This is a genomic window from Achromobacter anxifer (genome assembly GCF_903652925.1).
GTDB lineage: Bacteria > Pseudomonadota > Gammaproteobacteria > Burkholderiales > Burkholderiaceae_B > Achromobacter > Achromobacter anxifer.
On record NZ_CAHLAR010000006.1, the window covers coordinates 224,001 to 336,146 of the forward strand.

General features: G+C 64.0%; 107 protein-coding genes and 4 tRNA genes (2 of these 111 running past the window's edge). 47 read left to right on the top strand and 64 right to left on the bottom strand.

Annotation, left to right across the window (positions count from 1 at the left end; translation table 11 throughout):
- The 6 genes in view from HWY37_RS20400 to HWY37_RS20425 are tightly spaced (at most 14 nt apart) and all read left to right on the top strand, a layout consistent with a single transcriptional unit that may run on beyond the window.
- Positions 1-471, top strand: the 3' portion of a protein-coding gene (locus tag HWY37_RS20400) for an alpha/beta fold hydrolase (RefSeq protein WP_176089722.1). It extends 426 nt beyond the left edge of the window; only the last 471 of its 897 coding nucleotides appear in the window; its start codon lies beyond the left edge, outside the window; its stop codon occupies positions 469-471.
- 12 nt (positions 472-483) lie between these two features.
- Positions 484-1,656 carry a substrate-binding domain-containing protein gene (locus tag HWY37_RS20405; protein WP_175205431.1) on the top strand — a complete coding sequence of 391 codons (1,173 nt, stop codon included), beginning with the start codon at positions 484-486 and terminating at the stop codon, positions 1,654-1,656.
- A gap of 14 nt (positions 1,657-1,670) precedes the next feature.
- Positions 1,671-2,441, top strand: coding sequence for an ABC transporter ATP-binding protein (locus HWY37_RS20410; RefSeq protein ID WP_176089723.1), 771 nt, complete (start codon positions 1,671-1,673; stop codon positions 2,439-2,441).
- Entirely contained in the window at positions 2,438-3,187 is a 750-nt protein-coding gene (locus HWY37_RS20415; protein WP_176089724.1) for an ABC transporter ATP-binding protein, read from the top strand. The genes HWY37_RS20410 and HWY37_RS20415 overlap by 4 nt, the downstream gene beginning before the upstream one ends.
- A complete protein-coding gene (locus HWY37_RS20420) occupies positions 3,184-4,194 on the top strand; it encodes a branched-chain amino acid ABC transporter permease (protein ID WP_175205428.1) in 1,011 nt (336 codons plus the stop codon). The genes HWY37_RS20415 and HWY37_RS20420 overlap by 4 nt, the downstream gene beginning before the upstream one ends.
- A gap of 11 nt (positions 4,195-4,205) precedes the next feature.
- Complete coding sequence (locus HWY37_RS20425; RefSeq protein ID WP_176089725.1) at positions 4,206-5,273, top strand: branched-chain amino acid ABC transporter permease; 1,068 nt, start codon at positions 4,206-4,208, stop codon at positions 5,271-5,273.
- A gap of 106 nt (positions 5,274-5,379) precedes the next feature.
- Here the strand turns inward: HWY37_RS20425 and HWY37_RS20430 are convergent, their stop codons facing one another.
- The 18 genes from HWY37_RS20430 to HWY37_RS20515 form a co-directional block, all read right to left on the bottom strand.
- Positions 5,380-5,910 carry a hypothetical protein gene (locus HWY37_RS20430; protein ID WP_176089726.1) on the bottom strand — a complete coding sequence of 177 codons (531 nt, stop codon included), beginning with the start codon at positions 5,908-5,910 and terminating at the stop codon, positions 5,380-5,382.
- Between the two features lie 145 nt (positions 5,911-6,055).
- Positions 6,056-6,574, bottom strand: coding sequence for a hypothetical protein (locus HWY37_RS20435; protein ID WP_176089727.1), 519 nt, complete (start codon positions 6,572-6,574; stop codon positions 6,056-6,058).
- 136 nt (positions 6,575-6,710) lie between these two features.
- Positions 6,711-6,992, bottom strand: a complete 282-nt coding sequence (rpsQ, locus tag HWY37_RS20440; protein WP_006216549.1) for a 30S ribosomal protein S17 — start codon at positions 6,990-6,992, stop codon at positions 6,711-6,713.
- A 2-nt stretch (positions 6,993-6,994) separates the two neighbouring features.
- Positions 6,995-7,186 (bottom strand): 50S ribosomal protein L29, encoded by a 192-nt coding sequence (gene rpmC, locus HWY37_RS20445; RefSeq protein WP_003806912.1) that lies wholly within the window; start codon positions 7,184-7,186, stop codon positions 6,995-6,997.
- Between the two features lie 11 nt (positions 7,187-7,197).
- Positions 7,198-7,614, bottom strand: a complete 417-nt coding sequence (gene rplP, locus HWY37_RS20450) for a 50S ribosomal protein L16 (protein WP_006389610.1) — start codon at positions 7,612-7,614, stop codon at positions 7,198-7,200.
- A gap of 2 nt (positions 7,615-7,616) precedes the next feature.
- Entirely contained in the window at positions 7,617-8,411 is a 795-nt protein-coding gene (gene rpsC, locus HWY37_RS20455; protein ID WP_006216553.1) for a 30S ribosomal protein S3, read from the bottom strand.
- Between the two features lie 9 nt (positions 8,412-8,420).
- Positions 8,421-8,750: a 50S ribosomal protein L22 gene (rplV, locus tag HWY37_RS20460; protein WP_043541551.1), complete on the bottom strand. Its 330-nt coding sequence runs from the start codon at positions 8,748-8,750 to the stop codon at positions 8,421-8,423.
- Positions 8,751-8,753: 3 nt separating this feature from the next.
- On the bottom strand, positions 8,754-9,029 hold the full coding sequence (gene rpsS / locus HWY37_RS20465) for a 30S ribosomal protein S19 (RefSeq protein WP_006216555.1): 276 nt from the start codon (positions 9,027-9,029) through the stop codon (positions 8,754-8,756).
- A 12-nt stretch (positions 9,030-9,041) separates the two neighbouring features.
- Positions 9,042-9,869, bottom strand: coding sequence for a 50S ribosomal protein L2 (gene rplB / locus HWY37_RS20470; protein WP_175205423.1), 828 nt, complete (start codon positions 9,867-9,869; stop codon positions 9,042-9,044).
- Positions 9,870-10,166 (bottom strand): 50S ribosomal protein L23, encoded by a 297-nt coding sequence (gene rplW / locus HWY37_RS20475; protein WP_006216557.1) that lies wholly within the window; start codon positions 10,164-10,166, stop codon positions 9,870-9,872.
- The gene (rplD, locus tag HWY37_RS20480) at positions 10,163-10,783 is read right to left on the bottom strand and encodes a 50S ribosomal protein L4 (protein ID WP_042795904.1); all 621 of its coding nucleotides are present in this window, start codon (positions 10,781-10,783) and stop codon (positions 10,163-10,165) included. The genes rplW and rplD overlap by 4 nt, the downstream gene beginning before the upstream one ends.
- A 4-nt stretch (positions 10,784-10,787) precedes the next feature.
- Positions 10,788-11,477 carry a 50S ribosomal protein L3 gene (rplC, locus tag HWY37_RS20485; protein ID WP_008168945.1) on the bottom strand — a complete coding sequence of 230 codons (690 nt, stop codon included), beginning with the start codon at positions 11,475-11,477 and terminating at the stop codon, positions 10,788-10,790.
- Positions 11,478-11,913: 436 nt separating this feature from the next.
- Positions 11,914-12,225, bottom strand: a complete 312-nt coding sequence (gene rpsJ, locus HWY37_RS20490) for a 30S ribosomal protein S10 (protein WP_003806903.1) — start codon at positions 12,223-12,225, stop codon at positions 11,914-11,916.
- A 76-nt stretch (positions 12,226-12,301) separates the two neighbouring features.
- Positions 12,302-13,492, bottom strand: a complete 1,191-nt coding sequence (gene tuf, locus HWY37_RS20495) for an elongation factor Tu (RefSeq protein WP_175205412.1) — start codon at positions 13,490-13,492, stop codon at positions 12,302-12,304.
- 76 nt (positions 13,493-13,568) lie between these two features.
- A complete protein-coding gene (gene fusA / locus HWY37_RS20500) occupies positions 13,569-15,671 on the bottom strand; it encodes an elongation factor G (protein WP_175205421.1) in 2,103 nt (700 codons plus the stop codon).
- Positions 15,672-15,689: 18 nt separating this feature from the next.
- Positions 15,690-16,160, bottom strand: a complete 471-nt coding sequence (gene rpsG / locus HWY37_RS20505) for a 30S ribosomal protein S7 (RefSeq protein WP_006216561.1) — start codon at positions 16,158-16,160, stop codon at positions 15,690-15,692.
- A gap of 166 nt (positions 16,161-16,326) precedes the next feature.
- Complete coding sequence (gene rpsL / locus HWY37_RS20510; protein ID WP_005017264.1) at positions 16,327-16,704, bottom strand: 30S ribosomal protein S12; 378 nt, start codon at positions 16,702-16,704, stop codon at positions 16,327-16,329.
- A 578-nt stretch (positions 16,705-17,282) separates the two neighbouring features.
- A complete protein-coding gene (locus HWY37_RS20515; protein WP_175205420.1) occupies positions 17,283-17,984 on the bottom strand; it encodes a response regulator transcription factor in 702 nt (233 codons plus the stop codon).
- A 270-nt stretch (positions 17,985-18,254) separates the two neighbouring features.
- On the opposite strand from HWY37_RS20515, the gene HWY37_RS20520 reads away from it, so the two are divergent.
- The 3 genes from HWY37_RS20520 to HWY37_RS20530 are packed head-to-tail and all read left to right on the top strand — an operon-like array spanning position 18,255 to position 22,449.
- Complete coding sequence (locus tag HWY37_RS20520) at positions 18,255-18,971, top strand: response regulator transcription factor (RefSeq protein WP_176089728.1); 717 nt, start codon at positions 18,255-18,257, stop codon at positions 18,969-18,971.
- A 33-nt stretch (positions 18,972-19,004) separates the two neighbouring features.
- Entirely contained in the window at positions 19,005-20,114 is a 1,110-nt protein-coding gene (locus tag HWY37_RS20525) for a FecR domain-containing protein (protein WP_175205418.1), read from the top strand.
- A gap of 10 nt (positions 20,115-20,124) precedes the next feature.
- Positions 20,125-22,449: a CHASE2 domain-containing protein gene (locus tag HWY37_RS20530; RefSeq protein ID WP_176089729.1), complete on the top strand. Its 2,325-nt coding sequence runs from the start codon at positions 20,125-20,127 to the stop codon at positions 22,447-22,449.
- 2 nt (positions 22,450-22,451) lie between these two features.
- Here the strand turns inward: HWY37_RS20530 and HWY37_RS20535 are convergent, their stop codons facing one another.
- Complete coding sequence (locus HWY37_RS20535) at positions 22,452-23,741, bottom strand: serine/threonine-protein kinase (protein ID WP_176089730.1); 1,290 nt, start codon at positions 23,739-23,741, stop codon at positions 22,452-22,454.
- A gap of 155 nt (positions 23,742-23,896) precedes the next feature.
- Here HWY37_RS20535 and HWY37_RS20540 point away from each other — a divergent pair, with 155 nt between their 5' ends.
- Positions 23,897-24,292 carry a TssQ family T6SS-associated lipoprotein gene (locus tag HWY37_RS20540; RefSeq protein ID WP_175205415.1) on the top strand — a complete coding sequence of 132 codons (396 nt, stop codon included), beginning with the start codon at positions 23,897-23,899 and terminating at the stop codon, positions 24,290-24,292.
- Between the two features lie 106 nt (positions 24,293-24,398).
- Here the strand turns inward: HWY37_RS20540 and rpoC are convergent, their stop codons facing one another.
- From rpoC to hisN, 17 genes are all read right to left on the bottom strand, one after another.
- The gene (gene rpoC, locus HWY37_RS20545) at positions 24,399-28,643 is read right to left on the bottom strand and encodes a DNA-directed RNA polymerase subunit beta' (RefSeq protein WP_175205414.1); all 4,245 of its coding nucleotides are present in this window, start codon (positions 28,641-28,643) and stop codon (positions 24,399-24,401) included.
- Positions 28,643-32,755 carry a DNA-directed RNA polymerase subunit beta gene (rpoB, locus tag HWY37_RS20550; RefSeq protein ID WP_175205413.1) on the bottom strand — a complete coding sequence of 1,371 codons (4,113 nt, stop codon included), beginning with the start codon at positions 32,753-32,755 and terminating at the stop codon, positions 28,643-28,645. The genes rpoC and rpoB overlap by 1 nt, the downstream gene beginning before the upstream one ends.
- Before the next feature lie 164 nt (positions 32,756-32,919).
- Complete coding sequence (gene rplL / locus HWY37_RS20555) at positions 32,920-33,300, bottom strand: 50S ribosomal protein L7/L12 (protein ID WP_042795892.1); 381 nt, start codon at positions 33,298-33,300, stop codon at positions 32,920-32,922.
- An 81-nt stretch (positions 33,301-33,381) separates the two neighbouring features.
- Positions 33,382-33,906, bottom strand: coding sequence for a 50S ribosomal protein L10 (gene rplJ, locus HWY37_RS20560; protein ID WP_054459366.1), 525 nt, complete (start codon positions 33,904-33,906; stop codon positions 33,382-33,384).
- A gap of 249 nt (positions 33,907-34,155) precedes the next feature.
- Complete coding sequence (rplA, locus tag HWY37_RS20565; RefSeq protein WP_054459364.1) at positions 34,156-34,854, bottom strand: 50S ribosomal protein L1; 699 nt, start codon at positions 34,852-34,854, stop codon at positions 34,156-34,158.
- A gap of 2 nt (positions 34,855-34,856) precedes the next feature.
- Positions 34,857-35,288: a 50S ribosomal protein L11 gene (rplK, locus tag HWY37_RS20570; protein ID WP_006389587.1), complete on the bottom strand. Its 432-nt coding sequence runs from the start codon at positions 35,286-35,288 to the stop codon at positions 34,857-34,859.
- 66 nt (positions 35,289-35,354) lie between these two features.
- A complete protein-coding gene (nusG, locus tag HWY37_RS20575; protein WP_006389586.1) occupies positions 35,355-35,888 on the bottom strand; it encodes a transcription termination/antitermination protein NusG in 534 nt (177 codons plus the stop codon).
- Between the two features lie 9 nt (positions 35,889-35,897).
- Positions 35,898-36,278: a preprotein translocase subunit SecE gene (secE, locus tag HWY37_RS20580; protein ID WP_006389585.1), complete on the bottom strand. Its 381-nt coding sequence runs from the start codon at positions 36,276-36,278 to the stop codon at positions 35,898-35,900.
- A 64-nt stretch (positions 36,279-36,342) separates the two neighbouring features.
- Positions 36,343-36,418 (bottom strand) — tRNA-Trp (locus HWY37_RS20585).
- A gap of 133 nt (positions 36,419-36,551) precedes the next feature.
- Positions 36,552-37,742: an elongation factor Tu gene (gene tuf / locus HWY37_RS20590; RefSeq protein ID WP_175205412.1), complete on the bottom strand. Its 1,191-nt coding sequence runs from the start codon at positions 37,740-37,742 to the stop codon at positions 36,552-36,554.
- Between the two features lie 51 nt (positions 37,743-37,793).
- A tRNA-Thr gene (locus tag HWY37_RS20595) sits at positions 37,794-37,868 on the bottom strand.
- 10 nt (positions 37,869-37,878) lie between these two features.
- Positions 37,879-37,952, bottom strand: a tRNA-Gly gene (locus tag HWY37_RS20600).
- Positions 37,953-38,100: 148 nt separating this feature from the next.
- Positions 38,101-38,187 (bottom strand) — tRNA-Tyr (locus tag HWY37_RS20605).
- 113 nt (positions 38,188-38,300) lie between these two features.
- Entirely contained in the window at positions 38,301-39,464 is a 1,164-nt protein-coding gene (locus HWY37_RS20610; protein WP_175205411.1) for an iron-containing alcohol dehydrogenase, read from the bottom strand.
- Between the two features lie 24 nt (positions 39,465-39,488).
- On the bottom strand, positions 39,489-40,877 hold the full coding sequence (locus tag HWY37_RS20615; protein ID WP_175205410.1) for an aldehyde dehydrogenase family protein: 1,389 nt from the start codon (positions 40,875-40,877) through the stop codon (positions 39,489-39,491).
- Positions 40,878-40,908: 31 nt separating this feature from the next.
- A complete protein-coding gene (locus HWY37_RS20620) occupies positions 40,909-42,294 on the bottom strand; it encodes a glutamine synthetase family protein (protein WP_175205409.1) in 1,386 nt (461 codons plus the stop codon).
- 60 nt (positions 42,295-42,354) lie between these two features.
- A complete protein-coding gene (gene hisN, locus HWY37_RS20625; protein WP_175205408.1) occupies positions 42,355-43,161 on the bottom strand; it encodes a histidinol-phosphatase in 807 nt (268 codons plus the stop codon).
- A 194-nt stretch (positions 43,162-43,355) separates the two neighbouring features.
- Between hisN and HWY37_RS20630 the strand changes: the two genes are divergently transcribed.
- The 4 genes from HWY37_RS20630 to HWY37_RS20645 are packed head-to-tail and all read left to right on the top strand — an operon-like array spanning position 43,356 to position 47,911.
- Positions 43,356-44,363, top strand: coding sequence for an ABC transporter substrate-binding protein (locus HWY37_RS20630; RefSeq protein WP_175205407.1), 1,008 nt, complete (start codon positions 43,356-43,358; stop codon positions 44,361-44,363).
- A gap of 47 nt (positions 44,364-44,410) precedes the next feature.
- On the top strand, positions 44,411-45,418 hold the full coding sequence (locus HWY37_RS20635) for an ABC transporter ATP-binding protein (protein ID WP_175205406.1): 1,008 nt from the start codon (positions 44,411-44,413) through the stop codon (positions 45,416-45,418).
- Positions 45,419-45,449: 31 nt separating this feature from the next.
- Positions 45,450-47,132: an ABC transporter permease subunit gene (locus tag HWY37_RS20640; RefSeq protein WP_175205405.1), complete on the top strand. Its 1,683-nt coding sequence runs from the start codon at positions 45,450-45,452 to the stop codon at positions 47,130-47,132.
- A 17-nt stretch (positions 47,133-47,149) separates the two neighbouring features.
- Positions 47,150-47,911: a DeoR/GlpR family DNA-binding transcription regulator gene (locus tag HWY37_RS20645; RefSeq protein ID WP_175205404.1), complete on the top strand. Its 762-nt coding sequence runs from the start codon at positions 47,150-47,152 to the stop codon at positions 47,909-47,911.
- A gap of 16 nt (positions 47,912-47,927) precedes the next feature.
- Here HWY37_RS20645 and HWY37_RS20650 read toward each other — a convergent pair whose 3' ends face one another.
- The 4 genes from HWY37_RS20650 to HWY37_RS20665 form a co-directional block, all read right to left on the bottom strand.
- Entirely contained in the window at positions 47,928-48,929 is a 1,002-nt protein-coding gene (locus HWY37_RS20650; RefSeq protein WP_175205403.1) for a Bug family tripartite tricarboxylate transporter substrate binding protein, read from the bottom strand.
- A gap of 163 nt (positions 48,930-49,092) precedes the next feature.
- Positions 49,093-50,691 carry a rhodanese-like domain-containing protein gene (locus HWY37_RS20655; RefSeq protein WP_175205402.1) on the bottom strand — a complete coding sequence of 533 codons (1,599 nt, stop codon included), beginning with the start codon at positions 50,689-50,691 and terminating at the stop codon, positions 49,093-49,095.
- 5 nt (positions 50,692-50,696) lie between these two features.
- The gene (gene metC / locus HWY37_RS20660; protein ID WP_176089731.1) at positions 50,697-51,881 is read right to left on the bottom strand and encodes a cystathionine beta-lyase; all 1,185 of its coding nucleotides are present in this window, start codon (positions 51,879-51,881) and stop codon (positions 50,697-50,699) included.
- A 2-nt stretch (positions 51,882-51,883) separates the two neighbouring features.
- Complete coding sequence (locus HWY37_RS20665; RefSeq protein WP_175205400.1) at positions 51,884-52,471, bottom strand: cysteine dioxygenase family protein; 588 nt, start codon at positions 52,469-52,471, stop codon at positions 51,884-51,886.
- A 115-nt stretch (positions 52,472-52,586) separates the two neighbouring features.
- On the opposite strand from HWY37_RS20665, the gene HWY37_RS20670 reads away from it, so the two are divergent.
- Positions 52,587-53,462: a LysR substrate-binding domain-containing protein gene (locus HWY37_RS20670; protein WP_175205399.1), complete on the top strand. Its 876-nt coding sequence runs from the start codon at positions 52,587-52,589 to the stop codon at positions 53,460-53,462.
- Positions 53,463-53,474: 12 nt separating this feature from the next.
- On the opposite strand, the gene HWY37_RS20675 is transcribed toward HWY37_RS20670, so the two are convergent.
- The 8 genes from HWY37_RS20675 to HWY37_RS20710 form a co-directional block, all read right to left on the bottom strand.
- Positions 53,475-54,479: an asparaginase gene (locus HWY37_RS20675; RefSeq protein ID WP_175205398.1), complete on the bottom strand. Its 1,005-nt coding sequence runs from the start codon at positions 54,477-54,479 to the stop codon at positions 53,475-53,477.
- On the bottom strand, positions 54,472-55,395 hold the full coding sequence (locus HWY37_RS20680; protein ID WP_175205397.1) for a ParB/RepB/Spo0J family partition protein: 924 nt from the start codon (positions 55,393-55,395) through the stop codon (positions 54,472-54,474). Before HWY37_RS20680 ends, HWY37_RS20675 begins: the two co-directional genes overlap by 8 nt.
- Positions 55,396-55,438: 43 nt before the next feature.
- The gene (locus HWY37_RS20685) at positions 55,439-56,263 is read right to left on the bottom strand and encodes a GNAT family N-acetyltransferase (protein WP_175205396.1); all 825 of its coding nucleotides are present in this window, start codon (positions 56,261-56,263) and stop codon (positions 55,439-55,441) included.
- Positions 56,264-56,272: 9 nt separating this feature from the next.
- Entirely contained in the window at positions 56,273-57,073 is an 801-nt protein-coding gene (locus HWY37_RS20690; RefSeq protein WP_175205395.1) for a ParA family protein, read from the bottom strand.
- Positions 57,070-57,759, bottom strand: coding sequence for a 16S rRNA (guanine(527)-N(7))-methyltransferase RsmG (gene rsmG, locus HWY37_RS20695; RefSeq protein WP_175205394.1), 690 nt, complete (start codon positions 57,757-57,759; stop codon positions 57,070-57,072). Before rsmG ends, HWY37_RS20690 begins: the two co-directional genes overlap by 4 nt.
- Positions 57,756-59,675 carry a tRNA uridine-5-carboxymethylaminomethyl(34) synthesis enzyme MnmG gene (gene mnmG / locus HWY37_RS20700; RefSeq protein WP_176089732.1) on the bottom strand — a complete coding sequence of 640 codons (1,920 nt, stop codon included), beginning with the start codon at positions 59,673-59,675 and terminating at the stop codon, positions 57,756-57,758. Before mnmG ends, rsmG begins: the two co-directional genes overlap by 4 nt.
- Before the next feature lie 2,633 nt (positions 59,676-62,308).
- The gene (locus HWY37_RS20705) at positions 62,309-62,515 is read right to left on the bottom strand and encodes a cold-shock protein (RefSeq protein ID WP_006216596.1); all 207 of its coding nucleotides are present in this window, start codon (positions 62,513-62,515) and stop codon (positions 62,309-62,311) included.
- Between the two features lie 234 nt (positions 62,516-62,749).
- Positions 62,750-63,784: an AbrB family transcriptional regulator gene (locus HWY37_RS20710; RefSeq protein WP_246302355.1), complete on the bottom strand. Its 1,035-nt coding sequence runs from the start codon at positions 63,782-63,784 to the stop codon at positions 62,750-62,752.
- 112 nt (positions 63,785-63,896) lie between these two features.
- Here HWY37_RS20710 and HWY37_RS20715 point away from each other — a divergent pair, with 112 nt between their 5' ends.
- Entirely contained in the window at positions 63,897-65,063 is a 1,167-nt protein-coding gene (locus HWY37_RS20715; protein WP_175205392.1) for a pyridoxal phosphate-dependent aminotransferase, read from the top strand.
- Between the two features lie 221 nt (positions 65,064-65,284).
- Here HWY37_RS20715 and HWY37_RS20720 read toward each other — a convergent pair whose 3' ends face one another.
- From HWY37_RS20720 to HWY37_RS20740, 5 genes are all read right to left on the bottom strand, one after another.
- On the bottom strand, positions 65,285-66,811 hold the full coding sequence (locus tag HWY37_RS20720; RefSeq protein ID WP_175205391.1) for a tripartite tricarboxylate transporter permease: 1,527 nt from the start codon (positions 66,809-66,811) through the stop codon (positions 65,285-65,287).
- Positions 66,808-67,245 carry a tripartite tricarboxylate transporter TctB family protein gene (locus tag HWY37_RS20725; RefSeq protein WP_175205390.1) on the bottom strand — a complete coding sequence of 146 codons (438 nt, stop codon included), beginning with the start codon at positions 67,243-67,245 and terminating at the stop codon, positions 66,808-66,810. Before HWY37_RS20725 ends, HWY37_RS20720 begins: the two co-directional genes overlap by 4 nt.
- Positions 67,246-67,356: 111 nt before the next feature.
- On the bottom strand, positions 67,357-68,355 hold the full coding sequence (locus HWY37_RS20730) for a Bug family tripartite tricarboxylate transporter substrate binding protein (protein ID WP_175205389.1): 999 nt from the start codon (positions 68,353-68,355) through the stop codon (positions 67,357-67,359).
- 121 nt (positions 68,356-68,476) lie between these two features.
- The gene (locus tag HWY37_RS20735) at positions 68,477-69,961 is read right to left on the bottom strand and encodes a sensor histidine kinase (RefSeq protein ID WP_373418171.1); all 1,485 of its coding nucleotides are present in this window, start codon (positions 69,959-69,961) and stop codon (positions 68,477-68,479) included.
- On the bottom strand, positions 69,951-70,628 hold the full coding sequence (locus HWY37_RS20740; protein ID WP_176089733.1) for a response regulator: 678 nt from the start codon (positions 70,626-70,628) through the stop codon (positions 69,951-69,953). The genes HWY37_RS20735 and HWY37_RS20740 overlap by 11 nt, the downstream gene beginning before the upstream one ends.
- Before the next feature lie 489 nt (positions 70,629-71,117).
- On the opposite strand from HWY37_RS20740, the gene HWY37_RS20745 reads away from it, so the two are divergent.
- A complete protein-coding gene (locus HWY37_RS20745) occupies positions 71,118-72,485 on the top strand; it encodes a ClcB-like voltage-gated chloride channel protein (RefSeq protein WP_175205386.1) in 1,368 nt (455 codons plus the stop codon).
- Between the two features lie 56 nt (positions 72,486-72,541).
- Here HWY37_RS20745 and HWY37_RS20750 read toward each other — a convergent pair whose 3' ends face one another.
- Entirely contained in the window at positions 72,542-72,994 is a 453-nt protein-coding gene (locus HWY37_RS20750) for a GNAT family N-acetyltransferase (protein WP_176089734.1), read from the bottom strand.
- 185 nt (positions 72,995-73,179) lie between these two features.
- On the opposite strand from HWY37_RS20750, the gene HWY37_RS20755 reads away from it, so the two are divergent.
- Complete coding sequence (locus tag HWY37_RS20755; protein ID WP_175205384.1) at positions 73,180-73,515, top strand: hypothetical protein; 336 nt, start codon at positions 73,180-73,182, stop codon at positions 73,513-73,515.
- A 25-nt stretch (positions 73,516-73,540) separates the two neighbouring features.
- Here the strand turns inward: HWY37_RS20755 and HWY37_RS20760 are convergent, their stop codons facing one another.
- Positions 73,541-74,098: a hypothetical protein gene (locus HWY37_RS20760; RefSeq protein ID WP_175205383.1), complete on the bottom strand. Its 558-nt coding sequence runs from the start codon at positions 74,096-74,098 to the stop codon at positions 73,541-73,543.
- 42 nt (positions 74,099-74,140) lie between these two features.
- On the opposite strand from HWY37_RS20760, the gene HWY37_RS20765 reads away from it, so the two are divergent.
- On the top strand, positions 74,141-74,497 hold the full coding sequence (locus tag HWY37_RS20765; protein ID WP_175205382.1) for a winged helix-turn-helix domain-containing protein: 357 nt from the start codon (positions 74,141-74,143) through the stop codon (positions 74,495-74,497).
- A 36-nt stretch (positions 74,498-74,533) separates the two neighbouring features.
- Here HWY37_RS20765 and mnmE read toward each other — a convergent pair whose 3' ends face one another.
- Positions 74,534-75,886, bottom strand: coding sequence for a tRNA uridine-5-carboxymethylaminomethyl(34) synthesis GTPase MnmE (gene mnmE / locus HWY37_RS20770; RefSeq protein ID WP_175205381.1), 1,353 nt, complete (start codon positions 75,884-75,886; stop codon positions 74,534-74,536).
- A 115-nt stretch (positions 75,887-76,001) separates the two neighbouring features.
- On the opposite strand from mnmE, the gene HWY37_RS20775 reads away from it, so the two are divergent.
- The 10 genes from HWY37_RS20775 to HWY37_RS20820 all read left to right on the top strand — a co-directional run bounded on the left by HWY37_RS20775 (position 76,002) and on the right by HWY37_RS20820 (position 86,887).
- Positions 76,002-77,588 (top strand): ABC transporter substrate-binding protein, encoded by a 1,587-nt coding sequence (locus HWY37_RS20775; protein ID WP_175205380.1) that lies wholly within the window; start codon positions 76,002-76,004, stop codon positions 77,586-77,588.
- 21 nt (positions 77,589-77,609) lie between these two features.
- Positions 77,610-78,584 (top strand): ABC transporter permease, encoded by a 975-nt coding sequence (locus HWY37_RS20780; RefSeq protein ID WP_175205379.1) that lies wholly within the window; start codon positions 77,610-77,612, stop codon positions 78,582-78,584.
- A complete protein-coding gene (locus tag HWY37_RS20785) occupies positions 78,581-79,501 on the top strand; it encodes an ABC transporter permease (RefSeq protein ID WP_176089735.1) in 921 nt (306 codons plus the stop codon). Before HWY37_RS20780 ends, HWY37_RS20785 begins: the two co-directional genes overlap by 4 nt.
- Positions 79,502-79,512: 11 nt before the next feature.
- Positions 79,513-80,520 (top strand): ABC transporter ATP-binding protein, encoded by a 1,008-nt coding sequence (locus HWY37_RS20790; RefSeq protein WP_175205377.1) that lies wholly within the window; start codon positions 79,513-79,515, stop codon positions 80,518-80,520.
- The gene (locus HWY37_RS20795; protein WP_175205376.1) at positions 80,517-81,536 is read left to right on the top strand and encodes an ABC transporter ATP-binding protein; all 1,020 of its coding nucleotides are present in this window, start codon (positions 80,517-80,519) and stop codon (positions 81,534-81,536) included. The genes HWY37_RS20790 and HWY37_RS20795 overlap by 4 nt, the downstream gene beginning before the upstream one ends.
- A gap of 97 nt (positions 81,537-81,633) precedes the next feature.
- The gene (locus HWY37_RS20800) at positions 81,634-82,833 is read left to right on the top strand and encodes a M20 aminoacylase family protein (RefSeq protein ID WP_175205375.1); all 1,200 of its coding nucleotides are present in this window, start codon (positions 81,634-81,636) and stop codon (positions 82,831-82,833) included.
- A 328-nt stretch (positions 82,834-83,161) separates the two neighbouring features.
- Positions 83,162-84,067 carry a TauD/TfdA dioxygenase family protein gene (locus HWY37_RS20805; RefSeq protein ID WP_175205374.1) on the top strand — a complete coding sequence of 302 codons (906 nt, stop codon included), beginning with the start codon at positions 83,162-83,164 and terminating at the stop codon, positions 84,065-84,067.
- 51 nt (positions 84,068-84,118) lie between these two features.
- Positions 84,119-85,162, top strand: coding sequence for an ABC transporter substrate-binding protein (locus tag HWY37_RS20810; RefSeq protein ID WP_176089736.1), 1,044 nt, complete (start codon positions 84,119-84,121; stop codon positions 85,160-85,162).
- 1 nt (position 85,163) lies between these two features.
- Complete coding sequence (locus HWY37_RS20815) at positions 85,164-85,997, top strand: ABC transporter ATP-binding protein (RefSeq protein WP_176089737.1); 834 nt, start codon at positions 85,164-85,166, stop codon at positions 85,995-85,997.
- 11 nt (positions 85,998-86,008) lie between these two features.
- On the top strand, positions 86,009-86,887 hold the full coding sequence (locus HWY37_RS20820; protein WP_176089738.1) for an ABC transporter permease: 879 nt from the start codon (positions 86,009-86,011) through the stop codon (positions 86,885-86,887).
- A 71-nt stretch (positions 86,888-86,958) separates the two neighbouring features.
- Here the strand turns inward: HWY37_RS20820 and HWY37_RS20825 are convergent, their stop codons facing one another.
- The 5 genes from HWY37_RS20825 to rpmH form a co-directional block, all read right to left on the bottom strand.
- Positions 86,959-88,407, bottom strand: coding sequence for a catalase (locus HWY37_RS20825; protein WP_175205370.1), 1,449 nt, complete (start codon positions 88,405-88,407; stop codon positions 86,959-86,961).
- A 252-nt stretch (positions 88,408-88,659) separates the two neighbouring features.
- Complete coding sequence (yidC, locus tag HWY37_RS20830) at positions 88,660-90,339, bottom strand: membrane protein insertase YidC (protein ID WP_175205369.1); 1,680 nt, start codon at positions 90,337-90,339, stop codon at positions 88,660-88,662.
- A 48-nt stretch (positions 90,340-90,387) separates the two neighbouring features.
- Positions 90,388-90,660: a membrane protein insertion efficiency factor YidD gene (gene yidD, locus HWY37_RS20835; protein WP_175205368.1), complete on the bottom strand. Its 273-nt coding sequence runs from the start codon at positions 90,658-90,660 to the stop codon at positions 90,388-90,390.
- Positions 90,657-91,028: a ribonuclease P protein component gene (locus HWY37_RS20840; protein WP_175205484.1), complete on the bottom strand. Its 372-nt coding sequence runs from the start codon at positions 91,026-91,028 to the stop codon at positions 90,657-90,659. Before HWY37_RS20840 ends, yidD begins: the two co-directional genes overlap by 4 nt.
- Positions 91,029-91,078: 50 nt before the next feature.
- A complete protein-coding gene (gene rpmH / locus HWY37_RS20845) occupies positions 91,079-91,213 on the bottom strand; it encodes a 50S ribosomal protein L34 (protein ID WP_003816025.1) in 135 nt (44 codons plus the stop codon).
- 394 nt (positions 91,214-91,607) lie between these two features.
- Between rpmH and dnaA the strand changes: the two genes are divergently transcribed.
- From dnaA to gyrB, 3 genes are all read left to right on the top strand, one after another.
- Complete coding sequence (dnaA, locus tag HWY37_RS20850; RefSeq protein WP_175205367.1) at positions 91,608-93,074, top strand: chromosomal replication initiator protein DnaA; 1,467 nt, start codon at positions 91,608-91,610, stop codon at positions 93,072-93,074.
- A gap of 2 nt (positions 93,075-93,076) precedes the next feature.
- Positions 93,077-94,186, top strand: coding sequence for a DNA polymerase III subunit beta (gene dnaN, locus HWY37_RS20855; protein ID WP_054455945.1), 1,110 nt, complete (start codon positions 93,077-93,079; stop codon positions 94,184-94,186).
- Positions 94,187-94,282: 96 nt separating this feature from the next.
- On the top strand, positions 94,283-96,730 hold the full coding sequence (gene gyrB / locus HWY37_RS20860; RefSeq protein WP_175205366.1) for a DNA topoisomerase (ATP-hydrolyzing) subunit B: 2,448 nt from the start codon (positions 94,283-94,285) through the stop codon (positions 96,728-96,730).
- A 192-nt stretch (positions 96,731-96,922) separates the two neighbouring features.
- On the opposite strand, the gene HWY37_RS20865 is transcribed toward gyrB, so the two are convergent.
- A complete protein-coding gene (locus HWY37_RS20865) occupies positions 96,923-97,618 on the bottom strand; it encodes a GntR family transcriptional regulator (RefSeq protein ID WP_176089739.1) in 696 nt (231 codons plus the stop codon).
- Positions 97,619-97,720: 102 nt separating this feature from the next.
- Between HWY37_RS20865 and HWY37_RS20870 the strand changes: the two genes are divergently transcribed.
- The 8 genes from HWY37_RS20870 to HWY37_RS20905 are packed head-to-tail and all read left to right on the top strand — an operon-like array spanning position 97,721 to position 104,291.
- On the top strand, positions 97,721-98,458 hold the full coding sequence (locus HWY37_RS20870) for an HAD family hydrolase (protein ID WP_176089740.1): 738 nt from the start codon (positions 97,721-97,723) through the stop codon (positions 98,456-98,458).
- A 14-nt stretch (positions 98,459-98,472) separates the two neighbouring features.
- Positions 98,473-99,360 carry an amino acid ABC transporter substrate-binding protein gene (locus HWY37_RS20875; protein WP_217706404.1) on the top strand — a complete coding sequence of 296 codons (888 nt, stop codon included), beginning with the start codon at positions 98,473-98,475 and terminating at the stop codon, positions 99,358-99,360.
- Positions 99,361-99,382: 22 nt separating this feature from the next.
- Positions 99,383-100,099 (top strand): amino acid ABC transporter permease, encoded by a 717-nt coding sequence (locus HWY37_RS20880; protein WP_176089804.1) that lies wholly within the window; start codon positions 99,383-99,385, stop codon positions 100,097-100,099.
- Entirely contained in the window at positions 100,096-100,758 is a 663-nt protein-coding gene (locus tag HWY37_RS20885) for an amino acid ABC transporter permease (protein WP_176089741.1), read from the top strand. Before HWY37_RS20880 ends, HWY37_RS20885 begins: the two co-directional genes overlap by 4 nt.
- Before the next feature lie 26 nt (positions 100,759-100,784).
- The gene (locus HWY37_RS20890; protein WP_176089805.1) at positions 100,785-101,513 is read left to right on the top strand and encodes an amino acid ABC transporter ATP-binding protein; all 729 of its coding nucleotides are present in this window, start codon (positions 100,785-100,787) and stop codon (positions 101,511-101,513) included.
- 26 nt (positions 101,514-101,539) lie between these two features.
- Positions 101,540-102,664: a threonine ammonia-lyase gene (locus HWY37_RS20895; protein ID WP_246302356.1), complete on the top strand. Its 1,125-nt coding sequence runs from the start codon at positions 101,540-101,542 to the stop codon at positions 102,662-102,664.
- A complete protein-coding gene (locus HWY37_RS20900; RefSeq protein ID WP_176089742.1) occupies positions 102,661-103,887 on the top strand; it encodes a pyridoxal phosphate-dependent aminotransferase in 1,227 nt (408 codons plus the stop codon). The genes HWY37_RS20895 and HWY37_RS20900 overlap by 4 nt, the downstream gene beginning before the upstream one ends.
- Positions 103,888-103,907: 20 nt before the next feature.
- On the top strand, positions 103,908-104,291 hold the full coding sequence (locus HWY37_RS20905) for a RidA family protein (protein ID WP_176089743.1): 384 nt from the start codon (positions 103,908-103,910) through the stop codon (positions 104,289-104,291).
- 64 nt (positions 104,292-104,355) lie between these two features.
- Here the strand turns inward: HWY37_RS20905 and HWY37_RS20910 are convergent, their stop codons facing one another.
- On the bottom strand, positions 104,356-105,279 hold the full coding sequence (locus tag HWY37_RS20910) for a LysR family transcriptional regulator (protein ID WP_176089744.1): 924 nt from the start codon (positions 105,277-105,279) through the stop codon (positions 104,356-104,358).
- 319 nt (positions 105,280-105,598) lie between these two features.
- On the opposite strand from HWY37_RS20910, the gene HWY37_RS20915 reads away from it, so the two are divergent.
- From HWY37_RS20915 to HWY37_RS20945, 7 genes are all read left to right on the top strand, one after another.
- Positions 105,599-106,285, top strand: coding sequence for a hydrolase (locus HWY37_RS20915; RefSeq protein ID WP_175205364.1), 687 nt, complete (start codon positions 105,599-105,601; stop codon positions 106,283-106,285).
- A gap of 99 nt (positions 106,286-106,384) precedes the next feature.
- Positions 106,385-107,977 carry an MFS transporter gene (locus HWY37_RS20920; protein WP_176089745.1) on the top strand — a complete coding sequence of 531 codons (1,593 nt, stop codon included), beginning with the start codon at positions 106,385-106,387 and terminating at the stop codon, positions 107,975-107,977.
- A gap of 22 nt (positions 107,978-107,999) precedes the next feature.
- Entirely contained in the window at positions 108,000-108,317 is a 318-nt protein-coding gene (locus HWY37_RS20925; RefSeq protein WP_176089746.1) for a GNAT family N-acetyltransferase, read from the top strand.
- Positions 108,318-108,353: 36 nt separating this feature from the next.
- Complete coding sequence (locus HWY37_RS20930; RefSeq protein WP_176089747.1) at positions 108,354-109,058, top strand: pirin family protein; 705 nt, start codon at positions 108,354-108,356, stop codon at positions 109,056-109,058.
- A gap of 41 nt (positions 109,059-109,099) precedes the next feature.
- Positions 109,100-109,360, top strand: a complete 261-nt coding sequence (locus tag HWY37_RS20935) for a XapX domain-containing protein (RefSeq protein ID WP_175205360.1) — start codon at positions 109,100-109,102, stop codon at positions 109,358-109,360.
- Between the two features lie 128 nt (positions 109,361-109,488).
- Positions 109,489-111,375, top strand: coding sequence for an amidohydrolase (locus tag HWY37_RS20940; protein WP_217706405.1), 1,887 nt, complete (start codon positions 109,489-109,491; stop codon positions 111,373-111,375).
- A gap of 11 nt (positions 111,376-111,386) precedes the next feature.
- Positions 111,387-111,842 carry a DoxX family protein gene (locus tag HWY37_RS20945; RefSeq protein ID WP_176089749.1) on the top strand — a complete coding sequence of 152 codons (456 nt, stop codon included), beginning with the start codon at positions 111,387-111,389 and terminating at the stop codon, positions 111,840-111,842.
- Positions 111,843-111,934: 92 nt separating this feature from the next.
- Here the strand turns inward: HWY37_RS20945 and HWY37_RS20950 are convergent, their stop codons facing one another.
- A protein-coding gene (locus HWY37_RS20950; protein ID WP_175205357.1) for a LysR family transcriptional regulator crosses the window boundary here: on the bottom strand, positions 111,935-112,146 show its final stretch. 712 nt of this gene lie beyond the right edge of the window; 212 of the gene's 924 nt are visible here — the last part of the coding sequence; the start codon falls outside the window, past its right edge; its stop codon occupies positions 111,935-111,937.

Below are 112,146 nucleotides of genomic sequence, written 5' to 3' on the forward strand. Positions count from 1 at the left end.
CCGCAAGCCGCCATCGACCGCATCGTGGCCTACGTCGGCGCCCCGCCTGCCTTCGACACGGTCACGGAGCTGGAGACCTGGCTGCGCGTCGCCTACAAGCCCTACGGCTGGCAGAGCGACGAGCAATGGCGCAGGATGGCCGAGACCTCGGTGCGCCGTCTGCCCGATGGCCGCGTCACGCTGCACTACGACCCCGACATCGTCGGCCAGTTCAGCAACCATCCCGACGACTACGACCGCTGGAGCGGCTATGACTCGCTGCGCATGCCCCTGCTGCTGCTGCGTGGCGCCGATTCGGACCTGCTGCTGCCCGAGGTCGCCGACGCCATGACCCGCCGCGGGCCGCGCGCGCAACGCATCGATTTCCCCGATTGCGGCCACGCCCCCGCCCTCAACGTCGATCCCCAGATCGACGCCATCCGACAGTTCCTTGCCACGCCGGACCACACGGCGGCTGCCTGCCCCCAATAACAGGAGACTCCCATGAAACGCGTTCTGCTTGCCGCGCTCGCCGGCCTCTGCATGAATTCCGCGATAGCGGCGAAAGACTTCGTCGTGGCCCACGTCTACGACAAGACCGGCCCGCTGGAGGCCTATGCCAAACAGACCCAGAACGGCCTGATGCTGGGGCTGGAATACGCGACGCAAGGCACCATGACGGTGGCCGGGCGCAAGATCCGCGTGATCGAAAAGGACAACCAGGGCAAGCCCGACGTGGCGCGCGCGCAGCTGGCCTCGGCCTATGCCGACGACAACGCCGACATCGCCGTAGGCCCCACCTCTTCCGGCGTCGCGCTGGCCATGCTGCCCATCGCCGAGGAGTACGAGAAGATCCTGCTGGTCGAGCCCGCCGTGGCCGATTCGATCACCGGCGACAAGTGGAACAAGTACATCTTCCGCACCGGCCGCAATTCGTCCCAGGACGCCATCGCCAACGCGGTCGCCTTCGACCAGGCCGGCACCTCGATCGCCATGCTGGCGCAGGACTATGCCTTCGGCCGCGACGGCGTCAAGGCCTTCAAGGGCGCCTTGAAGAACGCCAAGATCGTGCACGAGGAATACCTGCCCGCCAACGCCACCGACTTCACCGCCGGCGCGCAGCGCCTGTTCGACGCGCTGAAGGACAAGCCGGGCCGCAAGATCATCTTCATCCTGTGGGCGGGCGCGGGCAATCCGTTCAAGATCGCCGACCTGGATCCCAAGCGCTTCGGCATCGAGATCGCCACGGGCGGCAATACGCTGGCCGCCATGACGCCGCTGAAATCGCTGGCCGGCATGGAAGGCGCCACCTACTACTACTACGGCATCCCCAAGAATCCGATCAATGACTGGCTGGTGGCCGAGCACCAGAAGCGCTATGGCCAGCCGCCGGACTTCTTCACCGCGGGCGGCATGGCCTCGGGCATCGCGATCGCCACGGCGCTGGCGAAGACCAACGGCAACTCCGATACCGACACGCTGATCAAGGCCATGGAAGGTATGAGCTTCGAGACGCCCAAGGGCAAGATGACCTTCCGCCCCGAGGACCACCAGGCCATGCAATCCATGTACCACTTCCGCATCAAGAACGATCCGTCGGTGCCATGGGCCGTGCAGGACCTGGTCAAGGAAATCACGCCGGACCAGATGTCGGTGCCGATCCAGAACAAACGCTGAACCGCTACCCGTCCATGCTGGAAACCCAATCGCTCACGATCCGTTTCGGCGGACACGTGGCGGTCAATGAAGTCAGCTGCAGCTATGCGCCTGGCACCCTGACCGCCATTGTCGGCCCGAACGGCGCGGGCAAGACCACCTACTTCAACCTGATCTCCGGCCAGCTGCGCGCCAGCGCGGGCACGGTGCGCCTGAACGGGCGCGACCTGACCGCGCTGGCCGCGCCCGCACGCATGCATGCGGGGCTGGGCCGGGCCTTCCAGCTGACCCAGCTGTTTCCGCGCCTGAGCGTGCATGAGAACGTGCGCCTGGCCCTGCAATCGCGCCAGCAAGGCATGGGCTGGCGCCAGATCCGTTTCTGGCGCACCTGGAGCGACGACCGCGCCCTGATCGAACGCGCCGACGCGCTGCTGGAACGCACCCGCCTGTCCGCCCGCCGCGACCAGTCCGCCGCCGACCTGCCGCATGGCGACCAACGCAAGCTGGAGATCGCCATGCTGATCGCGCTGGAACCGCAGGTCTTCATGTTCGACGAACCCACGGCCGGCATGAGCGTGGACGACGTGCCCGTCGTGCTGGAGCTGATCCGCGAGATCAAGAACGATCCGACCAAGACGATCCTGCTGGTGGAACACAAGATGGACGTGGTGCGCGAACTGGCGGACCGCATCGTGGTGCTGCATAACGGTCAGCTGATGGCCGACGGCGATCCGGCGACGGTGATCGCCTCGCCCATCGTGCAGCAAGCCTATCTGGGCGTCAGCCCGACGGAGAAAGCGGCATGACGCAAGCGCTGCTGGAACTGAAGGACGTGCACACGCACATCGGCGCGTACCACATCCTGCACGGCGTCGATCTGGCCGTGCCGCCCGCCGCCGTGACCATGCTGCTGGGCCGCAACGGCGCCGGCAAGACCACCACCCTGCGCACGATCATGGGATTGTGGCGCGCCTCGCAAGGCCAGGTGCGCTTCGACGGCGCGCCCGTTGGCGGCCCCGGCACGCGCACCTCGCCGCCCGACATGGCGCGCATGGGCATGGCCTACGTGCCGGAGAACATGGGCATCTTCGCCGACCTGTCCGTGAAGGAGAACATCCTGCTGGCCGCGCGCCAGGCCAGGAACGCCAGCCAGCTGGACACGGTACGCCTGGAATGGATCTTCGGCTTCTTCCCTGCGCTGAAGAAATTCTGGCTGCATCCGGCCGGCAAGCTGTCGGGCGGACAGAAGCAGATGCTGGCGGTGGCGCGCGCCATCATCGAGCCGCGCCGGCTGCTGCTGGTGGACGAGCCGAGCAAGGGCCTCGCGCCCGCCATCATTCAGAACATGATCGACGCCTTCATCGAACTGAAGCAGGCGTCGACCACCATCCTGCTGGTCGAGCAGAACTTCAACTTCGCGCGCCTCGTGGGCGACCGCGTCGCCGTGATGGACAACGGCCGAGTCGTCCACGCGGGCGGCATGGCCGAGCTGGCCGCTGACGCCGAACTACAGACGCGCCTGCTGGGCCTGTCGCTGGGAAGCCACCAATGAGCACGCTGGAAATCGACACCCCGTTGCCGCGCGTGCGCGCGGACCTGCGCCCCGTCCTGCTGGTGCTGGCCCTGGCCGCGCTGGCCCTGCCGCTGGTGGGCTCGTTCTCCACCTGGGTCACGCTGACCCTGGCGGGGCTGGCCATGGGCATGATCATCTTCATCGTGGCTTCGGGCATGACGCTGGTGTTCGGCCTGATGGACGTGCTGAATTTCGGCCACGGCCTGTTCATCGCCATCGGCGCCTACATGGCGGCGACGGTGCTGGGTTCCATGGCCGACTGGACGCAATCCGGCAGCCTGTGGATCAACCTGGGCGCGGTGCTGCCAGCCATGATCGTCGGCATGCTGGTGGCGGGCGCCGTGGGCCTGGCATTCGAGCGCGTGATCGTGCGGCCCGTCTATGGGCAACACCTGAAGCAGATCCTCATCACCATGGGCGGCATGATCATCGGCGAAGAGATCATCAAGATGCTGTGGGGACCGCAGACGATTTCCCTGCCGCTGCCCGAGGCGCTGCGCGGCGCCTTCCTGCTGGGCGATGCCGCCATCGAAAAATTCCGCATCGTTGCGTTGCTGACGGGGCTGCTGGTGCTGGGCGCCATGCTGTGGCTGCTCAACCGCACCAAGCTGGGCCTGTTGATCCGCGCTGGCGTGGAGGACCGCGAAATGGTGGAGAGCCTGGGCTACCGCATCCGCCATCTGTTCGTCGGCGTGTTCGTGGCCGGCTCGATGCTGGCGGGACTGGGCGGCGTGCTGTGGGGCATGTACCAGCAATCGGTCGTGCCGCAGCTGGGTGCTCAGGTCAACGTGCTGATCTTCATCGTCATCATGATCGGCGGCCTGGGCTCCACCGTGGGCTGCCTGATCGGCGCGCTGCTGGTCGGCCTGATGGCGAACTACACCGGCTTCCTGCTGCCCAAGGCCGCCCTGTTCTCGAACATCGCGCTGATGGTCGCCATCTTGCTGTGGCGTCCCCAAGGCGTGTATCCGGTCACGAATCGCTAGGAACCGCCGACATGTCCGTACGCCTGCTTTCCGGCGACCCTCCGCGCAGCACGCTGCTGGCCCTGGCGCTGATCGCCATCGTGGTCCTGCTGGCCGCCGCGCCCTTCCTCTTTCCCGGACCCAAGTCGCTGGCGGTGGCCGCCAAGATCCTGGTGTTCATCATCCTGGTCGCCAGCTATGACCTGCTGCTGGGCTATACCGGCATCGTCAGCTTCGCCCACACCATGTTCTTCGGCATAGGCGCCTATGGCGTGGCGATCGCCAGCATGCGCATGGAGCCGGGCTGGATCGCGGTGTTCGCGGGCCTGGCCGGCGGCCTGGTGGTATCGCTGGCCTTCGCCCTGCTGATCGGCCTGGCCAGCCTGCGCGTGCGCGCCATCTTCTACGCCATGATCACGCTGGCGGTCGCGGCGGCGTTCCAGACCCTGGTGTCGCAGCTGTCGGACCTGACGGGCGGCGAGGACGGCCTGAACTTCAAGGTTCCGCAGATGCTGCGCCCGGCCTTCCGCCCTTTTACGGAGCCGCTGTTCGGCATGACGGTGGACGGCCGCATCATCACCTACTACCTGATCGCCGCTGTCTGCGTCGTGCTGTTCCTGCTGCTGCTGCGCATCGTGAACTCGCCCTTTGGCCGAGTGCTGCAAGCCATCCGCGAGAACCCGTTCCGCGCCGAGGCCATCGGCTACCGCACCGTGCTGTACCGCAGCCTGTCCAACCTGCTGGCCGCGGCCTTCGCCACGCTGGCCGGCGCCATGTACGCGCTATGGCTGCGCTACAACGGCCCGGACACCTCGCTGTCGTTCGAGATCATGCTCAATATCCTGCTGATGCTGGTGATCGGCGGCATGGGAACGATGTACGGCGCCGTGGTGGGCGCGAGCCTGTTCGTGTTTGCGCAAAGCTATCTGCAGGACGGCCTGCACGTGATCCACGACGCCGTGTCCGGCGTGGCGCCGCTGGCGCTGCTGTTTGAACCTGACCGCTGGCTGCTGTGGCTGGGCATCCTGTTCGTGGTGTCGGTGTATTACTTTCCCACTGGGATCGCGGGGCGGCTGCGGGAGCTGGCCGGGCGGCGCTAGTCCCGCGGATTCCGTCCGGATATCGCGGTCCGGTTCCCCTTGCCTGCGGCGGGGCCGGACAAACGCGGCGCGGCATCGTACTCGCGCTTGGCAGTCCGGCCGCGCCCTATTTCACGCGGTTGCGCACGTCATCCAAGGTGCGCTTCACATCATCCAGGCGCCGCTGCAGGTCTTCGATCTTGCGGTTGCTCGAATCCGCATTGCTGCTGAGCTGCGATACGTTGCGCGACAGCTTTTCCACCTCGTTCTTCTGGCTGTCCGCGTTGCGCGCCAGCTTGTCCAGGTCGCTGCGCTGGCCATCGCTACTGCGGCCACCGTCGCCTTGCTTGCGCTCCAGCGCAGAGAGCTTCTGCGCCTGCTCTTCCAGCTTGCGGCTGAGCTCCTCATTCCGGCGTCTCAACTCCGCCAAGGCGTCAGCCTGTTCGCTAAGCTGGCGGGTCATCTTGTCGACCTCCGGACCGGAGCGCACCCTGCCGTCACTGCCCACGACGAGCACGCTATCGGAGAACGGCCGTTGAACGGTCATGTCCTTCAACGGCACGCTGTTGAGGTCCGCCCGCGCCGCTGGCGCGGACGCGGCTGCCAACACCGAGACACAACCGCAAGCGACCAGGAACTTGCCCACAGATCCGCGCATGTTTCACTCTCCAACCAACGAAATCCCGAGCACGCGACATGCGTGCTCGCGAGAGTTGTAACAGGCGCATCAAGGGTGTGGAACTCGCCGGGCAGGAATAGTTGCTACGCCGGGTTTCAAGGCGAATGGCGAATGACTTTTCCGATCAGCGCACCGGTTGGCGGAGCGTATCGGCATTGCGCAGCAATCCATCCACCCGCCGCTGCATATCGTCGACCTGGCGTTGCGCTCCCCCGGTTCCATCCAGGCGCGCACCGGCCGGTGCTGGCGACAACTTGGGCATGGCCGGAAACGGAAGATCGGCTGAATTCGTGTTCAGCGGCATCCTGCCAGAGGGTACGGCATGACCGTCCGGCGCCCGGCCCAACAACCGCTCCAGCGCTTGCAGCTGCAATCGCTGCTCATCGATGGCGCGCTCTTGCTTCGCAAGCGCCAATTCATCCTGGTCTTCGGTTCCGAAGATAAAGGCGCGATTCCGTGATCCTGCCGCAGCCTGCACGCGCGGCTCGGGCCCCGCCGTCAGGACGTCGCGGCTGCGCGTTTCGGCCCCTCCAGTAGCGGCATCTGCGGACCGCGCGACCGGTTGAGCCCAGGCTGGTAACGCGAGCAGGCCCAAGCAGCACGCGACTCCCATCAGCCCGAATCCCGGAAGACGTTTCCCCATGTCCTATGCCTTTTTCCCTGAGAAAGCGGGATTGCAGTCGCCTTTGCAGACGCTTTGAACGAAAAAAAACGGCAAGGGTTTTTATCCCTTGCCGTCTTATATCAGAACGGCACGCCGTTCCGATGTACTGCTTTACTTAGATGATACGTGCGGCTTCAACCAGACGCACCACGCGCCACGACTTCGAGCGCGAGATGGGACGGCCTTCAGCGATTTCAACCGTATCGCCTTCGTTGTACTGGTTCGATTCATCGTGCGCCTTGTACTTCGCGGAACGCATGATGATCTTGCCGAAGATGGGGTGCTTGACGCGGCGCTCAACGAGCACGACGACAGTCTTGTCCATCTTGTTGCTGACGACCTTGCCAACCAGCGTGCGCTGGCGCTTGGCCACTTGGGTGTTTTGAGTTTCGCTCATCTTTATTTCCCTGCCTTCTCGGTCAGCAAGGTACGAACGCGCGCGATGTCGCGACGCACGTTGCGCAGCTGGCTGGTGTTGGCCAGTTGCTGCGTGGCCTTCTGCATACGCAGACCGAATTGTGCCTTCAGCAGGCTTTCGAGCTCTTTGCCGAGCTCGGCGGCATCTTTCGAACGGAGTTCGCTAGCTTTCATGTTAGTACTCCTTAAGCACCGATATGACGCGCGACGAACGTGGTCGAAATCGGCAGCTTGGCAGCGGCCAGGCGGAAAGCTTCACGCGCGAGCTCTTCGCTAACCCCTTCCATTTCGTAGAGCACCTTGCCGGGCTGAATTTCAGCGACCCAGTACTCCGGGTTGCCCTTACCGTTACCCATACGGACTTCGGCAGGCTTCTGCGAGATGGGCTTATCCGGGAAAATGCGGATCCAGATGCGGCCGCCACGCTTGATGTGACGATTGATGGCACGACGAGCAGCTTCGATCTGGCGAGCGGTCAGACGGCCACGGCCGGTGGCCTTCAGACCGAATTCGCCGAACGACACGTGGGTACCACGGGTCGCCAGACCGGTGTTGCGGCCCTTCTGCTCTTTGCGATACTTTCTGCGAGAGGGTTGCAGCATGGTTATTCTCCTTCAGGCGCCGGAGCAGCGTCCGCCTTGCGGGGACCACCACGACCACGACCACCCGGACGACCGGTGCGAGCACCGTCCGGACGATCACCACGCGGAGCGCGGCGCGGACGACGTTCTTCTTCGCGCGGGGCAGCGGTTTCCGGCGGCAATTCGCCGTTGGCCAGCATGTCGCCCTTGTAGACCCAGACCTTGATGCCGATCACGCCATAAGTCGTGTGGGCTTCGGAGGTGCCGTAGTCGATGTTGGCCTTCAGGGTGTGCAGCGGCACACGGCCTTCGCGATACCACTCGGTGCGAGCAATTTCGATACCGTTCAGACGGCCCGAGCTCATGATCTTGATGCCTTGGGCACCCAGACGCATGGCGTTCTGCATCGCGCGCTTCATGGCGCGGCGGAACATGATGCGCTTCTCGAGCTGTTGCGAGATCGAGTCAGCGATCAGTTGAGCATCGGTTTCCGGCTTGCGGATTTCTTCGATGTTGACGTGCACGGGCACGCCCATCAGGCGCTGCAGATCAGCCTTCAGGCTTTCGATGTCTTCGCCGCGCTTGCCGATCACCACGCCCGGACGAGCCGAGTAGACGGTGATGCGGGCATTCTTGGCGGGACGCTCGATGATCACGCGACCAACGGAGGCGCTCTTGAGCTTCTTCTTCAGGTACTCGCGAACGCGAATGTCTTCGGCCAGCATCGTGCCGAAGGCCTTGTCGTCGGCGAACCAACGCGAGGACCAATTACGGGTGACCGCGAGACGGAACCCAGTGGGGTGAATTTTCTGACCCATCGTGACTCCTTAAGCTCCGACCTTGACCGTGATGTGGCAGGTCTGCTTCTCGATACGGTTGCCGCGGCCCTTGGCGCGAGCGGAGAAGCGCTTCATCGACTGAGCCTTGTCCACGAAGATCGTGGTGACTTTCAGTTCGTCGATGTCGGCGCCGTCGTTGTGCTCGGCGTTGGCGATGGCGGACTCGACAGCCTTCTTCAGGATGGCGGCCGCCTTCTTCGGCGAGAAGGTGAGGATGTTCAGCGCTTGCGAGACGGACTTGCCGCGGATCAGGTCCGCAACCAGTCGGGTCTTTTGAGCGGAGATGTGAACCCCACGGATAATGGCAGTAGTTTCCATCGCTTACCTCTTCGCCTTCTTGTCCGCGGCGTGACCCTTGAACGTACGGGTCAGCGCGAACTCGCCCAGCTTGTGACCGACCATGTTCTCGTTGATGTAAACGGGAACGTGCTGCTTGCCGTTGTGCACAGCGATCGTCAGACCGATGAACTCGGGCAGGATCGTGGAGCGACGCGACCAGGTCTTGATCGGCTTCTTGTCTTTGCCCGCGACGGCCGTGTCCACCTTTTTGATCAGGTGAGCATCGACAAACGGGCCTTTCTTGATCGAACGTGACATAGTGTTCGCCTCTTACTTGCGCTTGCGCCGTTGGACGATCATATTGTTCGTCCGCTTGTTGCGACGGGTCTTGAAACCCTTCGCCGGAGTGCCCCACGGGCTGACCGGTTCGCGTGCTTCACCGGTACGGCCTTCGCCGCCACCGTGCGGGTGATCCACCGGGTTCATGGCAACGCCACGAACCGTCGGGCGGACACCGCGCCAACGCATTGCACCGGCCTTGCCGATTTGGCGCAGGCTGTGTTCTTCGTTACCGACTTCACCGATGGTGGCGCGGCATTCGATGTGCACACGGCGGACTTCACCCGAGCGCAGACGCACCTGAGCGTAGACGCCTTCGCGAGCCAGCAGGACGGCGGAAGCGCCGGCCGAACGGACCATCTGGGCGCCCTTGCCGGGCAGCATTTCAACGCAGTGAATCGTCGAACCCACCGGGATGCTACGGATCGGCAGCGTGTTGCCAGCGCGGATCGGGGCTTCAGCGCCCGACAGCAGCGTAGCGCCAACTTCCAGACCGCGCGGAGCGATGATGTAGCGACGTTCGCCGTCGGCGTAGCACAGCAGAGCGATGTGCGCCGTACGGTTGGGGTCATATTCCAGGCGTTCAACCTTTGCCGGGATGCCGTCCTTGTCGCGACGGAAGTCGACGACACGGTAGTGCTGCTTGTGACCGCCGCCACGGTGGCGGATCGTGATGTGACCGTTGTTGTTACGGCCCGAACCACGGGTCTTCTTTTCCAGCAGCGGCGCGTAGGGCTCACCCTTGTGCAGGTTCGGGCTGACAACCTTCACCATGCCACGGCGGCCAGCCGAAGTCGGCTTAACTTTTACGAGGGCCATTTACTTCACCTCCGCAAAGTCGATTTCCTGGCCGTCCTTGAGCGACACGTAAGCCTTGCGCTCATTGCGACGACGGCCAACGAATCGGCCAAAGCGCTTGACTTTGCCCTTACGGTTGAGGACCTGCACGGACTCGACCTGCACCTTGAAGAGCAGTTCGACGGCAGCCTTGATTTCCGGCTTGGTAGCGTCAGCCACGACACGGAAAGCGACTTGCTGATTCTTCTCGGCAACGAAGGTGGCCTTTTCGGTCACGATCGGGGCCAGAATGACTTGCATCAAGCGTTCAGCGTTCATCCCAGCATCTCCTCGAGTTGAGCGATGGCCGGCTTGGTGATCAGCACTTTCTTGTAGTGGACCAGCGACAACGGATCGGCATAACGGGGCTCGACAACAGCAACGTGCGGCAGGTTGCGGGTGGCGAGGTAAACATTTTCATCAACGCTGTCGGTGATGATCAGGACCGAGTCCAGGCCCAGGCTCTTCAGCTTTGCAGCGGCAGCCTTGGTCTTGGGCGATTCCAGATCGAACGATTCGACGACGGCGATGCGGTCTTCGCGAGCGAGCTGCGACAGGATCGAACGGATCCCGGCGCGGTACATCTTCTTGTTGACCTTCTGGCTGAAGTTCTCTTCCGGCGAGTTCGGGAAAATCCGACCACCGCCACGCCACAGCGGCGACGAAGTCATACCAGCGCGAGCGCGGCCGGTACCCTTCTGGCGCCAGGGCTTCTTGGTCGAGTGCTTGACTTCAGTGCGATCCTTCTGAGCGCGGTTACCCGAACGGGCGTTGGCTTGGAAAGCCACCACGATCTGATGAATCAGCGCTTCGTTGAAGTCACGGCCGAAGATGGTGTCGGGTGCGCTGAACGTAGCAGCGGCCTGACCTTGGTCGTTCAGGAGCTTGAGATCCATTTACTTATGCTCCCTTCTTGGCCGGGGCCTTGATGGCCGGGCGCACGACGATATCGGCGCCAGCGTGGCCGGGGACAGCGCCCTTGACCAGCAGCAGGCCGCGCTCAACGTCAACGCGAACGACGTCGAGGTTTTGAACGGTGCGGGTGACATCACCCAGGTGACCGGCCATGCGCTTACCCGGGAAAATGCGGCCCGGATCTTGAGCTTGACCAATCGAGCCCGGGACGCGGTGCGAACGGGAGTTACCGTGCGACGCGCGTTGCGAACCGAAGTTGTGACGCTTGATGGTACCGGCGAAGCCTTTACCAATGGTGGTGCCCGTGACGTCGACCTGTTGGCCGGCTTCGAACACCGATTCCACGGCGATCACGGAACCGGCAGCAAATTCAGCGGCGCGGGCGGGATCAAGGCGGAATTCTTTGAGGATGCTACCGGCTTCAGCGCCGGCTTTGGCGTAGTGGCCCGTTTGCGGCTGAGCCACACGCGAGGCACGACGAGTGCCATAAGCCACTTGGATCGCGGCGTAGCCGTCGGTTTCCAGCGACTTAACTTGGGTCACGCGGTTGTTCGACACGTCCAGCACGGTTACCGGGATGGATTCACCTTCCTCGGTAAAAATGCGGGTCATGCCGACCTTGCGACCCACCAGCCCCAGCCGGTGAGCGGCGGGCGTGGGTGTCGAATTCGACATCGTTTTCTCCATTCCCGACTGCGATTGGTCGGGGCTAATCAGGCAAAAGGTAACGGCCTTTGCCCTACGACTATGTTCAACCTGGTACGAATTCCGGCGGGGTCCGCCTTCCTTTTTCCCATAGTTGCTCTTGCCACAAAATGGCAAGCTTGGCATATTAGCACGTTTTTTTCAGTCGGCACAAGTACTTAGCGCAGTTTGGCCTTGCCGCAGCGGGCTATTTCGCCACAAGCTGGACCTCGGCGAAGGAATACGCCCGCCCTGTCAGGCCTGGCGCTAGCAGTGAGCACCTGCTAACCAGATGAACCTGGCCGCCCTGCCCTTCGGCTTGAAGGGCTGCGCCAGATCGGCGCCCCAAACAAAATGGCCGCACTCCCGAGGAATGCGGCCATTTTTTTCGTGCCTGCCGGCGAAGGTAGCAGGCCCGATATACGCTTTACTGCAGCGCGATTTCGACGTCGACGCCAGCCGGCAGGTCCAGACGCATCAGGGCGTCAACGGTCTTGTCGGTGGGATCAACGATGTCCATCAGACGCTGGTGCGTGCGGATTTCGAACTGGTCGCGCGAGGTCTTGTTGACGTGCGGCGAACGCAGGACGTCATAGCGACGGATACGCGTGGGCAGCGGCACCGGACCGCGGACAACAGCGCCGGTACGCTTGGCGGTATCGACGATTTCAGCGGCCGACTGATCGATCAGCTTGTAATCGAAGGCTTTCAAGCGGATACGGATCTTTTGGTTTTTCATGGCGTTTCCTAAAGAACGAGAGGCGAGGGCGACGAGGCCGCCCCCGCTGGTTGTGTGCTGCTTAAGGTGATCCGAATTACTTCAGGATCTTGGCGACGACGCCGGCGCCGACGGTACGACCGCCTTCACGGATGGCGAAACGCAGACCTTCTTCCATGGCGATGGGGGCCAGCAGCTTGACCGTCATGGCCACGTTGTCGCCCGGCAGAACCATTTCCTTGTCGGCCGGCAGTTCGATCGTGCCCGTCACGTCGGTCGTGCGGAAGTAGAACTGGGGACGATAGCCTTGGAAGAACGGGGTATGACGGCCGCCTTCTTCCTTGGACAGGATGTACACCTCGGACGTGAAGTCCGTGTGCGGGGTGATCGAGCCCGGCTTGGCCAGAACTTGGCCGCGCTGGACGTCTTCACGCTTGGTGCCGCGCAGCAGGATGCCCACGTTGTCGCCGGCTTGACCTTGGTCCAGCAGCTTGCGGAACATTTCCACGCCCGTGCAGGTCGTCTTCACCGTCGGAACGATACCGACGATTTCGATTTCTTCGCCGACCTTGATCACGCCGCGTTCGATACGGCCGGTCACCACGGTGCCGCGACCCGAGATCGAGAACACGTCTTCAACCGGCATCAGGAACGTGCCGTCCACGGCGCGCTCGGGCGTCGGGATGTACGAATCCAGCGCAGCGGCCAGAGCCATGATGGCTTGTTCGCCCAGTTCGCCCTTGTCGCCTTCCAGCGCCAGCTTGGCCGAACCCTTCACGATCGGGGTGTCGTCGCCCGGGAAGTCGTACTTCGACAGCAGTTCGCGAACTTCCATTTCCACCAGCTCGAGCAGCTCGGCGTCGTCAACCATGTCAGCCTTGTTCAGGAAGACGATGATGTACGGCACGCCAACCTGGCGCGACAGCAGGATGTGTTCGCGGGTCTGCGGCATCGGGCCGTCAGCGGCCGACACCACCAGGATCGCGCCGTCCATTTGCGCCGCGCCCGTGATCATGTTCTTCACGTAGTCAGCGTGGCCCGGGCAGTCAACGTGCGCGTAGTGACGCGCTTCCGTTTCGTACTCGACGTGGGCCGTGTTGATCGTGATGCCGCGAGCCTTTTCTTCAGGAGTCGCATCGATCTGGTCGTAGCCCTTGGCTTCGCCGCCGAACTTGTTCGACAGAACGGTCGTGATGGCCGCCGTCAGGGTGGTCTTGCCGTGGTCAACGTGGCCGATGGTGCCGACGTTCACGTGCGGCTTGGTGCGTTCAAACTTGCCTTTTGCCATGATCTCTATCCTTTGACTTTCAAGGAAATTTCGATATTTGCCGCGCCGCCTTTTGGGCGGACGCGGCGAGGGTTATTTACTTGGCCCGAGCGGCGATGACTTCGTCAGCGACGTTCTTGGGAGCCTCGGAGTAATGCTTGAATTCCATCGTGTACGTGGCACGACCTTGCGTCAGCGAACGCAGGTTCGTGGCGTAACCGAACATCTCGGCCAGCGGAACTTCGGCCTTGATGGTCTTGCCGCCGCCAACCATGTCGTCCATGCCCTGAACCATGCCGCGACGCGAGGACAGATCGCCCATCACGGTGCCAGCGTAGTCTTCAGGCGTTTCGACTTCAACGGCCATCATCGGTTCCAGCAGCACGGGGCTGGCCTTGCGCAGACCTTCCTTGAATGCCATGGAGCCGGCCATCTTGAACGCGTTTTCGTTCGAGTCCACGTCGTGGTACGAACCGAAGAACAGCGTGACCTTGACGTCGACGATCGGGTAGCCAGCCAACACGCCCGAAGGCAGCGTTTCCTGGATGCCCTTGTCCACCGCGGGGATGTACTCGCGGGGAACCACGCCGCCCTTGATGGCGTCCACGAATTCGTAGCCACCGCCAGGAGCCAACGGCTCGACCTTCAGAACCACGTGACCGTACTGGCCGCGACCGCCCGACTGCTTGACGAACTTGCCTTCGACTTCGTCGCAGGTCTTGCGGATGGTTTCGCGGTAAGCCACTTGCGGCTTGCCGACGTTCGCTTCCACGCCGAATTCGCGCTTCATGCGGTCAACCAGAATTTCCAGGTGCAGCTCGCCCATGCCGGAGATGATGGTCTGGCCGGATTCTTCGTCGCTACGCACGCGGAACGACGGATCTTCCTGCGCCAGGCGCGACAGCGCCAGGCCCATCTTTTCCTGGTCAGCCTTGGACTTGGGTTCCACGGCCTGCGAAATCACGGGCTCGGGGAACTCCATGCGCTCCAGCGTCACGTGCGAATCGACATCGCACAGCGTTTCGCCGGTGGTCACGTCCTTCAGGCCAACGACGGCGGCGATGTCGCCTGCCAGAACTTCCTTGATTTCCTCGCGGTTGTTCGCGTGCATCTGCAGGATGCGGCCGATACGTTCCTTCTTGCCCTTGATCGGGTTGAACACGGTATCGCCCGACTTCAGGACGCCCGAGTACACGCGGACAAAGGTCAGTTGGCCGACGAACGGGTCGGTCATCAGCTTGAACGCCAGCGAAGAGAACTTCTCGCTGTCGTCGGCTTGACGCTGGACTTCGTTGCCGTTGTCATCGGTGCCTTCGACCGGCGGAATATCCACGGGCGACGGCAGGTAGTCGATGACGGCGTCGAGCATGCGCTGCACGCCCTTGTTCTTGAAGGCGGTGCCGCACAGCATCGGCTGGATTTCGCCAGCGATGGTGCGCTGGCGGATGGCCAGGTTGATCTCGGCTTCGTCCAGCGCGCCGGTCTCGAGGTACTTGTTCATCAGTTCCTCGGACGACTCGGCGGCAGCTTCGACCAGCTTTTCGCGCCATTCGTCAGCCGCGCCTTGCAGTTCGGCCGGAATGTCTTCGTAGTCGAACTTGATGCCTTGGCTGGCTTCGTCCCAGATGATCGCCTTCATCTTGACCAGGTCGATCACGCCCTTGAACGTGTCTTCGGCGCCGATGGGGATCACGACGGGAACGGGGTTCGCGCGCAGGCGGTTCTTCAGCTGGTCATAGACCTTGAAGAAGTTCGCGCCGGTGCGGTCCATCTTGTTGACGAAGGCCAGACGCGGCACGCCGTACTTGTTGGCTTGGCGCCACACGGTTTCGGACTGGGGCTGAACACCGCCCACCGCGCAGTAGACCATGCAAGCACCGTCCAGGACGCGCATGGAACGTTCCACCTCGATGGTGAAGTCCACGTGTCCCGGGGTGTCGATGATGTTGATGCGGTGTTCGGGGTAGTTCTTGGCCATGCCACGCCAAAACGCCGTCGTAGCAGCCGACGTAATGGTGATGCCACGCTCTTGCTCTTGTTCCATCCAGTCCATGGTGGCTGCGCCATCATGCACTTCGCCAATCTTGTGATTGACGCCGGTGTAGAACAGGATGCGTTCGGTCGTGGTGGTTTTCCCTGCATCGATGTGCGCAGAGATACCAATGTTGCGATAGCGCTCGATCGGGGTTTTGCGGGCCATGGTGGGTTAGTCCTTAAATTACCAGCGGAAATGGCTGAAGGCCTTGTTGGCCTCTGCCATCTTGTGCGTGTCTTCGCGCTTCTTCATCGCGGCGCCACGACCTTCGGAGGCGTCGATCAGTTCGCCAGCAAGACGCAGATCCATCGACTTCTCGCCACGCTTCTTGGCGGCTTCACGGAGCCAACGCATAGCCAGGGCCAGGCGGCGCACGGGGCGCACTTCAACCGGCACTTGGTAGTTGGCACCGCCAACGCGGCGGCTCTTCACTTCGACGATCGGCTTGATGTTGTTGATCGCCAGGCTGAAAACTTCGATCGGCTCCTTGCCGGTCTTGGTTTGCACTTGCTCGAGGGCACCGTAAACGATGCGCTCGGCGACGGCCTTCTTGCCGTCCAGCATGACGACGTTCATGAACTTGGCGAGTTCGACGCTGCCGAACTTGGGATCGGGCAGAATCTCGCGCTTGGGTACTTCGCGACGACGGGGCATTGTTGCTTCCTTGTGTCTGTTCAGTTGAACCGTGTTTCATTACACGGCCATGGCCGTCCATGGAGACGACCCCTTACGTGCCGCGCACATCCCATCATCTGGATGACGCGGTCGCACTTCCCTGGTGACGGACTGCCGCCACGCGGGGGGTACTGCTGACTCGTTATTAAGCCTTCTTCGGGCGCTTGGCGCCGTACTTCGAGCGGGCTTGCTTACGATCCTTGACGCCTTGCAGGTCGAGGGAACCGCGCACGATGTGATAACGCACACCGGGCAAGTCCTTCACACGACCGCCACGCACCAGAACCACCGAGTGCTCTTGCAGGTTGTGGCCTTCACCGCCGATGTACGAAATGACTTCGTAACCGTTGGTCAGACGCACTTTGGCAACCTTACGCAGAGCGGAGTTCGGCTTCTTGGGGGTGGTGGTGTACACGCGAGTGCACACGCCGCGGCGTTGCGGGCAGTTTTCGAGCGCGGGGCTCTTGCTTTTGATGATGCTGACTTCGCGCGGCTTGCGCACGAGTTGGCTAATGGTAGGCATGACCTTTGAAATCCCTTTTACGTACCACTGGGTAAGTACTTACGTACTCGTCTCCTCAAGCAGTGAACTTTCGGAGAAGGCAGTTCGCGCAAAACCGCCTCAAACGTTCGTATACGTAAAAGAGCGGGCTTGCCAACAAACTATGACAAAACGCACAAAGCTGGATGCCGTGGGGCGACGACCTGGGGATGACCCCCTGGGGTTGAAAACCCCGTTTGCCGTGAAGCTGGACCGTGAAACGAAAGGCTCGTGACGCACCTTGTTCCCTGGTACCGGGCTTCTGAACCCTACCGCGGCCAGTTTTTGCGCGCGAAATAAAGCAGTAAGCCCTTTAGCATAACTGAGATCAAGGCCTGCTGTCAAAGAAATTTGTAAACCCCGCGACGTGGCGCGTTGACGACAGAAGAACGCCAGTTAGGCGGCAGTCGCGAAAATTGGGGTCATATATGCCGGAAATCGCGGATCGGAAAACTGCGGAAACCGGCGTCGCGGCTCTGGCAGCCTTGCGGGCGTGCAGCCGGCCCGCGGCATGCGCCCAGGCTATCGCGAGGGGCGACAGCCAGTGTACCCCGCCAGCGCTACTGGTCGGCGAACAGGTAACCGCTGCCGTAGACCGTGCGGATCGGCAACATTACCCCGGCCAGTTCCGCCTTGCGGCGCAGCCGGCTGACGATCACGTCGATGCTGCGGGAGCCGCTGGCGCGCACGCCGCCCCCCTCTACCTGCAGTTCGTCGCCCAATTCGGTCCGTCCGACCGCCTTGCCGGCGACTTCCAGCAGCGAACGCACGATCAGGCGCTCGTTGGCGGACAGCGAAATCGTCGCGCCGGAGGGCGCGGCCAGGGTCCAACCCTGGTCGCGCAGCTCCCATTGGCCGGCCTGGGCCTGCTCGGCCTGGGGCGTGTCCTGCCCGGCGGGCAGGCGGCGCGCCAGGGACAGCAGGATGCAGGCCAGCTCGCGCGGGTCCTGCGGATCGGGCAGGCAGGCGTCGGCGCCGCTCTGCAGGCAACGCAGGCGGCTGTCCACCGACATGCCGCGCCCGGTGACCACGATGCCCATGGACGAGGATCCATGCAGGCGCGCCACCAGCGCGTAGCCGATTTCGCCCAGGGTCCCGACATCCAGGACGACGACGTCATAACCGCCGCCGTTGAGCAATCCAAACAATTCAAGAGACGTCGAGCAGCCGCGTGCAGAAATACCAGCTTGCAGCAACGCCGACACGGCGTTGCCGCGGGCGGCATCGTCCGGAGACATCATAAGTATGCGCAATTGATTCATATCTGTTCCATCCACCAACAACCTCGACCGGCTCCGCCCCCCGCCTGTCGGAGGAGGGGGAGAACGATTGAGACAGTGTGGCGCGTTGTTACGCAACAACTCCAGTCAAGATTCGTCAACTTTGCAATGTTTGACAGTTCTTGCCATAACGTAGCCAGCCGGGGCACCTCCCGAGTTATCATTCGTTTACACCTATATATTCCTCACTCATCTTGCAGTAGGGCGCCATAGCGCGCGCTTGCGTCGCAAACCTTCGCGAGAACACGTCCGATGAAAATCGCGTCGCTGGAAGACGACCTGGATCAATCACGGCGCATCCAGCAAGTTCTGACCACCGCGGGATATACCTGCACCAGTTATCAGCAAAGCCGGGATCTCCTGGCCGCGCTGCGCACCGAGCATTTCGACCTGGTGCTGCTGGACTGGCACCTGCCCGACATCGACGGCGACGATGTGGTGCGCTGGCTGCGCGCCAACATCGGTCCGCGCATCCCGGTCATCTTCCTGACCAACCGTTCCAGCGAGGACGACCTGGTGGAGGGCCTGCGCGCCGGCGCCGACGACTACATCGTCAAGCCGCTGCGCCCCCTGGAACTGCTGGCACGGGTGGCGGCGTTGCTGCGCCGCAGCCAGATCGCCGAGCCTGCCGACGACGCCTTCGACGTGGCCGGCTATCGCATCGAACCCGCCGCGCGCGCGATCACCCTGAATTCCGCCCCCGTGCCGCTGGCGCCCAAGGAATTCGAGCTCGCGCTGCTGTTTTTCCGCAATGTCGGCCGCCTCATGTCGCGCGACGTCCTGGCCGAATGCGTCTGGAATCGGGAAATCCCCGCGACTTCGCGCACCCTGGACACCCACTTGTCGAACATCCGGCAAAAACTCCAGCTGCGTCCGGAACATGGCGTGCGCCTCTCTTCCTCCTACGCCCTGGGTTATCGGCTCGAACTGATCACCCCGTCCGACGACGTCACCACGCATCCGCAGTAAGCGCCCACGCGCATTCCTGGAGAACCGATAGTCATGAGCCGCTGCCGCGCGCTTTCTTTGCTTGCCCTGATTTCCTGTCTGACGCTGATGGCGCCGGCTCGCAGCCAGCCCGCTGGCGCGCTCGGGGACGACTTCATCTACCGCGTGCGCCAAGGCGACACGCTGATCGACCTGGCCGGCCGCTATACGCAAAAGCCGTCGAACTGGAACCAGCTGCAAACCTTGAACAAGGTCGTCACGCCGGAAACGCTGCCGATCGGCCTGGAACTCCGGATCCCGCTGTCCATGATTCCCGAGCGCCCCGCCAACGCCCGCGTCGTGCACGTCAGCGGCCAGGCGGACATGGACGGCAAGTCCCTGAAGGCGGGCGACACCGTGGCCGAAGGCAGCACGGTCGGCACCGCCGCCAATGGCTTCGTCACGCTGGAACTGGCCGACGGCTCCAAGCTGACGCTGCCCTCGGGCGGCTCGGTCGAACTGAAGCGCCTGCGCCAGTTCGAGGGCACCGCCCTGACGGATTCCATCGTCCAGGTACAGCGCGGCGGCGTGGAGTCGTCCGTGGCGCCCACCGGACAGGGAGTGGGCCGTTTCGAAGTCCGCACGCCCGTCGCGGTCACCGGCGTGCGCGGCACGCGCTTCCGGGTTCAGAGCGGCGCGCAAGGCGTACATAGCGAAGTGCTGGAAGGCAGCGTGCGCCTGCAACCCCACGCGCCCGGTTCGGCTCCGGCCAAGCCGGTGGCGGTGGCCAAGGGCTATGGCGCGGCCGTGGGGTCGGACGGCGTGGTCTCGGGCATGCGCGCGCTGCTGGACGCTCCGCAGCTGGGCACGCCCACGCGCGCGGGCGGCGGTTCCTGGACGGCCGACGTCTCGCCCGTAACGGGCGCGCAAAGCTATCTGGTGCGCGTCTCGCGCGATGCCGAAGGCGCCTTGCTGGTCGCATCGACCAGCTTCCCCAGCAACGACATCCGCTTCAGCGCCCCCGGCCCCGGCACCTATTACGTCTCCGTGCGCGCGGTGGACGACCTGGGCCTGAACGGCCGCGACGCCATCGCCACCTTCGAGGGCGCCAACATGCTCATGACCTCCGACGGCCAGGGCGTTGCCAGCGGCTCCGGCGGCCTCATCACGCTGACCGAGTACTAGAGCGCGCCGCATGGCCGATGCCGCCGACCCGCAGGACCGGACTTCGCGCTCAGGACTGTGGCTGACGGTGGCGCTGGCGGTGCTTGCCACCCTCCTGGGCTCGTTCAACGGCCTGGGCCGCTTCGACCAGATCCTGTATGACCGCGCCGTGTCGGCGATGGGGCGGACCGCCGACCCCGACGTCCTGATCGTGGCGATCGACGACGACAGCATTGCCGCGCTGGGCCACTGGCCCTGGCGGCGCGCGGTCCACGCGGCGCTGCTGGACCGCCTGCGGGACGCCCGAGCGGTGGCGCTGGACCTGATCTTCGCCGAGCCCGACATGGTCAATCCCAACGATGACCGCATCCTGGCCGACAGCATCCGGCGCCATGGCCGCACCGTCCTGCCGGTGGTGCTGGACCGTCTTGACCATCCTTCCGCCGTCAGCGAACCGATTCCTGGCGTGGCGCAAGCCGCGGCCTCCAAGGGCTTCATCAACGCGCGCATCGACCCCGACGGCGTGGTGCGCGAAGCCGCCTTGACCGCACAGTTGGGAACCCGCCGCTGGAACCACCTGGCCATGTCGATGCTGGAGGTCGGCGGCGAAGCGCAACAGGCGCAAAAACTGCTCAAGCGCGCCGCCCCCGACGGCAGCATCCTGATCCCCTACGCCGGTCCTACCGCCCATACGCGCACTGTGTCCTACCTCTCGGTGCTGCGCGGCGACCTGCCGCCAGAAGAGCTGCGCGGCAAGTATGTGCTGGTCGGCGCCTGGGCCACCGGCCTGGGCGACGCCTACCCCACGCCGGTATCGCACGACGTCAGTGGCATGTCGGGCGTGGAGATCATTGCGAACCTGCTGCACGCCGCGCGCGACGACATCGCCTATCAGCTGCCGCCGGCCTGGACCAATGCGCTGTTCGCGACGCTGCCCGTGCTGCTGGCCTGCCTAGCCTTATGGCGGCTGTCGCCCAAGCGGGCGCTGCTGGTCAGCCTTGGGCTGTTCATCGCCATCCTGCTGGCGTCCCTGCTGCTGCTGGCCTATGCCTACTACTGGTTCGCCCCCGCCGCGGCGCTGCTGGGCGTGGCGCTCTGCTATCCGCTCTGGAGCTGGCGCAGCCAGGAAGCCGCGCTGCGCTACATGGACAACGAATTGCGCCGCCTGCAACGCGAATACCCGCCCGTGCTGAACGAAGCCGGAGCCCAGAACGCCGGCCCCAGCGCTTCGCTGGAAAGCCGGGTCGCGGAACTGCGACGGGCGCTGGCCCGCGTGCGCAACCTGCGGCGCTTCCTGGCCGACGGCCTGGACGGCATGCCCGACGCCACGCTGGTTTTCGACCAGGACGGACGCATGCAATTCCGCAACCAGGCCGCGGTGATGTATTTTCAGCGCCTGGGCATGCGCCCTCCCCGCGTCGGCCGCCCCGCCACCCATCTGCTGGAAAAGACCATCTCCGATCCCGCCTCGCGCCAGCGCGTGGCCGAGGCGCTCAGCGGCCAGGGGCCGGTCGCCGCGGCATCGCCCTGGAGCGCCGACCTGGAGGTGCGCGACCACGCCGGGCGCGACCTGATCCTGAAATGCGCGCCCATCCATACCGCCGAAGGCAACTTCGCCGGCACCGTCGCCACCCTGACCGACATTTCGCGCATCCGCCAGGCCGAACGCCAGCGCGAGGAAACGCTGCGCTTCATCTCGCACGACATGCGCGCTCCCCAAAGCTCCATCCTCGCGCTGGTCGAGATGAAGCAGGATGGCGGCTCGCAGGAAGAGCAAAGCGAAACCCTGGGACGCATCGCCGCGCTGGCCAACCGCACGCTGCGGCTGGTCGACGACTTCGTGCACCTGACGCGCGCCGAATCGATGACGATCAGCGCGGTCGAACTGGATCTGGGAGGCCTGCTGCAGGATGCGGTGGACGAGTTCTGGGCCTCGGCGCAGAAACGCGGCATCGAGCTGGGCCTGAAGCTGCCCCTGCCCATCGCCTATGTCCGCGGCGACCAGACCCTGCTCATGCGCACGCTGTGCAACCTGATCGACAACGCGATCAAGTACAGCCCCGCGCATACGCGAATCGAATGCGATATCGATGAGGAGCCGGGCTTCTGGCGCGCCAACGTACGCGATCAGGGCCAGGGCATCGCGCAGCAGGATCTGGCGCGCCTGTTCGAGCCCTTCTCGCGCGTGGGCGTCGAAACCCGCGGCGACGTCGGCGGCGCCGGCCTGGGGCTGGCATTCGTGCGCACCGTGGCCGAGCGCCATGGCGGCTCGGTCGAGGTCAGCAGCGAACTGGGCAAGGGCTCGGTCTTCACGCTGCGCCTGCCGATGGCGCCGGAAGAAACGTCCGCGGCGTAGCCCTACTGGAAGAAGTGCGTGATCACGGTGGGCTTGCCTGCCTTGACCTCAAGCGTCGCGCGGTAAGGCGGCAGATCGGCATTGCGCAGCACCACCTGGTACTTGCCGGGTATCAGCCGCAGCTCTTTGACGGGCGGACTGATGCCGCGCGCCACTCCATTGATCCACACCTCGCCCCAGGGGCGGATGTCCAGGCGCACCAGCACCGGCACGGGCTTGGGCTTGGGCGCCTCGTCGGCCGTGGCCGCGGGCGGCTCGGCGGGCTCGGCCGTGGACGGCGTCTGCGTGGAGGGCTGAGTGTCGGCCGGGGCCGCGGGCGGTGCAAGCGTCTCGGCGGCGGCTCCCGCGCCTCCTTGCGCCTGGACCTGAGCTTGGCCTTGGGTCTGAGCCTGCGGCGAGGGTTCCGCCACGGCCGGCGGTTGGGATGAGGCTTGCGGCGCCGTCGCTCCAGCCACCGGCGGCTGCGGAGGTTGCACGGCTGGCAGATTCGGCTGGACCACTTCGGACCGCGTGATCAGCGCGTTGGGCGCGCCCATGCCCGATTCGAACCAGGCATACACGCCCGCGCCCGCCAGAGCCACGATTAGCAGCAGCACCAGCAGGGGATGGCGTCCGCGCGCCGGTTGACTCGCCGCAGCAGCTGCTGCCGCCACCGGCGCCGCCTGGGCGGAGGGTACGGCAGCGGTCGCCGGATCCGGAACCGTTTCCAACTGAGCCGTAATGCCCAGCATGGCCGCCAGCTCGGCCAGCGTCTGGGGCCGGTCCGCGGGCGCCATGGCCAGGCCGGCATCGATCACGGCCAGGAATTCCGGGCTGTACTTCGCCAGCCCCAGGGAAGCCAGCGGCTCGTAGGTGTCTTCTGCGCGGCGCTCGGGCGCCGGCTCGGGCTTGCTGCCGATAACCAGCGCGTGCATCACCGCGCACAAGGCGTAGATGTCGCTCCATGGGCCGCGCGGCCATTCCAGCGAATCGGTGTAAAGCTCGAACGGCGCGAAGCCAGGGGTCGGCGTCCGGCTGGCGCGGCGCGAACGCGCCACAACCAGTTCCGGCACCAGATGCGCCCGGGCGCTTTCGTCCATGCCTATGGTATCGAGCGAGATATCGCCGCAGATTTCGCCCTGCGCATGCAGGGACATCAAGGACGGCAGCAGGTCGGACAAAAGCCGCTTGATGCGCGTTTCAGGCACGCCCCCCGCCGTACTGGCGGCGATGGCGCTCAACGGGCGCAATGCAAGCGGCGCGGCGCCGGAAAAGGGGCCACGCGGCGTCAACAGGCCGGCGGAAGAAGACATGATCGGAACTGGCGCTGTCGAACGACAGCAAATAAAGGATTGAATAGGCGGAATATTATCCAATCCGCACCACAAGGACATTGCCGAAGATGTCCGAGCGCATCAGGCTGTGGCACGATAGCGTACCGCTAAACCCCTCTCCTCCTTTGGAATCCATGAAAATTCGCGTTCTGATTAGTCTGCTTGGCTTGTCGGCCCTTCTGGCGGGTTGCGCCGGCATCAAGGCGGTGCAACCGGAAGCCCCGGCGACCGCGGAAGCCCTGGACCAGTTGCAACAAGTACGCGACAAGTACAGCGCGGGCCGCTACGGCGAAGTGATCCGCGGCGTCGCCACCTCCGACGCCCTGGCCACGTCCACCAAGGCCGTGCGCATCGAAGCCTACAAGCTGCAGGCCTTCAGCTACTGCGTGAGCAAATACGCGCAACTGTGCGAAGACAGCTTCGCCCGCATCCTGGCGCTGGATCCCGCTTTCGAGCTGGCGCCCAACGAGGCCGGCCACCCGGCCTGGGGTCCCGCTTTCCAGCGCGCCCGGGCACAGGTCGCGAAATAGATCTTCCGCCCGGAAATAAAAAGGCCGCTGATTTGCATCAGCGGCCTTTTTGCTTTCAGGCATCCCGCGCCAGACTGCGCGCGGGGTGCCTGCCGGGAGCTTCCGCTTATTCGGCGGAATCCTCGGCGCCGAGGTCGGCAGCCGGCGTTTCCGCATCCGAGCCCACCGTGACCGGCGAGTCTTCGAACGGGTTGGCCAGCTGGCGAGCGGCTTCGCGTTCCGCGGCCTCCAGCGCTTCCTTGTCCTTGCGGGCATGGTGGTACGCCAGGCCGGTACCCGCCGGAATCAGGCGGCCGACGATGACGTTTTCCTTCAAGCCACGCAGGTCGTCGCGCTTGCCCATGATGGCGGCTTCGGTCAGGACCCGGGTGGTTTCCTGGAACGAAGCGGCCGAGATGAACGAGTCGGTCGACAGCGAGGCCTTGGTGATGCCCAGCAGCACGTTGTCGTACGTAGCCGGACGGCGGTCTTCGGCCGTGACGCGGTCGTTCTCGTTCAACAGCTCGGAGCGCTCGACCTGCTCGCCCGGGATGAACTCGGTATCGCCAGCATCGACGATGTTCACGCGGCGCAGCATCTGGCGGACGATCACTTCAATGTGCTTGTCGTTGATCTTCACGCCCTGCAGACGGTACACGTCCTGCACTTCGTCGACGATGTAGGTCGCCAGCTTCTCGATGCCTTGCAGGCGCAGGATGTCGTGGGGATCGGCCGGGCCGTCCACGATCATTTCGCCCTTGTTCACCACCTGGCCGTCGTGCACCAGAACCTGCTTTTCCTTCGGAATCAGGAACTCGTGGCTCACGCCTTCCAGGTCGGTGATGACCAGACGCTGCTTGCCCTTGGTGTCCTTGCCGAACGAGACCGTGCCGGTGACGTCGGCGAGCATGCCGGCATCCTTCGGCGAACGGGCTTCGAACAGCTCGGCCACTCGCGGCAGACCGCCGGTAATGTCGCGGGTCTTTTGCGATTCCTGCGGAATACGCGCCAGAACTTCACCCACGGCAACCTGCTGGCCGTCGCGCACCGTGATCAGCGCGCCCACCGGGAACGAGATGTTCACCGAGTGATCGGTGCCGGCGATCTTGACGTCTTCGCCGTTCTCGTTGACCAGCTTGATCTGCGGACGCATGACGATCTTGCCGCCACGGGTCTTCGGCGTGATGACGACGAGCGTCGACAGGCCGGTGACTTCGTCCACCTGCTTGGCAACGGTCACGCCTTCTTCGATGTTCTCGAAGCGGACGGCGCCGCCGTATTCCGACACGATCGGACGGGTCAGCGGGTCCCACGTCGCCAGGCGCGCGCCAGCCTTCACGGCTTCGCCATCGCCCACCAGCACGGTCGCGCCGTACGGGATCTTGTGGCGTTCGCGTTCGCGGCCGTTGTCGTCGAAGATCGCCAGTTCGCCCGAGCGCGAGATCGCCACGCGTTCGCCCTTGGCGTTCGTGACATAGCGCATCGTGCTGGCAAAGCCGACGGTACCGCTGGACTTGGTTTCCACCGCGCTGGCCAGGGCCGAACGCGACGCCGCGCCACCGATGTGGAACGTACGCATCGTGAGCTGCGTGCCCGGTTCGCCGATGGACTGGGCGGCGATGACGCCGACCGCTTCGCCCTGGTTGACCGGCGAGCCGCGGCCGAGGTCGCGGCCGTAGCAGTGCGCGCACAGGCCGTGGCGCGTTTCGCAAGTCAGCGGGGTGCGGACCTTGACTTCGTCCACGCCGATGCGGTCGATGGTGTCGACCATGTCTTCGTCCAGCAGGGTGCCGGCGACGATGGCCGTTTCCTGCGTGTCCGGGTTGACGATATCCACGGCGGCCACGCGGCCCAGGATACGGTCGCGCAACGGTTCGATGACTTCACCGCCTTCGACCAGGGCCTTCATGTTGTAGCCCTGCGAAGTGCCGCAATCGTCCTCGGTGATCACCAAGTCTTGCGTCACGTCGACCAGACGACGGGTCAGGTAACCCGAGTTGGCGGTCTTCAGTGCCGTATCGGCCAGACCCTTACGCGCGCCGTGAGTCGAGATGAAGTACTGGAGTACGTTCAGGCCTTCACGGAAGTTCGCGGTAATCGGCGTTTCGATAATCGAACCGTCCGGCTTGGCCATCAGGCCGCGCATACCGGCCAGCTGGCGGATCTGGGCGGCCGAACCGCGGGCGCCCGAGTCAGCCATCATGTAGATGGAGTTGAACGATTCCTGGCGCACTTCCTCGCCGTGACGGTTGATCACGGGCTCGGTGGCCAGTTGTTCCATCATCGCCTTGCCGACCTTGTCGCCGGCCTTGCCCCAGATGTCCACCACGTTGTTGTAGCGTTCCTGGGACGTGACCAGACCCGACGAGTACTGCTTGTCGATTTCCTTCACTTCGCGGCTGGCTTCGGCCAGGATGCCTTCCTTGGCGGTCGGGATCAGCATGTCGCCCATGGCGATGGAGATACCGCCGCGCGTGGCCAGGCGGAAGCCCGACTGCATCAGCTTGTCAGCGAAGATCACGGTGTCGCGCAGGCCGCAGCGGCGGAACGACTGGTTGATCAGGCGCGAGATTTCCTTCTTCTTCAGCGCCTTGTTCAGCACCGTGAAGGGCAGGCCCTTGGGCAGGATTTCGGACAGCAGCGCGCGGCCGACCGTCGTTTCATGACGGCGGATCACCGGCTGCCATTCGCCGTTCTCGTCGCGCTCGTGTTCCTTCAGGCGCACGGTGATGCGCGACTGCAGTTCGACTTCGCCGTTGTCGTAGGCGCGCTGCACTTCAGCCACGTCGGTGAAGAAGATGCCTTCGCCGCGGCCATTGATGCGCTCGCGCGTCGTGTAGTACAGACCCAGCACGATGTCCTGGGACGGGACGATCGACGGTTCGCCGTTGGCCGGGAACAGCACGTTGTTGGAGGCCAGCATCAGCGTGCGCGCTTCCAGCTGGGCTTCCAGCGACAGCGGCACGTGAACGGCCATCTGGTCACCGTCGAAGTCGGCGTTGAACGCCGCGCAAACCAGCGGGTGCAGCTGGATGGCCTTGCCTTCGATCAGGACCGGCTCGAACGCCTGGATGCCCAAACGGTGCAGCGTGGGCGCACGGTTCAGCATGACCGGGTGTTCGCGGATGACTTCTTCCAGGATGTCCCAGACCACCGGTTCCTGGCTTTCCACCAGCTTCTTGGCAGCCTTGATGGTCGTGGCCAGGCCCATCATCTCCAGACGATTGAAGATGAACGGCTTGAACAGTTCCAGGGCCATCAGCTTCGGCAGGCCGCACTGGTGCAGCTTGAGCTGCGGACCCACCACGATGACCGAACGGCCCGAGTAGTCGACGCGCTTGCCCAGCAGGTTCTGACGGAAACGACCGCTCTTGCCCTTGATCATGTCGGCCAGGGACTTGAGCTGGCGCTTGTTGGCGCCCGTCATGGCCTTGCCGCGGCGACCGTTGTCCAGCAGCGAGTCGACGGCTTCCTGCAGCATCCGCTTTTCGTTGCGCAGGATGATTTCCGGAGCCTTCAGCTCCAGCAGGCGCTTCAAGCGGTTGTTGCGGTTGATGACGCGGCGGTACAGGTCGTTCAGGTCGGAGGTCGCGAAGCGGCCGCCGTCCAGCGGCACCAGCGGACGCAGGTCCGGCGGCAGCACGGGCAGCACTTCCATGACCATCCACTCGGCCTTGATGCCGGACTTCTGGAAGCCTTCCAGCACCTTCAGGCGCTTGGAGATCTTCTTGATCTTCGCTTCCGAGCTGGTGGCCTTCAGTTCGCCGCGCAGCGTTTCCACTTCGCGGTCGATGTCGATGGTGCGCAGCAGTTCGCGCACGGCTTCCGCGCCCATCAGGGCACGGAAGTCGTCGCCGTACTCTTCGGTCTTGGCGAGGAAATCGTCATCCGACATGATCTGGCCGCGCTTGAGCGGCGTCATGCCAGGTTCGATCACGCACCAGGCTTCGAAGTACAGGACGCGTTCGATGTCGCGCAGGGTCATGTCGAGCACCATGCCCAGACGCGACGGCAGGCTCTTCAGGAACCAGATGTGCGCGACGGGGCTGGCCAGCTCGATGTGGCCCATGCGTTCACGGCGAACCTTGGCGACGGTCACTTCCACGCCGCACTTTTCGCAGATCACGCCACGGTGCTTCAGGCGCTTGTACTTGCCGCACAAGCACTCGTAGTCCTTGATCGGGCCAAAGATCTTGGAGCAGAACAGGCCGTCGCGCTCAGGCTTGAACGTGCGGTAGTTGATGGTCTCGGGCTTGCGAACTTCGCCGTAGGACCACGAACGGATCTTCTCGGGCGAGGCGATGCCGATCTTGATGGCATCGAACTGCTCGTCTTGCGAGACTTGCTTAAAGAGGTCGAGTAGCGCTTTCATTAGTTACGCTCCAAATCCATGTCCAGGGCCAACGAGCGGATTTCCTTGACCAGCACGTTGAACGATTCCGGCATGCCGGCGTCGATGACGTGGTCGCCCTTGACGATGTTTTCGTATACCTTGGTACGGCCGGTGATGTCGTCGGACTTCACCGTCAGCATTTCCTGCAGGGTGTAGGCGGCGCCGTATGCTTCCAGCGCCCACACTTCCATTTCCCCGAAACGCTGACCGCCGAACTGCGCCTTGCCGCCCAGAGGCTGCTGGGTAACCAGCGAGTACGGGCCGGTCGAACGCGCATGCATCTTGTCGTCGACCAAGTGGTGCAGCTTCAGGTAGTGCATGTAGCCGACCGTGACGGGACGCTCGAACTGCTCGCCCGTGCGGCCGTCGTACAGCCAAGCCTGGGTGCGCGACGGCGTCAGCGCCATGCGCTTGGCGACTTCGTCCGGATAGGCCAGTTCCAGCATCGTGGTGATTTCCTCTTCGGTCGCGCCGTCGAAGACGGGCGTCGCGAACGGCACGCCGTTCTTGAGGTTCTGGGCCATTTCCATGACTTCTTCGTCGGTCAGCTCGTCGATGCGCGCGCCGGTGCCGGTCGTGTTGTAGACCTTGTCCAGGTAGGCGCGGACGTTCTTGACCTGCGCAGTGCGCTCGTCGCGCAGCATGTCGGCGATGCGGTGGCCCACGCCCTTGGCAGCCCAGCCCAAGTGCACTTCCAGCACCTGGCCGACGTTCATCCGCGAGGGCACGCCCAGCGGGTTCAGAACGATGTCGGCCGGCGTGCCGTCAGCCATGTGCGGCATGTCTTCCACCGGGGTGATGCGCGAGACCACGCCCTTGTTGCCGTGACGGCCTGCCATCTTGTCGCCAGGCTGCAGACGACGCTTCACGGCCAGGTAGACTTTGATCATCTTCAGCACGCCCGGGGGCAGCTCGTCGCCTTGCGTCAGCTTCTTGCGCTTCTCTTCGAAGGCCAGGTCGAACTGGTGGCGCTTCTGCTCCAGCGATTCCTTGGCCTGCTCCAGCACGACGGCGTGCGGCTCGTCGGCCAGGCGGATGTCGAACCACTGCCAGCGGTCCAGATCAGCCAGGTAAGCCTTGGTGATCGTGGCGCCCTTGGCCAGCTTGCGCGGGCCGCCGTTGACGGTCTTGTTGACCAGCATCTTTTCGATACGGTCGAACTGGTCGTTTTCAACGATGCGCAGCTGATCGTTCAGGTCCTGGCGATAGCGGCGCAGTTCATCGTCGATGATGGACTGGGCGCGCTTGTCGCGCACGATGCCTTCGCGCGTGAACACTTGCACGTCGATCACGGTGCCGGTCATGCCCGAGGGCACGCGCAGCGAGGTGTCCTTAACGTCGGACGCCTTTTCACCGAAGATGGCGCGCAGCAGCTTTTCTTCCGGCGTCAGCTGGGTTTCGCCCTTGGGCGTGACCTTGCCGACCAGCACGTCGTCGGCGCTGACTTCGGCGCCAATGTACGTGATGCCCGAATCGTCCAGACGGTTCAGTTGCGTCTCGGCCAGGTTGCTGATGTCGCGCGTGATTTCTTCCGGACCCAGCTTGGTGTCGCGGGCGACGACCGTCAGTTCCTCGATGTGCACCGAGGTGTAGCGGTCATCGGCAACAACCTTTTCGGAGATCAGGATCGAGTCTTCGAAGTTGTAGCCGTTCCAGGGCATGAACGCGATCAGCATGTTCTGACCCAGGGCGAGTTCGCCCAGGTCGGTCGATGCGCCGTCAGCCAGCACGTCGCCCTTGGCGACCTTGTCGCCACGCTTGACGATGGGACGCTGGTTGATGTTCGTGTTCTGGTTGGAACGGGTGTACTTGATCAGGTTGTAGATGTCGACGCCGACTTCGCCAGCGACGTTTTCTTCATCGTTCACGCGGATCACGACGCGCTCGGCGTCGACGTGGTCGACCAGGCCGCCACGCAGGGCTTGCACGGTCGTGCCCGAGTCAACGGCCACGGTGCGCTCGATGCCCGTACCCACGACCGGCTTTTCCGGACGCAGGCAAGGCACGGCCTGACGTTGCATGTTGGCGCCCATCAGCGCGCGGTTCGCGTCGTCGTGCTCCAGGAACGGAATCAGCGAGGCGGCGACCGACACGATCTGCGACGGGGCAACGTCCATGTAGTGCACGTTGGCCGGGGCGGTCAGCATGGTTTCGCCGGCTTCGCGGCAAGCCACCAGGTCGTCCACGAAACGGCCGTCTTCGTCCAGCGCGGCGTTGGCCTGCGCGATGACGTAGTGGCTTTCTTCGATGGCCGACAGGTAGTCGATCTGTTCGCTGACCTTGCCGTCGATGATCTTGCGGTACGGCGTTTCCAGGAAGCCGTACTCGTTCAGACGAGCGTACAGCGCCATGGAGTTGATCAGGCCGATGTTCGGGCCTTCCGGCGTTTCGATCGGGCAGACGCGGCCATAGTGGGTCGGGTGCACGTCACGGACTTCGAAGCCGGCGCGCTCGCGGGTCAGACCGCCCGGGCCCAGTGCGGAAACACGACGCTTGTGCGTGATTTCCGACAGCGGGTTGGTCTGGTCCATGAACTGCGACAGCTGGCTCGAACCGAAGAACTCCTTGATGGCAGCCGAGATCGGCTTGGAGTTGATCAGGTCGTGCGGCATCAGGTTTTCGGTCTCGGCCTGGCCCAGACGTTCCTTGACGGCGCGCTCGACGCGCACCAGGCCGGCGCGGAACTGGTTCTCGGCCAGTTCGCCGACGCAACGCACGCGGCGGTTGCCCAGGTGATCGATGTCATCGATCTGGCCACGGCCGTTACGCAGCTCGACCAGCACCTTGATGGTTTCAAGGATGTCTTCGTTGGTCAGCGTCATCGGACCGGTGATGTCTTCACCACGGCCCAGACGGCTGTTGACCTTCATGCGGCCGACGCGCGACAGATCGTACGTTTCTTCGCTGTAGAACAGGCGCTGGAACAGCGCTTCCACCGCTTCCTCGGTGGGCGGTTCGCCAGGACGCATCATGCGGTAGATGGCGACGCGGGCAGCCATCTGGTCGGCGGTTTCGTCGGTGCGCAGCGTTTGCGAGATGTACGGGCCGCGGTCCAGGTCGTTCGTGTAGAGGGCCTGGATGTCGTGCACGTTGGCGGCGCGCAGGGCGCCCAGCACGCTTTCCGTGATCTCGTCGTTGGCGTTGGCGATGACTTCACCGGTGTCCGGATCGACGATGTTCTTGGCCAGCACGCGGCCGTACAGGAAGTCTTCCGGCACGGAGATGCGCTGGATGCCGCCGGCAGCCAGGTCGCGCAGATGCTTGGCGTTGATGCGCTTGTCCTTTTCGACAATGACCTTGCCGCTGCGGTCGGCGATGTCGAAACGGGCCATTTCGCCCTTCCAGCGCTCAGGCACGAATTCCATCATCGCGCCTTCGCTCTTCAATTCGAAGTTGTCGAAGTCGAAGAAGTTGGCCAGGATCGATTCTGGCGTCATGCCGATGGCCTTGCACAGAATCGTGACGGGCATCTTGCGACGGCGGTCGACGCGGAAGAACAGGACGTCCTTCGGATCGAATTCGAAGTCCAGCCACGAGCCGCGGTAAGGAATCACGCGGGCCGAGAACAGGAGCTTGCCGGAGCTGTGGGTCTTGCCGCGGTCGTGCTCGAAGAACACGCCAGGCGAGCGGTGCAGCTGCGAAACGATGACACGCTCGGTGCCGTTGATGACGAAGGAACCCGTGCCCGTCATGAGCGGAATTTCGCCCATGTAGACTTCCTGTTCCTTCACTTCCTTCACGGTGGGCTTGCTGACTTCGCGGTCAAGCAGCACCAGGCGGACCTTGGCTCGCAGGGGCGAGGCATAGGTCAGGCCACGTTGCTGACATTCCTTGACATCGAACACCGGTTCGCCGAGCACATAGCTCACGAACTCCAAGCGCGCCATACCGTTGTGACTAACGATCGGGAAAATCGACGAGAACGCCGCCTGCAAACCGTCGGCTACGCGATCGGACGGGGCGGTATCCGCCTGCAGGAAAGTTAGGTAGGATTGAAGCTGTGTCGCCAACAGGAAGGGAACGTTTTGAACGTCTTCACGCTTGGCGAAGCTTTTGCGGATGCGCTTTTTTTCGGTGTACGAGTAAGGCATGAGCACTCCGACTCGAGGTTGCATGGGCCGTCAACCACGGCCCCAGGTGATACGACTCCAGGAAACCCCCCTGTAAAAGGGCATGCCCCCAGTAGGGGTTTCCTGGAAACGCAAAAGCCCGGGGACTGCAAACTGCGCTGTCCCCGGGCAAATTGACGCAGGTCTTACTTGACTTCGACCTTGGCGCCAGCTTCTTCCAGCTTCTTCTTGGCGGCTTCGGCGTCAGCCTTGGCCACAGCTTCCTTGACGGGCTTCGGAGCGCCGTCGACCAGGTCCTTGGCTTCCTTCAGACCCAGACCGGTCAGCTCGCGCACGGCCTTGATGACGCTAACCTTGTTGGCGCCGGCGTCGGTCAGGACGACGGTGAACTCGGTTTGCTCTTCAGCGGCGGCGGCAGCGCCACCAGCGGCGGGAGCAGCGACAGCGACAGCGGCGGCAGCAGCCGACACGCCGAACTTCTCTTCCATTTCCTTGATCAGCTCGGACAGCTCGAGCACGGTCATGCCAGCGATGGCGTCAAGGATTTCAGCTTTGTTAAGTGCCATTTTTCAGAACTCCAAATATTTTGGTAATGCCAGGGTTTGGGTGTCGCTCGGTCGTTCAGCGAATTCCGGGAAGGCAGGCGATTAAGCCGCGGCCTTCTGGTCGCGCACAGCCGCGAGGCCACGGGCGAACTTGGTCGGAACTTCGTTGAGCGTACGCACGAATTGCGCGATGGGGGCTTGCATGGTGCCCAGCAGTTTCGACAGCAACTCTTCGCGCGAGGGCATGGTGGCCAGGGCCTTCACACCTTCTTGGTTCAACAGGCTGTTGGGCAGCGAGCCCGCCTTGATGACCAGCTTGTCATTGCTCTTCGCGAAACCTGCGAGGACCTTGGCCGCCGCGACCGGATCAGCGCTGATGCCATAGATCAGCGGACCAGTCAGTTGCTCGGCCAACGGCTCGAAAGCCGTGCCGGCAACAGCACGACGGGCCAGCGAGTTCTTCAGAACACGCAGATACACGCCCGATTCACGCGCAGTTTTGCGCAGTACGGTGACAGAGGCGACGTCCAGACCACGGTACTCAGCGATAACAATCGATTGAGCCTTGGCGACTTCCGCCGAGACTTCCTCGATCACCACCGCTTTCTCTTGACGATTGAGACTCACGGTTTGAACACTCCATCAAAAGACGCCTGGGGCCTGAGCCTTGCGCGTCAACCGAATGCGGCGCCTGGTCGAGTTCTTCGTATAAAGAAATCTTCCTGGGGACGCCGTCTACGCTGGATCCGAACCTTGCTGGCTTCGGGATTAAGCGGAGTGGATCGATGCTGCTTGAACCACCCTGCTCCAGCGGTCTTTGACAGCAACATCCGGAGGAATCCGGATGCAGCCCAAAGTACGTTTACAGCTATCGGCTTAGTTGGCCGACAGCGAGGCAATTTCCACGCGCGCACCGCCGCCCATCGTGGACGAAACGGCCAGCTTGCGCAGGTAAATGCCCTTGGCAGCTGCGGGACGAGCCTTTTGCAGGGCGTCGACCAGAGCGGCCAGGTTGGTTTGCAGCTGTTCCACGCCGAACGACGCGCGGCCGATCGTTGCGTGGATGATGCCGGCCTTGTCGGTGCGGTACTGAACCTGACCGGCCTTGGCGTTCTTGACAGCGGTAGCGACGTCCGGGGTCACGGTGCCGACCTTCGGGTTCGGCATCAGGCCACGGGGACCCAGGATCTGGCCCAGGGCACCCACGACACGCATCGTGTCGGGCGAGGCGATGACCACGTCGAAGTCCATTTGACCGGCCTTGATCTGGTCAGCCAGGTCGTCCAGACCGACGATGTCGGCGCCAGCGGCCTTGGCGGCTTCAGCCTTGTCGCCTTGGGCGAACACGGCCACGCGGACCGACTTGCCGGTGCCGGCGGGCAGCACGACCGAACCGCGGACCAGTTGGTCCGACTTCTTCGGGTCGATGCCGAGCTGCACGGCCACGTCAATGGATTCATTGAACTTGGCGACAGCGGTTTCCTTGACCAGGGTCAGGGCTTCAGCGACCGGGTACAGCTTGGTGCGGTCGATCTTCTGCGCAATGGCGGCGGCGCGCTTGGACAGTTTTGCCATGATTAGATCCCCTCAACCGTGATGCCCATGCTGCGGGCGCTGCCAGCGATCGTGCGCACGGCGGCGTCCAGATCAGCGGCGGTCAGATCGGGGCCCTTGGCCTTGGCGATCTCTTCAGCTTGCGCGCGGGTCAGCGTGCCGACCTTGTCGGTATGCGGCTTGGACGAACCCTTTTGCACGCCGGCGGCCTTCTTGATGAGGACCGTCGCGGGCGGGGTCTTCATGATGAAGGTGAAGCTCTTGTCCGCGAAGGCGGTGATCACCACGGGAATCGGCAGACCAGGCTCCATGCCTTGGGTCTTGGCGTTGAACGCCTTGCAGAATTCCATGATGTTCAGGCCACGCTGACCCAGGGCCGGGCCAATCGGGGGGGAGGGGTTAGCCTTACCAGCCGGCACTTGCAGCTTGATAAAGCCGACGATCTTCTTCGCCATGCTTTGCTCCTTGCGGGTTATATCGCTCCTGGGCGTTCAGGCCTGGGAGCTCCCCGGGGGTTGAAATCAGGTCTTTTCGACCTGGCTGAAATCGAGTTCGACGGGCGTGGCGCGACCAAAAATGGTGACAGACACGCGTACCTTGCTCTTTTCGTAATTGACTTCTTCGACGTTGCCGTTGAAGTCTGCAAACGGACCTTCCTTGACCCGAACCATCTCGCCCACTTCGAACAGGATCTTGGGGCGGGGTTTCTCGACGCCCTCTTCCATCTGGGAGAGGATCTTCTCGACTTCCTTTTCGGAAATCGGGGTCGGACGGTTGCCCGAGCCACCCAAAAAGCCGGTGACGCGGTTGGTGTTCTTGACCAGGTGCCACGTTTCGTCGGTCAGGTCCATTTCAACCAGGACATAACCGGGGAAAATGCGGCGCTCGGTGATCGACTTCTGACCACCCTTGACCTCGACGACTTCCTCGGAGGGCACAAGGATGCGGCCAAAAGACGTTTGCAGGCCCGCGCGCTCGATGCGCTCGTTCAGGGCCTTGTGTACGCTTTTTTCCATGCCGGAGTACACATGGACGACATACCAACGCTTACTCATTCGCCGTCCTTATTTCCAGCCCAACAGCAGGCCGTAGAGAATCCATTCGATGCCCTTGTCGAGCACCCACATGAAAATGCCCATGACCGCCACGAACGCGAAAACGATGCCCGTCATCTGGGTCGTTTCCTTGCGGGTGGGCCACGAGACACGCTTGACTTCGTTGTAGGACTCGCTGGCGAAGCTCAGGGTGCGGCGGCCGGGTTCGCTGAACCAGGCGATCACGGCTGCGATCACGAGGCCGCCGACGAACACGCCGATACGTGCAGGCATGGGTTGCGCGCTGAGCACGGAAAACCCGACGATGCCAGCAATAACGACGAGAACCGCCAGCCCGAGCTTCACCCGGTCGGCGGTACTGGTTACGGTTTCTACGCTGGTATTAGACATATTGCGACGCGAGCCGCCGTGAATGCGTAACTCGCGATGATCTCCCGCGGGTTTATCCTGGCGGTGGCAGGGGCAGTAGGAATCGAACCTACAACCTTCGGTTTTGGAGACCGACGCTCTGCCAATTGAGCTATGCCCCTAAAACACTACACTTGCACTACACAGCTGCTTCCGCTTTACATACAACAACTTGCGGAACCATAAATCATACTACTTTTACAGCAAAGATGGATAGAGGGACTTGAGAGTCCACTCTACCCATCCGGGTATTGCTTACTTCAGGATCTTGGCGACGACGCCGGCGCCGACGGTACGACCGCCTTCACGGATGGCGAAACGCAGACCTTCTTCCATGGCGATGGGGGCCAGCAGCTTGACCGTCATGGCCACGTTGTCGCCCGGCAGAACCATTTCCTTGTCGGCCGGCAGTTCGATCGTGCCCGTCACGTCGGTCGTGCGGAAGTAGAACTGGGGACGATAGCCTTGGAAGAACGGGGTATGACGGCCGCCTTCTTCCTTGGACAGGATGTACACCTCGGACGTGAAGTCCGTGTGCGGGGTGATCGAGCCCGGCTTGGCCAGAACTTGGCCGCGCTGGACGTCTTCACGCTTGGTGCCGCGCAGCAGGATGCCCACGTTGTCGCCGGCTTGACCTTGGTCCAGCAGCTTGCGGAACATTTCCACGCCCGTGCAGGTCGTCTTCACCGTCGGAACGATACCGACGATTTCGATTTCTTCGCCGACCTTGATCACGCCGCGTTCGATACGGCCGGTCACCACGGTGCCGCGACCCGAGATCGAGAACACGTCTTCAACCGGCATCAGGAACGTGCCGTCCACGGCGCGCTCGGGCGTCGGGATGTACGAATCCAGCGCAGCGGCCAGAGCCATGATGGCTTGTTCGCCCAGTTCGCCCTTGTCGCCTTCCAGCGCCAGCTTGGCCGAACCCTTCACGATCGGGGTGTCGTCGCCCGGGAAGTCGTACTTCGACAGCAGTTCGCGAACTTCCATTTCCACCAGCTCGAGCAGCTCGGCGTCGTCAACCATGTCAGCCTTGTTCAGGAAGACGATGATGTACGGCACGCCAACCTGGCGCGACAGCAGGATGTGTTCGCGGGTCTGCGGCATCGGGCCGTCAGCGGCCGACACCACCAGGATCGCGCCGTCCATTTGCGCCGCGCCCGTGATCATGTTCTTCACGTAGTCAGCGTGGCCCGGGCAGTCAACGTGCGCGTAGTGACGCGCTTCCGTTTCGTACTCGACGTGGGCCGTGTTGATCGTGATGCCGCGAGCCTTTTCTTCAGGAGTCGCATCGATCTGGTCGTAGCCCTTGGCTTCGCCGCCGAACTTGTTCGACAGAACGGTCGTGATGGCCGCCGTCAACGTCGTTTTGCCGTGGTCAACGTGACCAATCGTACCCACGTTCACGTGCGGCTTGGTACGTTCAAACTTGCCTTTTGCCATGGCTGACTCCTGACCTGGATTGCGCTTCTGACTGAAGAAGAGAGAAATTAGTGGTGCCCATGGCGCGGATCGAACGCGCGACCTCTCCCTTACCAAGGGAGTGCTCTACCACTGAGCCACATGGGCAAATAAATCTTGGAGCGGGTGAAGGGAATCGAACCCTCGTCGTAAGCTTGGAAGGCTTCTGCTCTACCATTGAGCTACACCCGCGGCATACCCTTTCACCTTCTCTTTCCCAAACCTTTTTCAATCTGAAGCCCGGGACAGCTTTACAACCTTCTTTGCGAAGGCTGCTCAGCTTTCTGAGCTTCACATTGTAAATCCAGGCAAACCGCGCCTGGATTTAGGTGTAGGTCTCTGGTGGAGGAGGTTGGATTCGAACCAACGTAGGCGCAAGGCCAACAGATTTACAGTCTGCCCCCTTTAACCACTCGGGCACTCCTCCACAGGAGAATTCGAGATTATGAACACTTTCAAATCCGCTGTCAAACGCTTGGGACGAAATATTCAAAATTCTTCTTCAACCACCGCAGCGTTTCCGCGCAGAGGGGGCGAAGCTTACAGGTTTCCGCGAATTGCTGCACGCAAAAGATCGGAATACTGCTCCGGCGTGTAGTTGACGGGGTTGGTGCCGGCCGAAGGATCCTCGGCCGCCATACGCCCTACCCGCTCCGCCTGGCCTTCATCGATGCCGATTTCCGCCAGGGTATGGGGGATGCCCAGCGTCTCGCGCAGGCCCAGCACCCAGTCCAGCACGGCGCCCGGGCCGGGATCCGGCAGATCCAGGTATCGCGCCAACGCCTCCAGGCGCGGCGCCACGGCGTGCTGGTTGGCCTTCAGCACGTAAGGCATGAGGATGGCGTTGAGCATGCCGTGATGCGCGTCGTACAGCGCGCCCAGCGGGTGCGCCAGCGCATGCATGGCGCCCAGGCCGCGCTGGAACGCCGTCGCGCCCATGCTCGACGCCACCAGCATCTGCAGCCGCGCCTGCAAATCGCTGCCATTGGCGACCGCCTGCGGCAGATACTCCTTGACCAGGCGCATGCCTTCGATCGCGATGCCCGCCGCCATGGGATGGAAGAACGGTGAACAGTAGGCTTCGAGATTGTGCGAGAGCGCGTCCATGCCCGTCGCCGCCGTGATCTTCGGCGGCAGGCCGACCGTGAGCTCGGGATCCAGGATCACAACGGAAGGCAGCATGCGCGCGTGGAAGATGATGCGCTTGACCTCGGCGGCCTCGTCGGTGATGACGGAGGCGCGCCCGACTTCGGAACCCGTGCCCGCAGTGGTCGGCACCGCCACCACCGGCGCCATGCCCGCCACGTCGACGCGCAGATAGTTGTCGCCCACGTCTTCGAAGTCCCACAAGGGCCGGCGCTGTCCGGCCATCAGCGCGATGGCCTTGGCGGCATCCAGCGCGGAGCCGCCCCCGAACGCGATCACGCCGTCATGGCGGCCCTGCCTGTAGGCCTGCACGCCGTCGTCGACATTGCGGCCCGTGGGATTGCCTTTGATCTCGTGGAACAGGCCGCATTCCAGCCCTTCCTGGCGGCACGCGCGCACGGCCTGCGTCACCATCGGCAAGGCGGCAAGCCCGGGATCCGTCACGAGCAGAGGCCGCGTCATGCCCAGGCCGCGGCATAGCTCGGGCAGTTCCTTGATGCGGCCGGGGCCGGCCTTGATGGCGGTGGGATAGTTCCAATTAACGCTGGGCACGGTCATGGTGGGTTTCCTGATGGCGTCGTGTCAGACGCTGCGCAGATGGAAGGATTTGGCTTGGGTGAGCTGCTCGTAGCCCACGACCGACAAGGAGACGCCGCGGCCGGAGTTCTTCACGCCGGTCCAGGCCAGCGCGGGATCCAGGTAATCGCAACGGTTCATGAAGAACGTGCCTGCCTGCACCTGCCGGCCTATATGCAGGGCCGCATCCTGGTCCTGCGTAAAAGCCGCCGCCGTCAGGCCGTAGGGACTGTCGTTCATCAAGCCTATCGCCTCCTCGTCGCTGTCCACCGCCATGATGCCGACAGCCGGACCGAAGCATTCATCGTTCATGATGCGCATGCGATGGTCGACCTGCGTCAACAACGCCGGCGCGACGTAAGGCGAGCCTATGCTCGCTTCCTTGAAATGCGAGCTATCAATCAGGTTTCTGGCGCCCGCCGAAACCGCGGCGTCAATGATTTCACGGATCTCTGCTGCGGCCTTGGCGCGCACCACCGGCCCCAACGTTGTTTCGGCCTGCAGCGGATTTCCCAGAACATAGCTGCGCGTCAATTCGACCGCGCGCTCGACGAACTCGTCGTACCGCGCGCGCGCCACATAGATGCGCTGGATGCCGCAGCAGGATTGGCCTGAATTGAAGAACGCGCCGTCGACCAGCGTCTCGACCGCGTGCTCGATTTTCGCGTCCTCGCGCACATAGGCCGGATCGTTGCCGCCCAACTCCAGGCCTACGCCGATGAACCGCCCCGCCGCGCTTTCCTCCACGGCATGCCCGCCGCGCACGGAGCCGGTAAACGAGACGTAGCCGATCTCCGGCGCGCGGATCAGCCGGTGCACGATGTCATGGTTGGCATGCAGGTACTGGAACACGCCCTTGGGCACGCCGGCTTCCCGGAATGCGCGTTCGATCAGTTCCGCGCACAGGGGCGTCTGGTCGGAATGCTTGAGGATGACGGTGTTGCCCGCCATCAGCGCGGGCACGATGCTGTTCACCGCCGTTAGCAGGGGATAGTTCCACGGCGCAATGGTCAGCGCCACGCCTATGGGTTCGCGGCTGATGAAGCGCGTGAATCCCGCCATTTCCGCAACCTGGATGGGCGCCAGCGCCTCGCCCGCGATCGCGATCATGTGGCGCGCGCGAGCCTCGAAGCCCCCCACCTCGCCGGGCGTGTAGCGCAGCGGCCGGCCCATCTGGATGGTGATGGCGCGCGCGACCTCGTCCTTCGCGGCGACGAAGCGATCGACCGCCGCGGATACGATGCGCCCCCGCGCCTCCACGCCCAGCGCCTGCCACGCGGGCTGCGCGGCCTGGGCATTGGCCAGCGCCTGCGCGATCTGCGCCTCGCTGGCATAGGGGCGGCGCACAACCTCGCGCCCGTCGATGGGACTGATGGTGATGAGTTCCTGGGTCATGTCTGTCCTGCGCGAGCGCCTTGGTCTGGATTCAGATGATTTCGAAGTAGCGCGCCAGTTCCCAATCGGTCACGTGGCGCCGGAATTGCCGTTCTTCCCATTCGCGCGTGGCGGCGTAGTGCTCGACGAATGCGTCGCCGAAAAGATGCCGCGCGGCCTCGGATTCGCGTAGCCGCTGCGCGGATTCCCAAAGCGTGGTGGGCAGGCGCAGATGCGCCGGAAACTGCTGCGTGTAGGCATTGCCTTGCACCATCGGCTCGGGTTTCAGGCCCTGCTCGATGCCATGCAGCCCGGAGGCCAGCGCGGCCGACAAGGCCAGGTAGGGATTGGCGTCGGCTGATCCGATGCGCACCTCGACGCGCTGCGATTTGTCGCTGCCCGGAATCAGCCGCAACGCGGTGGTGCGGTTCTCCATGCCCCAGGTCGCGTCCAGCGGCGCCCAGTAGCCAGGCACCAGGCGCGAATAGCTGTTGATAGTTTGCGCGTACATGGACATGAACTCCGGCAGGTAGCGCTGCACGCCGGCCATGAAGGACGCTTGCGTCGCGCTCATGCCGTGCGGCCGGGATTCGTCGTAGAAGGCGGAGCGGCCCGTCTTGCGGTCGCGCAGCGACAGATGGATGTGGCCGCTCTGCCCCGGATGGTCGTGCGACCACTTCGCCATGAAGGTCGCCATCAGCCCGTTCTGCTGCGCCAGCGCCTTGGTGAAGGTCTTGAAGAGAAAAGCCTTATCGCCGGCCGACGCGGCCAGGTCAACCGCCAGCGCCGCTTCCAGCACGCCGGGCCCGGTTTCGGTATGCAGGCCTTCGATAGGCATGTCCATGCGTTCGCACATGTCCAGCAGCTTGCGGTAGAAATCGCCTTCGACGGTGCTGCGCAGCACGGAATAGCCGAAGTTTCCCGGCGTCCAGTTTTCCATGTTGCGGTAGTTCTTGGCGCGCACCGAATGCGGCGTTTCGCGGAACATGAAGAACTCGTATTCCAGCGCGGCGTAGGCGTCATAGCCCATGTCCGCGGCGCGGTCCAGGGTCCTGTGCAACAGCCGGCGCGGACAGATGGCGCCCGCGTCGCCCTCGAATTCCGCCAGGAAGAGCAGCATGTCCTCGCCGCCCGGGCCCTGCTCCAGCGTCAGCCGGCGTCCGGACTGCGGAATGATCCTGAGCTTGGCGTCGGGATAGGCGGTATGCCACCCCGTGTACTTGGTATTGTCGTAGAGCTGGTCGTCCAGGTCCCAGCCGAACACCACGTCGCAGAACGCCAGCCCCGAACGCAGCGCGCCCAGGAACTTGTCGCGCCGTATGTACTTTCCCAGCATGACGCCATCGACGTCGGACAAGCCTACCTTGATGTGCGAGAGCTGGCTGGCTTGCACCAGCCGCTCCGCGTCTTCCACCGTTGCTACCCCTAGTGCATGCATGCTCGTTCACCTTGTTGTGGCTGAAGCGTTGCGTTGACCTGCGGGCGGGCGGCGCGGCGTTCAGGTCATGGCCGCCCCCAGCACCCGCATCGCTTGGCGATGCAGCTGCGGCGTGGCGGCCGCGACGACGCGGCCCTGCGATTCGAGGCTTAACGGCTGCCCCGACCAATCGGTAATGACGCCGCCAGCCCCTTCGATCACGGGCATCAGCGCCAGATAGTCATACGGTTGCAGGCCGGACTCGACCACCAGGTCGACGTGCCCGCTGGCCAGCAGGCCATAGCTGTAGCAATCCCCGCCGTAGCGGCGCATGCGCGCGGCCTCGGTCAGGGCTTCGAAGGCGGCCAGCTCCGCGCCAACGAAGATGTCGGGCGAGGTGGCATAGAGGATGGCCTGGCGCAGCTCGGTGCAGGCGCTGGCGCGGCAGGCAACGCCATTGAGCTGGGCGGGCGCGCCGGCCGCGCCGATCCAGCGCTCGTCCAGCATGGGGACGTCGATCACGCCCACCACGGGCTTGCCCCGGTGCAGCAGCGCCAGCAGCGTGCCCCACAGCGGATTGCCGGAAATAAAGGCGCGCGTGCCGTCGATGGGATCCAGCGACCACACCAGCTCGGCCTCGGCATGCGAGGCGCCGAACTCTTCACCGTAGATGCCGTGGTCGGGATAGTGCTGGGCAATGGCTTCGCGCAAGGCAGCTTCGACCTCCCTGTCCGCCTGCGTGACCGGACTTTCGTCGGCCTTGGTGTCCACGGCCAGCGGGTGCCGGAACCACTTGCGCGACAAGGGGCGCACACGGTCCGCCAGCGTCTGGGCGAACGAGGAGTACGCGGCCAGCTGCTGCGCGGATAACGGCGGTGAAGTTTGCATCGATGAGCTCCAGGCGTGGCGCGGGAGAATGCGCCTACGCCAAAAAAACCCTTGAATACTGGTTTTTCCAGTCTAGACACGTTGCCACAAATTTGCAAACATACATAAAACTGCAACCTGCCGGATTTGTTGCAGAGCGCTGTCCGCATACGTAGCTCGCCACCGTTGCCGTGTATTCCAACCGGAGTTCCATCATGCAATGTATGAAGAAGCTTAGCCTTGTGGTTGCAGTAATTTCCCTAGGTTGGACGCAGGCGCATGCCGGCGCCATCACCGTCTACACCGCCCTCGAAGAAGACGAAATCGCGGCCTATCTGAAAGCCGCCAACGCCGCCATGCCGGACGTGAAGGTCAACGTGCTGCGGCTGTCCACCGGCGACCTGGGCGCCCGCCTGATCGCCGAGGCCTCCAATCCGCAGCAGGACGTGATCTGGGGCTTCGCCGTCAGCAACATGCTGGATCCGCGCCTGCAGAACCTGCTGGAACCCTATGCGGCCAAGGGCATGGACGCCCTGCCCGCCCAGTACAAGGGCGCCGACCAGAAGTGGTTCGCGGCCACCGGCTACGTAGCCGCCTTCTGTGTGAACACCGACAGGCTCAAGTCCAAGAACCTGCCCATGCCGACCTCCTGGGAAGACCTGACCAAGCCGGTCTACAAGGGAGAAATCGTCATCCCCAGCCCTGCGGCCTCGGGCACCGGCTATCTACAGATCGTCGCGCTGCTGCAAGGCATGGGCAAGGAAAAGGGCTGGGCGCTGCTCAAGGACCTGGACAAGAACGTGGCGCAGTACACGCCGTCGGGCTCGCGACCCTGCAAGATGGCCCGCGCTGGCGAATACGCGATCGGCGTGTCCTTCGCCTTCCCCGCCATGCAGTCCATCGAAGAAGGCTTCCCCATCAAGATGGTGATCCCGTCCAAGTGGGTGGGCTACGAGCTGGAAGCCTCCGGCCTGATGAAGACCGCCAAGAATCCCACCGACGCCAAGCGATTCCTGGACTGGACGCTGTCGGCGCAGGCGGGCGACCTGTACAGCAAGTACAAGGAACTGGTGACCATTCCCGGCGCCACGCCCAACAAGGCCGCCGAAGCCGCCGGCCTGCCCAAGGACCTGACCGCCGTGCTGTATCCCGTGGACTTCCCCAAGTCCGCCACGGAGCGGGACGCGACCATCAAGACCTGGCAGGACACCATCAAGCGTTGACGGGCCGGCGGCCGGGCAAGCCGGCCGCCGCCTCTCCTGGAGACGGCATGTATCTGGAATTGCGCGGAATCCGCAAGACTTTCGATGCGTCGGTAGCGCTGCAAGACATCGACCTGTCCGTGGGCGAACATGAATTCGTCTGCCTGCTCGGCCCCAGCGGTTGCGGCAAGACCACCTTGCTGCGGATCGTGGCGGGCCTGCTGCCGTTCGACCGCGGCACCATCACGCTGGGCGGACGCGACTTGAGCGCGCTGCCCGCGCGCAAGCGCGGCTTCGGCATCGTGTTCCAGTCGTACTCGCTGTTTCCCAACATGACCGTGGCGGAAAACGTGGGCTATGGCCTGCGCATCCGCGGCGAATCCCGCGAACGCATCGCGGCGCGGGTGAAGGAATTGCTGGCGCTGATCAAGCTGCCCGACCACGCCGCGCGCTATCCGCACCAGTTGTCGGGCGGCCAGCAGCAGCGCGTGGCGCTGGCGCGGGCCCTGGCGGTGGATCCCGCGCTGATCCTGCTGGACGAACCGCTGTCGGCGCTGGACGCGCGTGTGCGCACCGACATGCGCGCCGAGATCCACGAGGTGCAGCGGCGCCTGAAGATTCCCACGGTCATGGTCACGCATGATCAGGAAGAAGCGCTGACGCTGGCCGACAAGATCGTCTGCATGAACGACGGCCGCATCGAACAGGTGGGCTCGCCTTCCGATCTGTACCTGCGGCCGCGCACGCGCTTCGTGGCGAACTTCGTGGGGCTGAGCAACCTGCTGCCCACCGACTGGGTGCGCGACGCCATGCCCCAGCTGCTGGCGACGCGGCCCGAAGGCGCCAGCGAACGCTTCGAAGCCTGCCTGCGTCCGGAAAACCTGCGCATCGCGGCGGACGAACACGGGCCGGGCCGCGTGCAGGACATGACGTTCATGGGCAACCTCACCCGCCTGCGCGTCGCCTGGCTGGGACGCGAACTGCTGGTGGAACAACATGGCGCCGCGGGCCTGTCGCGTGGCGCCCCCGTGCGACTGGACATGGAGCCAGGCCAGTGCGCCTGGGTCAGCGTATGACGAATCGCGCCCTGCCTGCCGGAGCCGCCGCTTGAGCGCCGCCCACGCCAGTCCGGCCATCGCCGCGCCCGCCGGCCGCGCCCCCTGGTCGGCGGACCGCCTCCTACTATGGACCTGCGTCGGCATTCCCCTGGCGGGCCTGGCGCTGTTCTTCCTCTATCCGCTGGCGACCGTCGCCTGGCGCAGCCTGATCGAAAAGGACGGCTCCGTCGGCCTGGGCAACTATGCCGAGGTTTTCGCCACCCGCGGCATCCTCACCGCGACGCTGAACAGCCTGGTCATGAGCGCCGCGACCACCGTCGTCAGCGTCGCGCTGGGCTTCGTCATTGCCTATGGACTGGACCGCAGCTGCATGCGCGGCAAGGCCGCCGTGCGGCTGGCGCTGGTGCTGCCGCTACTGGCGCCGTCGCTGGTGCAGGGGCTGGGGCTCATCTTCCTGCTGGGGCGCAACGGCCTTGTACACCGCTGGACGGGCTGGGAAATCGATATCTACGGTTTCTGGGGCCTGCTGATATCCAACGTGTTCTACGCCCTGCCCCAGGCCGTGTTGATCCTGCAGGCCGCGTTGCGCAACATGGATGCGCGCTACTACGACGCGGCGGAGGTCATGGGCGCGTCCGGCTCGCGCCAGTTCTTCGACATCACCTTGCCCAACTGCAAGTTCGGCCTGCTCAGCGCGGGCTTCGTCGTGTTCGTCATCACCATTACCGACTTCGGCAATGCCGCCGTGATCGGCGGCAATTACCGGGTACTGGCCACCGAGATCTACAGCCAGGTGTCGGGGCAGATGAACTTCGGCATGGGCTCCGTGGTGGGCATCCTGCTGCTGTTGCCCTCACTGATCTCGGTGCAGATCGAGCGCGTGGCCTCGCAGCGCCAGTTCGGCTCGGCCTCGCCCAGCGGCCTGCGGGTCACGCCGCAGCCGGCGCGGGGCCGCGACGCGGCATTCACCGCCGGCGTGCTGCTGGCCTGCGGCACGATCATTCTCACGGTGGCCACGGTCATCTTCGCCAGCTTCATGCGGCTGTGGCCCTACCGCATGGAATGGACGCTGAAGCACTACGACATCACGGTCAGCGGCGGCTATGCGCCGCTTTGGACGTCGCTCTATATCTCGCTGGCGGCGGCCAGCGGCGGCGTGCTGCTGCTATTCATCCTGAGCTTCGGCGTCTGCCGCATTCCGCGCGCCTGGGCCAAGCTGGTGTACCTGGTGTCGGTGCTGCCGGTGGGCGTTCCCGGCCTGGTGCTGGGCCTGTCGTACATCTTCGCCTACAACGTGCCCGGCACGCCGCTGTACGCGCTGTACGGGAGCGCCGCGCTGATCGCCCTGTGCAACTTCTACCACTATCACACGCAGGGCTTCCTGACGATGATGACCGGCATGCGCGCCGTGCCGCAGGCGCTGGAGGAAGCGGTCAGCTGCCTGGGCGGCGGCACGCTGCGGGTGCTGCGCGACGCGGTGCTACCGCTGATCGGTCCGACCGTGCTGGGCGTCTTCTTCTTCCTGTTCATGCGGTCCATGGTGACCCTGTCGGCCGTGATCTTCCTGGTCACGCCGTCCGTGAGCGTGGCGCCGGTCTCCGTCCTGCGGCTGGACGAAGCGGGCTTCGTCTCGCAGGCCGCGGCCTATTCAACCCTTATCATGCTGGTCGTTGGAGGTTCCCTGCTGGCAATGCGCGCACTGATCGCCGCAGCGGCGCGGCGCCGGACGTAGATTAGGAAGCATCGGACATGTGGCAAGAAGAGCGGTATCAGAGAATCCGCGCCCTGCTGTCTTCATTGCAGCAGGTATCGACCGACCGTATCGTCGGCGAGCTCGGGGTTTCGCGGGAAACGGTCAGGCGCGACCTGCTCGAGCTGGAGGCTATGGGGGAATTGCGCCGCGTGCACGGCGGCGCCGTGCCGGTGCACAGCGAACCGCCCATCGCGGAACGCGTGCACACGCGCGTCAAATACAAGCGCGCCATCGCGCGCGCGGCGGCGGGCCTGGTGTCCAGCGGGCAGACCCTGTTCCTGGACGCGGGCAGCACCACCAGCGTGCTGGCCGATGAACTCGCCAAGCTGTCGGGCCTGACCATCATCACCAACTCCTTCGATGTGGCCTTGAAGGTGGGCACGGCGGGCAACGGCGCAAACCAGCTGATCATGCTGGGCGGCACCGTAAGCGGCCCGGTCTGCGCCACGGCCGGCGACCTCACCATTTCCGAGATCCACCGCTATCGCGCGGATCTGGCGCTGCTGTCGCCGGTGGGCGTGGACGCGGAGTTCGGCGCCACCAACTACGATCTGCGCGAGGCCGAAGTGGCCCGCGCGATGTCGGCCAGCGCCAAGCAGCTGGTGCTGCTAGCCGATTTCAGCAAGGTCGGCCTGTGCAGCCGCGTGTCGTACTGCAGCGCGGACCGCATCGACTATCTGGTCACCAACACCAGCGCGCAGAAGTCGCCTGCCTACGCCGCCTTGAAATCCGCGGTGGGCAAGGTCCTGGCGGTGTAGCGCGGGCGTCGCCGCTTCAATCCAGCGACACGCCGGCGGTCTTCACCATGCCGGCCCAGTACACCGTGTCCTGCTGCAGCCGCGTCTTGAAGGCAGCGGGCTCGCTGCCTACCGCCCAGCTGCCTCCGCTGTTGATCTTGGCAATCACGGCGGGCGATTTCATCGCCTGCGCCACGGCTTGCGCCAGGTAGGCGATGCGTTCCGGCGGCGTGCCGGCGGGCGCGAACAGGCCGTACCAATCATCGGCGGTGATGCCCTCCATGCCTGCCTGCTTGAGCGTGGGCGCCCCCTTGAAGATGCCGATGTCGTTCTCGTGGCTGAGCGCCAGGATGCGCAGCTTGCCGGCGGCGACCATGGGTTCCGCTGAAGCAGGCGAAGTTATCAACATGTCCACCGTGCCGCCCATCAGGTCGGTGATCGCGGGCGCCGCGCCGCGATACGGCACGTGCACCAGTTTCACGTCGGCCTTCTGCGACAGCAAGGCCCCCATCAGATGGCTCATGGTGCCGTTGCCGGGAGTCGCATAGGTAATGACGCCGGGCTGCTTGCGCGCGGCTTCCAGATAATCCTTCAAGGTCTGGTACGGGCTTTCGCTGCGCGCCACCAGCACCAGCGGTGCGGAGGTGATCTGCGAAATGGGTGCGAAATCCTTGACCGGATCGAAGCCCACGTTCTTGTACAGGCGCGGATTGACGGCCATCACGCTGGTCTGCGACATCACCAGCGTATAGCCGTCGGGCTTGGCGCGCGCCACCTGCGCCGTGCCGAGGTTGCCGCCCGCCCCCGAACGGTTTTCGACCACCACGCTCTGACCCGTAATGGCGCCCAGTTCCTGCGCGATCAGGCGCGCCACGCCGTCATTGCCGCCTCCAGGCGGGAACGGCGATACGACCGTGATGGCCTGCTTGGGATAGTCCGGCAGGGGCGCGGGCGCCTGGGCGTGGACGGCCGCCCCCCACAACAAACCGGCCAGGGCCGCGGCAGCGGCCTTGCGTACGTGCGATGCGTGATGCTTCATCTGGTTTCCCCTTGTGATTGGCGGCCGGATGCTCGGCCGTCCGTGGCATTCCGGTTCGGCATGAACCGTCCGCACCCCGGCCGCGAAGACCGGGGCGTACTTTTCGGATTGATGCGTCTGCTGTGCCGCGGCGCCCCCTCGGGCGGACGCGGCAGCTGCGGTTTCAGCGGGCCGGAAAGCGATAGCCCGCCAATTCACGCTCGTCGATCTGCTTGACCAGGTTGGTCTCCCAGGCCAGGTACTGGCGCGCGGCGGCCTTGTTGCCGTCGTGGCGGTCATGCACGAAAAACAGATAGTCGATGCAGTCTGCGTCGGCGGGCTCGACCGGCGTGCAAGCCAAGGCGATACCCTGCGCGGACCAGCCGGACGGCTCGCCGGTGTTGGCGCGAATATCGTTCACTCCCAGCGCGCGCAAGTCCTGCGCGGCCCAGGCGGCCAGGGCGGCGTCTTCGCTCAACAGCACTACGAAACGCGCGGCATCCAGCTGCAAACGATCCAGGCGCGGCCGGATGGCCCACCGGGCGCCCGCGATGTGGCTGGCGCGATAGCGCATGCTGGGACGCAGATCGACCAGTTGCGCGCCTTGCGCGATGGCGTCGGCAAGCGCCGCGTCCGTGAGTATGGGCAGTTGCGGCGCCAAGGCCTTTTCCACAGGGTTGTCCAGGCGGGCCAGCGCGCCTTCGCGCAGCACGCTGGCATCCCAGCCCATCTGCCGCAGCCAGCTGGCGACGACCGGCGCGCGCACGCCCTCGGCATCGAACACGACGATGCGCGCGCCCCGCACGGCCAGGTACTGGTCCGTCGCCTGGATCAGCTGGCCGCCCGGCGTATGCTGCGCGCCGGGCAGCGTGCCCTGCGCGTATTCTTCCGCGCTGCGCACGTCGCACAGGAAGGTGCTTCGGGCGCGGTCTTGCAGCCACTCCTGCACTTCCTTGGCGTCAACCGCAGGCACGCCATGGCTCTCGGCCAGTTTCGAGGAACGCTGCGCCAACGCGGGCAGGTCCTGCGGCGCGACGACGTCGTCGTAGCGGCGGCGCGCGCCATGTTCCAGCTGCAGGTCTTCCAGATACCAGCCCTGGGTGCCGTTCTCCAGCGCATACACCGGATTCGGCACGCCCAGGTTGATCAGCGTCTGCGCGCCAATGATGCTGCGCGTGCGGCCGGCACAGTTCACGACGATGGTGGTGCGCGGATCGCGCGCCAGCGCGTGGGCGCGCAGCGCCAGCTCGCCGTTGGGGCAGCAGATGCCGCCAGGGATGCTCATCTTCTGGTATTCGGCATAGGGCCGGCCATCCAGCACGATCAGGTCGTCGCCGCGGCGCTGGCGTTCGGCCAGTTCCCGTGCGCCGATGCGGGGGGTGTGGAAAACTTCTTCGGCCAATTCGCCGAAGGTTTTGCTGGGCACGTTCACGCCGGCGAAGACCGCATAGCCGTCGCGCTGCCATTGCGCGATGCCGCCCGCCAGGCGGCGCACACAGGCATATCCCAGCGCGGCCAGGGCGCGCGCGGCGCGCGCCGCCGTGCCGTCGGCGCCGCCATCGTCATAAACCACCATCCGCACATCGCGGCGCGGCGCCAGGCGCACGACATCCACTTCCAGCCGGCTATAGGGCACGGGCGCGGCGTAGAACAGGTGTCCTTCGCCATACTGGCCGTGTTCCCGCACGTCCAGCAGCGCAATCTCCGCGCCGTCGTGCAGCCATTGCTTGAGCGTGTGCGGATCGATGTCGGCGACGGAATGGTCTTGAGTGGGGTGCATCATCGTATTCAACGGGAACGGGAAGACAGGGAAAGAGAGGACAGCGCCTGGTCCAGATCGGCAATGAGGTCGTCGGGGTCTTCCAGGCCGACATGCAGGCGCAGCATGGGGCCGCGCGGCACAGGGTCCGGCAGCGACCGCGCCATGCGCAGGTTCACGGGGATCACCAGGCTTTCGAAGCCACCCCACGACGCGCCGATGCCGAACAGCCGCAAGTTGTCGATCAGGCGCTCGACATCGCTTTCGCCGAACGCACTGGCGAGTTCCACCGTCAGCAGGCCGTTGGCGCCGCTGCAATCGCGCAGCCACAGCGCGTGCGACGGGTCGCCAGGCAAGGCCGGGCACAGGACTCGGGCCACTTCCCGGCGGCCCCGCAGGCTATCCGCCACGCGCAATGCGCTGCGCGCGTGCTGCGCCATGCGCAAGGGCAGCGTGCGCATGCCGCGCAACACCAGATAGGCGTCATCGGCGCCGACGGTCTGCCCCAGGTCGACGGTCGCGCGCTCCAGCGCGTTCCAGGCCCGCGCATTGGAAATCACCGCGCCCATCATCACGTCGGCATGTCCGCCCAGGTATTTGGTAGCCGCCAGGATGGAAATATCGGCGCCCAACGTGAGCGGCTGATGCAGCAGGCCGGAAGCCCAGGTGTTATCCACAGCCAGCCAGCAATCGCGGGCGCGGGCCAGCGCGGCGAGCGCAGGCAAGTCCGGCATCTCGTAGGTCAGCGAGCCCGGCGACTCGGCGTAGATCATGCGGGTTTCAGGACGGACGAGCGCTTCGATGCCGGCGCCGTCAGGCCGGTAATACGTGTACGCGATGCCCAGTCGCGACAAATGCTCCGCGCAGAAGCGGCGCACGGGTTCGTAAACCGCATCTGTGATCAACACATGGTCGCCGGCGCGCAGATAGGCCAGCAGCACGGTGGCGATGGCGGCCTGGCCGGTGGGATACAGCTTGGCGCGGTAGCCCTGTTCCAGTTCGACCAGCGCGTCTTCCAGCGCATGCGTGCTATCGGTCCCGCGCGCGCCGTAGGACGGCAGGCGCTCCTGGTCGCGGCGGCTGCGCGTATCGCGCCAGGCTTGCACGCTGTCGAACACATAAGTGCTGGCGCGCGTGACCGGGGTGTTGACCCAGCCGCGATGCGGACGGCCGGCGCGCAACAGGCGGGTGGTGGACCGATAGGGCTTGTCCATGATCAGCGGCGGGTCTGCACGCCAATCGGCATGACCTTGCAGGTGCCGGCTTCCAGATCGAACGCCAGGCGCTCGGTCAGCGTTTCCAGCGCGCGGCCATACATGTGCAGATGGCGTATGACGCTGTCGCCCTGGATTTCCACGGCGTGGATGTCGTCAGGCATCAACGCGATGCCCGTGCCGGGGCCGACCACGACGGTGCCGGTCTTTTCCAGCCGGCCCACGCCGGGCACCGAGCCGTCGTCGCTGCGGTCGTAGACGTAGTTGTATTCCACCCCCTCCACCGCCGCGATACAGGCCCAGGTGGTGTGGTTGTGCGGGACGATCTGCTTGCCGGGCCGCATGACGTTCAGGTAGAGCGCATAGCTCTTGTCGGCGTCTTCGGCGATCAGGTAGCGGGCCTGGCGCTCGCCGTCTTCCGGCGCGGGATAGCGGTCCGCCGCCCACCAGTCGGTGTGGCCGGCCAGGTCGATCAATTCGCCCAGGACCGTCTTGAGGCTGTCGCGATTCAGCCCCTTATTTCCTACAGTTTTTTTAATATTTCCGATGGCATTATCGATGCCGGCCTGATGAGGATGCACGTTGCTCATTTTTGTTTTCCCTATTTTCACGAGATATTGCATCGACTGTATTCGCCCTCCTCGCCAGGAACAATTTAAATTGCCTTAATATTCCATTAGCTGCGCTAATACATTGAAGACCCCTATGCGTAACCTGGATCTGGACCTGCTCCGCACCCTGACGGCCATCGCCCGGCACGAAACTTTTTCCGAAGCCGCCAACCGGCTCCACAAGACGCAGTCCGCCATCACGCAACAGATGCAGCGGCTGGAGTCCCTCATCGGCCAGCCCCTGTTCGAAAAGCAGGGCCGCAACAAGGTGCTGTCGTCGCACGGACGCCGCCTGGTCGAGTACGCCCGCCATATGCTGGCCATCAACGACGAGGCGCTGCGCGCCTTGCAGGACGGACCGCTGGAAGGAGACCTGAGGCTGGGCGCGCCGCTGGATGTCGCGGACTCCATCCTGCCCACGCTGCTGACCCACATCGCGCGTTCGGCGCCACGCGTGAAACTGGAAATCCGCACGGACCGCAGTCCGTTCCTGATGGACGCGCTGCGCGCCGGCGAACTAGACCTGACGATATCCACACGTTTCGACCAGGACTTCGAGGGCGTGGCGCTGCGCACCTCGCCCACGGTGTGGCTGGCGTCCGCGGACTATGTGCACGACATGCATGCGCCGGTGCCGCTGGTACTGGCCGACGAACCCAGCATCTTCCGCCGCCTGGCGCTCACGGCCCTGGAACAGGCGCGCGTGCGCTGGCACACCAACTATGTGGCGCCGACGCTGGTGGGGATAAAGGCCGCATTGCGCGCAGGCCTGGGCGTCACGGCGCGCAGCGTGGAACTGCTGGGGCCGGAAATGCGCGTACTGGGAGAAAAGGAAGGGCTGCCGCCCCTGCCGGACGTGACGTACTTCCTGTGGATAAGACCTGATCTGATCAATCCGCTGACGCGGCAGGTCTACGACATGCTCAGGACCAGCCTGGGGCTGGCGCAGCAGGGCGATGCGGCGGCCTAGCCACCGCAGGCCTCAATAGCGGTCGAACAGGCGCTGCAAGGCCGCGGGCTCGCGCGTGAGGCACAAGCCCAGCATCAGCAGGATGCGCGCCTTTTGCGGATTCAGGTCGCGCGCGGCGACGAAACCCAGCCTAGCGTCGTCCAGTTCCACGTCGCGCGCGACGAAGCCGCTGCCCGTGCGGCTGGAGCGCACGACGGCAACGCCATTGTCCGCGGCGCGGCCGAGGCCTTCGATGGCCAAGTCGGTCGTATTGCCGTCGCCGACGCCCGCGAGCACGATGCCGCTGGCGGCGTCCGCCAGGAAATCGATCAGATCGGCTTGCAGGTTGGCGTGCGAGTAAACGATGTCGACGCGCGGCCAGCCGGCCTTTTCCAGCAATGCGAGTGAAAACTCGCTTTCTGTGCTGTGCGCGGTGGTGTTGCGCGAATAGAAGAACGGCACGCCGCCATGCATGACGCCGGCGCGGCCGCGATTGGGCGAAGCAAACGCGCACAGGCCGGCGCTGGCGATCTTCTGGATCTCGCGGGCGTAGTGCACGTCTTCGTTCATGACGACGAGCGGTCCGCGGCCACGCGCGTCGGGATGGCGCGCCAGCGCCACGGCGTTGTACAGATTGGCCGGACCTTCGGCGCCCAGGGCAGTGGCGGGACGCATGGCGCCCACCAGCACCACCGGCTTGTCGTGGCGTATCACCAGGCTCAGGAAGTACGCAGTCTCTTCGAGCGTATCGGTACCGTGCGTGATGACGATGCCGGCCACCGAGGCGTCGCGGCACAGCGCATCCACGCGCTCGGCCAGCGCGCGCCAGACCGCATTCGTCATGTTCTGGCTGCCGACGTTGGCAACCTGTTCGGCGCGGATGTCGGCGATGCCGGCCAGTTGCGGCACGGCGGCCAGCAGGTCAGCGACGGAAAAGGAGCCGGCCTTGTAGCCGGCGGAGGTCGCGTCGGCCTGGGCGCCCGCAATCGTGCCGCCCGTCGCCAGTACCGCGATGACCGGCAGCGCGCGTTCAGGCATCCACCACTCCGGACAGGCCCTGGCGTTCCAGCAGGGAGTTCAAGTGTTCCCAGCCATGGAAGTCGATGACGATCTGGCCTTTTTCCTTGGCGCCCACCTTCAGCGCGACGCGCGTGCCCAGATGGTCGGACAGGGCTTCTTCCAGGCGCGTCAGGTCGCGCGATGCGCCGTTGGCTTTCTTCTTGGGCGCGGCCGAAGACTCGGCTTCCTTGGCGGTCTTGGCGACCAGCTTTTCAGCCTCGCGTACCGACAGGCGGCGCGCGATGATCTGGTTGGCCAGCTGGATCTGCGTGGCGGCGTCCACGGCCAGCAGCGCGCGCGCGTGGCCCATGTCCACGTCGCCCGCCAGCAGCATGGTCTGCACGGCGGCCGCAAGGTTCAACAGGCGCAACAGGTTGCTGGTGGCGGAGCGCGAGCGGCCGATGGCTTGGGCGGCCTGTTCGTGCGTCAGTCCGAATTCGTCCAACAGCCGGCGCACGCCCTGCGCTTCTTCCAGCGGGTTCAGGTCTTCGCGCTGGATGTTTTCGATCAGCGCCATGACGGCCGCGTTCTCGTCGGCCACTTCGCGCACCAGCACCGGTACTTCCTTCAGGCCCGCGAGCTGCGCGGCGCGGAAACGGCGTTCGCCCGCGATGATTTCGTAGTGGCCGGGCGCGGTCTCGCCCAGTGCGCGCACAAGAATGGGTTGCATGATGCCTTGTGTGCGGATCGATTCGGCCAGTTCGCCCAATGCGCCCTCGTCCATGCGCGTGCGCGGCTGGTATTTGCCGGCGCGCATCTTCGAGACGGGCAAGGTGGACGGCGGACCCTCGGGCTTGGCGGCGGCGGCCTTGCCGATGTTCTCGATGGCAGGCGCGTCCGCGCCGAGCAAGGCGTCCAGTCCGCGGCCCAATCCCTTGGGTTTCTTGGTGGCCATAGTTAAATCCTCTTTCCTTCTGTTTTTGTATCCCGAGCCATGCTCAGGCGTCCGTCTGCTCGGCGGGCAGACGGTACCAATACGCGTAACAGTCTTTGAAACCGTAGCGGCCATACAAGGCGCGCGCGGCTGTATTCTCCGGCTCAACCTGCAAATAGGCTGTGGTGGCGCCGCCGGCGGCGCCTGTTGCCAACAAATGTTCAATCAAGGCGGCGGCGTAGCCTTTGCGCCGCTGCCCCGGGTCGGTAACGATGTCGAACAGGCCGAGCAGATCGCCATCGCGCACGGCCAGGCCCGCGGCCACGCACTGTCCCGCCGCGTCCGTCGCCAGCACCGGCGAGATATCCACAGCCAGGCCTTGCAGGCGTGCGTGATGTTCGGCGATATGCCTGGATTCCGAGCCGCGCATTGTCCCCACCGTCGCCGCGAAGCGGTCGGCATCGACAATATTGAAAAGCAGATCGCCCCGGGCGCCAGGCCTGGGGGCGAGCGACGTGCACATGACTCGGGTCTCGCCGGTAAAGGTATAACCGCGGGACTCCAGCTCGGCGTCGAGGGAAAAATCGGGACCGATGGAGGTGATGCGCAACACCATGGGCAAGCCATGGCGCGCATACAACGAAGAACAATACGCCAGCCGCTCGTCCAGCGGACGTGTGGATAACCCCAGCACGTTGACGCTGCGCACGCGCTTGGCCGGAGACGCCGCGTAGCGCACCAGCCAGCCGTCGTAAAGCACCTGCGCGCCGACCGCCGTCGCGTTCAACGCGGCCTCTTCCAGACGCGTGCGCAGGCTGTCGCGCGCGTCGACGCGCGGCGTGCCGGGAGCTTGCGTATCAGTCTGGGAAAAGAGCGTGACGGCGGACATGGTTACGGCCTACTTCAGGTCCTTTTTCACGCGCTCGATCATTTCGGCGCCGAACGAGATGTAGGCTTGCGCGCCGCGCGAGGCGCGGTCGTACACCACGCCGGGCATGCCGTAGCTGGGCGCTTCGGCCAGGCGCACGTTGCGCGGCACGACGGTCTTGAAAACCTTGTCGCCGAAGTGCGCTTCGAGCTGCGCCGACACCTGCTGCTGCAACGTCATGCGCGGGTCGAACATGACGCGCAACAATCCGATGACGCGCAGATCGTCGTTGATATTCCGATGCACGCGCTTGATGGTGTTGACCAGATCGGACAGGCCTTCCAGCGCGAAGTACTCGCACTGCATCGGAATGATGACGCCATGGGCGGCGGCCAATCCGTTCAGGGTCAGCAACGACAGCGTCGGCGGACAATCGATCAGCACGAAGTCGTACTGGGTAGCAACGGTGTCGATCGCGGCCTTCAGTTGGCGTTCGCGCTGTTCCATCTGCACCAGGTCGATCTCGGCGCCGGACAGCTCGCGGTTGGCGGGCAGCACGTCGTAGCCGCCGGATTCCGACTTCACGCGGGCCTGCTCGATGCTCGACTCGCCGATCAGCACTTGGTAGAGATTCGACTCCAGCGTGTTCTTGTCGATGCCGCTACCCATCGTAGCGTTGCCTTGCGGGTCCAGGTCCACCAGCAGCACGCGTTGGTTGTGCGTGGCAAGGCCGGCCGCCAGATTGATGGCGGTCGTCGTCTTGCCCACACCGCCCTTCTGGTTGGCAATGCAGAAAATGCGGGCGGTGGTGCTGGGGGGTATGTTCTTCATAGGGTTCCTTGACTACGGCGCATCCAGATGAGGCAGCGCTCGGCCTGCAGCTCGGGCACGCTCAACGGCTGGATGTGATCGACTTGCCATTCTCCGCGCGCATGCAGCGCCTGTATTTCGTCCTCGGGGACCTTGCCCTTCATGGCGACGAGGGTACCATCGTTGCGCACATGGCGACCTGCGAGTTGCGCAAAATCGTCCAAGCTTGCGAAGGCGCGCGACGTGACAATGTTGCACTCGGCGGGAGCCAGCGTTTCGATGCGCGCATGGCTGGCCTGCAGATTGGGCAAGGCCAGCACGCCACTCATTTGCCGCACGAATGCCGTCTTCTTTTCAACGGCGTCCACGCAGGTCACGGCCCAATGGGGCCGCATGATTGCCAGAACGACGCCAGGCAGGCCACCGCCCGATCCGACGTCGTAGACCTTGGCGGGTGCGCCGGAAGCGCCCAGCGCCTCGCTCAGCGGTCCCACGGCGGCCAGACTGTCGAACAGGTGCTGGATCAGCATCTGCTGGGGATCGCGGATGGCGGTGAGGTTGTAGGTGCGATTCCAGCGCTGCATCTGCGACAGATAGTTCAGCAGCTTGGCCATCGCCGCAGCGTCGGCATCCAGTCCCAGTTGCGCGCATGCGCGGGACAGGCGGCCGGCCATGTCCGCGCCGGCCGTATCGGCGTGCGCGCTCATGCCGCTTGCTTGCGCGAGCCGTAATGCAGGCGCTTCAAATGGATCAGCAGCAACGAAATTGCAGCGGGAGTGACGCCCGAGATCCGAGCGGCCTGGCCGATGGTCTCGGGACGATGCGACTTGAGTTTCTGGCGCACTTCGAACGACAGGCTGGTCACCGCGTCGTAATCGACGTCGGCAGGGATGGCCTGCTGTTCGTGCGCAATCTGTTTCTGGACTTCGACCTGCTGGCGGTCGATATAGCCGGCGTACTTCACCTGGATCTCGACCTGCTCGGCCAGGACTTCGTCCTCGACCACGCCCGGGCCCGCGAGCAGCGAGCCGTCGGCGTTGCGGGCAGCCATCAGGGCTTCATAGGAAACATTCGGACGCTTTAGCAGATCTGCAAGTGAGTACTCACGTTCAATGGCTTTGCCCAACAGAGGCTCAGCCACTTCCGCCGGCAGCACTCGCGGATTCACCCAAGAAGACTTCAGGCGTTCGACTTCGGCCGCCACGGCATCTCGTTTGCGGTTGAAAGCGTCCCAACGCGCATCGTCGACGATGCCAAGCCGGCGACCGATTTCCGTCAAACGCAGATCGGCGTTGTCTTCACGCAGGCTCAAACGATATTCGGCGCGCGAGGTAAACATGCGGTACGGTTCCGTCACGCCGCGCGTGACCAGGTCATCCACCAGCACGCCCAAATAGGCTTCGTCGCGGCGCGGAGTCCATTGTTCGCGATCCAGTGCGAGCAGCGCAGCGTTGACGCCAGCCAACAAACCTTGAGCCGCCGCTTCTTCGTAGCCGGTGGTGCCATTGATCTGTCCGGCGAAGAACAGGCCTTCGATGGCCTTGGTTTCCAGCGTGCTCTTCAATCCACGTGGATCGAAGTAATCGTATTCGATGGCATAGCCCGGGCGCAGGATGTGGGCGTTTTCCAGTCCAGGCAAGGAATGGATCAAATCCAGCTGAACATCGAACGGCAGGCTGGTCGACACGCCGTTCGGATAGACCTCGTGCGTGTCCAGGCCTTCGGGCTCCAGGAAGACCTGGTGCGATTCCTTGTCGGCGAAGCGGTGGATTTTGTCTTCGATCGACGGGCAGTAGCGCGGACCCACTCCTTCGATGACGCCGCTGTACATCGGCGAGCGGTCGAGACCACCGCGAATGATGTCGTGAGTGCGGGCGTTTGTGTGCGTGATCCAGCACGGCAGCTGGCGCGGATGCATGGCCACGTTGCCCATGTAGGAGAACACCGGAATCGGATTCAGGTCGCCCGGCTGCTCTTCCTGGATGCTGTAGTTGATCGAACGGCCGTCGATGCGGGGAGGCGTACCGGTCTTCAGGCGACCCTGCGGCAGCTGAAGTTCCTTCAAGCGTTGGCCCAACGAGATCGCGGGAGGATCGCCTGCGCGGCCGCCGGAATAGTTCTGCAGCCCCACGTGGATCAGACCGTTGAGGAACGTACCAGCGGTAAGCACCACGGACTTTGCCCGGAACTGCAAACCGATCTGGGTGATGGCGCCAACCACGCGGTCGCCCTCCACCATCAGGTCTTCGACCGCCTGCTGGAACAACCACAGATTCGGCTGGTTCTCAAGACGGCCACGGATGGCCTTGCGGTACAGAACCCGATCTGCTTGAGCGCGCGTCGCGCGGACCGCCGGTCCCTTCGAGCCGTTCAGGATGCGGAACTGGATCCCCGCTTCGTCCGTTGCCAAAGCCATGGCGCCGCCTAGGGCGTCGACTTCTTTGACAAGGTGGCCCTTGCCGATCCCGCCGATGGAGGGATTGCAAGACATTTGGCCTAGGGTTTCGATGTTGTGCGTCAGCAGCAGGGTCTGGGCGCCAGTGCGCGCGGCAGCCAGCGCTGCTTCGGTGCCGGCGTGGCCGCCACCGACGACGATGACATCGAATTCGCGGGGATAGTCCATGATGGGGGGAGGTAAGAGAGCGTTCGGTGCTCATTATAGAGGCAGGGATTACATGTTTCACGTGAAACATGCTTCGGCGCAGCATTGGCGTTAAAAGAGGACGATGGACGTAGGCAAATGGCAACTGCGGAACACGCGCCCCGGCTGGAATATGTCGGCATTTGCCACTGCTTTCGGGATCATGTTTCACGTGGAACAGCGTATGGGACAAGATCGATAGTGGGCTTGGCTAACCCGGCGGCCAGAACTTGAACATATCTTCGCCGTACTCCTTCTGCTGGTGACTCAAGAGATATGGGTGCTCATGGAGGGAACTTAGGTCTCATGTTTCACGTGGAACATCGAGGCTGGATGTTGGCCCTTGCATTGGCGTCTTGGAAATTTCACTACCCTCTAGAGACCAGCATTTATGCTGCGCTCCAGTCTCGATGAGCGAGAGTGTCCACATATCACGCAAAAGATCTGCCTGCGCAAGCTAGGCCGTCACCTAGCTCATCTATGTTTCACGTGAAACACGCATCCTAAACCTCGCCTAGATGTGACCGTGCCTCTGACTGCCGTATGCGAAATACCGCTCCGTCAGCACACCCCTTCCGTGACAGATTCATAAAGAAGAATGGCCTCTTCTCAACTGAGGGTCGCAAACAGCGGCGCCAATCAATTGTTGTCGAAAGAATCTCGGGCCAATCAGTTTGCCGAGGCTGAGTTATGAATCCATCAACCAGCAATGTTTCACGTGAAACATCGGCTACCCAAGCGCACACGGTGACCAATGTTCCACGTGAAACATCGACACTAGGGCTCCATTGCGCGCACATTTTCGATGCCATTCCTAAGGATGTTCCACGTGAAACACGGATCAACTTCCGTTAGTACGCACATCCGTCAGACCAAATACTGAAGAAATCGCCAGGACGCCTAACGATGCGCCCCTTCCAAGCACAAAATTCAGATGTCAATCCTATGAAGGTTCATCCAATAAAATTCGATTTTTCTGACCCTACCCTACCCCTTACCCCTAAAACTCCAAAATTTCCTCGGTTTCACGTGAAACAGCGTGGCCATGGAAGCTAGACGCAGCAAAGAGAAATCGGTCAGATGCGTTGATATCCCCGCTCAAAATCTGCTCGGTCAATCCTTTGAGCCGGTCCTCCAGCAGACGGAGTCCGTAGGCAAGATCAATGACTCGGAATACAAAACTGGCTCAAACCTGAAAATACGGCGCCCTCGAGGAAAGAAAACAGCGTTATTGATCCAAGCGATCGTCTGGCTAGCGCGTCCTGTAGATTCGAATCCAACCGACGAAATCCATCTATATGTGGATAACGACGAAGCCTCAAATCCTCGTGTCGATCCGTCCCACACAATCTGCACAGCCTTATCAACAATCTCCAACCCACCTTTCGTCCCGCCGACATACCGGTTTCACGTGGAACAACTCTGGGGATAAGTCGAGGGACGCTCCGACGACAACTGACATAAAGGCCATACACAGCCGCGCCCCTCAAATCGCTCAGATCATTGAAAAAGCACAAATGCGCAACAGCCTTACCTATGGCGGCAATCAACTATTTCTATTCTGAAGAACGGATAAAGTGGATTGGGGCTACTGCCGGCAAGGCACCGAGTTGGTCCACAATTCCGTGGAAAACTTTGTGGATAAGATGGTCGAGCGGCGCGGGACCGCGTTTCAGATCCACCCGCACAAGCGGCGCCGAAAGCCGCCAGGGGAACTCTTGTGCCAAGCTTTAGTCAAACGGGAAGTCTTATATTGTCTCTGCGGGATATCCACATCTTTATCCCCGCGTCCCCGTCCTGCGGTTAACCGTTGCGTATTGACCGTGACAAATCCTCTGTAGATTCATTGACCAAACAAGCATCTTGCCCTCGTCCCGGACGGCACGCCATCATCCATTTGGGTGAGTGCATGTCTTCCATGTGAATCCCTGTGGACAACTGCAAGTACAGAATCCGGCGCACAAATCTTAAGTCCCCAAAACACGGGAGTGACGCTTCAGCAGCATCCTCCGAAAATTGCCCGCCGCTGCCCGCAACTTCCCCGAAGCCATCCGTCTTCCGGCTCCTATCCCCATTTCTATCCACAGGCCAACGGCACCCAACCGCAAGCCAAACGGCGTAATTCTGTGCATAACCAGGATGGGGATATCTTTGTGAACAACCGGCTTCCGCAGGCCTGAAAACGGGCCACACGCGCTCCCAGAAGCGGCGCTAGCCCGACGCTGTATTCGCGTCCACACAGGGCTGGAAAGCCCTTTAAATGCCTGTATTCCCTAGGGAAAGGCCATGTTTGGACATGAACATGGCCTGAGCCCGACGCCACGCCAGGCGTATTGGATCAGCCTGCAATCCATTCCCAAAAAAATGGGATAACTGTGCAAAACCCCGCCGCGGATAAAGCCATTGCTTCATTGCTGAGCACGAAAATACTCATGCCCAAAAATAATTATCCACAAACTTATCCACGGCTGGAGAATATGTTAGTGATTACTAACTAATAGATTTTCGGCTTGGGAAAAACACCGGCCGCAAATGAAACAACGCCCCAGACCGGAAGGTCTTGGGGCGTTGTAGCCAGGCCTAGCCTGGCTGACGGGAAATTGGGATTTCCCGATTTAGAGCGGGCGAATTTCGGCCGCTTGAGGTCCTTTCGGACCATCCTTGACTTCGAATTCGACTTCCTGGCCTTCGTTCAGGCTGCGATAGCCGCGGCCCTGGATGGCGGAAAAGTGCGCGAAAACATCGGTGCCACCAACGTCCGGCGTGATGAAACCGTAACCCTTGTCAGCGTTGAACCACTTAACTTTGCCCTTCTGAGCCATTTTTTCTAGCGTCCTGTAATTAACTCGAAATGCACTGAATCAAGGACGCCGTGAGAACTGAACGACCGGTAGTAGTACCTGCGTTGCTGCTGCGTTCCCGCTTGCCGCCTAGCTGCAGAAACGAGTCCGCGCGCTGCTTGAATCAACTGCGTAATCAGCATACTCAGGCCACATTACAGACTCATATAGTTGTTTACCCCAATGTCGTATTTTTAAGACTGGAAGCCCGTTGCGCTACGCTGCGTTGCTCTGCCGGCGCGCCAGAAAAGCGTAGATCGGCCCGGTCACGATCACCACAAAAACCATGCGCGTGACGTGGAATGCGGTGACCACGGGAACGCCCAATTGCAGCACCTTCGCGGTGATGGCCATCTCGGCAATGCCGCCCGGCGTGGTGCCGAGGATCAGCGTCGGAATGGGCGCCGCGGACCACAGCGATAGCAATGCGCCCAGGCCGAACGCCAAGGCCAGCGCGGCAACCGTGAACCCCGCCACGGCAGCAATGAAGCGCGGCGCGGCGCGGAAGAAATCCGGCCGGTAGCGGTCGCCCAGCGACCAGCCGATCAGGAGCTGGCCGATCTTCGGTACATAGTCGGGCAATGCGGACAGTTCGATGCCGTTGACGGTCAGTATCATCGCCACCAGCATCGGGCCCAGCACCCAGGGATTGGGCAGCCGCAGCTTCATGAAAGCCGTGCCACCGATGCAGGTCAGTCCGACCAGCGCCGCCAATCCCCATCCATGAACCACCTTGGGCCCCGGCACCGTGGGATCCAGCCCCGCCACGCCCCACCACTGAAAAATGAAGGGCACGGTAACCACAACCATCAGCACCCGCACACTGTGCGCGGTCGCCACGCGGTCTATCCGCGCCCCATGGCGTTCCGCCAGGTTCGCCATTTCGCTGGCGCCGCCTATCGCCGAGGAGAACCAGGCGGTCTTGAAATCCGCATCCGTGTAGCGGCGCAGTATCGCCGTACCCAGGAATGCCAGCCCCAGCGCGAACAACATGCCGACAATGATGGGGCCGGCATTGCTGCCGATATGCCCTATTACCTGCGGCGTGAAATACAGGCCCAGCGACGTGCCGATGACCCATTGCCCCGCATTGCGCGCGGGCCTGGGGCATGCGGTGCCCAGCCCCGCGATGCGCGTGGCCGCCGTCACCAGCAGCGCGCCAAGCATCCACGGCAGCGGGATATGCGCCCATACGGCCAGCAATGCGCCGGCCACCGCGATGGCCAATCCGCCCATCACCCTCCACAACATGTTCTGCACCTCAACCCCGTATGCGTCTTAAGCTCATGAGAAACCGAATTATGAGTTAGTGGGATACTTACGAAAACTTTCTCTGCTAGCAACGTTCCCTTTCGCGTCCACCATGATCCGATCCAAACTTCCCGACGTTGGCACCACCATCTTTACCGTGATGAGCCGCCTGGCCATCGAGCACAAGGCCATCAACCTGGGCCAGGGCTTTCCCGACTTCGATCCCGATCCCGCCTTGTGCGCGCTGGTCACCAAGGCCATGGCCGACGGCCACAACCAATATCCCTACATGCCCGGCGTTGCGCCGCTGCGCGAAGCCATCGCCGCCAAGACGCGCGAACTCTACGGCCACGCCTACGATCCGGAAACCGAGATCACCGTCACCAGCGGCGCAACCGAGGCGCTGATGGCCACGGTGCTGGCCGCGGTAGGCAGCGGCGACGAAGTCGTCGTCATCGAGCCCTGCTACGACTCCTATCTGCCGGCGATCCGCCTGGCGGGCGGCACCGCTGTGCCCGTGCCGCTGCGCGCGCCCACCGAAGCCGATCCCTACTACCGCATCGACTGGCAGCGCGTGCGCGACGCCATCACGTCGAAGACGCGCCTCCTGATGCTGAACTTCCCGCACAACCCCACCGGCGCCGTGCTCGACGACAGCGACCTGGACGCGCTTGAAGCCATCGTGCGCGACACCGGTGTGCTGTTGGTATCCGACGAGGTCTACGAACACATCGTGTTCGATGGCAAGCCCCATGCCAGCGTCGCGCGCCGCCCTCTGCTGGCCGAACATGCCTTCGTGATCTCTTCCTTCGGCAAGACTTATCACACCACCGGCTGGAAGATCGGCTACTGCTGCGCGCCGCGCCAGCTCAGCGCCGAACTGCGCAAGGTGCACCAGTTCATGGTCTTCACCGTGCCCTCGCCCATGCAATTCGCGCTGGCGGAATTCATGCGCGATCCCAAACCCTATCTGGACCTTCCAGCTTTCTATCAGGCCAAGCGCGACCGCCTGGCGCAAGGCCTGGCCAAGACGCGCTTTCGCCCCCTGCCCAGTCCCGGCACATTCTTCCTGCTGGCCGACTACGGCCAGATCTCCAAGCAGAATGAAGCGGACTTTGCGCGCGACCTGACGTTGAACCACGGCGTAACGGTAATCCCGGTATCGGCGTTCTACCGACAGCCCGACGCGCCTGAATCCAATCATCGCATCGTGCGTTTCTGCTTCGCCAAAAAGGACGCGACGCTTGATGCCGCGCTGGAACGCCTTGCAAGCGTTTAATTGAAGAAAAGACTAGGTCGACGGAAAAACTAGAAACTCTCGCGGAGCCTATATATAAGAGCCATTCTTCAAATAAATGAATAAAAGCTCATATTTATAGGCGGCTTCATCCGCACGAATTCCGAGACAAAAAAGGGGCGCCCATGAGGCGCCCCTTGCAATTTCCGGTCAATATCCCGCGGCCGGCCGCTGCCCTTTACAGCAACCGCGCCACCATTGGATCAGACCGGATCAGCGGCAAGCTTTTTCGCGGCGCGCATGCGACGCATGAGCTGCGGCAGGATCACCACCGCGGCCGCGCCTACCCACATCGCGATCGACACCGGGCTGGCAAACAAAACGGCCACATCGCCATCCGTCATCGACAGGGCCCGGCGCAGGTTCTGTTCCATCATGTTGCCCAACACCACGCCCAGCACCAGCGGCGCCATCGGCACGCCGAACTTGCGCAGGAAGTAGCCCAGCGCACCGATGCCGGCAACCAGCAACAGATCGAAGGTGCCTGCGTTGATGGCATAGACGCCGATATAGCTGATGCACAGAATGCCGGGCACCATCAGCCAGCCAGGCACCGACAGCACCTTGGCGAAGAAGCGCACCAGCGGCACGTTCATGACGAACAGCAGCACGTTGGCCACGAACAGCGAAGCAATCAGGCCCCACACCAGTTCAGGCTTGGTATCGAACAGCACCGGGCCAGGCGTGATGTTGTAGAGCGTCAGCGCGCCCATCATGACTGCAGTGGTGCCCGAACCGGGCACGCCCAAGGTCAGCATGGGCACGAACGAGCCGATGGCCGACGCGGTGGCCGCGGCTTCCGGCGCAACCAGGCCGCGCATGTCGCCCTTGCCGAACTTGGCTTCCGGATCCTTGGCCTCGATGATGCGTTTTTCCTGCGAGTACGCCACGGCGGCGGCCACGCTGGCGCCGGCGCCCGGCAGCACGCCGACGCCAAAGCCCACGAACGCGCTGCGCACCACGCTCCACCAGGTGTACGCCATTTCCTTCAGATTGAAGAGTTTGCGGCCGCTGGCCTTGACCTCGACGCTGTGTCCGGCCATCACCTTCTCCAGCATTTCCAGCATCTCGGCGACCGCAAACAGCGCAATCACGACCACCACGAAATCGATGCCATCGGCCAGGTGCACGGACTCGAACGTGTAGCGGTAGACGCCCGAATTCGCGTCCACGCCCACCACCGAAATCGACAGGCCTATCATCGCCGCCAGCACGCCCTTGATGGGCTGCTTGCCCAGCAGGCTGGTCAGGCAGCAGAACGCGAAAATCATCAGCACGAAGTATTCGGCGGGGCCGAAGGCAAGCGCCCATTTCGCCAACAGGGGCGCAAGCAGGATGATGCCCACCACCGACACGATGGCGCCGAAGAAGGCGGACCACGCCGACAGCGACAGCGCCACGCTGGCCAGCCCCTGACGCGCCAGCGGATAGCCGTCCAGCGTCGTCATGATGGCGCTGGCCTCGCCCGGCACGTTCAGCAGGATCGCGGTGATCCGGCCGCCGTACTCGGCGCCCACGTACACCGCGGCCAGCAGGATCAGCGCGGTCTCGGGCGGCAGGTTCATGGCAAAGGCGATCGGTATCAGCATCGCCACGCCGTTGACCGGCCCCAGCCCGGGCAGCACGCCCACCATGGTCCCGATGAACGAGCCGATCATCGCGACCAGCAGGTTCGTCAGGGTAAAGGCGACGCCGAAGCCGATCGCCAAATGATCAAGAATGCCGCTCATATCAGCGTCTCCAGCAAACCGGCGGGCAGAACCACGTCCAGCACCTTGTCGAACAGCAGGAAGAACAACACGCTCATGACGACTCCGCCGATGGCGCACTTGACCCAGCCGCCGCCAAACAAGCGTCCGACGAATACCGTCATCAAGGTCGTGGCGATCACGAAACCCAGCCACTGGAACAGGAAGGCATAGGCCACCGTGAACGCCATCATCAGCGCGATGCGGCCATTGGCTCCGGGCGGATTGGCCTCGACCTTGTGGCCGCCCTTGTAGACCAGCCACAGGCCGCAAAGGCCGATGATCAGCGCCAGCAGCAGCGGGAAGGCGCGCGGGCCCACCGGCTCATAGGCGAACGGAGCTTCGATGCCCCAACCCGCCACGGTCATGAAGGCAGCGAGCGCAAGCGCCCCCACTCCCAATATTCGATCGTTCATGATCACATTTCCGTTGTAGTCGCATCGCGCGGCGCAGCCCTCCCCGGCCGCCGCGGCAAAGCCGGCGGCGGGGAAGTCCTGCGGACGCGATAGGGAGAAACGCCTTGCGGCTTACTTCTTGACCAGGCCGAAGGTATCGGCGAGCTCGCCGTAGGCCTTGACCTGGCTCTTCACGTAGGCGTCCAGTTCAGGACCCGTCTTGTTGAAGGGGAACAGGCCTTGCTGCTGGCGCAGCTTGTCGAACTCGGGCGAGGCCGTTGCCTTGTTGAAGGCGTCGACCCAGAACTGGTAATCGCTGTCCGACACCTTGGGGCCGACGTAGAAGCCGCGGATGATGGGCCAGACGATGTCGTAGCCCTGTTCCTTGGCGGTGGGCACCGTGCCCAGCTTGCCCGGCAGGCGCTGGTCGTTGAACACGGCCAGCACGCGGATGGGGGCGCCGCCTTCCAGCATGGTGAAGGCTTCCGCCGCGTCACCCATGTAGGCCTGGATATGACCGCCGCGCAGCGCGGTCACGGCCTCGCCGCCACCTTCAAAGGCGACGAAGCGCATCTTCTTGAAATCCACGCCCGCGGCTTTGGCGGTCAGCGCGGCCTTCATCCAGTCCTGGCTGCCCACGGTGCCGCCGGCGCCCAGCACGATCTTGGTCGGATCCTGCTTGAAGGCGTCCATCAGGCTCTTCAGGTCGGTGTACGGGGAATCGTTGCGGACCACCGCCACGCCGTAGTCGGTGCCGATGGCGGCCAGCCAGCGCACGTCGTTGACGTTGTACTTGCCGAACTTGCCCTGGGCCAGGTTCAGCAGCGAACCGCCCGAAAACGCCACGATGGTGCCCGGTTCGTTCGGGTGCTGGGCCACGATGTTGTTGTAGGCCACGGCGCCAATGCCGCCAGGCATGTAGACGATGCGCATGGCGGTCTTGAGGGCGCCGCTCTGCTTCAGGCCTTCGGTGGCCAGGCGGCAGGTCAGGTCGAAACCGCCACCGGGCTGGGCGGGCGCGATGCATTCCGGGCGGCGGGGCTCGTCGGCCGCGTGCGCGGCGCCCAGGGACAAGGTAATCGCGCCCAGCGCCGCGACGGCGGCCAGGCGCAGCTTCAGACTAGTCTGCATTTTTTGCGTCTCCAAGGATTTATAGGTCTAGGTATGGCTGGAAGCCCAGTTCAGACGGCTCTTTCCGCTATGGCGGCCCCAGTGGACGCAACCGTACAAAAACGAAGCTTTCCAAAACCTTTCAAAACCGGCCGTTTTCGTGATGCGCCGCAGCATCCTCTCTGCTTTCCAGGGTAAACACCAGTGCGGCCCGCAAGCCCGGCAATGGCGCCCGGTTCTCCAGCACCAGGCGCGCGCCCAGGATTTCGGCGATGGTTCCCACGATGGCCAGTCCCAGACCGGCGCCGGGCTTGTTCTTGCCCGCGGCTCCGCGCCGGAAGCGGACGCAGGCGCGGGCAATGTCCTCGGCCGACATGCCCGGACCGCTGTCTTCGACCACCAGCCTGGCCTGTCCGCCTTCCGCCTGGATGCGCACGGTGACCTCCCCGGCGGGCGAGGTATAGCGGATGGCGTTGTCCACCAGGTTGCTGACCGCTTCCCGCAGCAACCATTCCGCTCCCTGGACCGTCACCGGCCGGATTTCGGCGTCCAGGCCTATGTCCAACTGACGGGCGCGGGCGGTGGGCAGCAGGCTGCGGATGACCGCATCGGCCAGCTCGACCAGGTCCACCGGCTCCGGGGTGAATCCGCCTTCGGCCAGGGAGGCGTCTTTAGCGCGCGCCAGGGCGAGCATTTGGTTGGTGGTACGTACGGCCCTGTCCAGGCCCTCCTGCATCGCCAGAAGGGCTGTACGGACCTCCTGGGGGTCTGTTTCGCGCAGGGCATAGGCCGTCTGGGTCCGCAAAACCGACAAAGGCGTGCGCAATTGATGCGAGGCGTCGTCCAGGAACTGGCTCTGGACCCTCGCCTGGGCCGCAAAACGGGCCATGTGGAGGTTTACAGCCCCGACTAGGGGTAGGACCTCACCTGGCATCTCCGAAGCGCTCACGGGGCTTAAATCGTCCGCAGAACGCCCTTCCACTTCCTGTCGCAGCCTGGCCAAGGGACGCAAGGCCATGAAAACTCCCAGGATGATCACCAGGACGCTGATCAGGATCACCGCCAGGTCGCGTTCCACCGAGCGCACCAGCACCTGGTGCAGGAAGGCTTGGCGGGTATCCAGCCCTTCGGCAACCTGCACCACTACCCGTCCCCCTTTATTTGCGTACAGGGGCGGGTCCATGGGGCGCGCCAGCGCCGCCACCCTTACGGGCGTGCCCTGGTAGTCGGCGTAGAAAAACCGGGGTTCGCCGGAGACCAGCGGTTCGGCAGGCATGGGCAGGCCGGGACTGCCGATTTCCGCCAGCCCGTCCTCGGTGGCCACCCGGTAGAACACGCTGCCATTGGCCGTCAGCTCGAAAAATTCAAGCATCAGGTACGGCTGCTCCATGGCTAATCCACCGCTGGCTGTGGATATGTTGTGGTCGATCGCGCGCAGCGCTCCGGAGAGCGAACGGTCGTAGGCAATGTCGACCTGGTTGCGCAGCTGGTGGTTCGACAGCCAGAGCGCGCCCATCATCACGAAGACCAAGGTCGGGATCAGCCACCAGAGCAACTGCGTTTTCAGGGTGCGATTGCGTTTTTTCGTCGCAAAAAATCCCTTTTTTTCCGCACTTCTAGTTGTCAACAAGGTTCTCCAGGCAGTAGCCCATGCCGCGCATGGTCACTATTTGCACACCTGTGTCCGCCAATTTTTTTCGCAGACGGTGCACCACGACCTCGATGGCTTCCAGGTTGATGTCGGCATCCTCGGTCAGGATGCGGTCCAGGATCTGCTGCTTGTTGATGGGTTCGCCGCTTTTCTGGATCAGTACCCGCAGAACCGAGTGTTCACGTGGGGATAACTGCAAGGGCTGTCCGCCAGCAGTGAATTTCTGGGAAGACGTCTCGAAAACCAGGTTTCCCAGCGTCAGCCGGGGGTGTTCGCGTCCGCGGCTGCGGCGAATGAGCGCAATCAGGCGCGCCTCCAACTCTTCCACAACAAACGGTTTCGGCAGGAAATCGTCCGCTCCCTGGTGCAGGGTGCCGATTTTTTCGGCCAGCGAATCGCGCGCGGTCAAGACCAGGACCGGCGTACGGTCGTCCCGCGCGCGAATCTTCGCGAGCAAAGCATGGCCATCCATGCCCGGAAGTCCCAGATCCAGGATGACCGCGTCGAACTCTTCCATCGCCAGCCTTCTTTCGGCGACCAGTCCGTCATCAGCCCACTCAACGACGAAACCCGCATGTCTGGCCAGGCTTCTTGAAAGCCAGCGAGCAAGTTCAGCTTCGTCTTCTATCAAGAGGATGCGCATGGACGGAGTCCGGGGGGGGATGGCTGGGCGGAATGGGAGAGCATGTTTGGCTTTTCCTTTATTTCTCTTTATATAAAGACTAATGATTAATAAGGCCTGTGGATAACTACCTTAACCTTGAAAACCTCTTTTTTTTCATCAGCTTGCAGCCGTTTTTGGCTGTGCAAGAACTCTGTGTGGGAAAAAAGCTGAAGTTGGACAAGATTTTGGACCATGGCCAAAACCAGTGCTTGTTCAACTTGCCTCCACAAAATGTGCACAAGCCGTCGCCTTAGGAGTTATCCACAGGCCCTTTCTGCCGAGCCGCGGTCAAAAACGGCACTTTTACCCCGAAAAACGGCCTGATGCCTACCCGCTTTTTTGCCCTTCTGAAGGCCCTCAGAGGCTCTCCAAGGCGTTCGCGGAACTGGGGGTTCGAGGGGGGACGCGCCCGCTTTCTTGACTGGCAACTGAACAAAAAGTGAGCAGGTTCCGCCGTAGAATTCCGCCATGGCGACAGAAATCAGAATCAAGAAATCCGGGTGGGCAATCTGGCTGAGAAGCCGTTTGTTGGCCGACAATTTGCCGGCCACCCTTTGCGCGGCGGCGCTGATGGGCTTGTTGGGGGCGCTGGCCACCGTAGTCTTCCGAGAAATGCTGGGCTGGACGCAAATGCTGCTCGGCGGCGAGGACGCTCCGCACGGCATGGTGTCGCTGGCGCGGGGGCTAAGCCCCTGGCAGCGCTTCCTGATGCCGGCGATCGGGGGCGCCGTTGCCGGCGCCATCCTGCAGCTGGCCGCGACCTGGCTGCCCAAGCGCGGCGCGGCGGACTACATGGAGGCGATTTCCATCGGCCGCGGCGTCATCGGCTTTCGCCAGACGGTCGCTCGCAGCCTTTCGTCGATTTTTTCCATCGGATCCGGCGCCTCGATCGGCCGCGAAGGCCCCATGGTGCAGCTGGCGGCGATGCTGTCATCCCTGACGGGGCGCTATCTGGTGTTGCCCCCCAGGCATTTGCGGCTGCTGGTCGCCTGCGGCGCCACGGCGGGGATCACGGCCGCCTATAACGCGCCCATTGCCGGCGCCCTGTTCATTTCCGAGATCGTCTACGGCGTGATTGCTTCCGCCACGCTGGTGCCGTTGGTCGTATCGTCGGTCGTGGCGAACATAGTGACCAGGCAGATCCTGCATTACGACGCGGTTTTTCATATGCCGCCATTCACCTTCGTGTCCGGCTGGGAAGTCATCAATTACCTGGGGCTGGGCGTCGTCGCCGGCCTGGCGGCGCCGCAATTCCTGCGTTTTCTGGACACGGCGCGCGCCGCGTTCGGCCGCTTGCCAGCTCCGCTGTGGATCCGCATGGCCCTGGGCGGCCTGATCGTCGGCGCGTTATCGGTGGTGAATCCCGAGGTCTGGGGCAACGGCTACAGCGTCGTGAACAGCATGCTGCACACCCAATGGGCCTGGCAGGCGGTGGCCGCCATCCTGCTTCTGAAGACGTTGGCCACCGCGGCCAGCGTGGGCTCGGGGGCGGTGGGCGGCGTTTTCACGCCGACCTTGTTCGTGGGGGCGGCGTTGGGCGCTTTGTATGGAACCGGCCTGCAGGCTTTGTTTCCCGCGGGCGATTTGTCGGCGGTATCCAGCTATGCCGTGGTGGGAATGGGAGCCTTGCTGGCCGCCACCACCTATGCGCCGCTGATGTCCATCCTGATGATTTTCGAGATGACGCTCAGCTATGAAGTGATGCTGCCGCTGATGCTGGCCTGCATCACGGCCTATGTGATCGCGCATCGCATACGGCCGGATTCCGTTTACGCGAAATCTCTGGCCAGCAACCGTCGCGCGCAGCGCGTGATCGCCAGGGAACGCGAGGAATGAACGAATCTTCTATTTACGAGTAATTGCTCGTATTAAAGAAAATGATAAAAAGCCCTTTATAAGAGGGATTTTTTCATGAAAACACGATGCAGCCCTATCTCCACGGCGCGATGAGTTTCGACATAGCCGTAGCGCTGATAGATCGCAATGTTCTCCGTCATTTTCTCCTGCGTGTACAGCCGGATGCAGGCATGGCCTGACCGTCGCGCCTCGCTTTCGGCGAACAGCATCAGATCGCGGCCATAGCCCTTGCCCTGGGCCTCTGGCGCCACCGCGACGTTGTCCAGCAGCATGCAGTCGGCTTCCGGAATCAACACCAGAACGCCCTGGACCGAGCCTTGCTCCAGCAGCACATGGACGACGCCCTCTGCGATGCGGGCGGAATAGTCGTCGCGCATGGGACCGGGCGTGGCGCCGATACGCGCGACATAGTGCCCATAAGCCTGGGCGACGATTCTTTCCACCTCGGGCAAGTCATCGGGCGTGGCGGGACGGATGTGGGGGCGCATGCGGAATCCTGAACGGGGCAGTGTCTGGGACGGAGGCGATTCCAGGAATATAGGGGCTGCTGGAGGCTCCAAGCTTGTTTTATTAATTAGTTATAAAATTTATAACCAATAGTTCGTGTGTATACCCCGAAGATGATGTGCGATCACCGAAGAAGTGAAAGGAGTGATCCCGCAAAGGAGTGTCAATGGCACCGAGTACGTCTTTTCCGGCTGATGGCGCGCCCGACAACCTCTGGACCGAGTACGCAAGGTTCCACGAGTCTTGTTCGAGAGTGCTGGACCGGATCGAATATCACAGGGATAGCGGCCTGGCCCTGTCGGAAAGCGAGCTTAGCGAATTGAGGACGATGATCCTCAATCTCAACGCGTTCGGCCGCCTGCTGCATGGCAAGCGGGGCAAGGAAATGCGCATGTTGGCGCGGCGCGCGAATCTGGCGCTGGGCAATGCCAGCGATGAATCCCTGGTCGAAATCCAGGAAGGCGACGAAGCCGAGGACAATCCCGCTACCGTGACGGGTTGAGCCCTGAGCCGCGGATCCGATCCCGTCAGGCGGGGCGCGCCAGCGAGAGCCTGCGCCCCACGGCACCCAAAGCCTTGAGCGTATACAGCACGAGCAGGGAGCCCGTGACGTCTCCAGTCACCATGGCGACAAATCCGTCCGCCAGCGCCGCCCGTTCTCCCTGCAGAAAGAACCAGAGATGATGAATGCTCGTATTCATCAAGGCGTAGACCACCGCGCAAACCAGCAGCCGCCAGGCCGTCAGATTCATCAGGTCCGGCCGCAGATGCAGCGCGCACCTGGCCCACCGGTAGGCCAGATAGGGAGCGGCCGCGGCCATGATGCCGCCGGCCACCGATCGGAGCACGTCATCGGGAAAGTAGTAGAAGAAGCAAGCGATCCAGGATCCGCCCAATAGGCCCAGCGCCGCTGGCAGGCCGAACAGCAGGGTGCATATCAGGCGCACGCCCGCTGGCAGATAGACCCAATTGATGCCGCGCACGAATTCCAGGTTGGTGAACACCCATTCGTTGACCGCCAGACTCGCAAGAAACAGCGCCGCCGTTGCCAGAGCCCACTTACCCTGATCTAGAATGTTCCGCATGTCTCGAATTCCGCCGCTTATCGGTCGCCGCGCTCATTATCCATGAAAGAAAAAAAGAGACCTGCCGATATCTACCTGCGTTTCTTGCGCCTGGCCGATGCGCTGCGCGGCCTGCCTTCGCTGCCGTCGCTCGATCCCGTGGAAGAACGGATATTGACCTTGATCGCACGCGCATCGCAGGAACAGCGCAGACTGTCCGTGCGCGACGTGATGGCCGTGGACAGCATCGGTTCGCCGGCAACCTTGCATGCCCGCCTGAAGTCGATGCGCAGCAAGGGCTGGGTGCTGCTGGTCGATACCGAGGATGCCCGCCGCAAGCAGGTCGAACTGAGCCAGGCCGCGCTGTCGCATTTCGACCGGCTGTCCGAGTGCCTGGTCGAAGCGACGCGCAAGCCCTGACGGCCTCACGCAGGCGGCACCGTAGCGCGCCGCGGCTTATTTCCCGATGCAGAAGCTCGAAAAGATCTCGCCCAGCAGATCGTCGCTGGTGAACTTGCCCGTGATGCTGGAAAGGCTGTCGTGAGCCAGCCGCAGCTCCTCGGCGAACAGGTCCAGCACCCGGTCGTCCTGCTCCGCATGCGCGCCGGCCAGTTCCAGGTGTTCCGCCGCATCCTGCAGGGCGTGCAGATGCCGTTCGCGCGCCAGCCACGGAGATTCGCCTCCGGGATTCCAGCCCGCGATGCGCAGCAGTTCGGCGCGCAGCGCGTCCAGGCCCATGCCGCGCTTGGCCGAGATGCCAAGTTCCTGCGGGCCCGAGGCAAACGCTGTGGATAACAGGTCCACCTTGTTGAATACCTTCAGCACCGGCGTGCGCGGCGGCAGGCGTTCGGTGATTTGGGCGTCGAGCTCGTCGCCCGGTTGCGTCGCGTCCTGCAGGTGCAGGATGACGTCGGCGCGTTCGATTTCCTGCCAGGTGCGCGCAATGCCGATGCTCTCCACGGTGTCTTCGGTTTCGCGCAGGCCGGCCGTGTCGACGATATGCAGCGGCACGCCGTCGATATGGATCTCTTGCACCACCTTGTCGCGGGTCGTGCCCGCGATGGGCGTGACGATGGCGATGTCGTCGCCGGCCAGCGCATTGAGCAGGCTGGACTTGCCGACATTGGGCTGGCCCGCCAGCACCACGTGCAGGCCCTCGCGCAGGATCACGCCTTGGCGCGCCTGGGCGATCAGGGCGGCGAGGTCGGCCGTCAACGCGTCCAGCGTCGGGCGCGCCTGGTACTTCTCCAGGAAGTCGATTTCCTCTTCGGGGAAATCCAGCGTGGCCTCGACCAGCATGCGCAAATGGATGATGCGGTCCGACAGGTCGTTCACGCGCGCGGAAAAGTCGCCCGACAGCGAGGCCATGGCGCCGCGCGCGGCTGCCACCGAGGAGGCTTCGATCAGGTCGGCCACGGCCTCGGCCTGCGCCAGGTCCATGCGGTCGTTCAGGAAGGCGCGGCGCGTGAATTCGCCAGGCTCGGCCAAGCGGATGCCGAGATCGCGGCCGGCGGCCAGGCAGCTATCCAGCACGCGGCGCAGCACGGCGGGGCCGCCATGGCCTTGCAGTTCGAGCACGTCTTCGCCGGTATAGGAATGCGGCGCGCGGAAGTAGATGGCGATGCCCTCGTCCAGCAGCTCACCGCTGCCGGATTTGAATGGCAGGTAGTGCGCGTGGCGCGGCGTGAGTTCGCGCTGGAACAGGCGGCGCGCGAGTTCGGACAGGTCCGCGCCGGAGATGCGAACAACGCCGATGCCGCCTCTTCCGGGGGCGGTTGCGATGGCGGCGATGGGGTCGTGAGCGGACATATTTCGAGCAAGGCGAAGCGAGAACAATAAGGGAATATAACTGTTGCGCCGCCCCTTGTTTGGTGGTTAATGTGGCCCCGAGGTTCAAAACCCGAAATAACTCTGGGAGATCACAATGGCGTCTCGGTTTTCGCGTGTCTTGGCCTGCGGCTCGGCCGCGGTGATGCTGGCCTTCGGCACATTCAGTTCGGCTATGGCCCGCGATCTGGTGATCGCCTTGAAGACCGAACCGTCCTCGATGGATCCGCAGTATCACGCGCTCACGCCGAATACGCAGATCTCGCAGACCATCTTCGACACCTTGGTCGCCACCGACGCGCAACTCAAGCCGCAGCCCTCGCTGGCCGAATCCTGGACCGTGGATGGCAAGGTGTGGACCTTCAAGCTGCGCCCCAACGTGAAGTTCTCCGACGGCTCGCCGTTTACCGCGGATGACGTGGTCTTCACGTATGCGCGCGTGCCGAAGGTGCCCAACAGTCCGTCGCCGTTCACGCTGTACCTGAGCTCGGTCGAGAAGACCGAAGCCGTTGATCCCCAAACCGTGCGCATCACCACCAAGGACGTGGCGCCGAACCTGCTGGTCAATCTGGCGCAGTTGCCCATCATGTCGAAGAAGGCGGCGTCCGGCCCCGCGGCGGAGGGTAAGACGACCACCGAGCTCAATAGCGGCGATGGCCTGGTCGGCACCGGCCCCTACAAGTTCGTGTCATGGAAGCGCGGCGCCGAGTTCGTGCTGGCGCGCAATGACAACTACTGGGGCAAGAAGCCCGAGTGGGACCGCGTGGTCTACCGCCCGATCAGCAACGCGGCCGCGCGCGTGGCCGCGCTGCTTGCTGGCGACGTGGACATGATCGAGGATCCCCCGACCGACGACCTGCCCAAGCTGAAGGGCGACAAGAAGCTCTACGTCGAGGAAACGCCGTCGGTGCGCGTCGTGTACGTGGCGCTGGATCAGTTTGCCGAGCCCTCGCCCGGCATCCAGGGCACCGAGAAGAATCCCATGAAGGACAAGCGCGTGCGCGAGGCGCTGTCGCTGGCCATCAACCGTGACGCGCTGGTCGAACGCGTGATGGGCGGCGTGGCGCTGCCGGCGGGCAATCTGCTGCCCTACCCCATGTTCGGTTCCAGCAAGGAGCACGCCAAGGCGCCCAAGGCCGACGTGGAAAAGGCCAAGGCGCTGCTGAAGGAAGCGGGCTATCCCAACGGGTTTTCCATCACGCTGGGCTCGCCGTCGGGACGCTATGTCAACGACTCGAAGGTGGCGCAGGCGATCGCATCGATGTGGACCCGCATCGGCGTGAAGACCAGCGTGGACGCGATGGCGCCCCCGGTGTTCTTCAAGAACCGCGACAGCTATGCGTTCTCGGCCTATCTGGCGGGCTGGTCGGTGACCAGCGGCGAGATGTCCAACGCGCTGACGTCCTTGCTGGTGACGCGCAATCCGGAAGCGGGCCTGGGCACCACCAACCGCAGCCGCTACTCGAATCCCAAGATGGACGAACTGGTGAAGGAAGCCTCGTCCACCATGGATGACGCCAAGCGCGCCGAGCTGCTGTCCAAGGCCAGCAACATCGCCATGGACGACTACGCGATGCTGCCGGTGCACTTCGAGCTGTCGGTATGGGCCATGAAGAACGACATCCGTTATCAGGGCCGCCCCGACCAGGTCACGCTTGCGCAGTTCGCAACGCTGAAGAAGTAACGCGGGCAGCGGGCGGTATCTGTGCTTGCAACTATCGTACGAAGGCTGCTGCAGACCATCGTCGTCATGCTCGTCATGTCGGCGCTGGTCTTTGCCGGCATCTACATGGTGGGCGACCCGGTGTCGATGCTGGCCAGTCCGGAGGCCACCGAAGCGCAGCGCGCCGCGGTGCGCGCATCGCTGGGCCTGGATCTGCCCTTGTGGCGGCAGTACCTGATCTTCATGAGCCAGGCGGTGCGCGGCGACTTCGGCAACAGCTTCCTGACGGGCGAACCGGCCATGAGGCTGATCCTGGAACGCATGCCAGCCACGGTGGAGCTGGCCTGTGTGGCCATGCTGCTGTCGGTGCTGATTGGCGTGCCGCTGGGCATTCTGGCGGGCCTGAAACCCAAGGCGGCCGGATCGCGCGTCATTATGACGGGTTCGGTGCTGGGTTTCTCGCTGCCCAATTTCTGGGTCGGCCTGATGCTCATCATGGTCTTCGCCGTTATGCTGGGCTGGGTGCCGGCCGGCGGACGCGGACAGACTGTCAGCATCGGCTCGCTGCAATTGAGCGTGCTGACGCTGGACGGCTGGCTGAGCCTGGCGCTGCCGGCGGCCACGATTGCGTTCGCCAAGTGCGCGATGATCATCCGCGTCACGCGTGCGGCTACGCGCGAGGCTTTGCCCATGGACTACATCAAGTTCGCGCGCGCCAAGGGCCTGTCCGAAAAGCGCGTGCTGGGCGTGCATCTGCTCAAGAACATCCTGATCCCGGTGGTGACGGTGGCGGGCCTGGAGTTCGGCCAGGTGATGGCCTTCGCCGTGGTTACGGAAACGGTGTTTTCGTGGCCGGGCATGGGCAAGCTGCTGATCGATTCCATCATCAACCTGGACCGTCCGGTGGTGGTGGCGTATCTGCTCCTGATCGTGTTCTTCCTGGTCATGTTGAATCTGGTGGTGGACATCATCTACACGGTGCTGGACCCCCGCGTACGTTTGGATAGCCGCCGATGAACACACCCGCCACCGCCGCCGCGCCGCCGGTCCAGGCCAAGGAACAGACGCCCTGGCGGCGCTTCCTGTCGGATTTCTTTGCCAGCAAGCTGGCCACGCTGGGCCTGATCATGCTGGTGCTGATCGTGGGCGCCGCGCTGCTGGCGCCCTGGATCGCGCCGCAGAATCCCTATGACCTGGCGATCCTGGACATCATGGATTCCAAGCTCAAGCCGGGCAGTGAAAGCGGCGACGGCAGCATGCACTATTGGCTGGGCACCGACGGCCAGGCGCGCGACCTGCTGTCGGCCATTCTCTATGGCATGCGCACCAGCCTGCTGGTGGCCAGCGTGTCGGTGCTGGCGGCCTTCGGCATAGGCGCCACCGTGGGCTTGATAGCAGCCTATTTCGGCGGCCGCATCGACGCCTTGCTGATGCGGGTTGTGGATATCCAGTTGTCGTTCCCGGCCATCCTGGTTGCCTTGATGCTGTTGGCGATTTTGGGCAAGGGTGTGGACAAGGTGATCATTGCGCTGATCGTGGTGCAGTGGGCGTATTTCGCCCGCGCCGCGCGCGGCGCGGCGCTGGTCGAGCGCGGGAAGGAATACGTCGAGGCGGCGCGCTGCATGTCGCTGTCCTGGGGGCGGGTACTGTTTCGCCACGTGTTGCCGAACTGCATGCCGCCGCTCATCGTCATCGCCACCATCGACCTGGCGCACGCGATTGCGCTGGAAGCCACGCTGTCGTTCCTGGGCGTGGGCGTGCCGGTGACGGAGCCGTCGCTGGGCATGCTGATCTACAACGGCTTCGAATACCTGCTGTCCGGTCAGTACTGGATCTCCTTCTTTCCGGGCATTGCGCTGGCGCTGGCCATCATCGCCATCAACCTGGTGGGCGACCACCTGCGCGATGTGCTCAACCCGCGCCACGCGAATTGAGGGCGGGCGCGATGCAGACACCTGTGGAAAAGTCCAAGGCCGCGCCGGCGCCCATTCTTGAGGTGCAAGGCCTGAAGACGCACTTCTTCACGCGCAATGGCGTGGTGAAGGCCGTCGACGGCGTGGACCTGACGCTGGCCGAGGGCGAGATCCTGGGGCTGGTGGGCGAATCGGGATCGGGCAAGAGCATCACGGGCTTCTCGCTGATGGGGCTGCTGGACGAGCCTGGCCGCATCGTCGACGGCAAGCTGTTGTTCAACGGCGAGGACTTGCGCGGCGCCACGCCTGCGCGCTGGCGGCAGTTGCGGGGCCAGGAGATCGCGATGATCTTCCAGGACCCGATGATGACCCTGAACCCGGTGCTGCGCGTCGATACGCAGATGATCGAGGCGGTGCAGGCGCATAGCCAGGCCTCGCGCGAGCAGGCCCGGCAGCGCGCCTTGCAGACCCTGGCAATGGTGGGCATCCCCTCGCCCGAGGAACGCCTGCGCGCCTATCCGCACCAGCTGTCAGGCGGCATGCGGCAACGGGTGGCTATTGCGATCGCGCTGCTGAATTCGCCCCGCCTGATCATCGCGGACGAGCCCACCACGGCGCTGGACGTGACCATCCAGGGGCAGATCCTGTTCGAAGTGCAGAAGCTGTGCCGCGAGACCGGCACCGCGCTGATCTGGATCACGCACGACCTGGCGGTGGTGGCCGGCCTGGCGGACCGCGTATCCGTCATGTATGCGGGGCGCGTGGTGGAAACGGGCACCACGCAGGCGGTCATCAGCCATCCCATGCATCCCTACACGCATGGCCTGATCGCGTCCATTCCCACGCCGGAATCCCGTGGCAGGCCGCTGGTGCCGATTCCGGGCATGACGCCGTCGCTGCTCAACCTGCCGCAAGGCTGTGCATTCCGCGGGCGCTGTCCGCGCGCGACGGATGCCTGTCTGGTCGAGCCGCAACCCGTGGAAGTTCGCCCAGCGCAATGGGTGCGTTGCTGGCATGCCGGAGAGCCAGACCTCAAATGAACGCCGCAGAACGCGATTCCAACGCCCCCATCCTGTCGCTGCGCGAGATCGAGCTGCGTTTCGTGCAGCCTGTGGATCTGGCTGGCCGCATCGCCAATCTGCTGGGCGCGGGCCTGAAGACACAGGTGGTGCACGCGGTGGCCGGCGTGGACCTGGATGTGACGCCGGGCGAAGTGATCGGCATCGTGGGCGAATCGGGCTGCGGGAAATCAACGTTAGGCCGGGTCGTGTCCGGCATCCTGCCGCCGACTTCCGGCGAGGTCCACTACAAGGGCCGCGCCGTGAAGGCCATGGCGGGCCCGGAGCGGCGCGCCTACGAGCTGGGCGTGCAGATGATCTTCCAGGATCCGTATGCATCGCTCAATCCGCGCATGCGGGTGCGCGAGATCATCGGCGAGGCGCCCGTCGCGCACGGGCTGATCCGTTCGCGCGACAAGGCGGACTATGTCGCGGGGCTGATGCGGCAAGTGGGGCTGGATCCGGCTTTTGCACAGCGTTATCCCCATCAGTTCTCGGGCGGCCAGAGGCAGCGTATAGGAATTGCGCGGGCGCTGGCGCTCAAGCCCTCCGTCATCGTCTGCGACGAGGCGGTCGCCGCGCTGGACGTTTCGATCCAGGCGCAGGTGCTCAATCTGTTCGAGCAGCTGCGCGCGGACCTGGACCTGACCTATCTTTTCATCAGCCACAATCTCAGCGTGGTCAGCCACATATCCGACCGCGTGGCCATCATGTACCTGGGCCGCGTGGTGGAGTTGGCGCCCACCGACACGGTATTTCAGCACGCCAACCATCCCTACACCCAGGCTCTGCTGAAGGAGCTGCCGACGCTGCAGCCCGGGCGGCGCACCTACCAGCCCATCAAGGGGGAGCTGCCATCGCCGCTGGACCCGCCCGCAGGCTGCGCATTCCACCCGCGCTGCCCGCATGCGATGCCGCGCTGCAAGGCCGAGCGGCCGTTGCTGCGGGAGATCGCGCCGGGCCAGTTCAGCGCCTGCCATCTGAACGATACGGCCTAGTCCGAAAGCCCGGTGCGCTGGACCTCGCCCGGACGAAGCGCGAGAATTCCAGCATAGCCAAGCTCCTGAATTCCACTCTTACGGTTTATCCACAGCCATGAAAACCATCGACGAAATCGAACGCGCCCACGGCGACCTCACCGCGCTGCGACGGGATATCCACGCGCATCCCGAACTGGCGTTCCAGGAAACGCGCACATCCTCGCTGGTTGCCGAGCGTCTGCGCGGCTGGGGCCTGGAAGTCCACACCGGGCTGGGGAAAACCGGTGTGGTGGGCGTATTGCGTGGCGGCAGCGGCAAGAAGACCATCGGCCTGCGCGCCGACATGGACGCGCTTCCCATGCCCGAGCACAACCGTTTCGCGCACAAGTCGACCATCAGCGGACGCATGCACGGCTGCGGCCACGACGGCCACACGACCATGTTGCTGGGGGCGGCGCAATACCTGTCCACGCATCGCGATTTCGACGGCACGGTGGTGTTCATCTTCCAGCCGGCCGAGGAAGGCGGCAACGCCGGCGCGCGCGCCATGATGCAGGACGGCCTGTTCGAGAAATTCCCCTGTGACGCGGTGTTCGGCATCCACAACATGCCGGGCATGCCGGTCAACCAGTTCGGCTTTCGCGCCGGGCCGACCATGGCTTCCAGCAACCGCTGGGACATCGTCATCAAGGGCGTGGGCGGCCACGCGGCGCAGCCGCATGCGTCGGTGGATCCGATCATCGTGGCGGCCGACATGGTGCACGCCTTGCAGACGGTGATCTCGCGCAGCAAGAATCCGCTGGAACAGGCGGTGCTGTCGATCACGCAGATCCATGCGGGCGACGCCTACAACGTGATCCCGGGCGAAGCGGTGTTGCGCGGCACGGTGCGCACCTATTCGGTGGAGACCCTGGACAAGATCGAGGCGGACATGCGCCGCATCGCGACCACCTTGCCGCAGGTCTATGGCGGCACGGGCGAACTCGATTTCGTGCGGGCCTATCCCCCGCTGGTGAACTGGGAAAAGGAAACCGCCTTTGCCGCCCAGGTGGCCGAGGACGCCTTCGGCGCCGAAAACGTGCAGCGCGAGATGCCGCCCTTCATGGGCGCCGAGGACTTCTCCTTCTTCCTGGAAGCGGTGCCGGGGACCTATCTGTTCCTGGGCAACGGCGACGGCGACCACCGCATGGAGAGCTATCACGGCATGGGCCCGTGCCAGCTGCACAACCCGAATTACGACTTCAACGATGCCCTGCTGCCGGTAGGCGCAACTTATTGGGTGAAACTGGTGCAGGCGTTCATGGCCAAGGCATGATTCACGCAAGTCATTGATTTAAAAGGCGCGGAGCCCCTGGGTTTCGCGCCTTTTTTCATGTCGGTGCTCGGTTGTGCACAGGCTATCCACCTGCTATTCACCGCCTATCCACCGGGATATCCCCTGGCAATCCACTGCTTTTCCCTGGCTTGCCACCAGGCTTGCCCCCAGGGTTATCCACAGGCCTGAACCCGCCTTTTTGTCCTCGCCATATGACGCGCAGGCTTGAACAAAGGTCGAATAATTCGTTTGCGTAGGGGTTGTGCGTTCACATAATGGACCGTTCCTGAGCCGGCCTGGCCGGCGGCATTCGCCCAAGGAGCGATTCATGTCCCAGAGCAATGCGCTGCGCCGTTCCGAGGCGTATGCGGAACCCGCGCCGCAAAACTTTTCGATCCGCCCGCTGGCGGCCGTGACGGGCGCCGAAATCGTCGGCATCGACCTGTCGCGCGAGCTGGCCGCGGCCGATTTCGCCCAGGTGCATCGCGCGCATCTGGATCACCATCTGCTGGTGTTCCGCGACCAGCGCATTACGCCGCAGCAGCACATCGATTTCAGCCGGCGCTTCGGCCGCCTGATGATCCACGTGCTGCATCAATTCCATCTGCCGGGCCATCCCGAGATCCTGATCGTCTCCAACATCGTGGAAGACGGCAAGCCGATAGGCCTGGGCGATGCCGGCAAGTACTGGCATTCGGACATCTCATACAAGGAACTGCCCAGCCTGGGTTCGCTGCTGCACGCGCAAGAGCTGCCTGAACAGGGGGGCGATACCTTGTTCGCGGACATGCACGTGGCGTACGACACCCTGCCCGCCGCCTTGCGCGACGCGATCGAAGGCAAGCGCGCCGTGCATTCGTACCTGGCCAAGTACGGCCAGCTACAGAAGGAAGGCGCCTGGCGTCCCAATCTGAGCGCGCAGCAGGTGGCGCAGGTGCAGGAAGTGGTGCATCCCGTGGTGCGCACGCATCCGGAAACCGGCCGCCGCGCCCTGTTCGTGAGCGAAGGCTTCACCACCCGCATCGAGGGCCTGCCCGAGGACGAGAGCCGCCAGATCCTGGACGAACTGTTTATCCACAGCATCCGGCCCGAACACATCTATCGCCATCAATGGCAGCCGCACGACCTGGTGTTCTGGGACAACCGTTCGCTGATCCACCTGGCCGGCGGCACGCCGGACCATCTGCGGCGCAAGCTGTACCGCACCACGATCGAAGGCGACGCGCCCTTCTGATTCCCGGATCGCCGCAATTTCAAGCAAAACCAATTATCCACAGGGTTCGCCATGGGTTTTTCCTCCGTACTACGTGATCGCTTGATCCAGACCGCCACCGGCGCGGGCCTGGCGCTGATACTTGCCGTGCTGGCGCTGGCTTCGCCCACCCCGGCCATGGCGGAAGGCCGCATCCGCATCGCGGAGCAGTACGGCATCGTGTATCTGCTGCTGAACGTGGCGCGCGACCAGCAGCTGATCGAAAAGCACGGCAAGGCCGAAGGCGTGGATATCTCGGTGGAGTGGGCCAAGCTGTCCGGCGGCTCGGCGGTGAACGACGCGCTGCTGTCGGGGGCTGTGGATATCGCGGGGGCGGGCGTGGGACCGCTGCTGACCATCTGGGACCGCACGCGCGGCAAGCAGAACGTCAAGGGCGTGGCCTCGCTGGGCAACTTTCCCTATTACCTGGTGAGCAACAATCCCAATGTGAAGACGATTGCGGACTTCACCGACAAGGACCGCATCGCGGTGCCGGCGGTCGGCGTGTCGGTGCAGTCGCGCGTGCTGCAACTGGCCTCGGCCAAGCTGTGGGGCGACGCGCAGTTCAACAAGCTGGACAAGATATCCGTCGCGCTGCCGCATCCGGACGCGGCCGCCGCCATCATCGCCGGCGGCACCGAAATCACGGGGCATTTCGGCAATCCGCCATTCCAGGAACAGGAGCTGGCCGAGAATCCCAAGGCGCGCATCGTGCTCAATTCCTATGACGTGCTGGGCGGACCCAGTTCGTCGACGGTGCTGTTCGCCACCGAAAAATTCCGCAAGGAAAATCCCAAAACCTACAAGGCGTTCCAGGCCGCGCTGAAGGAAGCGGCCCAGTTCGCCAGCGCCAATCCGGAGCAGGCGGCGGACACTTATTTGCGCGTCACGGGCGCTAAGCTGGATCGCGACTTCCTGATCAAGGTGATAAAGAACCCCGACGTGCAATTCAAGCTGGAACCGCAGAATACCTACGCGCTGGCCGAGTTCATGCACAAGGTGGGCGCGATCAAGAACGCGCCGGCAAGCTGGCGCGACTACTTCTTCGACGACGCCGTCACCGCGCAAGGCAGCTGAGATGGGCTTGAGCGCCGCAACCCCTGTGGATAACACCGAAAAGGCCGCGCCTTTGCTGGCTGTGGATAAGGTGTCGATCGAATACAAGACGCGCGAACGGCGCGTGCGCGCCACGCATCAGGTGAGCTTCGAGGTACACGGCGCGGAGCGTTTCATCCTGCTGGGCGCGTCCGGTTGCGGCAAGTCCACTTTGCTCAAGGCCATCGCCGGCTTCATCGAACCGACCGAAGGCCGCATTGCCATCGATGGCCAGCCCGTGCGCGGCCCGGGACCCGACCGCATCGTGGTGTTCCAGGAATTCGACCAGCTGCCGCCGTGGAAGACGCTGCGCCAGAACGTCGCGTTTCCGCTGGTGGCCTCGCGCAAGCTCGGACGGCGTGAGGCCGACGAGCGCGCCATGCACTACCTGGACAAGGTGGGCCTGTCCGCATTCGCCGATGCCTATCCGCATACGCTGTCTGGCGGCATGAAGCAGCGCGTGGCCATCGCCCGCGCTCTGGCCATGCAACCGCGCGTGCTGCTGATGGACGAGCCCTTCGCGGCGCTGGATGCGTTGACGCGGCGGCGCATGCAGGAAGAGCTGCTGGCACTGTGGGAAGACGTGCGCTTCACGCTGCTGTTCGTCACGCATTCGATCGAGGAAGCCCTGGTGCTGGGCAGCCGCGTGTTGCTGCTGTCGCCGCATCCCGGCCGGGTGCGCGCCGAACTGAACGCCCACACCTTCGGCTTGCACAGCCAGGGTTCGGCCGCCTTCCAGTCGGCCGCCAGGCGCATCCATGATCTGCTGTTCGATGCGCCGCCAGTGGAAGCGCCCGCCGAACGGGCCGCGGCCTGAAGGAAACCCGCATGAGCAATACCTATGCGGGCGTCGTGCCCGTCCGCCCCGAAGTGGAGTACCAACTGCCGCCCTTGCCGCCGCAGGCGGCCGAAGCGCCCCTGCCCTGGCATGAACGGCTGTGGCAGCACGCGAGCCTGCGCAAGCTGGCGATCCTGGCGTTGCTGGCGGGCATCTGGGAACTGGCGGCGCGCTACACCGACAACGATCTGCTGCTGCCCAGCGCTTCGCAGACCGCGGTGGCCTTCGTCCAGGGCATGGCGGGCGGCGAGCTGCTGGCCCGCGCCGGACAATCGCTGCGCGTGCTGGCGCAAGGCTATGCGGCGGGCGTGGCGCTGGCCTTCGTGCTGACCACGCTGGCGGTGTCGACCCGCTTCGGACGCGACCTGCTGTCCACGTTGACCGCGATGTTCAATCCCCTGCCTGCCATCGCGCTGTTGCCGCTGGCGCTGCTGTGGTTCGGCCTGGGCGAAGGCAGCCTGGTGTTCGTGCTGATCCATTCGGTGCTCTGGGCGCTGGCCTTGAACACCTACGCGGGTTTTCTGGGCGTGTCGGAGACCCTGCGCATGGCGGGGCGCAACTATGGGCTGACCGGCCTGCGCTACGTGCTGCAGATCCTGGTGCCGGCGGCGCTGCCGGCCATCCTGGCTGGGCTGAGGATAGGCTGGGCATTCGCATGGCGCACGCTGATCGCGGCGGAACTGGTGTTCGGCGCTTCCAGCGGCAAGGGCGGCCTGGGCTGGTACATCTTCCAGAACCGCAACGAGTTATACACAGACCGCGTGTTCGCGGGGCTGGCGGCGGTGGTGATCATCGGCCTGCTTGTGGAAAACCTGGTGTTCGATACCGTCGAGCGTTTCACGGTCAGGCGCTGGGGCATGCAGCGCTGACGGCGCGCCGTATTGCAAGCATGAAAAAGGCGGCCCTTGAGGGGCCGCCTTGCACTTGAACGCTTCGAGAATTACAGCTTCAGTCCCAGCGCCTTGGCCACGCCGGCGGCGTAGGCGGGGTCAGCCTTGCGGAAATGCTCCAGCTGGCGGCGCTGGATTTCCTCGGGTACGCCCGCCATGTGGCGGCCGATGTTGCCGAACAGCAGCTCCTGCTGCGCCGGCGTCATCAGGCGGAACAAGGCGCCCGGCTGCGAGTAGTAGTCATCATCCACGCGGTGGTTCCAGCGTGCCGCGGGCTGGCCGTCCAGCGCCAGCGGCGGTTCGCCTGCCGACGGGGTTTCCTTCCATTCGCCCGCGCTGTTGGGCTCGTAGTTCAGCGTTGCTCCGGCGTTGCCGTCGACGCGGCCGGCGCCGTCGCGATGGAAGCTGTGGAACGGGCAGCGCGGCGCATTCACCGGAATCTGGTGATGATTGATGCCCAGGCGATAGCGGTGCGTGTCGCCGTAAGAGAACAGGCGGCCCTGCAGCATCTTGTCCGGAGAGAAGCTGATACCCGGGACCACGTTGGCCGGCGTGAACGCGGCCTGCTCCACTTCGGCGAAGTAGTTCTCGGGGTTCTTGTTCAGCTCCAGCACCCCGACCTCGATCAGCGGGTAGTCGCCATGCGGCCAGACCTTGGTCAGGTCGAAGGGATTGATATGGTAGGTCGCGGCTTCGGCCTCGGGCATGATCTGCACCTTCAGCGTCCACTTCGGGAAATTGCCCTTTTCGATGTTCTCGAACAGGTCGCGCTGCGAGCTTTCGCGGTCATGGGCGACCACTTGCGCGGCTTCCTCGTCGCTCAGACAGGCAATGCCCTGCTGCGACTTGAAGTGGAACTTCACGTAGAAGCGCTCGCCGTCCTTGTTGATGAAGCTGAAGGTGTGCGAACCGAAGCCGTGCTGCTGGCGCAGGTTGGCGGGGATGCCGCGGTCGCTCATCAGGGTCGTGACCTGGTGCAGCGATTCGGGGTTGAGCGACCAGAAATCCCAGGCGGCGGTAGCGCTGCGCAGGTTGGTCTTGGGATCGCGCTTCTGGGTGTGGATGAAGTCCGGGAATTTCAGCGGATCGCGGATGAAGAAGACCGGCGTGTTGTTGCCGACCAGGTCCCAGTTGCCTTCTTCCGTGTAGAACTTGATGGCGAAGCCGCGCACGTCGCGCTCGGCGTCGGCCGCGCCGCGCTCGCCGGCCACGGTCGAGAAACGCAGGAACAGCGGAGTCTGCTTGCCGACCTTGGAAAAGATGTTGGCGCGGGTATAGCGCGAGATGTCATGCGTGACCGTGAAGGTGCCGTAGGCGCCCGAACCCTTGGCATGCACGACGCGTTCGGGGATGCGTTCGCGGTCGAAATGGGCGAGCTTTTCAATCAGCCAGAAGTCTTCCAACAGCGCGGGGCCGCGCGGGCCGGCCGTCAGCGTGTTGTTGTTGTCGGCCACCGGCGCGCCGGCGGCGGTGGTCAGATGCGTCTTCTTGTCGGTCATAGCACACTCCCTATGAAATGCCTGGAATGCGGGGGCCGCAGGGGGCCCGCGCCGTGTCTGGGATAGCCCGGCATTGCCGGCCAGGGGCCATCTCCGACACATCATAGGGGGCTTGTCCTACGCTGTGAAGTTGATTGATCTATAAAACTTGATAAAGAATAACTATCAAGAAAATCGCGGATTGGTATGAAAGCCTGCGCGCAGGCGAAAAAAACCGGCCCTCCTGGGGCCGGTTTTTCTGCGGCAACGCGTTTAGCGGTTGGCCGCGGCTTCCGTCTTGCGCTGCATGGCGCGGGTGATGGACCACTGCTGCGCGATCGACAAGGTGTTGTTGACGCACCAGTAGAGCACCAGGCCGGCCGGGAAGAAGAACATCATCCCGCCGAACACCAACGGCATGATCATCATGACCTTGGCCTGGACGGGGTCCGGGGGCGTCGGGTTCAGTTTGATCTGCAGGAACATGGTGGCCATCATGATGGCGGGCAGAATGAAGAACGGGTCGCGGATCGACAGGTCATGCACCCACAGGATCCACGGCGCGCCGCGCATTTCCACGCTGGCCAGCAGCACCCAGTACAGCGAGATGAACACCGGGATCTGCACCACCATCGGCAAGCAGCCGCCCAGCGGGTTGATCTTCTCGGTGCGGTACATCTCCATCATGGCCGCATTGAGCTTCTGCTTGTCGTCGCCGTACTTTTCCTTCAGGGCCTGCAGGCGCGGAGCCACCTGCTTCATGCGGGCCATGGAGCGGTAGCTGGCGGCGGCCAGGGGGTAGAACACGGCCTTGATCAGCACGGTCAGCGCCACGATGGTCCAGCCCCAGTTGCCCAGGATGGAATGCAGCCAGGTCATCAGCTTGAACAGCGGCTTGGCGATGATGGTCAGCCAGCCGTAGTCGACCACCAGTTCCAGGCCGGGGGCGAGCGCCGCCATGGCCTTCTGGTCCTGCGGACCGACCCACAGGTGCGAGTCGACGCGGGAGGCGGCGCCAGGAGCGATCTCGCCCACGGCTTCGATGCTGCGCGCGGCGTACAGGTTCTTCTGCACTTCCAGCAGTTCGTTCGTGCGCGGCTTGCCCTGCGGCGGCACCCAGGCGGTGGCGAAGTAGTGCTGGACCACGGCGATCCAGCCGTTGTCCGATTGCTTGATGTAGTTGGCCTTCTTCTTTTCGATGTCGCTGAAGGTGATCTTCTGGAACTTGTCCTGTTCCGAGTAGACGGCGAAACCGGTGAAGGTGTGATAGAAGCTGGACGTGTCGGCCGGGTCGTTGCCGTCGCGTTCGAGCTGCAGGTACAGCGCGGGCGATACGGGGGCGGCGCTGACGTTGGCCAGGTCGTGGCGCACGTCGATGTCATAGCGGCCGCGGTGCAGCGTGAACGTCTTGGTGACCTTGACGCCGCCCGATTCGCCTTCGAAGGCGACGACCAGGCTGTCGCCGGTCAGCTGGCGTTCCGAGGACACGACGCGGAAAGGCGTCTGGTGCGTCGGGAAGCTCTGGCCGTTGGGCGCTCCCACCACGCCGGTCTGCACCACGTAGTTCAGGCCGGCGGCGCGGTCCAGCAGCACCGTGGGCTTGTCGGGCTGGCCGGTGGCCGGGTACTTCAGCAGCTCGGCGCGCACCAGCTGGGCGCCCATGGTGTCGAACGTCAGGCGCAGCACGTCGGTCGTGATGACGACCTCTTCCGAGCGCGCGGCGACAGGCGCGGCGGCGCCGGGCACGACGGACGGAGCGGCGGTCGCGGGGACGGGCGCGTTGGGCACCGAAGGCGTCGCGCCATTGTTCGCGGCTGCCTGCGGCTCGCTCGTGGTGGCCGCCGGCGTGGGGCCGAACAGCGACGGCTTGCCGTTATGGATCTGCCAGTTGTTCCATAGGAGCAACAGCGAGAAGGAAAAAATCATCCAGAGGACGGTTCGTCGGATATCCATGGTGCCTACTGAGGTGAATACGGGCCAGCAAAGCCCGCCAGTTTAGCGTCAATCGTGCTCGGTGCGGTGGCTGTGGGAACAGCACGAGGGGCCATTGGTTCCCTTGGCCGGCGGAACCGGATCCAATCCGCCCGGCGACCACGGGTGGCAGCGGCCGATGCGCCGGACCGCCAGCCAGAAGCCGCGCCAGGCGCCGTGGCGCTCGATCGCTTCGATCGCATACGCCGAGCAGGTCGGGGTAAAGCGGCACTGCCTGCCGATCCAGGGACTCAGGAAGAACCTGTAGAACCGGATCGGGGCAATGAGTAAAGCCCTGATCATCGCGCGATCCGCTCAAAGTGAGCGTCCACTTCGGCTCTGGCCGAGCGTTTCAGCGCGGTGAGCGTGGCGGGCGCGACCTTGCTATGCAGGCGCACGACGTAATCTTTTGCCGGCAATCCCAGGCGCCGGTGGCGGAACGCCTCGCGGATGACCCGCTTGATGGCGTTGCGCGTACTGGCGTGGGCGGCGAAACGCTTGGCGATCACCAGGCCCAGGCGGGCACAGGCATCCTGGCCGGGGGGCAGATCATTGGGAGCCGCGCTCACAATGAAGAACGCCCCTCGGGCAAGACGCCGGCCTTTGAGGGCGGCGGCGAACTCGGAGGGGCGATGCAGCCGCGCCTCCGGCGGAAGCGTGGAGCGCGGCATGGACTGCAGATCAGGCGTCAGGTATCCGGACAAAGCCGGAAAACCAGGACTTAGACGGCCAGACGCTTGCGGCCCTTGGCGCGGCGAGCGTTCAGGATGGCGCGGCCAGCGCGGGTTTTCATGCGCACGCGAAAGCCATGGGTGCGCTTGCGGCGGGTAACGGAAGGTTGGTAGGTACGTTTCATGGACGATCCACAAAAAGAACAAAAGTCAGAAGGGACCTGCCCGGAGGGTTCCTGGTCGCGCATTCAGGAAGCGGGTATCTAGTGAGCATTTTTGCAACAGGTGCAAAAAAACAGCTTGTAGACGGGGCTCTGACCGGGAAACCCCGGGCGACTTATAGAAGCAAAACCAGGCAGTTGCGTGGGCGGTAGGCATCGTTAGACACCATTGCCTACAAAGCGCGGCTAAGCTCTCTGTGGAACCTTCTGACAGACAGAATTCGGAAAAGCCCACCATTTCAGCAAGTTTTCCCTGTCTTGTCAAACAGTTAAGCCGGCGCCGCGTGGATGCTTATGCCCTACCCTGTGGATAACCCCAGCCCAGGCAAGGTAGAATCGAGGTTTGAATAAGAGCGACATGAAAGAATTCTGGCAGACCTGCGTCAGTCGTCTTGAGCAGGAACTCCCCCCCCAACAAATCAGCGCGTGGATACGACCGCTGGTCCCGCTTGCGTACGACGAAACGCAGGCGGTGCTGCGCGTTGCCGCTCCCAACCGGTTCAAGCTGGATTGGGTGCGCAAGAACTTTTCCCACCAGATCGAAGCGTTGGCCGCGGAGTGGTTCGAGCGTCCGGTGCAGGTGCTGTTCGAGTTGCCGACGCAAGGCGCCACGCCGCGCATGCCGGTCGCGCCCGTGCGCGCCGCGCCTGTGGCCCCCGCGCATCCGTCCGCTGCGATTCCTTCAGGCGGCGCGCCGCCACCGATGGCCCCGATAGCGCCTGCCGCTCCTGCCCCCGCGACGACGGCGGCCGCGCAGGCGGCGCAAGCCGTGAACGCGGATGCGGCGAACATCGTGTACGAGCGCTCGCGCCTGAACACCGACCTGACGTTCGAGAACTTCGTGACGGGTAAGGCGAACCAGCTGGCGCGCGCCGCCGCGCTGCAGGTGGCCGAGAACCCGGGCACGTCCTACAACCCGCTTTTCCTGTACGGCGGCGTGGGCCTGGGCAAGACCCACCTGATCCACGCCATCGGCAATGCCATGGTCGCGGCGGGCACCGGCGTGCGCGTGCGCTACGTGCACGCCGACCAGTACGTGTCCGACGTGGTGAAGGCGTACCAGCGCAAGGCGTTCGACGACTTCAAGCGCTACTACCACTCGCTCGACCTGCTGCTGATCGACGATATCCAGTTCTTCTCCGGCAAGAACCGCACGCAGGAAGAATTCTTCTACGCGTTCGAAGCGATGGTGGCCCAGCGCAAGCAGATCATCATCACCAGCGATACCTATCCGAAGGAACTGTCGGGCATCGACAGCCGCCTGATCTCGCGCTTCGACTCCGGCCTGACCGTGGCCATCGAGCCGCCGGAACTGGAAATGCGCGTGGCGATCCTGCTGCGCAAGGCGGAATCCGAAGGCGTGCCCATGCCCGAGGAAGTGGCGTTCTTCATCGCCAAGCATCTGCGCAGCAACGTGCGCGAACTGGAAGGCGCGCTGCGCAAGGTCCTGGCCTACGCCCGCTTCCACGGCCGCGACGTGCTGACGGTGGACGTCTGCAAGGAAGCCCTGAAGGACCTGCTGTCGGTGTCCAACGGCCAGATCACCGTCGAGAACATCCAGAAGACGGTGGCGGATTTCTACAAGATCAAAGTGGCCGACATGTACTCGAAACGCCGGCCCGCCAATATCGCTTTGCCGCGCCAGGTCGCGATGTACCTGGCGAAGGAGCTGACCCAGAAAAGCCTGCCGGAAATCGGCGATCTGTTCGGTGGCCGTGATCACACCACCGTGCTGCATGCCGTACGCAAGATTTCCGACGCCCGCGCCAAGCAAGCGGAGCTCAACCATACCCTGCACGTGTTGGAACAAACTCTAAAAGGATGAACATGCAACTCGTACAAACCACACGCGATGCATTGCTGAAACCGCTGTCGACTGTGGCGGGCATCGTCGAAAGACGCCATACCCTGCCCATCCTGGCGAACATCCTGATGCGCAAGGAAGGCAACAAGGTTGCCTTCATTGCGACCGACCTGGAAGTACAGATCACCACCCATGCCGACTTCGGCGTGGGTCAAGACAACGAATCCACCACGGTCGCGGCGCGCAAGCTGCTGGATATCCTGAAGGCCCTGCCGGACACGGGCGACGTGCGCCTGGCGCTGGCCAGCAACAAGCTGTCGGTGCAGTCGGCCAAGAGCCGCTTCGCCCTGCAGACGCTGGCCGCCAGCGAATTCCCCACCGTGGCTCAGCCCGAGCAGTGGGACGTGTCGCTGACCATGCCGCAGCGCACGCTGCGCCACCTGTTCAACATGGTGCACTTCGCCATGGCGCAACAGGACATCCGCTACTACCTGAACGGCATGCTGCTGGTGTTCGAGCCGGGCCGCGTGCGCGCTGTCGCCACCGACGGCCACCGCTTGGCGCACTGCTCGACGGAAGCCGACGGCATCAGCGAACGCCATGAAGTGATCGTGCCGCGCAAGACCGTGCTGGAAATGCAGCGCCTGCTGGAAGACTCCGACGAGCCGGTTTCCATCGACGTGGCGCCGGGCCAGATCCGCTTCCGCTTCGGCGACGTGGAACTCGTGTCCAAGCTGGTGGAAGGCAAGTTCCCCGACTTCACGCGCGTGATCCCGACGAACTACACGCGCCATTTCCTGGTCGGCCGCGAAGCGCTCCAGGGCAGCCTGCAGCGCGCCGCCATCCTGACCACCGACAAGTTCAAGGGCGTGCGCCTGCAACTGGCGCAGAACCAGATGAAGATCTCGTCCTCCAACGCCGAGCAGGAAGAGGCGCAGGAAGAAATCGACATCGACTACGGCCACGAAGCCCTGGACGTGGGTTTCAACGTCGGCTACCTGCTCGACGTGCTGTCCAACGTCAAGGTGGACAACATCCAGTGGTCGGTCATGCCCGATGCCAACGCGTCGGCGCTCATCACCCTGCCCGAAGACGACCAGTTCAAGTACGTCGTCATGCCCATGCGGATCTGATCCGCACCCATCCGTGGGTTTGTGCCGCTTGCGGGCCTGAGGGCCCGTGGGCGGTCCGGCCGCCAGGCCGTTCTTTAAAGCGTTATCGATACAGACATGTCAGATCAGCAGAACACCACTCCCGAGAACAGCGGCTACGGCGCTGACTCGATCAAGATGCTCAAGGGGCTGGAGGCCGTGCGCAAGCGCCCCGGCATGTACATCGGCGATACCTCCGACGGCACCGGCTTGCACCACATGGTGTTCGAAGTCGTCGACAACGCCATCGACGAAGCCCTGGCCGGCTATTGCGACGACATCGTCGTCACGATCCACACCGACAACTCCATCTCGGTCACCGACAACGGCCGGGGCATTCCGACCGACATCCACAAGGACGACGAATTCCACCGCAGCGCGGCCGAAATCGTCATGACCGAGCTGCATGCCGGCGGCAAGTTCGACCAGAACTCCTACAAGGTGTCCGGCGGCCTGCACGGCGTGGGCGTGTCTTGCGTGAACGCGCTGTCCGAATGGTTGCGGCTGACCATCCGCCGCAACGGCGAAGTGCACCAGATGGAATTCCGCCAGGGCGAGCGCGTTGCACCCCTGGCCGTGACCGGCACGACCGACAAGCGCGGCACCGAAGTGCGCTTTTTGGCCGATCCGATCATCTTCAACAACATCGAGTACCACTACGAGATCCTCTCCAAGCGCCTGCGCGAACTGTCGTTCCTGAACAATGGCGTGAAGATCCGCCTGATCGACCAGCGCCAGGGCAAGGAAGAGAACTTCGCGTTCTCCGGCGGCGTGAAGGGCTTCGTCGAATACATCAACCGCAGCAAGACCGTGCTGCACCCGAACGTGTTCTCGGTCACCACCGAGTCCGCAGCGGGCGGCGTGCCGGTCGGCGTCGAAGTGGCAATGCAGTGGAACGACAGCTACAGCGAAAGCGTGCTGTGCTTCACCAACAACATCCCGCAGCGCGACGGCGGTTCGCACCTAACCGGCCTGCGTGCGGCGATGACCCGCATCATCAACAAGTACATCACCGACAATGAACTGGCCAAGAAGGCCAAGGTCGAAACGTCCGGCGACGACATGCGCGAAGGCCTGGCCTGCGTGCTGTCGGTGAAGGTGCCCGAGCCCAAGTTCAGCAGCCAGACCAAGGACAAGCTGGTCTCCAGCGAAGTGCGTCCGGCCGTCGAAGAAGCCGTGGCCCGCACGCTGGAAACCTGGCTGCTGGAACACCCGAACGACGCCAAGGCGTTGTGCGCCAAGATCGTCGAAGCCGCCCGCGCCCGCGAAGCCGCGCGCAAGGCGCGCGAGATGACCCGTCGCAAGAGCGTGCTGGAAGGCGCGGGTCTGCCCGGCAAGCTGGCCGACTGCCAGGAAAAGGACCCCGCGCTGTGCGAGCTCTACATCGTCGAGGGTGACTCCGCAGGCGGCTCGGCCAAGCAAGGCCGCGACCGCAAGTTCCAGGCCATCCTGCCGCTGCGCGGCAAGGTGCTGAACGTCGAGAAGGCGCGTTTCGACCGCCTCATCGCCAGCGAGCAGATCGCCACGCTGATCACCGCGCTGGGCACCAGCATCGGTCCCGACTTCAACGTCGACAAGCTGCGCTACCACCGCCTCATCATCATGACCGACGCGGACGTCGACGGCGCACACATCCGCACCCTGCTGCTGACGCTGCTGTACCGCCAGATGCCCGAGCTGGTGCAGCGCGGCTACGTGTATATCGCCCAACCGCCGCTGTACAAGGTCAAGGTCGGCCGCGAAGAGCGCTATCTGAAGGACGACCAGGAAGAAGCGCAGTTCATGCTGTCGCTGGCGCTGAAGGACGCCGAGATCATCTCGGGCGGCAACATCATCCGCGGCGACGAACTCAATGAACTGGCCCGCCAGTACGTCGCGGCCGACGCCGTGATCGCGCGCCTGTCGCGCGTGTTCGACGTGGCCGCGCTGTCGGCCATGGCCGAAGGCGTGGAGATCAACCTGGAAACGGCCGAGTCCACCGCCGAGTCCGCGCGCCAACTGGCGGATGCCATGCGCGATCCGGTCAGCGGCAATGGCGTGGAAGTGGTGCCTGAGTTCGACGAAGCCACCGAACGCCACCGCCTGTCGGTGCAGCGCATGCACCACGGCAACGTGCGCGTCAGCATCATCGACGCGGACTTCGTCAACGGTTCGGACTACGCCGTGCTGTCCAAGGCCGCCAAGAGCTTCTCCGGCAAGGTCGGCGCGCGTTCGCTGGCCGCTCGCGGCGAAGGCGAAAAGCGCAAGGAACAGACCGTGTCCGACTTCCGCGAAGCCATGCAGTGGCTGCGCAGTGAAGCCGACCGCAGCATTTCCAAGCAGCGCTACAAGGGTCTGGGCGAAATGAACCCCGAACAGCTGTGGGAAACCACCATGGACCCGAAGGTGCGCCGCCTCTTGCGCGTGCAGATCGAGGACGCCATCGCGGCCGACGAGGTCTTCACCACGCTGATGGGCGACGACGTCGAGCCGCGCCGCAACTTCATCGAGACGCACGCGCTGTCGGCGGGGAATATCGACGCCTGACGGCGTGGGATTCCGCGAGGATCCGGATTCTTCCCGAGAAACCCGGATCGCATGAAAAAGGGGCTGCCAGGCAGCCCCTTTTTCTTTGTGCCCGCACGCCAGGTTCCGGGTGAGCAGCCTATCGGCAAGCCGCCCGGGTGCGCCGATTCGCTGACCCGTCGGGCATGACCGCCAGCCCCCGGCCCTAGCGCTTCAAACCTTGGACAATGGCTCCACAGGCCGTTTCGCCAGGCATTCGACGAGCAGATCTCCCGTCGCACGGATGTGCTGCGTCAGAAGCCTGCAGGCAGACTCCACCTCGCCCTGCTTGCACATCGCCAGAAGCTCCCAGTGCTCCTGTTGTGAGCGGTCCCGGTGCGAGGTGAACTCCCACGTGTAACGCAGGTAGCGTTCAAAGCCCAGGCGTAAGGTCTCGACCATCGTCAGCGTCCTTGGGCGATTCGCGGCGGCATACAGCCCCTGGTGGAAGCGGGCGTTCAGCAAGATGATCTGATCGACGCTTTTTTCGTCGTCCAGTTGCTTGAGCACGCGCTCGGCGGCCTCGAATTGAGCCTCTGTCAGCCGGGGTATGGCCCAAGCCAACGCTTGCGGTTCGACGACGCTACGCAAAATCGTCATTTCCTCGGCTTCGTCGGCCGACATCGTCGCCACGCTGACGCCACGACGCGGCTCCGAGATCAGGAAGCACTCGCGGATCAGGTCCTTGAACGCCTCCCGCACGACCGTCTGGCTGACCCGGAAACGCGAGGCCACGGCATCCTGGCGTAGGCGTTCGCCCGGCTTCAGCTGGCCGTGAATGATCTCTCCGCGCAGAGCGTCCACCACCGCGCCAGTAATCGAACGATCCGCCAGGGCCTGGCCCAGGGGCGACGTTTCACCGTAGTCCATAGATTTTCTCCTCCTAGGGATTATACGGACGGATCAAACATTGACGATTATCGATTATCGATTATAGTTCACGGACCCTCACACTTTTCATCAAGGTTGCATATGACGCTCCGCCTTTCCGATTTCGATGCCGTGACCTTCGACGTGTACGGCACGTTGATAGATTGGGAGCCTTCGATCGCCAGGTTCCTGACGCGCTGGGCGCGCGAGAACCGCATCGAGGCCGACGCCGAAACCCTGATCATGGCTTTCGATGGCGCCCGCGCCGCGATCCAGAAGGAACGCCCGGCGCACCTCTACCCCGACGTCCTGACCAAGTGCTTCGAGCGCATCTGCGCCGAGTTCAAGGTGGCGGTGGACCCCGACCTGCGCCGCCAGTTCGCGGCTGCGCCGCATACTTGGCCGGCATTCGAGGACAGCCATGCCGGGCTTGTGCGCCTGCAGCAATCCGCCAAGGTGGGCGCGTTCAGCAACATCGACCAGGCTTCGCTCAACACCTCGTGCGACAACCTGGACTTCCGCTTCGATCTGGTGGTCACGGCACAACGCGTGGGCGCCTACAAGCCCGATTGGCCGCATTTCGATACGGGCATCGGCGAACTGACGCGCATGGGCATCCCGCGCGAACGGATCTTGCACGTCGGGCAAAGCCTGCGGGCTGACATTACGCCGGCCAACCGCCTGGGCGTGCGTTGCGCCTGGGTCAACCGCCCGGGCAGGCTGCTGGGCTTGTCGGGCGAAGGCGCGGCCGAGGCGAAGCCCGACCTCACGGTCTCCAGCCTTGCCGAACTTGTTGCTGCCCTGACCGGCGCCGATCAACCCGCCGCCACGCTGGCCTGACGAGGAGTGCCCCCATGATTCCTACCGTCCATTCCATGCCCCGCACGCTGCGCGGCGTTCTTGGCGCAGTGCTGCTCGCAGGTAGCGCTGCGGCGCTGGCGCAGAGTGCCGATCCCATCCTGGACCGCATCAAGGCCAAGGGAACCATCACTCTGGGTTACCGCGAATCGTCGATTCCCTTTTCCTATCTGGACGACGGCAGGAAGCCTGTGGGTTACGCAATCGACCTGTGCATGAAGGTGGTGGACGCCGTCCGCCTGCGGCTGCAGATGCCGGCCTTGAAGGTCGACTACATCGCCGTGAATCCGCAAAACCGGATCGCGCTGGTCGCCAACGGCACCGTCGACCTGGAATGCGGGTCGACGGTCAACTCCCTGGGCCGCCAGGCGCAGGTCGACTTCAGCGCCCCGCACTTCATCTCGACCACCCGGCTGCTGGTGCGCAAGGGTTCCGATATCAAGGAGGTCGAGGACCTGAACGGAAAGGCCGTAGCGCTGCCCATCAACACCACGCCAGAACGGCTGATCAAGGCATTGATCGAAGCGAAGAAGCTGCAGGTCCGCATCGTTCCGGTGAGGGACAACTCCGAGGGCTTTCTGGCACTGTCGACGGGCCGGGCCGACGCCTTCTCGACGGACGACATCCTGCTCTACGGACTGCGCAAGAGCGCTCCGACGCCTGTCGACTTCGAGGTGGTTGGCCGGTCCCTGTCGTTCGATCCCTACGGCCTGATGCTACAGAAGAACAGCACCGTGTTCCTCAGCTTGGTGAACGCCACCATCGCGCGCAGCGTGCGCTCCGGGGAACTCAACGCTTCCTATGACAAGTGGTTCGCGCCCATGGGCGTTCCGCTCTCAAAGGATCTCGCAGCGGCATTCAAATTGGCCGCACTTCCGGAATGACGCGACCCGCTCGGGGCTCATGATGAACTACGCATGGAATTGGAACGTTCTTTTCGAGGAACCTTACGCCGGCTGGCTGCTTTCCGGGTTGCGGGCGACGCTGTTGATTTCGTTCGCGGCCTGGGCCATCGCCATCGTGATCGGCCTAGTGTTGGGCGTGCTGGGCTCGCTGCCCGGCCGCATACGGTGGTTGTTGACGGCCTACGTTTCGGTATTCAGGAACGTGCCGCTCCTGGTGCAGTTGTTCATCTGGTTCTTCGTGGTGCCGGAACTGCTGCCGAGCGAGGCCGGCCGATGGCTCAAGCGCGATCTGCCGATGCCGGAAATCTGGACGGCGATTGCCGCGCTGGGCCTGTTCACCGCCGCCCGCGTCGCGGTCCAGGTCCGCTCCGGCATCGCCGCATTGCCACGCGGACAGCGGCTCGCGGCCTATGCCAGCGGCATGACGCTGCCGCAGGCCTATCGCTTCGTGCTGCTGCCCCAGGCCCTGCGGCTGGTCCTGCCGCCGCTGACCTCGGAGTTTCTTACGGTCTTCAAGAACTCCGCATTGGCGCTGACCATAGGCGTGTTCGAGATGACGGCGCAGAGCCGCCAGATCGAGAGCTATACCTTCAGCGGCTTTGAAGCGTTCACCGCCGCCACCTTGGTGTATCTCTCGATCGCGCTATGTGTGACGGCGGGCATGCGCAGCCTGGAGAAGCGGCTGCTGATTCCCGGCACCCAAGGAGGACGGACATGAACGGCGTATTGGACGTCTCGGTCATCGTGAAGGCGTGGCCGTTCCTGCTGGAGGGCCTGGGGCTGAGCCTGCTGCTGACCCTGGTGGCGATGGCCGGAGGCCTGGCGCTGGGCCTGCTTCTGGCGCTTGCGCGTCTCTCCAGGCATGTGCTTGTCGCGGGAGCCGCCGCCGCGTATGTGAACGGGTTTCGGGCCGTGCCTTTGATCCTCGTCATCTTCTGGTTCTATTTCCTGGTGCCGCTGATCGTCGGCAGGCCCGTGGGGGCGCTACCTTCGGCATTGATCGCCTTCACGCTGTTCGAGGCCGCCTACTACTCGGAGATCATCCGGGCCGGCCTGCAGAGCGTGCGCGTGGGGCAATGGCAGGCCGCGGCAGCGTCGGGCTTGAGCCGTGTGCAGGCGCTGCGCTTCGTGGTGCTGCCGCAGGCCCTGCGCAACATGATGCCCGTGCTCATCACGCAAGCGATCGTGCTGTTCCAGGACACCTCGCTGGTCTACGTCATTTCGTTGCGAGACTTCATGACGTCCACCAGCATCGTGGCCAACCGGGATAACCGCTTGATCGAGATGTACCTGTTCGCAGCGCTCGTCTACTTCGTGCTCTGCGCATCCTTATCACTGGCGGCGCACCTGGCCGCCAAGCGCAGGAGCGCCACATGACAACAGAAAACAAAGAAGCTGCGCCCATGATCGACGTATCCGGACTGTACAAGTCCTATGGCTCGACCCCCGTGCTCAATGGCTGCGACCTGGCGATACGCCGCGGCGAAGTGGCCGTGATCTGCGGACCCTCGGGCTCCGGCAAGAGCACTTTGATCAAGTGCTTCAACGGCCTGGAGTCGTTCCAGCGCGGCAGCGTGCGGGTCGACGGCGTGGACGTGGGCGCCGCGGCCGCCAATCTGAACGATCTGCGCAGTCGCGTCGGCATGGTGTTTCAGCATTTCGAGCTCTATCCGCACCTGTCCGTGCTCGACAACCTCTGTCTGGCTCCCGTGAAGGTGCTGGGCCGGACCCGCGAGGCTGCGCATGACAAGGCCTGCGAACTGCTGGCCCGCGTCGGACTGCCCGGGAAGATCGACGCGTATCCGGCCCAGCTTTCCGGCGGCCAGCAGCAGCGCATCGCGATTGCGCGGGCGCTGGCCATGGACCCCATCGTCATGTTGTTCGATGAACCTACCTCGGCCCTGGATCCCGAAATGATAGGCGAGGTGCTGTCCGTGATGCTGGAGCTGGCGCAGGACGGCATGACGATGGCCGTGGTCACGCACGAGATGGGTTTTGCCCGCCGCGCCGCCGACAACGTCATCTTCATGGATGCGGGCAAAGTCGTGGAGAACACGCCGACGGACATTTTCTTTGCATCGCCCCGCTCGGCGCGCGCGCAAGAGTTCCTTTCGCGGCTCGTCTCCCATTGAAGATATCGAACAAGAAAAGCACCCCTATGACACGCAACAACCCCAAGACCAGCCCCGACGCGTTCATCGCACACGAATCGCTGGGCAAGATGCGCGTGCCCGTTTTCGACGACGTCCGGGCGGCGCTGGAGCGCATCAGGCCTCACGTGGTCTTGACGCCGCTCATGCGATCGGCCGTTCTCGATGCCATCGCCGGCGCGCCAGTCTGGATCAAGTCCGAGAATCAACAGGTGACCGGATCGTTCAAGGCGCGCGGCGCATTCAACGCCTTGCTGGGCCTGAGCGCGGCCGAGAGGCAGCGGGGCGTCATCGCCTACTCCACCGGAAACCATGGACAGGCCATTGCCTGGGCAGCGCGATGTCTCGGCGTTCTCGCAACGATCGTCATGCCGGCCGACGCACCCCGCAACAAGGTCGCGCGGGCGCTGAACCACGGGGCGCGCGTGGTTCATTACGACCGGCGGCTCGAAAGCCGGGAAACCATCGGCATGCGCTTGTTGCAGGAGTCGGGCGGCACGTTGATTCCTCCGGGCGATCACCCCGATGTGTTGGCCGCGCAGGGAACGGTGGCGCTGGAAGCGCTGGATGCGCTTACGCCTGCGGCCAGGGCGAACCTGGGCACGTTTGCCGCGCCTTGCGGCGGCGGCGGTCTGGTGGCTGGCTGCGGTCTGGCGTTGAACGCCCTCCTGCCGCACCTGCGGCTGGTCGCCGTGGAGCCCTGCGGGTTCGACGATACCGTGCGCTCGTTGGCCAGCGGAACCCGCGAGGTCAACGCGCCAACGGCCCGCACGCTGGCCGATGCCTTGCAGGCAGTGACGCCCGCGCAGTTGCCGTTTGAAATCAATCGACATTTTCTCGATGAAGCGCTGGCCGTGACGGACGAGGAAATTGCCCATGCCATCCGCTTCGCGCTGACGGAGCTGGGCATGGTGGTCGAACCGGGCGGCGCCGTGGCGCTGGCGGCGGTGCTGGCCGGACGGTTGCAATTGGGCGGCAAAGACGCGTTGATCGTGCTGTCCGGGGGCAATATCGACATGCCCTTGCTGGCGCGGTTGCTTCAGGAGAGCGATGGAACGGCCGAGTCAGAGCGGGATGCCGTCACCGAGTCATCGCATGCCCCCAATTTTCTTAACACGACGAGGACGCCATGAATGCGATTGAAGAGAAGTTCCTGAAGCTGGGCATTGATAACGCGCCAGGCCAGGAGGTGCGTGAAAGTCTTGAGGGCGAGCGCCAGCCGCATGAAGATGAAAGCCAACCGGGCATCGCTGTCGACTTCTCGCACGGTGACGTCAATGCCGACGCGTTCGAACCTACTCCGGGGGCGTTGGAAGCCTTCGTCCAGGGCGTTCATCGCGGCGGATCCCAGGCTTATACCGAGTACCGCGGCCAGGCGGCCATCCGCGAGAAGCTTGCTCTCGACCTGACGGCGTTTTCGGGGAATCCCGTGTCGGGAACCGAAGAACTCATCATCACGCCCGGCACCCAGAGCGCGTTGTTTCTCGCTGTCGCCAGCACCGTGACGGCCGGCGACAAGGTCGCGATCGTGCAGCCCGACTACTTCGCCAACCGCAAGCTGGTCGAATTCATGGGGGCGGAGATGATCCCCGTGCAACTGGATTACTTGAACGGCACGGCAGACGCAGGCCTGGACCTGCAGCAGCTTGAATCGGCATTCAAGGCGGGCGCAAAGGTCTTTCTGTTCTCAAATCCCAACAACCCCACCGGCGCCGTGTATTCCGGTAGCGAGATCGGGCAGATCGCGGCGCTGGCCGCGAGGTTCGGCGCAACCGTCATCGTCGATCAGCTCTACTCCCGCCTCCTGTATGCGGGGCAGCCCTACGTCCATTTTCGCGGCGTGCGCGAGGCAGGAGACAATGTCGTGACCATCATGGGACCGTCAAAAACGGAATCGTTGAGCGGCTATCGGCTGGGCGTGGCATTCGGCAATGCGCGCATCATCCAGCGCATGGAAAAACTCCAGGCCATCGTATCGCTGCGCGCGCCCGGGTACTGCCAGGCCGTGTTGCAGACCTGGTTCTCCGAACCCGCGGGATGGCTGGCCGACCGCATCGAAAAGCACCAGGGGATCCGCGACGACCTGCTGTCGCTGTTTCGCGGCATCGAGGGCGTGGCGGTACGCACCCCGCAAGCGGGCAGCTACCTGTTTCCGCGATTGCCCAAGTTGCGCACGCCTTTGCAGGCCTTTATCCGGACGCTGCGGTCGCGCGACAAGGTCACGGTCACGCCAGGGACTGAATTCAGCCCGCACGCCGGCGACTGCATCCGCCTCAATTTCTCGCAGAACCACGAGGCTGCGGTCGAGGCCACCAAGCGTATCGCGGCCGCCATCGAAGCGCATCGCCTGGCCTAACTCCTATCGTCGCTTAAAACATGATCCGTAAAGCCTACTCCGGCGAATTGACGCCGCCGCCGGCCGGCACCTATAGCGTGGCCATGCAAGCCGGCCACTTCCTGTTTCTTTCGGGCCAGACCCCGCGCGATCGCGACAGCGTCAGGCATGGGGACAAGACCTTTGCCGTGCAGGCAAGAATGGCGCTAGACAATCTGGAGGCAGCCGCGAATGCGGCGGGGGCCAGCCTGCGAGACGCAGTCAAGGTGGGCGTGTTCTTGCGGGACCTGGGCCATGCGCAGGAATTCGACGCGATCTACGCGAGCTACGTCGGCACGCCGCCGCCCGCCAGGACCTTGATCCAGTCAGGTTTCAGCGCGTTCGACATCGAGGTTGATGCGATACTCGTTCGAGGGCCGGACTAGCCGTTCAACGATGGCGCGCGCCAGTTCAGCCTGGCGCCGCCGCTGCGGCGTATGTCCCTGGCCCCTACACCTGCACGTCGTTGGCCCAGGGCTCGGCCGTCAGGCGTTCCGCCAGATACTCGATGAAGGCCTGCACCCGGGCCGGGCGGCGGCGTCCTGGCGGCGTGACGATATGCAGGGCGATCGGATCCACCTGCCAGTCGTCCATCACGGTCTCCAGCGCGCCCGATTGCAGGTCCTTCCACGCCAGGAACTCCGGCTGCAAGGCCAGGCCCATGCCTGCCTGCAGCGCCGGCGTCAGGGCTTCGGCGTTGTTCACGTTCAGGTGTACCGGCAGGGCCTGGGAAAACTCGCCATGCTTCTCGTGGCGGAAGCGCCAGTTCGAGCCGTTGCGCGCGTACATGTATTGCAGCGCGGTGTGCTGCACCAGATCCTTGGGATGCTTGGGGCGGCCAGCGCGCTTGAAATAGCTGGGCGCGCCCACCAGCAGGATGCGCACCGAGCACAGGCGCCGCGCCAATAGCGTGGAGTCCACCAGGTTGGAGATCCGCAGCGCCAGATCGAAGCGTTCGGACACCAGGTCGGCCTGCTTGTCGCTGAATTCGATTTCCAGGGCCACGTCGGGATTGGCCTGCATGAACGGAGGCAGCATCGGCGCCAGATGAGTGACGCCAAAGGACATGGGCGCGGACAACCTGATCTTGCCGCGCAGGCTGTTCGACTTTTCCGTGACCTCGGATTCGACCGCCTCGCCTTCCTCCAGGATGCGGGCCGCGCGTTCCAGCGCCGCGTAACCGGATTCGGTCAGGGTCATGCTGCGGGAAGTGCGATGAAACAAGGTCGTCTTCATCCTGGCTTCCAGACGGCTGATGGCCTTGGAAACCGTGGCTTGCGACAGGGAGAATTCGGCCGCCGCCTTGGCGAACGATCCTGTCTCGGCGACCTTGGCGAAGACCGCCCAACCTTCCAAATCCGGCAACTTGCTCATCTCATGCTCTCGGGAAATGCCCGCGCCGATGATAGCTGCTGCCTATGGCACGGACAAGATTGGTGTTGAACGCATTGCAGCAAGAGGGTGTCACGCGGCCGTCATCATGCAAGAAATGGAAAGGATGGAATTCCGTGCTGCGGGTTCTCAGGAACATGGTCTCTCCCTACTATGCATACACCGACAGACGAGACGCAAGACCCGCTTCCAGCGGCACTCCCGGCGCCGTCGCAGCGGTGCAGACCAGCATGGTTTGCCAGTGGTTTCGAATACTTTCCTGCCGCCCTTCCCGACCGTTTTCCTAAAAGTGAGATCAGCCATGTCCGCCAACAAATACCTCGAAGTCCTGACCCCGCAGAACAGCCAGCTCATCTTCATCGACCAGCAGCCGCAGATGGCGTTCGGGGTCCAGTCCATCGACCGTCAGACCCTGAAGAACAACGTGGTGGGCCTGGCCAAGGCCGCGCGCACCTTCAACATCCCGACCACCATCACCACCGTCGAAACCGACAGCTTCTCCGGCAACACCTATCCCGAATTGCTGGCCGTCTTCCCCGACCACAAGATCCTGGAGCGCACCTCCATGAACTCCTGGGACGACCAGAACGTGCGCGACGCGCTGGCCGCCAATGGCCGCAAGAAGGTCATCGTCGCCGGCTTGTGGACCGAGGTCTGCAACACCACCTTCGCGCTGTGCGCCATGCTGGAAGGCGAGTACGAGATCTACATGGTGGCAGACGCTTCGGGCGGCACTTCTGTCGACGCGCACAAGTACGCCATGGACCGCATGGTGCAGGCCGGCGTCGTGCCGGTGACCTGGCAGCAGGTGCTGCTGGAATGGCAACGCGACTGGGCCCGCAAGGAAACTTATGACGCCGTCACCGCCATCGTCAAGGAACACTCGGGCGCCTATGGCATGGGCATCGACTACGCCGTGACCCACGTCCACAAGCTGGCGGAGCGCGTCCAGCACGGCGAGCGCATCGGCCCCAACCCCGCCAAGTAAACCGCAAGGCCGGGCCGCCTGGGCGGTCCGGCCGTCACTTGAACACGGCGGGCAGGGTCCTGCGTTCCGCAACGGCCTGACGCGATCCAGGAGAGTTCCATGCCAGACACCAAGACCAACGCTGCGGGCGGCCCCTTCGCGCCCTTGCGCCAGTCCGTATTCGCCGTGCTGTGGGCCGCGACGGTGCTGGGCAATGTCGGCAGCTTCATGCGCGACGTGGCCAGCTCCTGGCTGGTGACGGACCTGTCGGCCAGTCCCACCGCGGTGGCGCTGATCCAGACGGCCGCGACCCTGCCCATCTTCCTGCTTGCCATTCCGGCGGGCGTGCTGTCCGACATCCTCGACCGCCGCCGCTTCCTGATCTTCGTGCAGGTGCTGCTGGCCTGCGTCAGCGGCACGCTGCTGTTGTTGTCGCATTTTGGCGCGCTGACGGTCGACTACCTGATCGCGCTTACCTTCGTGGGCGGCATCGGCGCGGCGCTGATGGGGCCGACCTGGCAATCCATCGTGCCCGAGCTGGTGCCGCGCGAGGAGCTCAAGGGCGCGGTCGCGCTGAACTCGCTGGGTATCAACATCGCGCGCGCCATCGGACCCGCCGCCGGCGGCCTGATCCTGGCCAGCTTCGGCGCGGCGGTCACCTACGGGATGGACGTGCTGAGCTACGTGTTCGTGATCGCCGCCCTGCTCTGGTGGAAGCGTCCCGCAGCCACCGACAGCACGTTGTCGGAAAACTTCTTCGGCGCGTTCCGCGCGGGCCTGCGCTACACGCGGGCCAGCAAGGAGCTGCACCGCGTGCTGCTGCGCGCCGCCGTCTTCTTCCTGTTCGCCAGCGCGGTCTGGGCCTTGCTGCCCCTGGTGGCGCGGCAGATGCTGGGAGGCACGGCCGGCTTCTACGGCGTGCTGCTGGGCGCGGTAGGCGCGGGCGCGATCATCGGCGCCCTGGTCATGCCCAAGCTCAGCGCGCATCTGAGTACGGACGGGTTGGTGCTGCTGGCTTCCCTGGCCAGCGCGGCGGTCATGGCCGTGCTGGTGTTCGCGCCGCCCAAATGGCTGGCCGTGCTGATGCTGGTGGTGCTGGGCATGGGCTGGATCACAGCGCTCACCACGTTCAACGGCGTGGCCCAGGCCATCCTGCCCAACTGGGTGCGCGGCCGCGGGCTGGCGGTGTACCTGATGGTCTTCAACGGCGCGATGGCGGCGGGCAGCCTGGGCTGGGGCCTGGTCGCGCGGGAAATCGGCGTGCCCTATGCGCTGGTAGTGAGCGCCGCGGGTCTGGTCGTGGTGGCCTTGTTGTTCCATCGCGTGCGCCTGCCGGTCGGCGAGGCGGACCTGCAGGCGTCGAACCACTGGCCCGAGCCATTGTTGGCAGAGCCGGTCGCCAACGACCGCGGCCCGGTGCTGGTGCAGGTCGAGTACCGCATCCGCCAGGAAGACCGCCCTGCTTTCCTCGAAGCAATGCAGCGCCTGTCCCAGGAACGCCTGCGCGACGGTGCCTATGCCTGGGGCGTTGTCGAGCACACCAGCGATCCTCAACGCGTGGTCGAGTGGTTCTTCGTGGAATCCTGGGCCGAGCATTTGCGCCAGCATCATCGGGTGTCGCATGCCGATGCCGATCTGCAGGCCGACGCGCTGCGCTTTCACATCGGCCCTGACAAGCCCGAAGTGCACCATTTCCTGGCATTGAAACACTGACCATTTGCATCGGGAGCGAACCATGAACGCCAACAACCCTGCCGCCGCGATCAGCGACAACCCGGCCAAGCACCGCTTCGAATACGCATCGCAAGGCCATCGGGCGATTGCGGCCTACACCCTGGAAGGCGACGTCATTACCTTCACCCATACCCTGGTGCCCGAGGAACTCCAGGGCCAGGGCGTGGCGAAGCAGCTGGTGCTGGCGGGGCTGGCCAGCGCGCGCGAGCGCGGCTTGAAGGTGGTGCCGCGCTGCCCGGTGTTTGAAGCCTATATGCGCAAGCATCCAGAAACGCATGACCTGCTGGCCGCGGAAGGCCGCGATTTGCTTGACCTGTGAACAAGCAGGCCTGATTCCATCCCCCTGAGGCTTCCCATGATCGAGCGCCGTCCTCTTGCAAGCCTGGGCCATGCCCGCCGCGGCTGGCTCGACGTGAAGCACCATTTTTCGTTCGCGAGTTACCAGGATCGCGCACGCATGGGCTGGGGCGCGCTGCGCGCCTGGAATGACGAAACGATCGCGCCGGGCTCGGGCTTTCCGCCCCTGCTGCACCGGGACGTGGAGATCATTACCTGTGTCCGCAAAGGCGCATTGACCCACGAAGACGATCTCGGAAACCGGGGGCGCACGAGCGCGGGCGAGGTGCAGGTCATGAGCGCCGGCAGCGGCGTGACGCATGCCGAGTTCAACCTGGAGGGCGGCCCCGCGCACGTCTTCCAGATCTGGATCGATCCAGACCGCCGCGGCGCGCCGCCGAGCTGGGGCAGGAAGTCCTTCACCCAGGAAGCCTGCAAGGGACGCTTCATCGCCCTGGCCAGCGGCATCGACGGCGACGAGGACGCCCTGCCCATCCGCAGCGACGCGCGGGTGCTGGCCGTCGCGCTCAAGGCCGGCGAAGCCGCCACCTATCGCTTCGCGGACGGCGCGCGCCGCGGCTATCTGGTGGCGGCCAAGGGAAGACTGCAAGTCAACGGCGTGGAGATCGGCCTTGGTGACGGCGCCGCCATCCACGACGAAACCGACGTGTGCCTCATGGCCTTGGACGACGCCGAAGTCCTCCTGGCCGATACGCACGCGTGAGCGGCATCCATACCCTATCCATCGACACAACGAGGACGCACATGAAGATCTATCTGCTATCCCTGGGCGCCGGGCTGCTGGTCGGCGTGGTCTACAGCCTGCTGCAGGTCCGTTCACCCGCTCCGCCCCTGGTGGCGCTCATCGGCTTGCTGGGCATATTGGTTGGCGAGCAGGTCATTCCCGTGGGCAAGCAACTGCTCAAGGGCACCGCCTTCGTCGCCGCCTGCGACAAGGAAAAAGCCGTAGCCCACGTGTTCGGACAATTGCCTGGCCGCCAGGCCCAGGACAAAGAACAAAGCTGAACCCGTCCCTGCACCCAAGGAGATCTCGTATGCCTACACGCCGCGACCTCATCGGTGTAGCTTCCGCCCTGGCCCTCAACGGCATGTTGGGGCGCCACGCCATCGCCAGTTCATCAGGAGTTTCCGCCATGTCCAATGCAACACCGGATGTCATCTTCCATAATGGCCGCATCACCACGCTGGATCGCGCCAGGCCGCAGGCCAGCGCGGTCGCGATCAAGGACGGCAGGTTCGTGGCCGTCGGCACCGATGCCGAAGTCATGCCGCTGGCCGGCGCCGGCACCCGGGTCGTCGACCTGAAGCGCCGCGCGGCCTTGCCGGGCCTGTACGACAACCACACCCACGTGGTGCGCGGCGGCCTGAACTACAACATGGAGCTGCGCTGGGACGGCGTGCGTACGCTGGCGGACGCCATGGCCATGCTGAAGCGCCAGGTCGCCATCACGCCCGCGCCGCAATGGGTGCGCGTGGTGGGCGGCTTCACCGAGCACCAGTTCGCCGAGAAGCGCCTGCCCACGATCGAGGAGATCAACGCCATCGCGCCAGACACGCCGGTGTTCCTCCTGCACCTGTACGACCGCGCGCTGCTCAACGGCGCGGCCCTGCGCGCGGTGGGCTATACCAAGACCACGCCCAACCCTCCGGGCGGCGAGATCATGCGCGACGCGCAAGGCAACCCGACCGGGCTGCTGCTGGCCAAGCCCAACGCGACCATCCTGTACGCCACGCTGGCCAAGGGTCCCAAGCTGCCATTCGACTATCAAGTCAATTCCACTCGCCACTTCATGCGCGAGCTGAACCGGCTGGGCGTGACAGGCGTGATCGACGCGGGCGGCGGCTTCCAGAACTATCCGGACGACTATGCCGTCATCCAGAAGCTGGCGGACGACAACCAGATGACGGTGCGGCTGGCCTACAACCTCTTCACGCAGAAGCCCAAGCAGGAAAAGGAAGACTTCCTCAACTGGACCTCCAGCGTGAAGTACAAGCAGGGCACGGATTACTTCCGCCACAACGGCGCCGGCGAAATGCTGGTGTTCTCGGCCGCCGACTTCGAGGACTTCCGCGTCGAGCGTCCGGACATGCCGCCGGAGATGGAAGGCGAGCTGGAGGAAGTGGTGCGTGTGCTGGTGCAGAACAAGTGGCCGTGGCGCTTGCACGCCACCTATGACGAGACCATTTCGCGCGCGCTGGACGTGTTCGAGAAAGTGCATCGCGACACGCCGCTGACCGGGCTGAACTGGTTCTTCGACCACGCCGAAACCATTTCCGACAAGTCCATCGACCGCATCGCCGCGCTGGGCGGCGGCATCGCCGTGCAACACCGCATGGCCTACCAGGGCGAATACTTCATCGAACGCTACGGCGCCAAGGCCGCCGAAGCCACCCCGCCCGTGGCCAAGATCCTGCAACGTGGCGTGAAGGTGTCGGCCGGCACCGACGCGACCCGCGTCGCTTCCTACAACCCCTGGGTGTCCCTGTCCTGGATGGTCACCGGCAAGACCGTGGGCGGCACCCGCCTCTATCCGGCGCGCAACTGCCTGGACCGCGAGACCGCGCTGCGCATGTGGACCGAGAACGTGGCCTGGTTCTCCAACGAGGAAGGCAAGCGAGGCCGTATCGAACCCGGCCAGCTGGCCGACTTCATCGTGCCGGACAAGGATTACTTCAGCTGCGCGGAGGACGACATCTCGTTCCTCACCTCGGACCTGACCGTGGTCGGCGGCCGCGTGGTCTACGGCGCGGGCGAATTCGGGCCGCTGGACGACAACCCGTTGCCGCCCGCGATGCCCGACTGGTCGCCCACCCGGTTGTTCGGCGGCTATGCGGCCTGGGGCGATCCGGACGGCGCCGGCCGCAACTCGCTGGGCTACCGCAACATGGCGGCCTGCGCTTGCGCCAGCTCTTGCGGTCTGCATGGGCATGACCATGCCCGCGCCTGGGCGTCGAACGCGCCTAGCTCGGACCTGCAGGGCTTCTTCGGCGCGCTGGGCTGCTCCTGCTGGGCCGTCTGAGGAGACCCGCCATGAGCACACCCATGCAATGGGAACGGCGGCTGGCCGACGTGGCCCGCCCGCTGTTCGGCGCTGCCGCGGTCCGCTTCCTGGCCTACCTGGGCCTGTGCGCGGCCTACATCCAGGGCGGGTTGGTGAAGCTCACCGACTTTGCCGGCGCGCAGCAGGAGATGGCGCACTTCGGCTTGGCGCCTGAGCCCGTGTTCGCCGTGCTGGTGATCGCGCTGGAACTGGTGGCGTCCCTGATGATCTTGACGGGCCGGCTGCGATGGCTGGGCGCGCTGGCGCTGGCCGCCTTCACGCTGCTGGCGACCGGCATCGCGCTGCGCTACTGGGAGATGCCGATGGGGCAGGAACGGTTCATGGCGGCGAACTCGTTCTACGAGCATCTGGGCCTGGCGGGCGGATTCCTGCTGGTGGCGTGGCTGGACCTGCAGGAAGCGAAGCCCCGGCGCGCGGCAGGCTGAACGGGGTCCGCTGCCGGCAAGCGTCATGGCAATGACGGTGGCAACTGTAGCGGCGACTGTAGCGGCGACTGTAGCGGCAACTATGGGCGCAACTACGGCGCCGCCGCCGCGTCCGGCGGCGCTCCGCAGACCTGCTTGATGGTCTGCCGCAGCCAGCGGTGCGCGGGGTCGCTGTCCAGCCGCGGCGGCCAGGCCTGCACCACGGTGACCGGGCGCATGGGCACCGGCACTTCGAACGCGCTCAGTTTCAGGCCCAGGCGTTCGACGCCAGGCATCAGGTTCTGCGGCATGGACGGCAGCACCA

What these genes read in the sequence shown, in the direction of transcription:
- HWY37_RS20430 (WP_176089726.1), bottom strand. Translation starts at nt 5,910, where the DNA reads ATGCGCGGATCTGTGGGCAAGTTCCTGGTCGCTTGCGGTTGTGTCTCG.
- HWY37_RS20645 (WP_175205404.1), top strand. Translation starts at nt 47,150, where the DNA reads ATGTGGCAAGAAGAGCGGTATCAGAGAATCCGCGCCCTGCTGTCTTCA.
- HWY37_RS20670 (WP_175205399.1), top strand. Translation starts at nt 52,587, where the DNA reads ATGCGTAACCTGGATCTGGACCTGCTCCGCACCCTGACGGCCATCGCC.
- rpsC (WP_006216553.1), bottom strand. Translation starts at nt 8,411, where the DNA reads ATGGGTCAGAAAATTCACCCCACTGGGTTCCGTCTCGCGGTCACCCGT.
- HWY37_RS20680 (WP_175205397.1), bottom strand. Translation starts at nt 55,395, where the DNA reads ATGGCCACCAAGAAACCCAAGGGATTGGGCCGCGGACTGGACGCCTTG.
- HWY37_RS20810 (WP_176089736.1), top strand. Translation starts at nt 84,119, where the DNA reads ATGGGTTTTTCCTCCGTACTACGTGATCGCTTGATCCAGACCGCCACC.
- HWY37_RS20740 (WP_176089733.1), bottom strand. Translation starts at nt 70,628, where the DNA reads ATGCGCATCCTCTTGATAGAAGACGAAGCTGAACTTGCTCGCTGGCTT.
- rsmG (WP_175205394.1), bottom strand. Translation starts at nt 57,759, where the DNA reads ATGAGCGCGCACGCCGATACGGCCGGCGCGGACATGGCCGGCCGCCTG.
- tuf (WP_175205412.1), bottom strand. Translation starts at nt 13,492, where the DNA reads ATGGCAAAAGGCAAGTTTGAACGCACCAAGCCGCACGTGAACGTCGGC.
- HWY37_RS20705 (WP_006216596.1), bottom strand. Translation starts at nt 62,515, where the DNA reads ATGGCTCAGAAGGGCAAAGTTAAGTGGTTCAACGCTGACAAGGGTTAC.
- HWY37_RS20900 (WP_176089742.1), top strand. Translation starts at nt 102,661, where the DNA reads ATGAATGCGATTGAAGAGAAGTTCCTGAAGCTGGGCATTGATAACGCG.
- HWY37_RS20785 (WP_176089735.1), top strand. Translation starts at nt 78,581, where the DNA reads ATGAACACACCCGCCACCGCCGCCGCGCCGCCGGTCCAGGCCAAGGAA.
- HWY37_RS20630 (WP_175205407.1), top strand. Translation starts at nt 43,356, where the DNA reads ATGCAATGTATGAAGAAGCTTAGCCTTGTGGTTGCAGTAATTTCCCTA.
- rpsQ (WP_006216549.1), bottom strand. Translation starts at nt 6,992, where the DNA reads ATGAGCGAAACTCAAAACACCCAAGTGGCCAAGCGCCAGCGCACGCTG.
- HWY37_RS20540 (WP_175205415.1), top strand. Translation starts at nt 23,897, where the DNA reads ATGAAAATTCGCGTTCTGATTAGTCTGCTTGGCTTGTCGGCCCTTCTG.
- fusA (WP_175205421.1), bottom strand. Translation starts at nt 15,671, where the DNA reads ATGGCCCGCAAAACCCCGATCGAGCGCTATCGCAACATTGGTATCTCT.
- rplL (WP_042795892.1), bottom strand. Translation starts at nt 33,300, where the DNA reads ATGGCACTTAACAAAGCTGAAATCCTTGACGCCATCGCTGGCATGACC.
- rplC (WP_008168945.1), bottom strand. Translation starts at nt 11,477, where the DNA reads ATGTCGAATTCGACACCCACGCCCGCCGCTCACCGGCTGGGGCTGGTG.
- HWY37_RS20775 (WP_175205380.1), top strand. Translation starts at nt 76,002, where the DNA reads ATGGCGTCTCGGTTTTCGCGTGTCTTGGCCTGCGGCTCGGCCGCGGTG.
- tuf (WP_175205412.1), bottom strand. Translation starts at nt 37,742, where the DNA reads ATGGCAAAAGGCAAGTTTGAACGTACCAAGCCGCACGTGAACGTGGGT.
- HWY37_RS20865 (WP_176089739.1), bottom strand. Translation starts at nt 97,618, where the DNA reads ATGGACTACGGTGAAACGTCGCCCCTGGGCCAGGCCCTGGCGGATCGT.
- HWY37_RS20890 (WP_176089805.1), top strand. Translation starts at nt 100,785, where the DNA reads ATGATCGACGTATCCGGACTGTACAAGTCCTATGGCTCGACCCCCGTG.
- HWY37_RS20410 (WP_176089723.1), top strand. Translation starts at nt 1,671, where the DNA reads ATGCTGGAAACCCAATCGCTCACGATCCGTTTCGGCGGACACGTGGCG.
- HWY37_RS20905 (WP_176089743.1), top strand. Translation starts at nt 103,908, where the DNA reads ATGATCCGTAAAGCCTACTCCGGCGAATTGACGCCGCCGCCGGCCGGC.
- HWY37_RS20880 (WP_176089804.1), top strand. Translation starts at nt 99,383, where the DNA reads ATGAACTACGCATGGAATTGGAACGTTCTTTTCGAGGAACCTTACGCC.
- HWY37_RS20875 (WP_217706404.1), top strand. Translation starts at nt 98,473, where the DNA reads ATGATTCCTACCGTCCATTCCATGCCCCGCACGCTGCGCGGCGTTCTT.
- HWY37_RS20760 (WP_175205383.1), bottom strand. Translation starts at nt 74,098, where the DNA reads ATGCGGAACATTCTAGATCAGGGTAAGTGGGCTCTGGCAACGGCGGCG.
- HWY37_RS20710 (WP_246302355.1), bottom strand. Translation starts at nt 63,784, where the DNA reads ATGTTGTGGAGGGTGATGGGCGGATTGGCCATCGCGGTGGCCGGCGCA.
- rplP (WP_006389610.1), bottom strand. Translation starts at nt 7,614, where the DNA reads ATGCTGCAACCCTCTCGCAGAAAGTATCGCAAAGAGCAGAAGGGCCGC.
- HWY37_RS20935 (WP_175205360.1), top strand. Translation starts at nt 109,100, where the DNA reads ATGAAGATCTATCTGCTATCCCTGGGCGCCGGGCTGCTGGTCGGCGTG.
- HWY37_RS20755 (WP_175205384.1), top strand. Translation starts at nt 73,180, where the DNA reads ATGGCACCGAGTACGTCTTTTCCGGCTGATGGCGCGCCCGACAACCTC.
- rpmH (WP_003816025.1), bottom strand. Translation starts at nt 91,213, where the DNA reads ATGAAACGTACCTACCAACCTTCCGTTACCCGCCGCAAGCGCACCCAT.
- rplK (WP_006389587.1), bottom strand. Translation starts at nt 35,288, where the DNA reads ATGGCGAAGAAGATCGTCGGCTTTATCAAGCTGCAAGTGCCGGCTGGT.
- HWY37_RS20690 (WP_175205395.1), bottom strand. Translation starts at nt 57,073, where the DNA reads ATGAAGAACATACCCCCCAGCACCACCGCCCGCATTTTCTGCATTGCC.
- rpsJ (WP_003806903.1), bottom strand. Translation starts at nt 12,225, where the DNA reads ATGAAAAACCAAAAGATCCGTATCCGCTTGAAAGCCTTCGATTACAAG.
- dnaN (WP_054455945.1), top strand. Translation starts at nt 93,077, where the DNA reads ATGCAACTCGTACAAACCACACGCGATGCATTGCTGAAACCGCTGTCG.
- HWY37_RS20815 (WP_176089737.1), top strand. Translation starts at nt 85,164, where the DNA reads ATGGGCTTGAGCGCCGCAACCCCTGTGGATAACACCGAAAAGGCCGCG.
- HWY37_RS20650 (WP_175205403.1), bottom strand. Translation starts at nt 48,929, where the DNA reads ATGAAGCATCACGCATCGCACGTACGCAAGGCCGCTGCCGCGGCCCTG.
- rplV (WP_043541551.1), bottom strand. Translation starts at nt 8,750, where the DNA reads ATGGAAACTACTGCCATTATCCGTGGGGTTCACATCTCCGCTCAAAAG.
- HWY37_RS20750 (WP_176089734.1), bottom strand. Translation starts at nt 72,994, where the DNA reads ATGCGCCCCCACATCCGTCCCGCCACGCCCGATGACTTGCCCGAGGTG.
- HWY37_RS20940 (WP_217706405.1), top strand. Translation starts at nt 109,489, where the DNA reads ATGTCCAATGCAACACCGGATGTCATCTTCCATAATGGCCGCATCACC.
- HWY37_RS20655 (WP_175205402.1), bottom strand. Translation starts at nt 50,691, where the DNA reads ATGATGCACCCCACTCAAGACCATTCCGTCGCCGACATCGATCCGCAC.
- HWY37_RS20685 (WP_175205396.1), bottom strand. Translation starts at nt 56,263, where the DNA reads ATGTCCGCCGTCACGCTCTTTTCCCAGACTGATACGCAAGCTCCCGGC.
- rpoC (WP_175205414.1), bottom strand. Translation starts at nt 28,643, where the DNA reads ATGAAAGCGCTACTCGACCTCTTTAAGCAAGTCTCGCAAGACGAGCAG.
- rplD (WP_042795904.1), bottom strand. Translation starts at nt 10,783, where the DNA reads ATGGATCTCAAGCTCCTGAACGACCAAGGTCAGGCCGCTGCTACGTTC.
- rpmC (WP_003806912.1), bottom strand. Translation starts at nt 7,186, where the DNA reads ATGAAAGCTAGCGAACTCCGTTCGAAAGATGCCGCCGAGCTCGGCAAA.
- HWY37_RS20840 (WP_175205484.1), bottom strand. Translation starts at nt 91,028, where the DNA reads ATGCCGCGCTCCACGCTTCCGCCGGAGGCGCGGCTGCATCGCCCCTCC.
- dnaA (WP_175205367.1), top strand. Translation starts at nt 91,608, where the DNA reads ATGAAAGAATTCTGGCAGACCTGCGTCAGTCGTCTTGAGCAGGAACTC.
- HWY37_RS20925 (WP_176089746.1), top strand. Translation starts at nt 108,000, where the DNA reads ATGAACGCCAACAACCCTGCCGCCGCGATCAGCGACAACCCGGCCAAG.
- HWY37_RS20515 (WP_175205420.1), bottom strand. Translation starts at nt 17,984, where the DNA reads ATGAATCAATTGCGCATACTTATGATGTCTCCGGACGATGCCGCCCGC.
- HWY37_RS20720 (WP_175205391.1), bottom strand. Translation starts at nt 66,811, where the DNA reads ATGAGCGGCATTCTTGATCATTTGGCGATCGGCTTCGGCGTCGCCTTT.
- HWY37_RS20920 (WP_176089745.1), top strand. Translation starts at nt 106,385, where the DNA reads ATGCCAGACACCAAGACCAACGCTGCGGGCGGCCCCTTCGCGCCCTTG.
- HWY37_RS20725 (WP_175205390.1), bottom strand. Translation starts at nt 67,245, where the DNA reads ATGAACGATCGAATATTGGGAGTGGGGGCGCTTGCGCTCGCTGCCTTC.
- rplB (WP_175205423.1), bottom strand. Translation starts at nt 9,869, where the DNA reads ATGGCCCTCGTAAAAGTTAAGCCGACTTCGGCTGGCCGCCGTGGCATG.
- rpoB (WP_175205413.1), bottom strand. Translation starts at nt 32,755, where the DNA reads ATGCCTTACTCGTACACCGAAAAAAAGCGCATCCGCAAAAGCTTCGCC.
- metC (WP_176089731.1), bottom strand. Translation starts at nt 51,881, where the DNA reads ATGGACAAGCCCTATCGGTCCACCACCCGCCTGTTGCGCGCCGGCCGT.
- rpsL (WP_005017264.1), bottom strand. Translation starts at nt 16,704, where the DNA reads ATGCCTACCATTAGCCAACTCGTGCGCAAGCCGCGCGAAGTCAGCATC.
- HWY37_RS20610 (WP_175205411.1), bottom strand. Translation starts at nt 39,464, where the DNA reads ATGACCGTGCCCAGCGTTAATTGGAACTATCCCACCGCCATCAAGGCC.
- HWY37_RS20635 (WP_175205406.1), top strand. Translation starts at nt 44,411, where the DNA reads ATGTATCTGGAATTGCGCGGAATCCGCAAGACTTTCGATGCGTCGGTA.
- HWY37_RS20615 (WP_175205410.1), bottom strand. Translation starts at nt 40,877, where the DNA reads ATGACCCAGGAACTCATCACCATCAGTCCCATCGACGGGCGCGAGGTT.
- rplA (WP_054459364.1), bottom strand. Translation starts at nt 34,854, where the DNA reads ATGGCAAAACTGTCCAAGCGCGCCGCCGCCATTGCGCAGAAGATCGAC.
- HWY37_RS20895 (WP_246302356.1), top strand. Translation starts at nt 101,540, where the DNA reads ATGACACGCAACAACCCCAAGACCAGCCCCGACGCGTTCATCGCACAC.
- nusG (WP_006389586.1), bottom strand. Translation starts at nt 35,888, where the DNA reads ATGAGTAAGCGTTGGTATGTCGTCCATGTGTACTCCGGCATGGAAAAA.
- HWY37_RS20665 (WP_175205400.1), bottom strand. Translation starts at nt 52,471, where the DNA reads ATGAGCAACGTGCATCCTCATCAGGCCGGCATCGATAATGCCATCGGA.
- HWY37_RS20870 (WP_176089740.1), top strand. Translation starts at nt 97,721, where the DNA reads ATGACGCTCCGCCTTTCCGATTTCGATGCCGTGACCTTCGACGTGTAC.
- HWY37_RS20825 (WP_175205370.1), bottom strand. Translation starts at nt 88,407, where the DNA reads ATGACCGACAAGAAGACGCATCTGACCACCGCCGCCGGCGCGCCGGTG.
- yidC (WP_175205369.1), bottom strand. Translation starts at nt 90,339, where the DNA reads ATGGATATCCGACGAACCGTCCTCTGGATGATTTTTTCCTTCTCGCTG.
- HWY37_RS20530 (WP_176089729.1), top strand. Translation starts at nt 20,125, where the DNA reads ATGGCCGATGCCGCCGACCCGCAGGACCGGACTTCGCGCTCAGGACTG.
- HWY37_RS20790 (WP_175205377.1), top strand. Translation starts at nt 79,513, where the DNA reads ATGCAGACACCTGTGGAAAAGTCCAAGGCCGCGCCGGCGCCCATTCTT.
- rplW (WP_006216557.1), bottom strand. Translation starts at nt 10,166, where the DNA reads ATGAACGCTGAACGCTTGATGCAAGTCATTCTGGCCCCGATCGTGACC.
- HWY37_RS20425 (WP_176089725.1), top strand. Translation starts at nt 4,206, where the DNA reads ATGTCCGTACGCCTGCTTTCCGGCGACCCTCCGCGCAGCACGCTGCTG.
- HWY37_RS20930 (WP_176089747.1), top strand. Translation starts at nt 108,354, where the DNA reads ATGATCGAGCGCCGTCCTCTTGCAAGCCTGGGCCATGCCCGCCGCGGC.
- HWY37_RS20405 (WP_175205431.1), top strand. Translation starts at nt 484, where the DNA reads ATGAAACGCGTTCTGCTTGCCGCGCTCGCCGGCCTCTGCATGAATTCC.
- HWY37_RS20535 (WP_176089730.1), bottom strand. Translation starts at nt 23,741, where the DNA reads ATGTCTTCTTCCGCCGGCCTGTTGACGCCGCGTGGCCCCTTTTCCGGC.
- HWY37_RS20415 (WP_176089724.1), top strand. Translation starts at nt 2,438, where the DNA reads ATGACGCAAGCGCTGCTGGAACTGAAGGACGTGCACACGCACATCGGC.
- HWY37_RS20435 (WP_176089727.1), bottom strand. Translation starts at nt 6,574, where the DNA reads ATGGGGAAACGTCTTCCGGGATTCGGGCTGATGGGAGTCGCGTGCTGC.
- HWY37_RS20520 (WP_176089728.1), top strand. Translation starts at nt 18,255, where the DNA reads ATGAAAATCGCGTCGCTGGAAGACGACCTGGATCAATCACGGCGCATC.
- mnmE (WP_175205381.1), bottom strand. Translation starts at nt 75,886, where the DNA reads ATGTCCGCTCACGACCCCATCGCCGCCATCGCAACCGCCCCCGGAAGA.
- HWY37_RS20715 (WP_175205392.1), top strand. Translation starts at nt 63,897, where the DNA reads ATGATCCGATCCAAACTTCCCGACGTTGGCACCACCATCTTTACCGTG.
- hisN (WP_175205408.1), bottom strand. Translation starts at nt 43,161, where the DNA reads ATGCAAACTTCACCGCCGTTATCCGCGCAGCAGCTGGCCGCGTACTCC.
- HWY37_RS20730 (WP_175205389.1), bottom strand. Translation starts at nt 68,355, where the DNA reads ATGCAGACTAGTCTGAAGCTGCGCCTGGCCGCCGTCGCGGCGCTGGGC.
- HWY37_RS20910 (WP_176089744.1), bottom strand. Translation starts at nt 105,279, where the DNA reads ATGAGCAAGTTGCCGGATTTGGAAGGTTGGGCGGTCTTCGCCAAGGTC.
- rpsG (WP_006216561.1), bottom strand. Translation starts at nt 16,160, where the DNA reads ATGCCCCGTCGTCGCGAAGTACCCAAGCGCGAGATTCTGCCCGATCCC.
- HWY37_RS20620 (WP_175205409.1), bottom strand. Translation starts at nt 42,294, where the DNA reads ATGCATGCACTAGGGGTAGCAACGGTGGAAGACGCGGAGCGGCTGGTG.
- HWY37_RS20525 (WP_175205418.1), top strand. Translation starts at nt 19,005, where the DNA reads ATGAGCCGCTGCCGCGCGCTTTCTTTGCTTGCCCTGATTTCCTGTCTG.
- HWY37_RS20675 (WP_175205398.1), bottom strand. Translation starts at nt 54,479, where the DNA reads ATGCCTGAACGCGCGCTGCCGGTCATCGCGGTACTGGCGACGGGCGGC.
- HWY37_RS20745 (WP_175205386.1), top strand. Translation starts at nt 71,118, where the DNA reads ATGGCGACAGAAATCAGAATCAAGAAATCCGGGTGGGCAATCTGGCTG.
- HWY37_RS20420 (WP_175205428.1), top strand. Translation starts at nt 3,184, where the DNA reads ATGAGCACGCTGGAAATCGACACCCCGTTGCCGCGCGTGCGCGCGGAC.
- HWY37_RS20795 (WP_175205376.1), top strand. Translation starts at nt 80,517, where the DNA reads ATGAACGCCGCAGAACGCGATTCCAACGCCCCCATCCTGTCGCTGCGC.
- yidD (WP_175205368.1), bottom strand. Translation starts at nt 90,660, where the DNA reads ATGATCAGGGCTTTACTCATTGCCCCGATCCGGTTCTACAGGTTCTTC.
- gyrB (WP_175205366.1), top strand. Translation starts at nt 94,283, where the DNA reads ATGTCAGATCAGCAGAACACCACTCCCGAGAACAGCGGCTACGGCGCT.
- HWY37_RS20805 (WP_175205374.1), top strand. Translation starts at nt 83,162, where the DNA reads ATGTCCCAGAGCAATGCGCTGCGCCGTTCCGAGGCGTATGCGGAACCC.
- HWY37_RS20945 (WP_176089749.1), top strand. Translation starts at nt 111,387, where the DNA reads ATGAGCACACCCATGCAATGGGAACGGCGGCTGGCCGACGTGGCCCGC.
- HWY37_RS20820 (WP_176089738.1), top strand. Translation starts at nt 86,009, where the DNA reads ATGAGCAATACCTATGCGGGCGTCGTGCCCGTCCGCCCCGAAGTGGAG.
- secE (WP_006389585.1), bottom strand. Translation starts at nt 36,278, where the DNA reads ATGTCTAATACCAGCGTAGAAACCGTAACCAGTACCGCCGACCGGGTG.
- rpsS (WP_006216555.1), bottom strand. Translation starts at nt 9,029, where the DNA reads ATGTCACGTTCGATCAAGAAAGGCCCGTTTGTCGATGCTCACCTGATC.
- HWY37_RS20885 (WP_176089741.1), top strand. Translation starts at nt 100,096, where the DNA reads ATGAACGGCGTATTGGACGTCTCGGTCATCGTGAAGGCGTGGCCGTTC.
- HWY37_RS20800 (WP_175205375.1), top strand. Translation starts at nt 81,634, where the DNA reads ATGAAAACCATCGACGAAATCGAACGCGCCCACGGCGACCTCACCGCG.
- HWY37_RS20765 (WP_175205382.1), top strand. Translation starts at nt 74,141, where the DNA reads ATGAAAGAAAAAAAGAGACCTGCCGATATCTACCTGCGTTTCTTGCGC.
- HWY37_RS20915 (WP_175205364.1), top strand. Translation starts at nt 105,599, where the DNA reads ATGTCCGCCAACAAATACCTCGAAGTCCTGACCCCGCAGAACAGCCAG.
- mnmG (WP_176089732.1), bottom strand. Translation starts at nt 59,675, where the DNA reads ATGGACTATCCCCGCGAATTCGATGTCATCGTCGTCGGTGGCGGCCAC.